97 protein-coding genes, 1 tRNA gene and 1 pseudogene (2 of these 99 cut by a window edge) are annotated in these 115,343 nt (G+C 36.9%); 59 read left to right on the top strand and 40 right to left on the bottom strand.

Translation table 11 applies throughout. The features are described 5' to 3' along the window. Positions 1 to 653: the 5' portion of an NADPH-dependent 7-cyano-7-deazaguanine reductase QueF gene (gene queF, locus CXF85_RS02900; protein ID WP_101227025.1), read on the bottom strand. The gene continues 208 nt to the left of window position 1, outside the view; 653 of the gene's 861 nt are visible here — the first part of the coding sequence; the start codon lies at positions 651 to 653; the stop codon falls past the left edge of the window. 54 nt (positions 654 to 707) lie between these two features. Here queF and syd point away from each other — a divergent pair, with 54 nt between their 5' ends. Beyond that, positions 708 to 1,307 carry a SecY-interacting protein gene (syd, locus tag CXF85_RS02895; RefSeq protein WP_101227024.1) on the top strand — a complete coding sequence of 200 codons (600 nt, stop codon included), beginning with the start codon at positions 708 to 710 and terminating at the stop codon, positions 1,305 to 1,307. A gap of 16 nt (positions 1,308 to 1,323) precedes the next feature. Here syd and CXF85_RS02890 read toward each other — a convergent pair whose 3' ends face one another. Continuing rightward, positions 1,324 to 1,695, bottom strand: a complete 372-nt coding sequence (locus CXF85_RS02890) for a DNA-binding protein (protein ID WP_101227023.1) — start codon at positions 1,693 to 1,695, stop codon at positions 1,324 to 1,326. 199 nt (positions 1,696 to 1,894) lie between these two features. On the opposite strand from CXF85_RS02890, the gene CXF85_RS02885 reads away from it, so the two are divergent. Further along, complete coding sequence (locus CXF85_RS02885; protein WP_101227022.1) at positions 1,895 to 2,287, top strand: DUF3192 domain-containing protein; 393 nt, start codon at positions 1,895 to 1,897, stop codon at positions 2,285 to 2,287. Positions 2,288 to 2,457: 170 nt separating this feature from the next. Continuing rightward, positions 2,458 to 3,129, top strand: a complete 672-nt coding sequence (locus CXF85_RS02880; protein ID WP_101227021.1) for a GNAT family N-acetyltransferase — start codon at positions 2,458 to 2,460, stop codon at positions 3,127 to 3,129. A 1,299-nt stretch (positions 3,130 to 4,428) separates the two neighbouring features. Here CXF85_RS02880 and CXF85_RS02875 read toward each other — a convergent pair. From CXF85_RS02875 to CXF85_RS02860, 4 genes are read right to left on the bottom strand one after another with little or no spacing between them, the layout of a single operon-like run. After that, positions 4,429 to 5,565, bottom strand: coding sequence for a TniQ family protein (locus CXF85_RS02875; protein ID WP_101227020.1), 1,137 nt, complete (start codon positions 5,563 to 5,565; stop codon positions 4,429 to 4,431). After that, positions 5,566 to 6,447, bottom strand: coding sequence for a TniB family NTP-binding protein (locus CXF85_RS02870; RefSeq protein WP_101227019.1), 882 nt, complete (start codon positions 6,445 to 6,447; stop codon positions 5,566 to 5,568). A 6-nt stretch (positions 6,448 to 6,453) separates the two neighbouring features. After that, positions 6,454 to 8,454 carry a DDE-type integrase/transposase/recombinase gene (locus CXF85_RS02865; protein ID WP_101227018.1) on the bottom strand — a complete coding sequence of 667 codons (2,001 nt, stop codon included), beginning with the start codon at positions 8,452 to 8,454 and terminating at the stop codon, positions 6,454 to 6,456. Then, positions 8,454 to 9,053, bottom strand: a complete 600-nt coding sequence (locus CXF85_RS02860) for a hypothetical protein (protein ID WP_157829015.1) — start codon at positions 9,051 to 9,053, stop codon at positions 8,454 to 8,456. Before CXF85_RS02860 ends, CXF85_RS02865 begins: the two co-directional genes overlap by 1 nt. Positions 9,054 to 9,487: 434 nt before the next feature. Between CXF85_RS02860 and CXF85_RS02855 the strand changes: the two genes are divergently transcribed. After that, the gene (locus CXF85_RS02855; RefSeq protein ID WP_101227016.1) at positions 9,488 to 10,045 is read left to right on the top strand and encodes a hypothetical protein; all 558 of its coding nucleotides are present in this window, start codon (positions 9,488 to 9,490) and stop codon (positions 10,043 to 10,045) included. A gap of 16 nt (positions 10,046 to 10,061) precedes the next feature. On the opposite strand, the gene CXF85_RS02850 is transcribed toward CXF85_RS02855, so the two are convergent. After that, positions 10,062 to 10,310, bottom strand: coding sequence for a hypothetical protein (locus CXF85_RS02850; protein ID WP_101227015.1), 249 nt, complete (start codon positions 10,308 to 10,310; stop codon positions 10,062 to 10,064). A gap of 197 nt (positions 10,311 to 10,507) precedes the next feature. Here CXF85_RS02850 and CXF85_RS02845 point away from each other — a divergent pair, with 197 nt between their 5' ends. The 5 genes from CXF85_RS02845 (at position 10,508) to CXF85_RS02825 (ending at position 17,572) form a co-directional block, all read left to right on the top strand. Further along, positions 10,508 to 11,050, top strand: coding sequence for a cold shock domain-containing protein (locus CXF85_RS02845; RefSeq protein ID WP_101227014.1), 543 nt, complete (start codon positions 10,508 to 10,510; stop codon positions 11,048 to 11,050). 606 nt (positions 11,051 to 11,656) lie between these two features. Next, on the top strand, positions 11,657 to 13,438 hold the full coding sequence (locus tag CXF85_RS02840) for a hypothetical protein (RefSeq protein ID WP_101227013.1): 1,782 nt from the start codon (positions 11,657 to 11,659) through the stop codon (positions 13,436 to 13,438). 382 nt (positions 13,439 to 13,820) lie between these two features. Beyond that, positions 13,821 to 14,981, top strand: a complete 1,161-nt coding sequence (locus CXF85_RS02835) for a PIN domain-containing protein (protein WP_101227012.1) — start codon at positions 13,821 to 13,823, stop codon at positions 14,979 to 14,981. 546 nt (positions 14,982 to 15,527) lie between these two features. Next, entirely contained in the window at positions 15,528 to 16,316 is a 789-nt protein-coding gene (locus tag CXF85_RS02830; RefSeq protein ID WP_101227011.1) for a hypothetical protein, read from the top strand. A gap of 293 nt (positions 16,317 to 16,609) precedes the next feature. After that, positions 16,610 to 17,572 (top strand): hypothetical protein, encoded by a 963-nt coding sequence (locus CXF85_RS02825; RefSeq protein WP_101227010.1) that lies wholly within the window; start codon positions 16,610 to 16,612, stop codon positions 17,570 to 17,572. A 234-nt stretch (positions 17,573 to 17,806) separates the two neighbouring features. Here the strand turns inward: CXF85_RS02825 and CXF85_RS02820 are convergent, their stop codons facing one another. Further along, on the bottom strand, positions 17,807 to 18,046 hold the full coding sequence (locus CXF85_RS02820) for a hypothetical protein (RefSeq protein WP_101227009.1): 240 nt from the start codon (positions 18,044 to 18,046) through the stop codon (positions 17,807 to 17,809). Positions 18,047 to 18,341: 295 nt separating this feature from the next. Between CXF85_RS02820 and CXF85_RS02815 the strand changes: the two genes are divergently transcribed. Further along, positions 18,342 to 18,587, top strand: coding sequence for a hypothetical protein (locus CXF85_RS02815; RefSeq protein ID WP_101227008.1), 246 nt, complete (start codon positions 18,342 to 18,344; stop codon positions 18,585 to 18,587). 78 nt (positions 18,588 to 18,665) lie between these two features. Here CXF85_RS02815 and CXF85_RS02810 read toward each other — a convergent pair whose 3' ends face one another. Further along, on the bottom strand, positions 18,666 to 19,406 hold the full coding sequence (locus tag CXF85_RS02810) for an ABC transporter substrate-binding protein (RefSeq protein WP_101227007.1): 741 nt from the start codon (positions 19,404 to 19,406) through the stop codon (positions 18,666 to 18,668). Between the two features lie 691 nt (positions 19,407 to 20,097). Between CXF85_RS02810 and CXF85_RS02805 the strand changes: the two genes are divergently transcribed. The 4 genes from CXF85_RS02805 (at position 20,098) to CXF85_RS02790 (ending at position 26,611) form a co-directional block, all read left to right on the top strand. Next, positions 20,098 to 21,471 (top strand): serine hydrolase domain-containing protein, encoded by a 1,374-nt coding sequence (locus CXF85_RS02805; protein ID WP_101227006.1) that lies wholly within the window; start codon positions 20,098 to 20,100, stop codon positions 21,469 to 21,471. 518 nt (positions 21,472 to 21,989) lie between these two features. Beyond that, entirely contained in the window at positions 21,990 to 24,344 is a 2,355-nt protein-coding gene (locus CXF85_RS02800; RefSeq protein WP_101227005.1) for a TonB-dependent receptor plug domain-containing protein, read from the top strand. Between the two features lie 525 nt (positions 24,345 to 24,869). Next, positions 24,870 to 25,535: a hypothetical protein gene (locus CXF85_RS02795; RefSeq protein ID WP_101227004.1), complete on the top strand. Its 666-nt coding sequence runs from the start codon at positions 24,870 to 24,872 to the stop codon at positions 25,533 to 25,535. 329 nt (positions 25,536 to 25,864) lie between these two features. Next, entirely contained in the window at positions 25,865 to 26,611 is a 747-nt protein-coding gene (locus CXF85_RS02790) for an HNH endonuclease (RefSeq protein WP_101227003.1), read from the top strand. A 48-nt stretch (positions 26,612 to 26,659) separates the two neighbouring features. On the opposite strand, the pseudogene CXF85_RS02785 reads toward CXF85_RS02790, so the two are convergent. Beyond that, positions 26,660 to 26,902, bottom strand: a pseudogene (locus CXF85_RS02785) (integrase core domain-containing protein); the annotation flags it as partial. A gap of 504 nt (positions 26,903 to 27,406) precedes the next feature. Next, positions 27,407 to 28,651 carry an IS4 family transposase gene (locus CXF85_RS02780; RefSeq protein WP_232771069.1) on the bottom strand — a complete coding sequence of 415 codons (1,245 nt, stop codon included), beginning with the start codon at positions 28,649 to 28,651 and terminating at the stop codon, positions 27,407 to 27,409. 426 nt (positions 28,652 to 29,077) lie between these two features. Between CXF85_RS02780 and CXF85_RS02775 the strand changes: the two genes are divergently transcribed. Next, positions 29,078 to 30,433: a hypothetical protein gene (locus CXF85_RS02775; RefSeq protein ID WP_101227002.1), complete on the top strand. Its 1,356-nt coding sequence runs from the start codon at positions 29,078 to 29,080 to the stop codon at positions 30,431 to 30,433. A gap of 167 nt (positions 30,434 to 30,600) precedes the next feature. Here CXF85_RS02775 and CXF85_RS22935 read toward each other — a convergent pair whose 3' ends face one another. After that, entirely contained in the window at positions 30,601 to 30,753 is a 153-nt protein-coding gene (locus CXF85_RS22935; protein WP_198555467.1) for a hypothetical protein, read from the bottom strand. 404 nt (positions 30,754 to 31,157) lie between these two features. After that, the gene (locus tag CXF85_RS02770) at positions 31,158 to 31,397 is read right to left on the bottom strand and encodes a hypothetical protein (protein ID WP_101227001.1); all 240 of its coding nucleotides are present in this window, start codon (positions 31,395 to 31,397) and stop codon (positions 31,158 to 31,160) included. Between the two features lie 362 nt (positions 31,398 to 31,759). On the opposite strand from CXF85_RS02770, the gene CXF85_RS02765 reads away from it, so the two are divergent. Next, positions 31,760 to 32,839: a hypothetical protein gene (locus CXF85_RS02765; RefSeq protein ID WP_101227000.1), complete on the top strand. Its 1,080-nt coding sequence runs from the start codon at positions 31,760 to 31,762 to the stop codon at positions 32,837 to 32,839. Between the two features lie 453 nt (positions 32,840 to 33,292). On the opposite strand, the gene CXF85_RS02760 is transcribed toward CXF85_RS02765, so the two are convergent. Further along, positions 33,293 to 34,012 (bottom strand): hypothetical protein, encoded by a 720-nt coding sequence (locus tag CXF85_RS02760; RefSeq protein ID WP_232771052.1) that lies wholly within the window; start codon positions 34,010 to 34,012, stop codon positions 33,293 to 33,295. Positions 34,013 to 34,475: 463 nt separating this feature from the next. Here CXF85_RS02760 and CXF85_RS02755 point away from each other — a divergent pair, with 463 nt between their 5' ends. From CXF85_RS02755 to CXF85_RS02745, 3 genes are all read left to right on the top strand, one after another. Continuing rightward, entirely contained in the window at positions 34,476 to 35,006 is a 531-nt protein-coding gene (locus CXF85_RS02755) for a hypothetical protein (protein ID WP_101226999.1), read from the top strand. Positions 35,007 to 35,323: 317 nt separating this feature from the next. Then, positions 35,324 to 35,956 carry a hypothetical protein gene (locus CXF85_RS02750; RefSeq protein ID WP_101226998.1) on the top strand — a complete coding sequence of 211 codons (633 nt, stop codon included), beginning with the start codon at positions 35,324 to 35,326 and terminating at the stop codon, positions 35,954 to 35,956. 1,372 nt (positions 35,957 to 37,328) lie between these two features. Further along, entirely contained in the window at positions 37,329 to 37,685 is a 357-nt protein-coding gene (locus CXF85_RS02745; RefSeq protein WP_101226997.1) for a hypothetical protein, read from the top strand. A 78-nt stretch (positions 37,686 to 37,763) separates the two neighbouring features. Here the strand turns inward: CXF85_RS02745 and trpA are convergent, their stop codons facing one another. Genes trpA through CXF85_RS02715 form a run of 6 tightly spaced genes read right to left on the bottom strand, consistent with a single transcriptional unit; the run spans position 37,764 to position 44,807 of the window. Next, positions 37,764 to 38,630, bottom strand: a complete 867-nt coding sequence (trpA, locus tag CXF85_RS02740) for a tryptophan synthase subunit alpha (protein ID WP_232771051.1) — start codon at positions 38,628 to 38,630, stop codon at positions 37,764 to 37,766. After that, positions 38,630 to 39,904, bottom strand: coding sequence for a tryptophan synthase subunit beta (gene trpB, locus CXF85_RS02735; protein ID WP_101226996.1), 1,275 nt, complete (start codon positions 39,902 to 39,904; stop codon positions 38,630 to 38,632). Before trpB ends, trpA begins: the two co-directional genes overlap by 1 nt. Before the next feature lies 1 nt (position 39,905). Continuing rightward, on the bottom strand, positions 39,906 to 41,348 hold the full coding sequence (gene trpCF, locus CXF85_RS02730) for a bifunctional indole-3-glycerol-phosphate synthase TrpC/phosphoribosylanthranilate isomerase TrpF (protein WP_101226995.1): 1,443 nt from the start codon (positions 41,346 to 41,348) through the stop codon (positions 39,906 to 39,908). Between the two features lies 1 nt (position 41,349). Next, complete coding sequence (trpD, locus tag CXF85_RS02725) at positions 41,350 to 42,486, bottom strand: anthranilate phosphoribosyltransferase (RefSeq protein WP_101226994.1); 1,137 nt, start codon at positions 42,484 to 42,486, stop codon at positions 41,350 to 41,352. Between the two features lies 1 nt (position 42,487). Then, positions 42,488 to 43,129, bottom strand: a complete 642-nt coding sequence (locus tag CXF85_RS02720; protein ID WP_101226993.1) for an aminodeoxychorismate/anthranilate synthase component II — start codon at positions 43,127 to 43,129, stop codon at positions 42,488 to 42,490. Continuing rightward, complete coding sequence (locus tag CXF85_RS02715) at positions 43,122 to 44,807, bottom strand: anthranilate synthase component 1 (protein WP_232771050.1); 1,686 nt, start codon at positions 44,805 to 44,807, stop codon at positions 43,122 to 43,124. The genes CXF85_RS02720 and CXF85_RS02715 overlap by 8 nt, the downstream gene beginning before the upstream one ends. 472 nt (positions 44,808 to 45,279) lie before the next feature. Here CXF85_RS02715 and rnm point away from each other — a divergent pair, with 472 nt between their 5' ends. The 8 genes from rnm (at position 45,280) to CXF85_RS02675 (ending at position 52,540) form a co-directional block, all read left to right on the top strand. Further along, positions 45,280 to 46,185, top strand: coding sequence for an RNase RNM (gene rnm, locus CXF85_RS02710; protein ID WP_101226992.1), 906 nt, complete (start codon positions 45,280 to 45,282; stop codon positions 46,183 to 46,185). A gap of 100 nt (positions 46,186 to 46,285) precedes the next feature. Beyond that, on the top strand, positions 46,286 to 46,906 hold the full coding sequence (locus CXF85_RS02705; RefSeq protein ID WP_101226991.1) for an L-threonylcarbamoyladenylate synthase: 621 nt from the start codon (positions 46,286 to 46,288) through the stop codon (positions 46,904 to 46,906). 114 nt (positions 46,907 to 47,020) lie between these two features. Next, positions 47,021 to 48,088, top strand: a complete 1,068-nt coding sequence (rluB, locus tag CXF85_RS02700; RefSeq protein ID WP_101226990.1) for a 23S rRNA pseudouridine(2605) synthase RluB — start codon at positions 47,021 to 47,023, stop codon at positions 48,086 to 48,088. A 20-nt stretch (positions 48,089 to 48,108) separates the two neighbouring features. Continuing rightward, positions 48,109 to 49,248, top strand: a complete 1,140-nt coding sequence (gene rnd, locus CXF85_RS02695; protein WP_101226989.1) for a ribonuclease D — start codon at positions 48,109 to 48,111, stop codon at positions 49,246 to 49,248. Between the two features lie 414 nt (positions 49,249 to 49,662). Beyond that, positions 49,663 to 49,956, top strand: a complete 294-nt coding sequence (locus tag CXF85_RS02690) for a YcgL domain-containing protein (RefSeq protein ID WP_101226988.1) — start codon at positions 49,663 to 49,665, stop codon at positions 49,954 to 49,956. Then, positions 49,956 to 50,999 carry a lytic murein transglycosylase gene (locus CXF85_RS02685; protein ID WP_101226987.1) on the top strand — a complete coding sequence of 348 codons (1,044 nt, stop codon included), beginning with the start codon at positions 49,956 to 49,958 and terminating at the stop codon, positions 50,997 to 50,999. Before CXF85_RS02690 ends, CXF85_RS02685 begins: the two co-directional genes overlap by 1 nt. 85 nt (positions 51,000 to 51,084) lie before the next feature. After that, positions 51,085 to 51,606 (top strand): YcgN family cysteine cluster protein, encoded by a 522-nt coding sequence (locus CXF85_RS02680; RefSeq protein WP_101226986.1) that lies wholly within the window; start codon positions 51,085 to 51,087, stop codon positions 51,604 to 51,606. 70 nt (positions 51,607 to 51,676) lie between these two features. Then, positions 51,677 to 52,540 carry a DMT family transporter gene (locus tag CXF85_RS02675; RefSeq protein WP_101227318.1) on the top strand — a complete coding sequence of 288 codons (864 nt, stop codon included), beginning with the start codon at positions 51,677 to 51,679 and terminating at the stop codon, positions 52,538 to 52,540. Here CXF85_RS02675 and CXF85_RS02670 read toward each other — a convergent pair. The 5 genes from CXF85_RS02670 to CXF85_RS02650 form a co-directional block, all read right to left on the bottom strand. Further along, entirely contained in the window at positions 52,537 to 53,670 is a 1,134-nt protein-coding gene (locus CXF85_RS02670) for an ABC transporter substrate-binding protein (protein ID WP_101226985.1), read from the bottom strand. The two genes, CXF85_RS02675 and CXF85_RS02670, sit on opposite strands and share 4 nt — an antisense overlap. Before the next feature lie 74 nt (positions 53,671 to 53,744). Beyond that, complete coding sequence (dsbB, locus tag CXF85_RS02665) at positions 53,745 to 54,263, bottom strand: disulfide bond formation protein DsbB (protein ID WP_101226984.1); 519 nt, start codon at positions 54,261 to 54,263, stop codon at positions 53,745 to 53,747. 137 nt (positions 54,264 to 54,400) lie between these two features. Beyond that, complete coding sequence (nhaD, locus tag CXF85_RS02660) at positions 54,401 to 55,801, bottom strand: sodium:proton antiporter NhaD (protein ID WP_101226983.1); 1,401 nt, start codon at positions 55,799 to 55,801, stop codon at positions 54,401 to 54,403. Positions 55,802 to 56,188: 387 nt separating this feature from the next. After that, positions 56,189 to 57,013, bottom strand: a complete 825-nt coding sequence (locus CXF85_RS02655) for a substrate-binding periplasmic protein (protein WP_101226982.1) — start codon at positions 57,011 to 57,013, stop codon at positions 56,189 to 56,191. After that, entirely contained in the window at positions 57,014 to 58,144 is a 1,131-nt protein-coding gene (locus CXF85_RS02650; RefSeq protein ID WP_101226981.1) for a porin, read from the bottom strand. 80 nt (positions 58,145 to 58,224) lie between these two features. On the opposite strand from CXF85_RS02650, the gene CXF85_RS02645 reads away from it, so the two are divergent. Together CXF85_RS02645 and fadR are read left to right on the top strand one after the other, a co-directional pair. Further along, the gene (locus tag CXF85_RS02645) at positions 58,225 to 60,105 is read left to right on the top strand and encodes a methyl-accepting chemotaxis protein (protein WP_101226980.1); all 1,881 of its coding nucleotides are present in this window, start codon (positions 58,225 to 58,227) and stop codon (positions 60,103 to 60,105) included. A 426-nt stretch (positions 60,106 to 60,531) separates the two neighbouring features. Next, positions 60,532 to 61,245 (top strand): fatty acid metabolism transcriptional regulator FadR, encoded by a 714-nt coding sequence (fadR, locus tag CXF85_RS02640; protein WP_101226979.1) that lies wholly within the window; start codon positions 60,532 to 60,534, stop codon positions 61,243 to 61,245. Between the two features lie 38 nt (positions 61,246 to 61,283). Here fadR and CXF85_RS02635 read toward each other — a convergent pair whose 3' ends face one another. From CXF85_RS02635 to CXF85_RS02625, 3 genes are all read right to left on the bottom strand, one after another. Continuing rightward, complete coding sequence (locus tag CXF85_RS02635; RefSeq protein ID WP_232771049.1) at positions 61,284 to 62,828, bottom strand: SpoVR family protein; 1,545 nt, start codon at positions 62,826 to 62,828, stop codon at positions 61,284 to 61,286. 33 nt (positions 62,829 to 62,861) lie between these two features. Then, a complete protein-coding gene (locus CXF85_RS02630; RefSeq protein ID WP_101226978.1) occupies positions 62,862 to 64,139 on the bottom strand; it encodes a YeaH/YhbH family protein in 1,278 nt (425 codons plus the stop codon). A 137-nt stretch (positions 64,140 to 64,276) separates the two neighbouring features. After that, positions 64,277 to 66,211, bottom strand: a complete 1,935-nt coding sequence (locus CXF85_RS02625) for a PrkA family serine protein kinase (protein ID WP_101226977.1) — start codon at positions 66,209 to 66,211, stop codon at positions 64,277 to 64,279. A gap of 509 nt (positions 66,212 to 66,720) precedes the next feature. Between CXF85_RS02625 and hppD the strand changes: the two genes are divergently transcribed. Continuing rightward, a complete protein-coding gene (gene hppD / locus CXF85_RS02620) occupies positions 66,721 to 67,776 on the top strand; it encodes a 4-hydroxyphenylpyruvate dioxygenase (protein ID WP_101226976.1) in 1,056 nt (351 codons plus the stop codon). 115 nt (positions 67,777 to 67,891) lie between these two features. On the opposite strand, the gene can is transcribed toward hppD, so the two are convergent. Continuing rightward, positions 67,892 to 68,491: a carbonate dehydratase gene (gene can, locus CXF85_RS02615; RefSeq protein ID WP_101226975.1), complete on the bottom strand. Its 600-nt coding sequence runs from the start codon at positions 68,489 to 68,491 to the stop codon at positions 67,892 to 67,894. Between the two features lie 262 nt (positions 68,492 to 68,753). Here can and ppiC point away from each other — a divergent pair, with 262 nt between their 5' ends. Then, positions 68,754 to 69,032 (top strand): peptidylprolyl isomerase PpiC, encoded by a 279-nt coding sequence (ppiC, locus tag CXF85_RS02610; RefSeq protein WP_101226974.1) that lies wholly within the window; start codon positions 68,754 to 68,756, stop codon positions 69,030 to 69,032. 53 nt (positions 69,033 to 69,085) lie between these two features. Here ppiC and CXF85_RS02605 read toward each other — a convergent pair whose 3' ends face one another. After that, positions 69,086 to 69,253 carry a DUF2897 family protein gene (locus CXF85_RS02605; RefSeq protein ID WP_101226973.1) on the bottom strand — a complete coding sequence of 56 codons (168 nt, stop codon included), beginning with the start codon at positions 69,251 to 69,253 and terminating at the stop codon, positions 69,086 to 69,088. A 128-nt stretch (positions 69,254 to 69,381) separates the two neighbouring features. Between CXF85_RS02605 and CXF85_RS02600 the strand changes: the two genes are divergently transcribed. Then, entirely contained in the window at positions 69,382 to 70,548 is a 1,167-nt protein-coding gene (locus CXF85_RS02600; RefSeq protein ID WP_101226972.1) for a methyl-accepting chemotaxis protein, read from the top strand. Positions 70,549 to 70,613: 65 nt separating this feature from the next. Here CXF85_RS02600 and CXF85_RS02595 read toward each other — a convergent pair whose 3' ends face one another. Beyond that, the gene (locus tag CXF85_RS02595; protein WP_101226971.1) at positions 70,614 to 71,216 is read right to left on the bottom strand and encodes a PilZ domain-containing protein; all 603 of its coding nucleotides are present in this window, start codon (positions 71,214 to 71,216) and stop codon (positions 70,614 to 70,616) included. A 199-nt stretch (positions 71,217 to 71,415) separates the two neighbouring features. Between CXF85_RS02595 and CXF85_RS02590 the strand changes: the two genes are divergently transcribed. The 3 genes from CXF85_RS02590 to lolE are packed head-to-tail and all read left to right on the top strand — an operon-like array spanning position 71,416 to position 74,737. Continuing rightward, a complete protein-coding gene (locus CXF85_RS02590) occupies positions 71,416 to 72,705 on the top strand; it encodes a lipoprotein-releasing ABC transporter permease subunit (protein ID WP_101226970.1) in 1,290 nt (429 codons plus the stop codon). A gap of 12 nt (positions 72,706 to 72,717) precedes the next feature. Continuing rightward, positions 72,718 to 73,476 carry a lipoprotein-releasing ABC transporter ATP-binding protein LolD gene (gene lolD / locus CXF85_RS02585; protein WP_101226969.1) on the top strand — a complete coding sequence of 253 codons (759 nt, stop codon included), beginning with the start codon at positions 72,718 to 72,720 and terminating at the stop codon, positions 73,474 to 73,476. Further along, a complete protein-coding gene (gene lolE, locus CXF85_RS02580; RefSeq protein ID WP_101226968.1) occupies positions 73,469 to 74,737 on the top strand; it encodes a lipoprotein-releasing ABC transporter permease subunit LolE in 1,269 nt (422 codons plus the stop codon). Before lolD ends, lolE begins: the two co-directional genes overlap by 8 nt. 680 nt (positions 74,738 to 75,417) lie before the next feature. Here the strand turns inward: lolE and sodB are convergent. Next, the gene (gene sodB, locus CXF85_RS02575) at positions 75,418 to 75,999 is read right to left on the bottom strand and encodes a superoxide dismutase [Fe] (RefSeq protein WP_101226967.1); all 582 of its coding nucleotides are present in this window, start codon (positions 75,997 to 75,999) and stop codon (positions 75,418 to 75,420) included. Positions 76,000 to 76,266: 267 nt separating this feature from the next. Here sodB and CXF85_RS02570 point away from each other — a divergent pair, with 267 nt between their 5' ends. Further along, positions 76,267 to 76,617 carry a Grx4 family monothiol glutaredoxin gene (locus tag CXF85_RS02570; RefSeq protein ID WP_101226966.1) on the top strand — a complete coding sequence of 117 codons (351 nt, stop codon included), beginning with the start codon at positions 76,267 to 76,269 and terminating at the stop codon, positions 76,615 to 76,617. 76 nt (positions 76,618 to 76,693) lie between these two features. Further along, positions 76,694 to 77,299 (top strand): peroxiredoxin, encoded by a 606-nt coding sequence (locus tag CXF85_RS02565; RefSeq protein ID WP_101226965.1) that lies wholly within the window; start codon positions 76,694 to 76,696, stop codon positions 77,297 to 77,299. Positions 77,300 to 77,427: 128 nt separating this feature from the next. On the opposite strand, the gene rnt is transcribed toward CXF85_RS02565, so the two are convergent. Continuing rightward, positions 77,428 to 78,111, bottom strand: a complete 684-nt coding sequence (gene rnt, locus CXF85_RS02560; protein WP_101226964.1) for a ribonuclease T — start codon at positions 78,109 to 78,111, stop codon at positions 77,428 to 77,430. 251 nt (positions 78,112 to 78,362) lie between these two features. Between rnt and CXF85_RS02555 the strand changes: the two genes are divergently transcribed. Both CXF85_RS02555 and CXF85_RS02550 read left to right on the top strand, forming a co-directional pair. Beyond that, the gene (locus CXF85_RS02555; protein ID WP_442871858.1) at positions 78,363 to 79,238 is read left to right on the top strand and encodes a flagellar protein MotY; all 876 of its coding nucleotides are present in this window, start codon (positions 78,363 to 78,365) and stop codon (positions 79,236 to 79,238) included. A 174-nt stretch (positions 79,239 to 79,412) separates the two neighbouring features. Next, the gene (locus CXF85_RS02550; RefSeq protein WP_101226962.1) at positions 79,413 to 81,317 is read left to right on the top strand and encodes a M1 family metallopeptidase; all 1,905 of its coding nucleotides are present in this window, start codon (positions 79,413 to 79,415) and stop codon (positions 81,315 to 81,317) included. A gap of 107 nt (positions 81,318 to 81,424) precedes the next feature. Here CXF85_RS02550 and CXF85_RS02545 read toward each other — a convergent pair whose 3' ends face one another. Both CXF85_RS02545 and cysZ read right to left on the bottom strand, forming a co-directional pair. Then, positions 81,425 to 81,877, bottom strand: coding sequence for a hypothetical protein (locus tag CXF85_RS02545; RefSeq protein ID WP_232771048.1), 453 nt, complete (start codon positions 81,875 to 81,877; stop codon positions 81,425 to 81,427). A 138-nt stretch (positions 81,878 to 82,015) separates the two neighbouring features. Then, the gene (cysZ, locus tag CXF85_RS02540) at positions 82,016 to 82,771 is read right to left on the bottom strand and encodes a sulfate transporter CysZ (protein WP_101226961.1); all 756 of its coding nucleotides are present in this window, start codon (positions 82,769 to 82,771) and stop codon (positions 82,016 to 82,018) included. A gap of 434 nt (positions 82,772 to 83,205) precedes the next feature. Between cysZ and zipA the strand changes: the two genes are divergently transcribed. Both zipA and ligA read left to right on the top strand, forming a co-directional pair. Then, positions 83,206 to 84,381 carry a cell division protein ZipA gene (gene zipA, locus CXF85_RS02535; protein ID WP_101226960.1) on the top strand — a complete coding sequence of 392 codons (1,176 nt, stop codon included), beginning with the start codon at positions 83,206 to 83,208 and terminating at the stop codon, positions 84,379 to 84,381. A 151-nt stretch (positions 84,382 to 84,532) separates the two neighbouring features. Beyond that, positions 84,533 to 86,602 (top strand): NAD-dependent DNA ligase LigA, encoded by a 2,070-nt coding sequence (ligA, locus tag CXF85_RS02530; protein ID WP_101226959.1) that lies wholly within the window; start codon positions 84,533 to 84,535, stop codon positions 86,600 to 86,602. 98 nt (positions 86,603 to 86,700) lie between these two features. Here the strand turns inward: ligA and CXF85_RS02525 are convergent, their stop codons facing one another. Together CXF85_RS02525 and CXF85_RS02520 are read right to left on the bottom strand one after the other, a co-directional pair. Further along, entirely contained in the window at positions 86,701 to 88,032 is a 1,332-nt protein-coding gene (locus CXF85_RS02525; protein WP_101226958.1) for a Na+/H+ antiporter NhaC family protein, read from the bottom strand. A 195-nt stretch (positions 88,033 to 88,227) separates the two neighbouring features. Continuing rightward, a complete protein-coding gene (locus CXF85_RS02520) occupies positions 88,228 to 89,448 on the bottom strand; it encodes an EAL and HDOD domain-containing protein (RefSeq protein ID WP_101226957.1) in 1,221 nt (406 codons plus the stop codon). A gap of 277 nt (positions 89,449 to 89,725) precedes the next feature. Here CXF85_RS02520 and putP point away from each other — a divergent pair, with 277 nt between their 5' ends. The 9 genes from putP (at position 89,726) to CXF85_RS02475 (ending at position 100,251) form a co-directional block, all read left to right on the top strand. Then, positions 89,726 to 91,213, top strand: coding sequence for a sodium/proline symporter PutP (gene putP, locus CXF85_RS02515; protein WP_101226956.1), 1,488 nt, complete (start codon positions 89,726 to 89,728; stop codon positions 91,211 to 91,213). 253 nt (positions 91,214 to 91,466) lie between these two features. Continuing rightward, positions 91,467 to 92,084 (top strand): FKBP-type peptidyl-prolyl cis-trans isomerase, encoded by a 618-nt coding sequence (locus CXF85_RS02510; protein ID WP_101226955.1) that lies wholly within the window; start codon positions 91,467 to 91,469, stop codon positions 92,082 to 92,084. A gap of 70 nt (positions 92,085 to 92,154) precedes the next feature. After that, positions 92,155 to 92,571, top strand: coding sequence for a hypothetical protein (locus CXF85_RS02505; RefSeq protein ID WP_101226954.1), 417 nt, complete (start codon positions 92,155 to 92,157; stop codon positions 92,569 to 92,571). A gap of 110 nt (positions 92,572 to 92,681) precedes the next feature. After that, positions 92,682 to 93,488 carry a 4-hydroxy-tetrahydrodipicolinate reductase gene (gene dapB, locus CXF85_RS02500; protein ID WP_101226953.1) on the top strand — a complete coding sequence of 269 codons (807 nt, stop codon included), beginning with the start codon at positions 92,682 to 92,684 and terminating at the stop codon, positions 93,486 to 93,488. A 272-nt stretch (positions 93,489 to 93,760) separates the two neighbouring features. Next, positions 93,761 to 94,936: a glutamine-hydrolyzing carbamoyl-phosphate synthase small subunit gene (gene carA / locus CXF85_RS02495; protein ID WP_101226952.1), complete on the top strand. Its 1,176-nt coding sequence runs from the start codon at positions 93,761 to 93,763 to the stop codon at positions 94,934 to 94,936. Between the two features lie 28 nt (positions 94,937 to 94,964). Then, the gene (gene carB, locus CXF85_RS02490; RefSeq protein ID WP_101226951.1) at positions 94,965 to 98,180 is read left to right on the top strand and encodes a carbamoyl-phosphate synthase large subunit; all 3,216 of its coding nucleotides are present in this window, start codon (positions 94,965 to 94,967) and stop codon (positions 98,178 to 98,180) included. A gap of 120 nt (positions 98,181 to 98,300) precedes the next feature. After that, complete coding sequence (gene greA, locus CXF85_RS02485) at positions 98,301 to 98,777, top strand: transcription elongation factor GreA (protein WP_101226950.1); 477 nt, start codon at positions 98,301 to 98,303, stop codon at positions 98,775 to 98,777. 226 nt (positions 98,778 to 99,003) lie between these two features. Next, positions 99,004 to 99,849 (top strand): SPFH domain-containing protein, encoded by an 846-nt coding sequence (locus CXF85_RS02480; RefSeq protein WP_101226949.1) that lies wholly within the window; start codon positions 99,004 to 99,006, stop codon positions 99,847 to 99,849. A gap of 201 nt (positions 99,850 to 100,050) precedes the next feature. Then, a complete protein-coding gene (locus CXF85_RS02475; RefSeq protein WP_101226948.1) occupies positions 100,051 to 100,251 on the top strand; it encodes a hypothetical protein in 201 nt (66 codons plus the stop codon). Between the two features lie 92 nt (positions 100,252 to 100,343). Here the strand turns inward: CXF85_RS02475 and yhbY are convergent, their stop codons facing one another. After that, positions 100,344 to 100,640, bottom strand: coding sequence for a ribosome assembly RNA-binding protein YhbY (gene yhbY / locus CXF85_RS02470; RefSeq protein ID WP_101226947.1), 297 nt, complete (start codon positions 100,638 to 100,640; stop codon positions 100,344 to 100,346). A gap of 383 nt (positions 100,641 to 101,023) precedes the next feature. Between yhbY and rlmE the strand changes: the two genes are divergently transcribed. The 7 genes from rlmE to CXF85_RS02435 all read left to right on the top strand — a co-directional run bounded on the left by rlmE (position 101,024) and on the right by CXF85_RS02435 (position 107,703). Next, positions 101,024 to 101,653: a 23S rRNA (uridine(2552)-2'-O)-methyltransferase RlmE gene (gene rlmE / locus CXF85_RS02465; protein ID WP_101226946.1), complete on the top strand. Its 630-nt coding sequence runs from the start codon at positions 101,024 to 101,026 to the stop codon at positions 101,651 to 101,653. Between the two features lie 148 nt (positions 101,654 to 101,801). Next, entirely contained in the window at positions 101,802 to 103,793 is a 1,992-nt protein-coding gene (gene ftsH, locus CXF85_RS02460) for an ATP-dependent zinc metalloprotease FtsH (protein WP_101226945.1), read from the top strand. 120 nt (positions 103,794 to 103,913) lie between these two features. Continuing rightward, entirely contained in the window at positions 103,914 to 104,750 is an 837-nt protein-coding gene (gene folP, locus CXF85_RS02455) for a dihydropteroate synthase (RefSeq protein WP_101226944.1), read from the top strand. A gap of 97 nt (positions 104,751 to 104,847) precedes the next feature. Continuing rightward, positions 104,848 to 106,185 carry a phosphoglucosamine mutase gene (gene glmM, locus CXF85_RS02450; RefSeq protein WP_101226943.1) on the top strand — a complete coding sequence of 446 codons (1,338 nt, stop codon included), beginning with the start codon at positions 104,848 to 104,850 and terminating at the stop codon, positions 106,183 to 106,185. 195 nt (positions 106,186 to 106,380) lie between these two features. Continuing rightward, entirely contained in the window at positions 106,381 to 107,151 is a 771-nt protein-coding gene (gene tpiA, locus CXF85_RS02445; RefSeq protein WP_101226942.1) for a triose-phosphate isomerase, read from the top strand. A gap of 1 nt (position 107,152) precedes the next feature. Continuing rightward, positions 107,153 to 107,557, top strand: a complete 405-nt coding sequence (gene secG / locus CXF85_RS02440; RefSeq protein WP_101226941.1) for a preprotein translocase subunit SecG — start codon at positions 107,153 to 107,155, stop codon at positions 107,555 to 107,557. A 61-nt stretch (positions 107,558 to 107,618) separates the two neighbouring features. After that, a tRNA-Leu gene (locus tag CXF85_RS02435) sits at positions 107,619 to 107,703 on the top strand. 114 nt (positions 107,704 to 107,817) lie between these two features. Here CXF85_RS02435 and CXF85_RS02430 read toward each other — a convergent pair. Further along, complete coding sequence (locus CXF85_RS02430; protein ID WP_101226940.1) at positions 107,818 to 110,028, bottom strand: CHASE2 domain-containing protein; 2,211 nt, start codon at positions 110,026 to 110,028, stop codon at positions 107,818 to 107,820. Positions 110,029 to 110,055: 27 nt separating this feature from the next. Then, on the bottom strand, positions 110,056 to 110,805 hold the full coding sequence (locus CXF85_RS02425) for a hypothetical protein (protein ID WP_101226939.1): 750 nt from the start codon (positions 110,803 to 110,805) through the stop codon (positions 110,056 to 110,058). 442 nt (positions 110,806 to 111,247) lie between these two features. On the opposite strand from CXF85_RS02425, the gene CXF85_RS02420 reads away from it, so the two are divergent. Together CXF85_RS02420 and CXF85_RS02415 are read left to right on the top strand one after the other, a co-directional pair. After that, positions 111,248 to 115,042: a thrombospondin type 3 repeat-containing protein gene (locus CXF85_RS02420; protein ID WP_101226938.1), complete on the top strand. Its 3,795-nt coding sequence runs from the start codon at positions 111,248 to 111,250 to the stop codon at positions 115,040 to 115,042. Continuing rightward, positions 114,988 to 115,343, top strand: the 5' portion of a protein-coding gene (locus tag CXF85_RS02415; protein ID WP_157829014.1) for a hypothetical protein. The gene runs 619 nt beyond the window's last position; 356 of the gene's 975 nt are visible here — the first part of the coding sequence; it begins with the start codon at positions 114,988 to 114,990; the stop codon falls past the right edge of the window. The genes CXF85_RS02420 and CXF85_RS02415 overlap by 55 nt, the downstream gene beginning before the upstream one ends.

The raw sequence follows: 115,343 nt of genomic DNA, 5'->3' as shown, positions 1-115,343 counted from the left end.
GCAGCATGGTCTATAGCATTGCCACGATAGTGAATATAAATACTTGCCCAATCGGGTTGATTGGTTATTAGACAGTTAGACTTTAATAAGTGACTAACTAAATACTCTTCAACTTGAGAGTCATGCTCTTTATTTTGTGCCTCAGCGAGCAATTTTGCATCATATTGATAGTTATCAATACTGATATCTTCACCATCAATACAGAAATAATTATCTGAGTTTTTGGCAATATCTAAAGCAGGACAGTGATCAACACCAAATAAACTGACTTTTGCTTTTGAGCCCGCAATTTTAGATAAGTCTTTAGTTAATATTTGTTCAACATCTTTAATACTAGCAAAACGTGTTTGATTAAAGCTATTTAAATAGAGCTTGAACGACTTTGACTCAACAATATTTTCACTGGTACAAGCAAAGCGAAACTCAGCCACAGCAACGACTGGCTTACCTTTTTCATTAAGCCATGATAATTCATAACCATACCAAACATCTTCACCAATAAACGGTAAATTGCTTTGATTTAGCGCTAAGTCATCCCTATTTAAACTTCTAGGTACTCCTTGTAGCAAATCTGCGGTATATTCGCTGCAATATTGTGTACTTTTACCCAGTGTTAACTTGCTTAGTTCAGTCGCATTTTGATAATTGGCCATAAATTTTTCAGTAGTGAGCTAGTATCTCGCTATTTTAAAGGATCTTTTCTTTATATGACATCTACAAATATAACTTTAGCGCAAACGCTTTTAAACTTTAGTAAAGACTATAGTCAACAACACATCGAACAATTCGGGCACTTGCCTACAGTGGAACATGATGAACAGTGGTTATCGCCTTGTGAGTTAGGCCCACATGATGAAAGTCAGCATTACTGGCAGCCTGTTGCAATGGACAGTGGTGAATCGATTGATAACAAGGAAGAGTCGCTCTCTTTTAGCAATGTTGAGTCAGCATTAAATCTTGAATTACATCAGGATATTAAAACCTATTTTACTACTATTTTTAGTGGTGATATTGAAGCACTGTGTGAAGAAGGTGAACTATCGCTTCTTTTTGCTTGGAATAAAGAAGATTTTGACCGATTACAAGAAAACCTTATTGGTCATATCTTAATGAAGCAAAAGTTAAAGCAAGCTGAAACTATTTTTTTTGCTGTCACCGATGAAGAAGATATGATTATCTCTCTAGATAATAACAGTGGTGAAGTCTGGGTTGAACGCGTTGGTTGTAAGCCACATAAAAAACTTAGTGACTCATTAGTTGATTTCATAAGTCAGCTAACGCAAAAGAGTTTACTGACTGAAAAATAATAGAATAAAGCAGATGTTACTGCTTACTGAGTTGCTCAGTTAACTTATTAATGAGCAATTTCATTTCAGCTAGCTCAGTTCTCATATCTGCTAACTCTTGAGCGACTGATTGTTGGATAATTTTTTTAATTGCGCCATCTTCTTTAAGTAATGATTCAAGTAGCTCAGCGGTGTTTTGTGTAGATGAATCTTGATTTACTTCTTGATCTGCCGGGTTGTTAATGGGCGCAATGAAGTCAGGTTGATGTTGCCAACTTTTTAAGGCAGTTATTAACGTAGCCAAAGGCGCACGTTGACTTAGTTTTGCTTTTACTAAGGCTACTGTTGGTTTTGTACCTGCGTTGGCCAATTGATTCGCACAGATTAAAATTTCATCGATAATTGTCATTTTACTTACTGATTTAAATATAATTAATTAATTTAACTATATTTTAGCCAATATAACTAAAAATGTCTCGGACTTTATCATGCTTGTTTTGAAAAGATTAATTAATTCAAAGGTTTGCGTTGTTGGCTTGTTTGTTGCTGTTTAGTAAGTAAAGAAAATTAATATAATTATAACATTGTACCCCTAGGGAATATTAGACATGAAAAAATCAATAATTGCTTTACTGATTGCAGCACCACTCGCTATGACATTATCGGGCTGTGTGATTAAAATAAATGATGATGGCGTTGATAGTGGGTTTATGGGAGATAGTGAAGACCGAACTTATAAAAACCGTAAGAATGTTGCCAAAGTACAGTTAGGTGCTTCTTTTATGGATATGCAAGAAAAACTAGGGGTTTCTGACTTTTCTGAAACTTATACTGATGGCGAGAACACAGTACGCGTTTTATATTATCGAACCCAGCGCAAACATAAAGATGGCTTAACGACAAAAGATGAGTGTACTTTCCTAGAGTTTATCAACGGTAAGTTAGTTGAAACAGGTAATGGTGGTGATTATTCAAAAACTGAAGAAGTTATAGCTAATTAATCATACATTAAATTTATTATAAAATACCTCGCATAGCGGGGTATTTTTTTGTTTCGATTTTAGACTGCATATTTGTTATAAAATTTATTCTATTTGACCTCTTTGAAATTATACTGTTATGGTGGGACGGTAGATTAAAAAATAACCCACCGTCAGAGTAGGAGATAATAATGAGTGATACAGTATCGGTAGAAAGTAGTGTTGATAGTAAAATAAATCAAGACGTTAATATTCGAGCGACTTATTTAAGTGCCCATGAATTGAAGTTAGCTGCGTCACTTTTATATCAAGCGTATCATGATGATCCCGTTTTTTTAGATATTTTCAATAGCGACAAAGAAGATTATGAGCAACGTCTTCGTGGTGCTATTAGGGAAGAACTGAATGCTTTTTGGCAAGCCAAACAACCCATGATTGGTTTGTACTTGGGTGAAGCTATGGTTGGTGTTGCTTGTATCAATAGCCCAGATGAAACATTAGCAAGTGATCGTTTTTGGCATTGGCGTTTAAAAATGCTGTTAAATGCAGGTTACTTTAGTACCAAACAAATGATGCAAAAAGAACAAACGGTATTGGCAGCAGTTCCGTTGAACGTTTTTCATTTCCTGTCATTCATTGCGGTGCACCCACTGCATCAGCAGCATGGTTTTGGTCACTACTTAATGGCAGCTGTTAATACCGTGCTTGATGAACATCCCGATAGCGAGGGGGTTGCAGTGTATGCAACCTCTGGCAAATTCAAAGAATTCTTCAAACATGTTGATTATCACACGGTAAAAGAGGTCACCGTCGGAAATGTCTGTGGCGCGGTGATGGTCCACTATCGAGATAAAGAAGAATAACGGTTTATTTATCACTCGCTTCTAGCTTGTATTTGATCACTCCTATCCTAATTTTATTCCCTAATAAAAAATAGCACCGACAAAGTGCTATTTTTTTTGTAAGACATGTCTTACATCACTGTGAGATATATTGGCAATCATTGCGATAATATTGAAACTGTAAATCATATCTAATTGATTAATAACAAATAATAAATAAAATTATTTTTTATATCTCTATTACACTTAGTTCATTTTTGTTAACAAACTCCGTTAAACGCTATTTAGGTGTATTATTTATCATGTCAGGAAGACAAGGAGCAGGGGGCTTTAGCATTACTTGTAATGCAATTAAGGAAGATGAAGTTACTAAATGGAATTTAGTAACTAAAGGACTTACCTAGGAAGGTAACATAACTTAGGGATTGAGTTGAGTAAATAGGATGCATGGATGTACTTCAAGGAAGATGTAAGTAAGGATACTTGTGTAAAATAAAAGGGAAAACCTAAAGCAGGATGCTTTAATTCTAAATGATACTTGGTGTTATTTAGAATAGGGTTTAACAAGGAGGCTTTACGGATGAAGTCTAGTGGTAGGATGCCACTATGGATAGAATGAACAAGGATGTGGCTTGGTAAGGATTACCAAGGTCAGGAAGAGAGTAGTTAAGGAAGACTATTACAAAGGAATATTAACTACGGAAAGTTAATTTAGGGATAACAACACGGACTGGTTGAATTGTACACTTTAAGGGAAATAGGGTCAGGAAGACACTAATTACGGATGATTAAATGGGCAAACTAATGGTTACCCACAATGGATATGAGTGGACTCATAAGGAATATACTAGGGATAGATGTTCAAGGAAGAAATGAGATCATTAAATATGTGTGCAGGACGCACCGTATAAGCTAGATATAGAGATGCGACTCAATGAGTCGCATTTTTTATTTGTCAGTTGTAAATTGTATTGTTTTATAAAAATTTCGATGCCGCTCTCTTTAAATTTCATATTACCTACTCACCTGGGGATATACCTTCGTGACTGGATTTCCAGCTTTTTGTCTTTCTTTAAAATCAAATAGTTAACTAGAGTCTATTTTCCAGAGTTAAACCTTTAACTCTGGAAAACACCACGAAATAGCACCTACATCTTGTATTTATTATTTCTTATAAATCAAGTAGATATGTCGTTTTGATATTATGTGTTTAATATACTAAAAAAAACAATAACTGCAAGTTATTTATAAATAGGTCTGGTTTTAGGGAATTCTGCGGTTGTATCGGATGTTGATGGTAGATATAAGCTTAGATTAAGGCTAGCTGATAGTTATTGAGGTTTTATAGTTTTGTTTAGGTGAGTAGTTAAAGGAAATTGTATTAGACATAATTGCAATATAGAGCTCTGTCAATTTATCACTATTATCAGATGTGACTTCTGATATTGTTCTCCCTTTTTTTATGCTCGTGCTGTTGTTTATTAGTTTTGAAGAGAGAGCTACCATATCGATTTGTCGTTTAGGTGAAACCCTTTTATTAGAAAGGTAACTCTGGTCAATTAGTGATAATACATCCCTTAATTGAAAGGTTGATATTCCTAAGCTTCTCATCAATTGTTCGGCGGGTATTTTTAGTGGTATGGGGTAGGTGGGAGCCTTTGAGCTTGTAGATTCGAACTTTCCATCAGTGGTTCTATTTAAATTAGGCCAGTTGCATTGGATGCTCTTTGTCAGCAATTGCCAAGGATAAAGCCTGATATCTTCTGGAAACTCCCTGTGTTGGAGTGATTTCAGGTTAAGTAAAGCCAACCATTTTTCAAATGTTTTTTTATCATTTAGTAGTCGGTATCCCATCATTAGTTGATTATTGAAATGGTTCATTTCAAAATTTTTTAATTTAGGCAATATGGTGACATCAACTTTATTATAGAAAAATTGTGCGACCAAGCAATCAGATATTTGTTGGATAGTTAGGTCAGAGGGTAATGTTTCAAAGCTGGATAGATTAATTGATTTATTACAATCAGGATTTGAACACTGGTTAGTTAGTAAACTAATACTCCATTGCAATTGTTGATGACAGTGTCTGCAATAATCAACTAATAAACAGTCATGCTTAAAGCACACCAGATTATTTATACTCAGCCATTCACTTTTTATATAGCCATACTCTTTAATACATTCAGGGCATATACGCGGCTGTAGTAACGTAGGCGATATAAATAGTGGAGACATGTTCCCAGAGAACACGCATTGGTTGGAAGTTATGACATCCCCAACTTTAGAAAATAACTCATCAGTTTGACGAGCTGATAAATGACCTGTCATTGCGGCATGGAAAGTATGCAAGTTTAGCCAATCATTGGTTGAGCTAAATCCATTACGTTGTGTTAATCGCAATAAATAACTAGGTAAGCACTCATCGTCGATCATAGGAGGGGTGACAGTTAAAAGCATCTAACCTTCCTTCCACAAGTCCAGTAAGTCAACGATTTCATCGTCAGAGAGGGCTTTGATATCAAATGGATTGAGAGTTGAAGAGTTCATTGCAAAGTCATGTGCTTCCAGGCAATCTTTTATAGTGATGGGCTGTTGAACAGCTTTAATGGGTAAAAAGTCAAATAACTTTTGCAACAACCCTAATCTGCCATGTGTAGAAATGTAGATCCGGTTAAGAAATTGTTTATCGTTAAAAGTAAATGAAGAAACGTCAAAATTCTTGCAGAAGTAATTAACACAGTCTAACCATAATTTACTACGCTGGGGTACAGACGCTATTTTATACTCGCTAATGAAACGGCGAGATAATTGCTCTTCACCGCTTAGATTGGATGTTGGTGTACCATATTTTAAGTTTAGTAAACGAGTTGCGCTCGGTGTACCTAAGAGGATAAAGGGTAGCTTAGCTGAATCAAGGATACTGGCAAACTGCTTTGCCATGCGTTGTGCATTTATGCCATCTACTGTAGTTAAACATTCTTGTACCTCGTCGACTATAGCTAATTGAACCTTATGCTCAATAAATAAAGAGATTAAGCGCTCTTCTAATTCCTCGGCATTAGAAGAGTGTTTGTATAAGGGTGCCCCTAGAGATTTAATTAACTGCTCTAACAAACCAATATTTGTTCTAGGGGCCTTTAAACGACAGTATATTACGGGCTGTGACGTTTTTTCTCGGTTGAAATGGATTGGATATTGAGATTGATAATGTTTTGCTAAGTATGTTTTACCTCGACCTGACAGGCCTGTGAATAATCCAGAGTATGCATACTTCGTTTTGTGGTGATGCAAACGCTCAATTATATCAAGTGCTTCTGTCAGGCAAGGGTAATAAAACATGAGAATTTAGAACTCCCCATCCCAAAGTTCACCTTGACCATTAAGCTTAGCTAAATCAGCTTTAGAGGCTTTTTTCATTTTAGTGGTAAACTCTTTTGTTAGCTTATCCTTAGGGTATAGGCTTTGATTGTTAGCATTTATGCGGTCATCGGCACTTGGATATTTCCCTATGTTTTTCTTCGCGTCAGGGATCTTTTTACCGGACTTTTGTGGTTTAGTTATCTGCTTTATGGGGTCAAGGCTAACTTTGAATAGTGCACGTCTAGGAACAATGACTCTGTCTGCCTTCAGTTCAGCAAAGCTAATCGGCTGTGGAAAGTCACCATATTCCCGATGAGGCACTTCAATCACTATAGGGGTTAACATTCCTTTTGGACGACCAATGACAGTGATGCTTCTTGCATCTTCTTTGTCATATTTTACTGTTACTTTAGCATCAGAATCAGGGGCGCAAAGCTTTATTTCATTATATAAACGTTTGAGTTCCTTAGTGTCCTTAGGGCTAGTGAACTTTTGACAATCAAGATCTATTACTCCACGTTCTTCAATAATTCTCTTCGTTTCATGGATGTGAAATACATGAGTATTTTTTTCATAGTTGTATTGGACAGGGGGTTCATCTTCACAAGCTTTATCCCAAGCTTGCTGAGGAGTCTTACCATTTAAGCTTTTGTGAGGTTGATTGACATAATGTATTAGCCAGTCTGTTAGTAATTCACGAAAATTTTCGATGGTAAGTGCTGCTGCTTTTTTTATTGTTTTATCGGTGGTTTGACGAGATTTTTGTGATGTCCTTTTACCTAAGTATCCAGGTAGCCCGATAAAGTCATTATTCTTCTTATCTGTATAAACTAACCCCTCAAAAAATTCTTGCCTGATGGTGTTGTTAAATGACTCTATAAAAGGCTTTTTCCATGGCATATTTGATGGAGTGTTGATGTAGTCGATGCGTAGGCGCTCAGCAAGTTTTTTCATTATAAAGGACTTAAACCCAGGGCCATTATCAACAACTAACAGCATTGGGAGTCCGCTAGCATTGAGTTCATCACACATGTTTATAAACATATTCTTAGTGAGGTGTACTACCGAATCGGTACTTTCTTTTTCACCTAACTCAAAAGTAACTGATACCGGATAGCGTGTATGACAATCAATAGCAATGTACAGGGTGATATTCCCTGATACTGTCCCTGTTTTCTCATCTATAAGCGCAAGATTGAGAGATAAACCATCCATTTCAACTCTTTCAAGAGCGCCTGTAGTTACAATCTTTTTGCAAAGCGTTCTGAAGGTTTGTGCTATTTTTGCTCTGCTTCCTGAAGATAAAATCAACTCTAGTTCAGTAAGTTTTCCAAGTCTTTTCTTGAATGCTTTGATACTGGCCTTTTTAATCGCGGGGTTTGTTTTTCTTAATTCAATAGCTTTGTCTTCGTAAAGAGAAAAGGCGGCAGAAACATTACTTGATTTTGATTTAAGCCATACTTTTTGAAGAAACCTTGATATCAATGCTTCAGTTGGTTCATTGAACCTTGTCGATGCCTCTTTATCTTGTGGAATTGTATCTTCTAGGGTGCAATCTCTATCAATATAAAGTTTCCACCATTCAGCTATATAGGACTTTGAAGGGTGGTCATAAATACCAAATTCCTCTTCAACCATTGAAGTGAGTCGCTTGTAAGTTTTTAGGGTTGTTGCTTTTATCCCCTCATCTTCAACTAACTTCTCTAATATTTGGATGTAGGGTTTTCGCTTGGCTAATTTTTCCTTTTGTTTAGGGGTTAGTTCTTCAATATACGCATTATGCAAGTAAACAGGATAGATGGTTTCGTTAGTAATCATTTCAAAGAAATAGGCAGTTTTCTTGACCATAGATTTTTCTAAACTTTCTTCGCAACAGAGAACGACCTTTTTATTGTCATTAAATATCAGCTCAAATTCATTTTGCTCATCATCAAAGAATTTTTCGCCAAGTTTGAATTGTTCACTCATCATTAACATGTTACTCATTAGCGCGCTCTCCAAACCAAGGTATCTGGTGTAAGTTCTGCTTTAAAATCAAACGTAAAAATAGAATGGGAAAACAGTGTCCAGACATCGCCAATATCGGCATTGAACTTTGAAAAAATAATATCTTGAAGCTGAGAAAACAGGATCGGTTTAGTTGGTAGTTTTTTTATATCAATATCTTTGTTTATGTCTTGTCTTTGATATTTGTTTAGTCGATTTAAAGTGCGCAGTGGCGCTTTTTTAATTTTTGACTCCGTGACAAGGCGAAGTGGTAATCGGGATAGTGCCTTTACGCACTTCTGTTGAAGTTCAAAACGTTCTTCAAAGCCATCTTTCTTTAAATAATAGTCACCTTTAACCTCTTCGTAATAGTCGCCATCTCGTTTGGTGTGGACAAGGATGTCAGGTGAATACTCAATACCATAAACATCAAAAGTTTCCGGTTGTGTGGAGTAGCTAATAACATTTTCATCAAACTCAAGCATTAAGAAGCGACTTCGCTCATTATTGCTTCCGCACCATACGTGACTATTTATTTTGTGCCCATAAAATTTGTTCGAGCCATTTCCTCTGTGTTTCTCGTATCTTCTTTTTGACATATGAAAGCCTTAGTAATTATATTTTTAATCATTTTCCTGATTAAAAAAAACAGTCCTTAATAATTAGTTAAGGTTGTTTCTTTAAAATAATCAAGAGAGAGTGATAGTGAAAAAACTAATTAAAACAACTAGTTTGAGGCTATTTAAACGACTTAGCATACAGAAGTAAATGTGGTTGTGTTTTATGCGGATATAGGTCGATTAATGCACAGGTAGTTGAGGTAAGCTGTTGATTTTAAACATGGCTCAAATTGAGTTATGTTATCTTAAATCTGATTTTTCTTTTAAAATTTTGCCTTGAGGCTATTACTTTTGATTTCTTTGGGCAAATTCATTGCTAAAGAGTCTTATTTGTATAAAAATATCGAGTATTACTCTTAAATTTTTTAATCTATCAATGGGTTGCGTCAAATGACGCAAGTGAGTTTTTAATTATGCCTAATTCTTCAAGAAATATAAAAATAGATAGTGATTGTGTTACTAATTTTAAAAAAATGGCTGAGGATTTACATTTACGTGCGGCACAATGGGCGGGGCTTTTTGTTCAATATGAGTTAGATTTTTTGAAAAGAGATTTTCTATATTTTTCCAAAAATACAGACTTAGCTTATAAATATTTAACTCAAAAATATAAAAAAGAGAGCAACCTTGAAAGCTACTCTATTCGAATGAACCAAGAGTTGATTGATGATTTAATGATTTGGTGTAAAGGATATAAAATTGATAAAGCAATGTTTATTGAGTATGCGCTTAAAAGTGCTTACGAGAGGGTTGGTGTTACGACTGATAGTGCGGAAGAACGTAACATAAAGCGCCATGATCTTATGCCCTTATATTTACTTGAACACTCATTTACAGAACGATTGTCATTAAAAAAGCGAAGAAATGTTTTTAGAGAAAGGCTTTTAATTAAAGATGACTTGATACCTGATGATTTTAAGAGAGAGATGAATGTGAAAGTGGATGGACGAAGAAAAAGCACTACAAAATAGTGCTTAGTAAATGTTCCTAATAATTTAAAGAATCAAACTTCTTTTTAAGCAGCCAGTGTTCCCAGCCAATTCCAATTAGCATCATTGACGCTCCTAACAGTATTATTAAGGCAGTGCGGTAGATTGATATACCATCAAGGCTGATTAACCTCATTATAATGGCTGCCGTTGCTGCAAATATGAATACTCTACCTAATTCCCGTAACCAATTTCCAATTACATGAGATAGGTATATTTTATTAAAAGCTTGTTGTGTGTCTTTCATTTGTTTCTCCTAGTAGATGACCACAATATTAACTAGGAGCTGTGAAAGGGAATTAATTAAGGTTTTTTATAATAGTAAAGGTTAATAACTAATGTCATTTTGGATATCTGATATCGATAAATTATATGTTCAACTATCTAACCTATTAATTTTATGAGACATTAATTACTAATTAAAGGCTTATTAGGTGAGCACGGATGCATAAAGGACAATTAAAAAAGTGGAACGATGCTAAGGGCTTTGGTTTTATTCAATCTACCGATGTTGGCTCTGATATTTTTGTACATATTTCAGCATTAAAAAATATGAGTAGAAAGCCAAAGGTTGGCGATTTCATTTATTTTGAGGTTGAAAAGCAGGCTGATGAAAAGACAAGAGCAACAAACTGTCGTATAGAAGGGGTGCTTGCTAGAACGAAAAAAGTTAAAAAGCATAGGGTGGAAAGAACGACTCAAACTAAAAGCAAACTAATAAGCCTACTAATCGTAATTGCTATAAGTGCCTTTGCTTATCAGCGAGTGAATACTCAAATCAGTAATGCCCCAACCGGCACAAATGTTGCAAAGCCGACACCTAAAACATCCTCTTCATCCAAAGTACAATTTCAATGTGATGGACGCCAATATTGCAGTCAAATGACATCTCGTGCTGAAGCAGTTTTTTTCATCAGACACTGTCCTAATACCAAAATGGATGGAGATAACGATGGAATACCTTGTGAAAATGATTCTAGATTCTAGATCTATTTTGTTAATATCAATTTAAGGTCGATGTGTTAAGAAGTAAGTTAGTACGGATTAACTTAATAAATGAAAGTATATGCAGGCACGATAGTATGATCCAGTTCACGTACATTTATTTTTTCTAAGAAACCTCAAAAACCAGATGTAAATCGCACCATCTAACGTCTTCTTGGTGCGCTAAGAAGACATTAATACGTAATTATTAGCCATATATTTTCTAATGAATTAGCTGTTAGCGTAACCCGTGACATACCGTGACATGTTCTTTTGCATGGAAGTGCGTATAATTTTTTTCGATTGTGATTTGTATGACTTCTTGGTGCGCATTACTGTCATTAGGTTGTATATTTTTCCATATATTTTCTAATGAATAGATAAAGTTATTTTTTCTCTATTATTGTATTTTAATTGTTTCCACCAGATAAAGAGAGTTTAATCCTGTTTTCTACATATTCATTTATACAAAGATTTTTTTAAGATGTTGATTCTTAGACAGTTACAAAGTAGTCTGACAAGATAAAAGTTAACTTTCAACGGATGTTTTCTTCTGGAAATAAGGAAATCGTGATCGTCCGCTAAATAAAGCTGTTAGGTAAAAATAAAATGAGATTTCGAAGTTTAGAGAAATGGGAAGTATCACCAGAAATTGAAGGCTTAATATTTTTTGCACAAAGGGCAGAAGAGTTACTTTTTGACTATACGGTAGATAGCTATAAGCCTATGTCCCTTAATGCACCATTCTTGTGTGAAGAAGCTCTTAGCGTCATTGGCGATATTAAAAAAGAACTTTTGGATAAAGCAAATTTACGTCCTATATTGGAAGAGCTTTCTTGGAGTCTTAAGCATGATATGGTCGCGAAGTCTCTTCTTGATCTGCCTTACGAAAGCTATATTTTAAGCGAAGAAAACTCATCAATAGAAGAGATTGAAATAAAGCTATCGGTTCTACGTCGAACATTAGATTCTTATCGTTATATCGATGAGTGCTTAGATCTTTTATACATTGCAATAGAAAATAAAAAAAAGAAGGATATTGATTCTATAGCAAGACTACTTTTTACAAATCTGATTAATCAGGGCATGAGTAAATCATACCTATCTAAAAAAACCTTAGATTTTTTCTTCGTCGGTAACGCCCCCCAAAAAATTACCAATTGTGAAGCGTTCAAAGATTATGTAGATGCGATCTATCCTAAAAGTCATAAATTTGAGATGTATTTTTGGGTTTCTGGTCTTATTGACGTCGTTTCAGAGTCAACTGAAGCATTTGGTATCGAGGTACTTGATGAATTGCCTGAAGAGGTGGCAGGTAAACTTCCTAAGAGTAAAACGGACATTCCCTCTATAACATATAAAAAAATTGCAAAGGTATCAGGCTTTCGAGCGCTCGACTGGTATTCAGCTAAAGAGATCGCGGAGAAAAAGCTTTCTCGATTAAGGGATCTTTACAATTTATATCATCATAAATCCAAAATAGAATGGGATGATAAAGTCGTAGTAGTTCAATGTTGCGAGGATGAACCAAGAACATTAGGGGTATTGAATAGTCCAATTGAAAAAATTGAAGACGAGCGACCCGAGCAAGCTTCGCGGAAGCTAAACAGACTATTAAAGAATATAAACTTATCTCGTGGGAGTTTTGAAAAGTTCAACAGGGCTGTGGATTTTCATAGTTTGAGTGCAAATACGCGGGATGTTGAAAATCAGCTTCTTAATCTTTGGATTGGACTTGAAACCATAACACCTACTCACTCTGGGCACGCAAAAATCACACAAATATGTAATGGTATTATGCCCTTCCTGTCTATTATGTATACGAAAAGACTCATAGGCGTATTTACAAAAGATTTACTTCGATGGGATCGGCGGACAGTTAACCGAATTTTAAAAAAAATTCCTGTCCCAAAAGGCGCAAAAACGATAGATAAAGTTTCCGTGTTGTTGTGTTGCCCTAAGTGTGATGACCTTAGAGCTGAGTTGTACTCAGATCTAAAAGACTTTCATTTGTTAAGATTTAGAGCTTTTACTTTGCATGAGAAACTTAGTAGCCCAGAAAAGGTAGTTGCATTACTGGCTGAGCACGAAAAGAAAGTCTTGTGGCAGATAAGACGCATTTATCGAAGTAGAAACTTGCTTGTCCATTCAGGAAGAACTTTACAATATCTTCCGAGTTTGGTTGAAAACGCACATGATTATTTTGATCAAGTAATATTCATCTTTATACGTATGTGCATCGGAACATATAGCGTAAAGACTATTGGTCAGTCTTTTGAACTCGCGAAGTTAACTCGTACTGGGCTAAATAAGAAATTGAAGGATATAAAGGTATTTGATTCGAATTCTGCTTTAATCCTAGTAAATGATTACAGTTTCATGCAGCTTTGACCTAATAAAGCTAATCCGAACCGCCATTTCGATGTTAACTCCTAATGACCGTAATGTGGTAAAAGTGACGGTTAACCCAAATACTCCAAGCGGCGTAGTTTTTTAGCACTAATATTTGTTAGTGCTAATGTTCCCTTGGTGCGCAGCGGAGACATTTGAGCAAGGGTATTTCCCATACTTTTTTTTATGTTTGAGTACAAATAGTAGAAAGAAGAGGAAGCCTACATTTTACGCCTTCATTAAATTAGTTAATACACTAACAAGCTGATTTTTATAGTTCTTATCTATATTCTAATATTATGAAATAGAGTCAAAATCAATATTTAAACAAGGGCTTTTGCCAGACAATAGCTGTTATATTCATATGGAGTTTCATCAAATAATGAGTTCAATTTTCAGTAAAAAGGATATCTATCCCGATGCTAAAACAGCATTTAATTTTTCACTACGTTCATTAGACGAGTTGAAGGATAATTGCCTTTTTGTTTTAGATGCCAATGTACTTTTATTGCCGTTTACAACAGACGGTAAAAGTTTGTATGAAATCAAACGAATTTATCAAATACTTGTGACAAGTGAGCGCCTGTTTATTCCTGCTCAAGCAGTAAGAGAATACTTAGATAATCGAGCAACGAAATTAACCGAAACATATAAGTCTATTTCTGACAAGTCGAGTCAAAACTTTAAATTTGTTTGTCCTCATCCTTTATTAAGTGGGATGGACGAATATGCTGAGTTGGAACAGGTTGAAAGAGAATTAAAAGAGTCGATTAAAAAGTACCAGAAAGAGCTTAAAAAAGTGCTCGCCTCAATAAAAAGCTGGGGTTGGGATGACCCTGTTAGCAAAATGTACCATGAAGTTCTTCAGGATACTGTGCTTGATGATGCAGAGTTAAATTTGTCAGAAATAAAAGTGGATTTAGAAAGAAGAAATAAATTAAAAATACCACCGGGGTACAAAGATGGAGGTAAAGATGACAACCAAGCTGGTGACTTATTGATATGGAATGAGATTATTAACTTAGCTAAAAGTAAAGAGAAGGATGTTGTTTTCGTATCAGGTGACAATAAGGCTGATTGGTGGCATAAAAGTGACAAAAAGGGAATTTATCCTAGGTTTGAACTCGTTGATGAATTTAGAGAGTCTACTGGAGGGAAGTCTTTCCATATAGTGTCACTTTCACAGTTACTCAGTACGTTCGATGCATCTGATGAGTCGGTTACAGCAATTAAGTCATCAGAGAGCGAAAGCGTCGCTACAGAAACAGAACAAATTGTAAATGAAGTAGACAGATCTCCTTTGAAGAAGAAGTTTGGTATTCCTGATAAACATGAATTAAAGAAAGTGACATACAACGTTAAAAGTGGAATGTCTCAAGAGGAGGATTGGACATTTCACGAACTTAATGAGTCAGGTGAATTGGTTTCAATAATTGAATATTGGAACACCACATCTATAGTACCACCTTTTGATTTTAACGCTGGTTACAAGAAATATGATCTGACTGGTAAAATAATATCGTCAGCGGCATATAAAATATGAATATAACAAGTTGCTTAAACGGAAAATAACAATTGGCCTTCGCTTTTCAATTATAGCCAACCATTATTTTCCGCTTAGCAAGACGTTATCGATACAAAATCTAATCCGAAGTGCTGTTTGACGCTAGTTACCTAATGTCTCGAATGTGGTAAAAGTGATCCTTAACTAGTTGACCCCAACAGCTTCAGTCCTTAGCACTAAAATCGATTAGTGCTAAGGACTTCTTGGTGCGCGTTGGAGACATTAGCATTTAATTTTTTTCCATATATTTTCTAATGCATAATTTTTGTCATGTTACGGAGAAGTATCTGTAATAAATCCAAAGAAACCTTTCTATTAATCCTAACTAATTGATATTATTCAATATAAACTATAACTACATGTTAGATATTACAGTGAGGTATCAGTAATATCCAAGTCCTAACAAAAATAAAATATTTTTAGTTTATAAGGTATTGAAAATATGGGATATTACTACTAATTAAATTAAAGTTATGGGACGGACATTACCGAGAAGTCACCATGACAAACGTTAGGAGTATTGCAATGTCCGATTCCAACTTGATGCCAGATAAAATTAAAAGCCCTATTCAACTTATGGCTGCATGGTTTGTCATGTTGGTTTCTGTGATTACGGCCTTATTAACTACCGCTGTTCAAATTGAAAAACCGTGCTGGGCCGCAGGGTATTTAGTAATATCCTCTTCTGTCGTTATTATCATAGTTATTGGTTGCGTATTCTTAATGCTCACTAAGTACAGACCACATTTACAAGATGCGAAAGAGTATGCTGAGTGGATTAAAGATCAAGGAACATATTCGAATGGTCTCATTGTACAAAACGAAAGAACTGTACCTAATAATGCTGATGGTATAAACGAAAGTGGCGATCATGAAACTAGTGATATAAATAATGTCTCAGTATCTGTCATCGATATATTTGGTTGTACAGAGATAGTAGAGTCATTAAAAAATAAACGGTTTAATGTAGATGTTCACCCTCACAGACACGAAGAATTTGATAAACGCGAGCCATTAGACTCGATAAAAGGTAAACAAGAAGGAATTTGGATTGGCTCTAGGGTTGACGCAGACGTAGCAATCAAGGCAATTGAGGTTGCGATTAAGGTTTGGCCAGATCTAAAGTACATTCAAATACCTTCTGATGCAGGCAACCCACCAGATCATATTAATGATCAAATCTTTATTGGTGGGGCTAGCTCTACTCCAATAAAACGAGGCTCACGTCCATGGTCTTTAGAAGAGTTAAAGACTTTAAAAGTAGACATGGATATTAGTGATTTTCATCAAAAGATTAGAGCGAAATACTCCTAATAAGTCTATTAAAGCAGGACTAAAAAAAATTTGGCTTAATCAATGCCTACGGCTTTAATTAAAGACATATGGACTCTCCTCATTTGAAGCTTCTTATCAACTTCACTATTGCACACTCGTTAGAGAAAGATTCCGAGTGGGGTGTCCATGTCATTCGTTAAAGCCAAAAAACGTACGATTCTGAACTTATATCAAAAGGAGGGTATGAAACTAAATTGATAAAATTAAAAAGCTCAATTCTTTATATTACATTAAAACTATATTGATCTACTAAATTTACCTAAGGAACATTGATGATCAAAGACGCTTTCTTTCGGAAGAATGGCCAACCAATCCCCACAAAAAATATCGAGCTAGAAGAGGATGGACTTTTTGTACCAATGTATGAAGAATTTCAAGAAATACTAGCGCAACTTAACAGTTCAGAAAATTTTAGCATAGATGGTATTGATTTTAAGTTATTACTCAAATGGGAATTTAATGCTCATGCGAAAAAATTCGGTAATAATCAATACTTGATTGCAATAAGGAGCGGCGTTGTAGGACAGGTATTAACGCTCATGAAAGAAAGTAGTAGTTACTTTACAAAACGTTACAAGCATTTCTTAGAAGTTGAACCTCCTGTTGTATTTGGTTGTACCTTGATATGGATGCAACTTTTTGGCCATGAACTTGGTCATATTATGCGCGGTCATCTTGAGTTACAAAAGAGTGGCGAAATGAATTTGTTGGACGAAGCACCGACGGAAAGTTTATTCTTAGATATCCCCGATGATTTATATGACAATTCTAACGAATTACAGTTTTTGATTGAAATGGATGCGGATAATTTTTCGGCCACTTTTGTTGGTCAACAGCTATTAAAGCTTATCGATAAATCTTTAGAACAAGACTGTTTCGATATTGAGGAGTTAGTAGACTTGTGTGTGAGTTCTATCTTAATTTTTTTCATCTTCGTCAGTGAACAATCAGCGCTAACAGATAGATATCCAAATCCCCTAACGCGTGCTGAGACTGTGATCAGTTCTGTGTTTTTATTTATCGATGGAAAGACACCTTTAAGTAAATATCAATTAGACAATATTAAGTCTATTGCTTTAAAAGAAACTTTATCGGCCTTCATGGTAAACCTTGGGTCAGTTAAATTTTTAAAGGATGACTCCATCGACCATTGGATGGACTCAAGCGTAAAAGCTGAACAAAAATATCCTGAATTTTGTCGATACTTGTCAGAAAAATCAATTGTTTTACGTTAGTGTTGTCTGTACCAGTTCATTTTTTAGTTGTAAATTTTGTTCTATGTGCAACATTTATAGCGAAAAACGTGGCGATTTTTAAATACAAAATCTAATCCAAATCATTACTTGGCTCTTATTACTTAACGTCTTCTTTGTGGCATAAGCCGACTCCCTCATCAACCTACCCACCGCATTTCCCCGAAGTCGTAACGGGGTAATGGTTACAGCGCAGAATACGACTTTTATAGGTCTTTATTTTTGAGGTGTAAGGATCGCTAGCTGCGCTATAGTGCAATCGATATCCTTGCCTTGAATGTAGTTATCCTTTTGCTCCTTAGTGCAGATAGTCGCTACTTCCTGCAAGACAGACTTAAACGTCTCCCTGTACTTTTGCTCTTGCTTTTCAACATTCCAAGAAAATAGTATAGTTACAGGAATAGTTAGTAGGATTAATGGTACTGCTATACCTCTTCTAATTTTGATTGTACCCATAAACTACCTCCTTGTTATCAGTCCAATCATTAGACTAGATTAGCTAACCTAAAAAAGACAGATACCTACCGATTAATGAACACTGGTAGTTTTCCCCTCACCAAAAGATAACGTCAAAAAAGTGCGCTTTTCTGACGTTAGTTGCTGGTTATTCTTTAGGTCAACTGATAGCCATAAGCCGACATTAGCCTTTGAATTACTAGCAGCAGTTCAACGAGCATGAAACTGACATTAAGATTTTGCGAAACGATGAACTATTAAGAACAAATTTAATCAAAATGTACTGGATGTATGTATGACTGACTTATGCTTCTTTGCTGACGGTGGAGTTCAATTACAAATTCACTACACCCCTTGGTCAGCCAAAAGAAAAAAACTGTACATGCAACGTATTCTTCGCTCTGCCTTGGTGGGCCACCATGCTTGTAACCAAGTGTTTTATATTCATTTTTCACGCTTACCAAGCCCTCGCGCTCAAGAAGGTTCGCTACCTGTTGGCCAATCCGATAAACGAATCCTTCTAAATGGTAGTTGTGGATAATAGCACATATGGGCAAGATAATTTTTAGGGTGCTGCTTAATTTATGGGCAATATATACGTTAAGACAGGTAATAAAAACTATATTTTTGTAATATTATATTTACTGAGTAACGATTTTATTAAACGGTCGTTGCATTTCATAAAGGCATTGAACTGGTCAATAATGTCTTTGCCGTGAATAGTTGACAGATAATAATGATTTTGAATAAAAGGTAGTTTTTTTGCGAATCTAATGGGTGCCTTGCCTTTAAATAGTAGAGATGTTTGATGTTTGGCTACGTCTATATTTATAAAGGCACCATCAATTATTCCCTTATTGACTGCTAATAATAACTCAGAGGTATTGCTGAACTCTATCAATTGAATTTCATTTTTAGCTATTTTTTCAACAAAGGGAACTGGCGTAAAACCTCTAATAGTCCCCAAAATTTCAAGCTTAAATGTTTCAGAGTCAATATTTTCTACTTCAACCATTACACCACCAATATCTTGGATAATGGGATCACTATAAATCAACGGCAATTGCGACTTTGAGTGATAAATGGAACGCCACTTGGGGTTATCAGGAAACTTCAAATCGATGCTTTTGTCAACCAACAAAGATTTAAAAAGCCGGTTAACCGGTAAAGGCACATAGTTGATGTCTACGTTGCTTCGCGCGCTGAACTCATCAAAGAGCTCCCGAGCAAATCCCGAAAACTCATCTGATTGATTGTCTGATCGGCCAAAAAGAGGGAAGTAAAAAATATCTTCTGTGCCTAAATTGGCCTCGACAGCAAATGCAGGAACACACAGGAAAAGTAACGCAAGTCCTGTCATTAACTTCTTTTTGGTCACTCTAATCGGCCCACATCCTATCGACAATATACGCCCGCCTACTTGTTGAAATTAAAAATTTCGTCCAAACAAATACCCGTTTTCTTTGTGATAATTATGAACCAACTGTAGCTGTTTGACAAATTATAAAGTACACAACTGTATTTAATTAATTTATGCGCTGTTAAACGTCATAAATGGTGATGTAGCTATCTTTATAGCTTACTTGGTAAAGTTTAGCGCTTGGCAAGATATTCCAACATAGTCAATCAATAGTGCTATTCCGGGGCTGCTTGTCGGAGCATTTGTCGCTAGATAAGCCAAGGCTAACGTCTGGTTTCGTATCTTTGTTAACATTGATCTAGTGATTATTAGAGACTTCTTCAGCTAGCCAATAGCTGACCTTAAGCCTTTTCAAATTCAGAAGCGTACTTAGGGCAAGATTAGCCAATATTTTCTGCTCACTTGTGGCGCTGGTTTAAGCTCATTCCTGCCGTTCACAGTTTCTCTATAAAGTTGAAGTTCATACATTTACGGGTATTAATCATAGAATATTCAAAGTTGATTCAGATTATATTTCGTATGTGTAATACTCTAAAAAAGACCAATTAAAATATTAATATTTAACAGTCTTAAACCTTTTAGTTACTTGCTTCATCTAATTAACGACTTTAATCATTTACCAAGGGAAACGATGAAATATTTATTCTCCGCCTTCTTTACAACTTCATTACTTATCTTAACCAACTGTAATTCAGCCAACGCATTGGAAGAAATCCCCCTTTCTATGCATACCTCACTTAACCAACAATTGGCGATAAATAATGAAAGATATGGAGTCGTTGGCCAGTCGGTTTTAATTCTAAAGAATCATCAACAATTTTATCGAGGTCAGCATGGGGTCGCTAACATCGAACTGAATGTTGATATTACCGAAAAACACATTTTCCCTAGTTATTCTATTACCAAGCTATTAACGAGTGTGCTGATGATGCAGCAAGTTGAGAAAGGGAGTGTTGATCTTAAAAACTCAATACGCACATATTTACCATATCTCCCAAAACGATGGCAGTCAGTTACGATAGAACACTTATTAAGCCACACATCTGGTATTCCTCGTTATTTTGATATAGCAATGAAAAAAGGCATTTTTTTACCAACGAAAAAAGCAGTTTTCTTCTCTCTTATTGATGAACCTGAACATTTTGAGATAGGCACAAAAAATAGCTATAACAATACAAATTTTCTCCTACTCTCTGCTATTTTAGAAGCCAAGGCAGGTAAGTCTTATCAAACATTAGTGGCGGAGGAAATCATTAATCCTTTAGGATTAAAAAATACAGGGCATACAAGCGCAAAAGATACCATCAACAACCATGTTACTAGTTATCGTGGTGCTAACGGCAAGGTTAGAAAGAATATGAATATTGATTGGCCAGAATATACATTTTCACATTCCGCACTTTATTCAACCCCTGAAGACCTTGCAACATTTATGACCGCACTCGTCACTGGCAAATTTGTCAGTCAAAAAACTTTAAAGCAATTGTGGAAACCGATGAAGCTGGCTGACGGAAATAAAGGGCGTTATGCATTTGGATTTGAGTACGCTTTTGAGGATGGATATTATCATTCTGGCCATGATGGTGGTAATCATGTAAAGCTACGCCATTATTTTAATCCCAAAGATAGCGCAGATAATTATACACTTGTCTATGCGACTAATGGGAATGCCTATGATGTTTGGACTGATGTATTAGCAGATAGTTTAATGGCGATTGTTGATCCTGACAAATTTGAAATGGCAGCCATAAAAGAACAATTTTTAAGTAACATTTTGGAAAAAAATGATAAGGGTCTAATAGAAGTTTACAAAGCAGTGTCGAATGTTTTTGATAGTGATGAAGCATTGATAGAGCGTTTTTTACTGTATCGGGCCTATGCTATTAGGTATGGTAGTGGGGCGGAATCTTCAATCCCCGCTTTTAAATTCTTAATATCAAAATTTCCAAATTCAGATCGTGCTCAGCAAGCCTTAACTGATGCGAATGCTGCAATAAACAAATAACTGGTTAAGCTATATTAAACGAATTAAACTTTATTTTTGACAGCAATTAGATAACCAATTTATTAGAGCAAATAATTATTAAGCACTTGTTCTAATCAACATCATATTTGTTTGAAGTTAACAATAATTATTTGAATGACTGCTTTGGTGGCTTAGTTGTCTGTCACGATAAAGGTAGATCCACTTATTCTAAACACTGCAAACAGCTCAGGCAGCTATTGATGTTAACGTCCGCTATCGTATCTTTGTTAACATTGAGCTAGTGATCATTAGATACTTCTTCAACTAGCCATAAGCTGACCTTAGGTTTTTGTGAAAACATGATCATATTCAGGACAAAATAGCCACAAAGAAGACCAAATTTATTTGTACTAAATGCTTCTTAGCCAAGTAAATATCTTAAGCTAGTCTATTCTTAATGTATTACCTTTTTCAAAGGAAATCTGATGAGTTTTAATGACTTCTCAGTATCTTGTGGTTAACACTCTAGTAGCACTTTGTGTTGAAAGTATGAAAGTATGAAAAGTAATTTTAATAAATTTAAAGATACTTCCCAGGCAGTAAGTTTATCATGCTTAATATTCTCTCTATTTCCATATATTGCTAAAGCGGATTCATCACTGGATCTATTTTCACTTTCTCTACAAGAACTTTCTGAAATTGAAATTCAAACATCTTCATTAAAAGCTACACCATTAAAGTTTATCCCTTCGGCAATTACCGTTATTACTCGTGAGCAAATCCAGCGAACTCCAGCAAAAAACATTATTGATTTGTTAGAAGTTTATGTACCTGGCTTACTCGTTATAGCAAACTTTTCAACAGGCCCAAGAATAAGAATGAGAGGGTTAGGAGAGCGAAATGTTCACACATTATTGTTAGTTAATGGTAAACCCGTTAATCAAAAATCCCAACATGGTTCTATGGTCGAGCTTAGAAACTGGGATATGGCCGATATTGAAAGGGTCGAGGTGGTTAGAGGGCCAGGTTCGGTTGCACATGGTCCTGGTGCTATTTCTGGTGTTATCAATATTATCACCAAAAAAGCGGGTGAATATTATGGCTTAAATGGTGAGCTAACCTATAACGAACAATATCGCAGTAAGGGGGGGAAATTAAGTTACGGTAGTGATATTGGCGATAGCAATATATTTTTTCACGCTAGTTATATTAAAACTGAAGGGGTTAAAGATATCGATACCTTTCAAATGTTATCAAATGGAGAGATGGGCTATAAAGGGAGTGATGTTTTTTCAGGTAGTGATGCGTTCCCTTTGCAGGATTATTTTGGCGATTTTGACGATGAGCCGCAAGTTAAGCTTTATGTTGATCTAAATATCAATGAGCAATGGCGATTCTGGACTCGTTATAACAATTCTGGTCAATCGAGTGCTCATACTCAAAGAGTCATTCAAGATAAAATGCAAGATTGGCGAATATTCCAAAATCGTTATTACATTGCTAGTTTGGAGCATAGTGCAGTCTTATCAAAAGAGTGGTCGGTAAACAGTACATTAAGCTATGACTCGGAAGATTTTATTGATACCAAAGCAAAACAAGCTGATTATTCTAATACCCATGAACTTAATCGTAGTGTTGCATTTTCAGAAGATGAATTATATTTTAAATCTGCAATAGAGTATAAACCGTCAGACCAGTTTTCTTTGGTCACCGCTTTTGAATATTCTCACGATACTATTGGTGCCCCTTGGGGAGATCCCGATGGTAGCTTTATCGTTAAAACGGGTGGTAAAGTCTTTATTAGTGAAGATTCAATTTATCTTGGCAATGGTAAAAATGGCACATATGCCGAGAAAAAAGTAGCAGAATTTACTTCAGGTTGGTCAACCAATACCTATTCACTAGCGGCAGAGCTTAACTATCAATTAACCACCTCATTAAATACTATAATATCTGGTCGTATTGATAAAAATGATCAAACTGACCGTATGTTCTCTCCACGTTTGGCTACGGTGTACCAACTTGATGAAAAAAATACCTTTAAGGCTTCATGGCAACGCTCTTTGAGAATGAATACTTTAGTTGAGCTTCATTGGATTGAACTAAATGACAAAGATGATAAGCCTGAATATAGCAATACCTTTGAGTTTTCCTATCATTATATGCCAAGCGAGCAGCTGCAATTTTCTCTTACCGCTTTTCATAATGAATCTGAAATATCATCTTGGGATGGTGATAATTCCAACTTAGTTGGGGTTGTTAAAGGTTATGGCATAGAGCCAGAGTTAGCTTATAGAACCGATACTTTATCTTTTGGTATTAACCACTCTTTTTATCAGTTAGAAGATTGGGACTTTAAACTCAAGCAAGAAGATGGCTCTACATCGCAAACCGTAAGCTATTCTGATTTTAATTATTTTTATAAATATTTGCGGTTAACCGATAGTGGTAAAAATCTAACAGACTGGGTGAATAATCAAACAAAATTGTGGGTAGATTATCAAGTTAATGAGCAGTGGACAGTGCATTTTGATGGCCGAGTCATCTGGGGATTTGACTACGGTGATGATATGTTTGCTATGTATGAAAATGCTTATCAAAAGGTGGATACAGATACATTAACGAATAAACAACTAACAGATTATAATAATGATCTGGACTTTCTAAATGACTTTATAAAAACGACTAAGAAAAAAGGAGTCTATAACGAGGATATTCGAGTTAACTTATCTGTGATCTGGTCTTTACCTTTTATCGATGATGCTGAATTAACCTTTTATAGCCAAAACTTAATTAGTTCTAGTAGTAATATTCGCCAAAAAGTAAACTTTACTACCAAAGAGTTACCAGCAATAGGTTGGATAGAAGAACCTAGAACTTTTGGTATAAAGTTCACTAAAGCATTTAACTAAGTTTGTATTTGTTCATGCTAAAAACTGGACTGATATTTAATGGTTAATTCAAATCAATTACAGCCTCAGTATTAGTTCAACACTACATTTTGACTTCTCGCTCACAGCAAGCATGATTACTAAAAAGTAGGAAGAGTAAGCACTTTCTTTTAAAGCCTCTACGACCCTATTGGTGGCTTAGTTGTATGTCAGGGTAAAGGTAAACCTACGTCTTCTGAACACTGCAAATATCTGAAAAATCCATTGATGTTAAGGTCCGCTATCGTATCTTTGTTGACATAAATCTGTCTAATCTTGAGGACTAATTTAGGTCAGAAAAGTGGTAACAGTGAGCCTTATCTCGTAATCAAATGACCAACTCAAAACAGGTCACCCTAAGGACTTCTTGGTGCGCAATATAGTCTTTTCAGTCTGAATAAACCTATAATCAGGGGGGGAGGCAGATCATGTAGAAGCTTTAAGTGCTAGTGTAAGTAGCTAACCGCATTAAAAGGGATTTTATATTATGCCGCAGACACTAAGCATATGAATATTAGAACCAGAGCTGCTCAAATTAGATCTAGATGGCTAAGAACGGGCTTGCAATGTGAGTTGTCACTCGATGAATTAGAGCCTCTATTTTCAGTATATGCTGAGAGGCCAAGAGGTAAGCTTGTGATTATTGATAAGAAGCAGGCAATCACCTTAAAAAACCTCCTAAGCTTATCTGCTGATGACTATAATACTTATAAGCTAAACATTAAAGCTCGTAATCAAGCCATAGCGCTTCATACAAAATTAAGCCGTTTTACCCAACCAGTCCTCGTGAGCATTGATGATATTTATCAAATTATTCGAGATAAGCTTGATATCAAGAAAAAGTATTTCACACTCAAAAACGAAAACTCACCAATAACCATCGAAAACCTTATTTTATCCCCCGTGACAAGATCTGAATATTATTTAAAGTTAAAAAAGAACGCAGACAAAAAAATGGTGTTTTGGCGAAAAAAAGCGCTTAAACCTAAATTTACTCTCTCTCAATTGACCGAACAAATGGAGTCCGTGGGATATAAAATCATTAATTCTAAAAAAGGGGTTCCTATACGTGAGCGGATTCGGATTATCGACAATAATATGGCTTTGACGTTAAATAATATAGAAATATTAGTTAATGTTGATGATGAATCTAGAGTTAGGTTAAGTGTTTAGGTTTTGGTACTAATACTAACCTAGTGCCAATGTCCCTTGGTGCTTAACGGAAGTCTCTGAGTCGCAGTAGCTAGGGTCTGCTTCAAGACATTGCTGCCGTTGTAATTTGATACCCAAACACTACTTTTACCACATCGAGACATAGCAAAGTTCAAATTCTGCACTTTGCTAACGATCACTTAGTTACGCAGTCATTTGATTCAACGGTTCCGGGTTCCTTTGTTTATCGAACAAATTACCTACGGAATATATAATAACTAAAATCTATAAATGTCCATTAATACCTATATATGGCATAGTTATTTTAACCAATTCATTAGGACAGCAGCATGGAACGTTTATTAATTTGTAGACCTACTAACAAACTTACTGGAAAAATATTATTTGCACATACAGTTGCTTCTTTAATCATTCTACAGTCAGTTAGTAAGCCAGCTGAGTTGTCAATTAATGCACCATTAAAATCGGATGCTTTGAAGTTTTTGATTAGGGAAAGGGCTGTGGGGCATTGGTCATCTAAAAAGAATGGGTGGATTAAAAAAGTTGATGGATGTTCAGATTACTTCTTAACCCAAGATGGTTTGAATAAAGTATTGGATAGAGTAAATGGTAAATCTGCTGCTCAAAGTGTAACGGTTGTACAAATTGATGAAGCTCTAGCAAGAATAAGAGGGGAGCTTAAAGATTATGAACTTGACGAATATTCTTTTTATTCCGTGACTAAATCTGACTTAGATAAAGATGATTCTTTAACGCCTATTGGTAACTCAACCCCTGATGTTTCAACTTTAACCAAGGTAATTGTTAACCGATTAGTTAATGTGAAAGAGTGGGTATTAAAAAATGCGAACGGAATTTGTGAAGCATGCAATTCACCTGCTCCATTTTGTAAAGATGACAAATCTCCCTACCTAGAAGTTCATCACGTCCAGTTTTTGTCGGAAGGTGGTTCAGATACAGTTAAAAATGCTGTAGCTCTATGTCCAAATTGCCATAGAAAGTGTCATCACTCTTTTGATAAAAAAGACTTCAAAGAAAGGTTGTATAAATCTATATCTCGACTTGTTCTAGAGTAGATGAATTGGCTAAAACTTTTCGTTATTCACTCGGTAATCCCCCCATTTTTAATGGAAGTCAGCAGTAGACGTTTTTCTCTGTGTTAGTTTTAGTTTTTGAATTGGGGTTATACCACCAATTCCGATGTTAGGTCGCTCATGGTTATAAGTCCATAACCATTGTGTTGCTCTGTTTTGTAATTCTTCAATATCACGATAAATATAATGGCTTAGCCAGTTGTATCTTACCGTCCGATTAAAACGTTCAATGTAAGCGTTTTGCTTTGGATTACCTGGCTGAATGAAACATAAGTATGGCTTGAAACACTGAAATTTATGTATAGCAGACATTATGCGTATGTAAGTGAATAATGCTTCTATTAGCCATAAGCGGAACTTGAGATCAGATTTGTGATTTTTAATTTAAACTGGTCGAATTCGACCAGTTTAGGTCAGGACTTTAATTGTACCGAATTCGATTGTCCAACAGGCTGTTGGACAATCGGGTATTCCTAGTTGTTATATATTGTGCAACAAGCTGTTGCACTTTTAAATTAGTCAACAGCTTGTTGACCTATTGTTTTCTAGGTAATGTTTGAATACCTTGTATAAGCGATTCTAATTATGGCGAATCTGCCATGATTAGAATGAATGCCTGACAATCGCTCTTAACTGTCCCTTAGGTGAGGTTATTCGAGTGATAATTTAGGTCGGGTTTGTGGCATTAGTGAGCCTTTGATAATTACTTTAATCAGCATAATGATGTTCTGCTGCTAAAGCCTTCTTGGTGCACATCAATGTCATTAACTTAAGGATTTAGCACATACGTTTATAATTCATAGGGTATTTATTTGTTTTGTTTCTACGGTCTTGTCGAACAAACTTACGATTGGGTCGAATCACACTTAAACTCTTTGATATTTTACTTATCAATAATTCATATAGCTCAATATCAGCTAGCTTCATTGTGAAGCGAACTATATTATCTTTGAGCTGATTTATCGCAAAGGTGAAATTGATTTTATATTGATATAGCCTATTGTTTATAGGCTTCTTTATTTTTCGTTTTGCATCATGGATAGCAGAAGCTGTAAGGTTTTTAGTTAATAGCTTAGCGTGCAAGTCTTGTAAAACACCTTCAACAGAAACGCTAGAATAATTCTCAATATTGAGGCGACTTTTCAATACTTTGTAATCTTCTTCAACACCCCAACGTTGGAAATATAAATCAGCAAAAAGAGCAGTAGGATAAGCTTGTAGATCTGTTAATGATGAAACCAAAACTTCTGGCTCACCTGGTAGGTCAACTCGCACTAATCTTAAACGTAGTGATTCGGTCGATATTTTATCTTTTCTACATCGACGAAGAGACTTCTCGATACAAGGAAAATCAACGATATCACTATATTTCCCACTTGCTAAGAAAGCTTTAACCACATTTGAGCTTTTAACAATACGCATGCAGAAATCAACATTCTTTAGCCTATGGTATTTATAAAACCAAACGGCAGGATAACCTCTGTCGTAAACAACTAAATCGCCTGTTTGCGTTTTATTTAAATGCTTTAGCGCCATTTCACGCTCTCCTGTTGAGTGGCTCTCTACCTGTAAATCCAGGGTAATATTATTCTTAACATCATAAAGTTGTGAAAGACGAACATGAGGCATAGCAGCATGTGGGCGAGCTTTACCAAAATGCTCAAGTAGTTCGTTAGAGATAGGTAATTGTGTGACTGAGCCATCAACCGCTAACAATCTATGGCCTTGCCATTTATCAATGGTTGCAGTGTCATAGAACGTTTGAACTAGATCATCGTTTAACTCAATAAATGCCTGATGAGAGAGTTTCATTCTGGCTTTACAAAAAGCCGCGGTGCTAACTGACTTTGTTGACAAGTAGCTATCATCGATAACATTGAAAAACCGAACGAGTTCAGCTTGAATTGAACCATTAAGAGCATTCAACATAAAACTCATTAAACGAGGAAAAGTAAGCGTGCGATTTCGAGTGAAATCTGTAGGTTTTTTGCGGTGATTTTCTAAAAATTCAGTTGAATGAATTTTATTGGTTAACTTTTGTACTATTTGAATTAAATACTGAACAGCTCATTGGTGATTTCTCTCTATTTTTAATTCATAGCTAGGTTAGCAACTAGCTAACTTATTGTAAATGCATAAATTAAGCTTAAGTTAATGACATTGTGGTGCACATAGCGGAAGTTACAAAACCGTTATGTCTAACGTCCGCTTTAAGCTGTCATTACAAAAGCTCTTTAATACTCTAAATTTATTGATGTGTTGACATAATTGATGACTTCAATTCGAATCGCTTTAGAAGATTATCCCTTACGGTCGTATCCTGAAATGACGTATAGTAGCGAAAGTAATCACATAAAGGCACCTTCGAAATATTTTTGCCTATGGTAATCTTCATAAGCGGTCAAACAATGAATCAAAAGTATATGAATATGGAAATTAATCAAACATATGGATATTGAAGATAATATACAGGGGGACATTTTAGAGCAAAATAATACGATACTGAATCAGTTCTACGATGGCTTAAAAGAAAATATTGATGAATACAACAAAGTTAATATAAACAACCCTCAATTTCCGTCTTTTTACTTGCCACCGATCTGTAAAATATATGCACTTGTAGACTTTATTACTAATCAAAAACAATTGATTGATTTACTTGAACAAACCTATGAAAGACCACTTGAAATATCTCGTACCAGTAAATATGGCTTTTTTAGCAAAGGGGTTGGTCTAAGCACAGTAAACAAAATAACTAACTGGCTTAAAATAATACCTTTTCCTTTTGAGCAATTAGCTAATAAAAGAATTTTTGCTAAAGTCATAAAAACCCTCAACGCTGGATCTAATGCGGGTGGTTGGCTTTGTGCAATTAGCAGTTCTGATATTGGTTTTAAGCATACAAGTCATAACGACGAAGATGTATTCTCCTCATTATTCCGGTTTATTGAGCAACGCTGTAATACAGATGTTGATTTTTTATTAAATATTAGGGCTGATATAAAGGCTGGTGGGGTAAATCGCGATAACATAGCTGAGGTATGGATCGCTCAACAATCACTATGGAAAAATACTCGATGTATTCCCAAATCAGCAATAGACAGATCTGCTGAATTTATACTATTACATCAACAAAATGTAAGTTTAAGTAGGCAACAAGTTCTATGCTTTATTGAAAGTTTACTTTACTTCGAACTTGATTTCTTCATGGAAGCTATAACTTCTTATGAAGTAGGGTATCGCATCTATTTTGCAACAGAAAAAGAAGAGATTGAAAGTTTAAATGAACGAGGCATGATAACTAATGCGATACACGCCTTTGCAACACAAAAAAATATAAAAACGTGCTTTGCGGGCTTATTGAAGGAGTTTAAAGATATTTCATCAGACTTAGTAGGTGATGAGACAAGTTATAGAAAGTTAGCTACTTTTATTGAAATTCACGAAGATGAACTTAGTGAATCTGGTGAATCACTAGAAGATAAGCAGTATAACCAGCTTAAAGATTGGCGCAACGGTAAGAACCTACCAAGTAACAAAAAGTTAGCCACTTTTTTGAAAAATTTAGATGAATACGCCAATATTGATAGTGGCGTTTTTAGCTTTTATATGTGCAGAATAACAATGGGTGTAGATAAATTGGTTAATGAGATTTTAGCTGATACCAAAAATGAAAGCTGCAACCAAGCAGACATAAAGGTCGCCATAAAAAAAGTATTAGCCAATATACCTTATTACTATTTATCTAACTTAGTAAAAGAGCTTGATAATAAGCATCCAAAAAAAAGAGCCAGTAACATTTGATATTACGTAGCTGGCTCATTGCCTTAACGAAGTGAAGTCACATTAGTCGCTATATTATTGCTCTTGCCAATTATCTGGTCTTTCATCTTCACCTCGGCTTTGCCAGTAGGCGTCATTTTCAGGATCGAGTTGACGAGAGTAATTATCTAAATCATGTTGTTCCATATTTAGATTACTTCATTATTTTTATTTTTTGCCGCTGCACTTAATGCTTTAGCCGCGAAGCTGCCTTTTGCTATTTTTCCATCATTCAATTTAGCTGTTTTACTTTGAATTCTTCGGGCTGCGTCAGTTGTCATAGGGGTTTTCTTTGCGCTCATAGGGCACTCCATATAAATAGTTAATTTCTAGCAGAAGCCTCTGCTAGCGAAGAGTAGTATGCCTAAGTGAATTTTTACTGGGAGGGGGGGAAGTTGTTCAAAACCATATTTTTATGAAAAATGACTATTAATTATCATAAGTGTTAGTCATCTAGATGAATCTTAAAAACATTGTCTTTGTACCAATTAATCAGTAGTTTATCAGCGTTTAAATAGAGAGGAGATCAAGCAAGGTAGAGCTTCTTGCTATTAAGCAACTAGGCGCGAATTATATTCGCAGATCTGAGCTAACATTAAAGGGAAGTGTGAATGTCCGCTTTGTCGGAACAACTTAGTTTTTTTTTAGTATTTATGCTACTTTGGTGGCAGAACGCGACTTTTAAAATAAACGATTTATTCGATATTTATTTTTTAGGTGGGGGGGTCACTAGCTGTTCTATAGTGCAATCCATATCCTTGCCTAGAATGTACTTCTCTTCTTGCTTATTAGTGCAAATAGTAGCCACCTCCTGCAATACAATCTTTAACTTCTCTCTATACTTTTGCTCTTGCTTCTCGCCGTCCCAAGAAAATAATATAGTTATAGGAATAGTTAGTAGGATTAACGGCACTGCTACACCTATTCTAATTTTGATTGTACCCATAAATTACCTCCTTGTTATTAGTCCAATTATTAGACTAGATTAACTAACCTGAAAAAGACAGATACCTACCAATTAAGGGCGCGCCCTTTTTAACAGACGATTTACTCGATATCTATTTGTTGAGGTATAAGGATCACTTTGTGCGCATTGGAGACATAAATCCATATCGAATATTAAGGGCAACTTTTCGATCACTAAAGGGATTTGTGTAAGCCTTTAATTTAAAACAATAAATACACATTAATCCTAGTGTTAAATAGGTTGTTTAATGGTAAGTTATCAACAGGAGATAAAGCATGTAATTCTGATAATTAGATAGGTGTTTTAATCATAAGGAAATTAATAGAAGAAGGAGTTAAGCATTGACAAATAACAGCATTAGCAAGAGTTCTTTATTGTGGTGGATAATAGGAGTTACAATATTTTTAACCATCTGTTCTGCTTGGTACATAAGTCATGAGTTAAATTTAGTATGGGAACCTACAAAGGTTTCTTCATATAAAAATTTACGAGTTTATTTTTTTCCCAGCATAACGATAGCTTCAATTGGAATGACAATACTTGGACTTTATGTTGTTTATTTCAAAATAAGTCAAACCGCCATACAAATAGAAAACACTAATACGCAAATAAAAGACTCTCAAAAACAAATATTATTATCTGAACAGAGGCGTATATCAGATGCAGCATTAGCTGAAGATAGGCATAGGTCAGAAGTTATTATGTCTGAGATAAACAATACCTGTGTACAAATAGATAATCTTTTTAATGAAGTAGAAGAAACACCTAAAGAATTTATAATTCTGATTGCGAATGGATTAATGGACTCGATAAAGAAAGAAGGAAACCAAGTCTTAAACTATAGACAAGACATTTCAAATAAACAGGTTATTTTCAATCTATCAAAAGGTGAACCTATGCATAGTAAATGGGAATCCCCTATGTTTAATTTGAACGTTTTTGTAAAGAATCATCATCCTGAAAAAATAAAGAAATTGTATAAAGAAACTTATCCTGAAAACAATAAGATTCCTCATTTCAATATAGCTGCGCAATTAAAAATATTAGTAGAATATTCCTGGGAGTTAGCGGATATTGATTCAGCAAGACACAACATAATAAGTAAAAAATTATCACGATATACGTTATTTGCGAGTCTTTTAAATAAAGTTGAACTGTTTGATGAACAATTTATGGAACTCTTTACCTTATTAAACTCTTTAGCATATAACTCAAGATCTTTAGGTATTGATCTTCTCGCTAAATTCTCTATAGAAATAAATCAATCCAATTTGATTGAAGGTGATATCAATAAAGGAATGCTATCAAATCACTCTATGGAGAAAATAGAATCTGACGGTGTTTTTCATACAAAACATTTTGTTGATATCGCCAATCAAAAACTTGAAAGAGAATTTGGTTCTTGGAAAATTTGCAGTTAATAGTTTCTTACTGGGAAGTTGGTAAAATCACCTTACCCAGACATCACTGTTTGGTATAAACCCAAGCATGCTATTTTACGATTATTCTCTATTAGAAAATGCACCACAAAATTCACTATTGAGTAAAAACAACTTTGCATATAGAGCTTACATTCCCGTATTAGCAAAATAAAAATATACTTCTAATGTCAGCTAGTCTTTAAAATAGTGAACATAAAAGTGGGGGTATTGCTTTAATATTTATGTCTGCGATGTGGTAGTAAAGGGAGGTCTACTGTCTGGTTATTTATCCTAGCTGGTTACCGACTGTAGCTCATTTTAGGGCAGAAGTAAGTCATTCATTGTCTTTGCTTAATAAATAAAATTGATAGAGACAGAACCATAAAGTCTGCCTCTTTAACTTACCTTATATCCCATAAAAGACTAGACTTAAAAAAATTATATTAACTCATTTCAATAGCCATCTATTGCTGGGCAATATTCAATGGTATCAGCCATTGCTTCAGCTTCTCGAGTTTCCTCATCACCAATATGATTGTCTATTGGCTTACCATCAAGCCAGAATTTACTATAATATTTATTGCCAATTTGTGAGCTAATTTTATTTTTTATCAATTGATCTGCATCCCTTTTAGACCAAGGGTTATTTTTATCTCTTAGGAACTCAATACAGGTTAAATCGTATTCATGTAAGAAGTATTCGCCAGGTTTCCCATGTGGAGCAGGCAGAGCGCGACGCTCGAGTTCTTCACGACTAATAACGCTTGCACCCACCTCTTTAGCAAACCCTTTATCAAGGTATTCTGTTTGAAAATTTTCCCAGATACTTATAAATTCACCATCTTCCTTATGGCTTTTAAGAATGGTTAAATCATCATGGAAAGCCACTAATAGTGAACTATGCTGATTTGGATTAAGTTGTTTCCCTTTGTTGCCCTGAGCTTTGGCATATTGAAAATTTACCCCGTCCGTACCCAAATTGGCATTTACGATATTGGATTCATTATTAATGCTTTTTCTATAAGCTTGCAGTGCGTGGTACGAATCAAATTTATACTTTTTCGCGGCTCTATCTTGAGCTTTTGAATAGCAGATACCGTCGTTTTTTTGAATGGTTCTAGCTAACTTTTTAAAGTTAGATCTGAATGTGGAAGTGGTAATGTCGGTCATCATCTTATCGCCTCATTCGAGAATTTGATAAAATTCACCCCTAATTTTTCTATTCTCGTAATAGTAATAAGATCAATTACATTGAGTGTTAAATGGTTCTCGAAAGAATTTGCCAGTTGAGGTGGGCAGGCTCCCATAGAGCCAGTAAGAAATGTAACTGATTAAAAGAAAAAAGACAATATCTTTATCTGTTTCTTACTATCTACACGAGGATGAAGTGGTGTAGCTAATCTGGTCGTTTTATTGAAGGTGGAATTATATTTTTTAAGTGAAATGCAACAGGCGTTATCTCAATAGACACCTACTTCAAAAGACTTCTTTGTGGCAATAGCGAACACTACATTGTGCAACAAGCTGTTGCACAAACTCAATTGGTCAACACCTGTTGACCAATTGAGTTGTTAGTGTAGTGGGTTAGATAATTTGGCCCTTTAGCTAAAGACATTATTGATTAAAAAATACAAAGATGTGGCCAATATCAGTTAGCCACAACAAACATTATTCAGTAGAGTCACTTTATTATCACCCCCAAACAATCAAAAGTGTTATCCAACGTATCTCTAAACTGAGAGATATAGATACTAATGAAATGTATAGTTCATTATGCTCCGCTTTAATGCCTATTTTTGAAGCAAATAAAACAAGGTTCGTTGCTAGATTGATAGAAAGAAAGGTAAAAGAAAAAGTCAGTACAGGTCTCCCCAATTGGCAACAAATCGAACAAGGTGGCTTTGAATATACAGTAAGAACAGATGAACTATTTTCGATTGAAATGAGCAAGATTAATGAGTTTATTCAAAGCGAAAACCTTACTATGCTTATTTCACGTTACCCTATTAGGGAGACTCAGATAGTTTCTAATATCGTTAAATCCTTAGGGTTGAAGTCAAAAGATGATTACGAACAAACCGTTCGAAAAATGTTAAATGAAGATGCGAATGAGTCGAATAAGATAAAGGCTTTGATTCAACCGATAACTGTTCTGTTAGATGCTTAGGTATACAAAATATAATCCAACCTGTCTAATTAGCTTTAATAGCTATTGTCAGCAAAGTGGCAATAGTGACGCTTAAAGAAACCCCCTCAAACATCGTAGTTTTTTAGCACCAATAAATATTGGTGCTAATGTTCCCTTGGTGCGCAAAGGGGAAGTTTCAGAGTCGATATAACTAAGGTCAGCTTCAAGGCTCATAGTTGACCTAACCATATGAAAAGATTAATGTCAGTATAGCGAACAAGGGACGATAAATATAACCTCTATGTTATCTTTATTTCCAATGCTTAAATCCTTTAATAAACGAAATGGTAATTAAAATGAATCTAACCTCAAGATTATTTGTTTTTATAAGTTTAGTGTTTTGCATCAATGCTTGTAATAGCGATAAAGATTATCCATCTGAAGTCATTCCTGAGCTAACAGAATTCAATTTCACCGATTTTTCTCTCATTGAGGGAGTGACTTACTTTGAACAAAGAGATGTTCCTATTGACAGAGAAAATAGTGAAGGTGAATATATTTTAAATGATGGTAGTTTTTTTTGGGTTTCCTATGAATTTGATTCAAGCATAAAAAGTACTTTATCAGAAACTCTACTGTTTAACCTGAATTCAACATACTCTTCTGTAGGCTTTTTTGGTGGTTGCCTACCTTGGATGTGTGGGTCATATTTTGCATATTTAAAAGGTGAAACAACCTATATCATCGATAATAAAATAGACTTTATATCATTCATTGGAGAAGTAGACACTCTTGCAGATTTACAGTTACTTCTAAGAACAAACAGTTATAGTGGCCTATTTTACAAAAAAGTTAACGATGGCTATGAAGTGGTAGCAAGTCAATCTAGCTGTACACATACTATAAAACACTTACTTCAAGTATCAAAGCATGGGGATATTACAGAATTAGAAACTATTGAAAATAAAAGTAGAGGAACTGAGTGCTAACATTGATTGTTGGTATTTTAAAGTCATGCCAAAGCAACTATTTGAACGACTGCTGTGGTGGCGAAGCGGACTATTTATGGTGATAAATACCTGTCTAAATTAGGTCAGCAATGTGGTAGCTAGTGACCTTAGAGCAATGAGCACTGTTAGCTTTTACCTTACCAAAAGCTAACGTCAAAAAAGTTCGCAATATAGTAAAAGAAGACGTTATCCCCACATCTGATCCTATTTATATTTTATTAACGGCTCTTTTGCAGAATTTCACCATGCGGGACAAAATTTAGAAGTAAATCGGAACCCACACAATCAGCTTAACTTGCTTCAATTGGTTGGGAACCGTTACTGTCTGTGCTGGCTCTACAGCCTAAAAAATCCAGAAGGGTATCGAAATTCCAGAAACAAAGGTTAATTCCCACACCTAATAAAAACCTGCACTGACGAAGGACTCCATTTCTTGTAAGACATCTCTTACATTATTGTGAGATATATTGGCAATGTCGGCGGGAAAATAGAAACAATAAACCGTATCACTATGATTAATAAAGATTATCATAGCTCATTTGATATTTCATTTGTTTTACACTTTGATCTTTATTGTTAACAGACGTCAATAATAGATATGTAGGTGTATTATTAATCATGTCAGGAAGACAAGAAGCAGGGGGCTTTAGCATTACTTGTAATGCGATTAAGGAAGATATCATCACTTAGGGATTAAGTTGATAAAAGAGGATGAAATGGATGCAATTCAAGGAAGATGTAAGTAAGGATGCTTGTGTCAGGTAAACAAGGAAAACCTAAAGCAGGATGCTTTAATTTTAACTAATACTTAGTGTTATTTAAAATAGGGTTTAACAGGGAGGCTTTACGGATGAAGTCTAGTGGTAGGATGCCACTATGGATGATATGAACAAGGATGTGGCTTGGTAAGGATAACCAAGGTCAGGAAGACAGTAGTTATGGAAGACTATTATAAGGAAGATTAACTAAGGAAGGTTAATTTATGGATAACAACAGGGATTGGTTGAAAGGTACACTTTAAGGAAAATAGGGTCAGGAAGACACTAATTATGGATGATTAAATGGGCAGCTTAATCGTTACCCACACTGGATATGAGTGGACTCATAAAGGATATGCTAAGGATAGTTTTTCAAGGAAGAAATGAGATCATTAAATATGTGTGCAGGACGCACCGTATAAGCTAGTTATAAAGATGCGACTCATTGAGTCGCATTTTTTATTTATACGTTATAATCTATTCTTGTTTATTGCATAAGCTATTAGAGGGGTAATTGTTATCAATTGGCATCGTCCGCTTAATAGTAATTTCTTCTTTATTAATTATAAAGTGACTTGAGAGTAGAATAGTACATGTTGGAAATATTAGTAAAGCTTTCGGCAAAGCTACAACCCTTGCGTAAATTGACTTATCTAGTGATGGCACTGCTTATTGGAATTATTGTTACTCAGCTATTGGAAACACCTTCACCATTTCCGTCGAAAAACTCTTACGCTATGTTAAGTTTTATGGGCATCATATGGTTACTATTATTTAATATATTATTGTCCCTTTTTCATAATATCCCAACTCTTGATGTTGGCTCAAAAGGCATCTTTAAACGCGTTAAAATTAGGGTGCAACGAAGTTGTTATCATTTATTAGCACTGATCTTTATTGGCTTAACGCTTGTTATAGTCTTTTTAACTGTCCGCATGCTCAGAGTTTAAATAAGAACAATAAAAAAGGAGCAATGATATTGCTCCTTTTTTATGTATTTTCTTATTTTCTAGTTAAAATATATAACTTTACGATCTCGTCGCTGCTTTCATTTCACTAACAAAACAGCTTAAATCAGAGAGCATTTTACTATTGTCAGCTAAGTTTTTTTCAATGATTTTAACGACAGCCGATCCACTAATAGCACCGAGTGCTCCAGCACTAAGGGCATCTTTAACTTGTTGTGGTGTTGATATACCAAAGCCTAAAACCGGCGGCGCAGCATGATATTTTGTTAAATCATCAATTAATTTTTTTGCTGTGGTGGTAACCGTATTCTTTGGACTTTCTGCACTGTCTACGCCAGTAACCCCAGCACGACTTAATACATAGGTGTATCCACGAGAATATGAAGATACAGCGCGTAAGGTTTCATCGTTTGCGTTAGGAGGCGCAATAAAAATAGGTGCAACTCCATATTTTAAAGCCGCTTCACTAAAAGGTTCACTTTCTCTAATAGGTACGTCCGCTATTAAGACTGAATCCACACCCGCTTCACTCATATCTTTATAAAATGATTCAATACCGCGCGCAAAAACGAGGTTACCATAAAGTAATAAACCAATAGGTATTTGCGGGGCGTACTCTCGAACTTGTTTTAATATATCAATACAGGTATCGGTGTTAATGCCAGCACCCAAAGCGCGAAGTGCTGCATTTTGAATAGTTAAACCATCAGCACTTGGATCAGAAAACGGAATACCTAACTCTAGTGCATCAGCCCCTGCATCAATTAAACTTTTAATTACAGCAAATGACTGCTCAGCATTAGGGTCGCCAATCATGACAAAAGGGATAAAAGCTTGTTCATTTTTTTCTTTCAATGCCGCAAAGGCAGTTTGATAACGAGCGCCTGCTTGTTGAATCTTTACTTGTTGAGTAGGTGCCTGTGACATTATGCTTCTCCTCTATGTTTAACTGTTTTTGCAGATGAAGCTTCATCTGGTGAAAGAATAGCGTGTACATGAGCTAAATCTTTATCACCACGACCAGAAAGGTTTACTAAATAAATAGTTTCTGTCGTGGCTGACTCCGCCATTTTTAACGCTTGTGCAAGGGCATGGGATGACTCAAGTGCAGGAATGATACCTTCATTCAATGCTAAGGCTTGAAATGCCGCTAATGCTTCGTCATCATTAATTGCCACATATTGTGCGCGGCCAGTATCTTTCAAAAAGGCATGCTGAGGACCAACTGCAGGGTAGTCGAGTCCAGCAGAAACAGAGTAAGATTCTTGTATTTGACCAAAATTATCTTGCATTATATAAGTATAATTTCCATGCAACATACCTTTTGAGCCTGCAACAAGTGTCGCACCATGTTTATCAGTCTCAATGCCTTTACCGCCGGCTTCAACACCAATAAGTTTAACGCCTACTTCATGAATAAAATCGTGGAACATACCAATCGCATTTGAGCCACCGCCAACACAGGCGATAACATAGTCAGGTAAACGACCTTCTTCATCATAAAACTGTGCTTTGGCTTCTTCACCAATCATTTTTTGAAATTCACGAACGATAGTCGGGAATGGGTGAGGACCTGCAGCTGTGCCTAATAAATAGTGCGCATTTTCATAATTTGCAGACCAATCTCTTAGCGCCTCATTTACTGCATCTTTTAATGTGCCAGAGCCAGCAGTTACCGGAATAACTTCAGCGCCCATTAATTTCATACGAAAAACATTAGGTTGTTGACGTTCACAATCGACTGCACCCATGTAAACTTTGCATTTCAAACCCAGTAATGAACAGGCAATCGCCGTTGCAACACCGTGCTGTCCAGCACCCGTTTCAGCAATTATCTCAGTTTTACCCATACGCTTGGCTAGAAGAGCTTGCCCTAAAACTTGGTTAGTTTTATGTGCTCCACCGTGTAATAAATCCTCACGTTTTAAGTAAATTTTAGCGAGTGGATTTTTTACAATGTTACGACAACACGTTAATGGTGTAGGTCGGCCGGCATATTTTGTTAATAAATTATTGAATTCGGTTAAAAAGGCTTCATCAGTTTGAGACTCGATAAAAGCTTGCTCTAATTGCTCTAGCGCAGGAACTAATAATTCACCAACGTACATACCACCAAACTCACCAAAATAGGCAGGTAAACGGGTTTTAGTTGATTTTGTTTCTTGGGTGTTATTTGGGGTATTGTTATTTGTATCTGACATCTTAATAATTCCTAATTTGTGAAAATACTTGCGCTAGTTTTTCACTTGATTTAATACCTGGGCTATCTTCTACACCGGAGTTGAGGTCTAGGCCAAATAAATCTACTTGGGTTAACTGCTCTAAGGCTTGACCAACATTTTCATTGTTTAGTCCGCCCGCTAAAAAGCTTTTTGATAAGTTTTGCTCACTTAAGGCTAACACTTGCCAGTTGAACGTTTTACCACTGCCTGGGCTTTGACCGTCAAGTACATGATGACTGACACTTTGATTAAGCAAAGGCACGCTTTGTGCTACAGGACTAGCTTGCCATACTTGACAATAACTACAGTTACTTTGGGCAAGTTCAGCAGTTAACGCCTCAATGTATTGAGCATCTTCACTACCGTGTAGTTGTACAGCACTTAAATTAAGCGTTTTCACTAAGTCTGTGATTTTATCTCGTTCTTCATTAACAAATACACCCACATACTCTAACTTTGGCTCTGCTTTGATAACCGCTTGAGCTTGCAGTTTAGTAATATAGCGAGGTGACTTTTCTGCAAAGATAAGACCACCAAAACGTGCCCCGGCATCAGCGGCTGCAGCAGCATATTTGATATCAGTTAATCCACAGACTTTATTGTTGCCGTAAATTAGTTTTCGACACGCTAAGTCAATATCTTGATAAGCATTGTTTTTTGGATCCATTAATGAGCTACCGACCAAAAATCCATCAACGGCAGGCGCTAGTTCTCTCACTTGAGCATTGTTATAAATGCCCGACTCAGAAATAATAATTCTATCGTTAGGTAAGGTTGGTGCATAGTCGAATGTACGTGATATATCGGTACTTAGATCACGTAAATTTCTATTATTTATACCGATCATTCTTGCGTTAAGTTTTATTGCTCTATCACGTTCATCTTCGGTAGAAATTTCGGTTAATACTGCTAAGTTATATTGCTCAGCGACCGCTGATAATTCAATATACTCTTCATCTGACAAGACACTGAGCATTAGTAAAACTGCATCGGCACCGTAATATCTTGCTAAGTACACTTGATAGCTGTCGATAAAAAAATCTTTATTTAGCACAGGACACTTTACTGATTGTGTAACCGTTTTTAAATAATCAAAATTGCCTTGAAAATATTTTTCATCGGTTAACACTGAGATCGCAGCAGCGTATTTATCATAAATTTGGCAAATGGCTTTTACATCGAAATCAGGACGAATCAGGCCTTTAGATGGTGATGCTTTTTTACATTCAAGAATAAAACCCGCATAAGGTTTATCTTTAGTTCTTGTTAACGCGGCATACATATCTTTAGTGGTTGGAACAAGCTCATCAATGAAACTTGCTAACGGTTTACTTATTTTTAAAGCTGCAATTTCAATGCGCTTATCATCAACTATTTTTTCTAAAATATTTTTTTCTGCTGAAGTTTTAGTGCTCGGATTCATGTTACTTTTCAGCCTTTATTTCTGTGTTAGTATTTAATTTAGTGTCGATTTTGGTATCGTTGCTTTTCGTAATCAATGATACTTCTTCATTTGAAAGCTTCACTAATGCCGATAAAGTGCTCAAAGCTTTACCTGAGGCAAGAACTTCGGCTGCAAGTTGCGCAGCTTGAGAAAAGGTACTGGCTTTATTGTGTAAATACAGTAGTGCAGCACAGTTAATTATTACAGCGGCATTATGTGCATCCTTTCCTTTACCAGATAATATATCTTTAATGATATTTGCATTTTCTGCAGGCGTGCCACCTTTAATTTCTTCAAGAGAGTGATTTTTTAAGCCAAAATCTTGTGGTTTGATAGTACGTTCAATTAATTCACCGTTATTAATTTCAACTACTTGAGTCGCACCATGTAAAGCAATTTCATCTAAGCCACTACCATGAACCACAAAAGCGCGTTTAACACCGGTAAGTTGTAGCGCTTGGGCCATAGGCATTAACAACTCAGGCGTATATACCCCAAGCAGCATTATATTTGGTTTAGCTGGGTTAACTAACGGCCCTAGGATATTGAATAAGGTACGAATACCCATCGCTTTTCGCACGGGCGCCGCATGTTTAAAACCAGAATGATAAGCCGGCGCATATAAAAAGCATAAATTTGTTTGTGCCAAGCAATGATTCGCGGTTTCAGGTGACATGGATAAATTAACGCCAAATGCTTCGAGTAAATCTGCAGAGCCTGACATACTGGAAACACTTCGGTTACCGTGTTTTGCCATTTTTAAACCACAAGCTGCAGCTAGAATAGCGGCTGTAGTAGATATGTTAATAGTGTTAGCACCGTCACCGCCAGTACCAACGCAATCGGCTATGTTCTCGTCGTCACTGTTTCGTTGAGGAAACGAAGTTGCAGCTGCGCGAATAGCTATCGCGGCACCGGCAATTTCTTCAGGTGTTTCACCTTTAACTTTCAGTGCCGTTAAGACACTAGCCATTAAAGCCGGTTCGATGTTGCCTTGCAGTACTTGCTGAAAAAAGTCATGGCTTTGCGCTTGGCTTAAATTAAGGCCATCGACTAATGTTGGCAAAATAGTATTGATAGTTGAAACGTCTGAATTAATATTTTGTGTACTAGTCATTTTATTCTCCAGTAACCGTAGTCTTGAATTTAGTATTGAGCGATGGCGCCAAAGTAAGTAAGTGCTTAATACTTTGTGCTAACAAGGTGGTACCAAAAGTCGTTAATATTGATTCTGGATGAAATTGAAATGCTAAAACTACATCTTTGTCATTGCTAATAGCCATGCACATGTCGTTATATTCGGCGATAACGTCTAATGCAGGCGGTATATCTTTACCAATCAGCGAATGATAACGCGCAACGGGTAAAGGATTTTGAATACCCTCAAAAGCACCACTGCCATTGTGGGTAATATTCGAGGCTTTACCGTGTACAATTTCTTCAGCTCTGTCTACTCGACCACCGTAGTGTTCTATTAATGCTTGATGCCCCAAACAAATACCCAGCATTGGGATACGTCCGGCACACTTTTTAATGAGTGCCATTAAGCAACCTGCCATTTTGGGCTCACCAGGACCTGGGGATAAAACAAGTAATACCGGCTCTGACGTTTGTTGAGTATGTTCAAGCATTTTTTCAAAAATAAAGTCAGCACTGAGTGTGTTTCGATAAACACTTGGCTCAAAACCTAAACATTGAAATTCATCAACCAAGTTATACGTAAAAGAGTCGAGGTTATCGAGCATAAATAATTTAGTCATTGGCTTGCTCCTTTGCTGACGTGTTGGCAGTGAAAATGGCATTAGCTTTACTAATAGCGTTAAGAACCGCTTGCGCTTTTTGCCTCGTTTCATTGGCTTCACTGATTGGGTCTGAGTCATAAACAACACCAGCTCCCGCTTGTACTTGAGCAATATTGTCTTTAACAAAGGCAGAACGTATTACAATACAAGTATCCATTTCACCTGTGCCAGTTAAGTAACCAACAGCGCCACCGTAACTACCGCGCCTTTTACCTTCTACTTCTCTAATAAGTGACGTCGCTTTGACTTTAGGTGCGCCAGAAAGTGTGCCCATATTCATACAAGCCTGATAGGCGTGTAAAGCATCTAAATCTGTTTGTAACGTACCGCATACTCGAGAAACTAAGTGCATCACATGAGAGTAGCGGTCTACTTTAAGTAACTCGGCAACATAACGAGTACCGGGTTGGGAAACTCTAGCAATGTCATTTCGTGCTAAATCTACCAGCATAATATGCTCAGCTGATTCTTTTTTGTCCTGTCTTAGTTCTAGTTCAATACGACTGTCTAGGTCTAATGAAATATTACCCTGCTTATCGAAACCGCGAGGACGTGTTCCGGCAATAGGATAAATCTCTACATGACGATTACTGGCTTGGTATTTTAATGCGGATTCGGGAGAAGCACCAAAAATACAAAAGTCGCTATCTTTTAGATAAAACATATAGGGACTAGGATTACTAAGCTTGAGTGCCTTATAAGCGGCAATGGAATCAAAACAAGGTAAGGTAAATGTACGAGAAGGTACTACTTGAAAAATATCCCCGGCTCGAATATTTTCTTTTAATTGGTCAACAATCTCACAATAACGTTCGTCACTAATATCAACTTTCAATTGTTCATTAAATTCTTGCTTGTTAGCAACATCATCAAATGAAGGGCTTAATTGCGATACCTGTTCGGCATCAATAGAACTAGCTAGGGTCTCTTTAATATGGGCAACACGGCTGGAGATAGCTAATTGGCTTTGTTTAGATTTTTCAGCGTTGTTGTAATTGAAAATATTACCAATGATTTCTGTGCTTTGTAATTCATGATCAATAATCACTAACGTTTCAGCTAAGTAATAAACAAAATCTGGACAAGTATTATCACCATCAGCAACTGCGGGCAATTGCTCTGCAATAGCCATAAGGTCAAAGGCAAAAACACCACCTAAAAACACGGAGAAAGGGTGGTTTTTATCATCGGTGAGTTGATTGAATAATCGCAGGCTGTGCAATGGATTTGTTGCACTTAGACGAGCCTTTTCATCAAGATCTTTAGCAACCTCGCTAAATGTTGCTTGAAATGATTTTCCATCATCAGCAATACTTATTTTTGCGTGTGCTTCTAATTGAGCTGCTGCAAAATCAACCGCGCTTTCACCATTTAATGTGAGAGCAGAAAAAGTGACAGAATGGCCATTACAAACAATTTTTACTGCGGCATCAGTTAATAATAGGCTTTTTAACAAATGCTTCTTATCAATCTCGGCAGATTCTAACAATATATTATGCTGTTGTTGGTGACATAATAATTGGTAGACACTTAACGGGTCATTTTGATAGTGAGTACTATCTTGTATGGTGTTCACTCCGATAAGAGATGCACCATTGTTACTAGGTAAATTAGTACGGGGTATATTTTTTGTCATATTGATTACTTCTATAGAGTTTATTTAAAGAAAAATTGTCAACCTGCGTAAATAGGCAATAGCCACCAAATAAACCATGTTTTTGTTCTATTCATTTTAAATCCTTTGTTAACTTTATCTTGAACCTGAAATCTCGAACGCTTTAACGAGAAAAACCCGCTGAGAGGAGCGGGTTTTTTTGAAATTTGTTTAATCTTTTTTAAGATATACGCAATTATCACAACCCAATTATGTCGAGTTATGCCACCACCAAATTAATGTTATGTTTGTTATTGCTGTATTCATTTTTAACGAGCCTTTATTTACGATGATTTGCTAGGTCTTAGTTACTCAGTATTAGCTATTTGCAGCTTATTTTATTTTCCAGTTAATTTTCCAATAATAAGGAATATAAAGGAAAAAGTATCATTATTTACTCGTTATCAGTAAACTTATCACAACACTGAGTTTTACCCCTATAGAAGACATTATTATGGCGTTGCTGTCAACCACTGATTTCCCACATCAGATAGTAAAAATGGAAGGTTTTGCCCATAAGCGTATTGACCTGCACAGCCATACTAATTGCTCTGATGGTGGCTTGTCGCCGCAAAGCTTGATAGATAGGGCAGCTAACTTTCAAATTGATGTTTTAGCGATTACAGACCATGACACTGTCGCTGGTCTTGATATAGCGCAAAAGCATATAGACGAGAAAAAAATTCCACTAAAATTGATTGATGGTATTGAAATCTCTACTGCATGGCAGGGATTTGAAATTCATATTGTGGGTTTAAATATTGATAAAAATAATCCTGAATTAAAAGCATTGATAGCACTGCAACAACAAGCAAGAGAAGAACGTGCTATTTCAATGGGCGAGAAACTAGCGAAGTGCGGTTTTCCATCTGTTTATGCCGATGCTAAAGAGATGGCGGGTGAAGGTTCAATTACACGTGCTCATTTTGCTAAAGTGCTGCATCAACAAGGGCATGTAAATACTATGCAACAAGCCTTTGATAAATATATTGGTAAAAAAGGCTCAAAAGGGCAACGAGCTTATGTAAAACCTAATTGGTGTAGTATTGAAGAGGCTATTGTGGCTATACATCATGCTGGCGGAAGTGCGGTGATGGCTCACCCTATCAGATATGATCTTTCGGCAAAGTGGTTACGACGTTTGATTGTTCATTTTAATGAAGTCGCTGGCGATGGTTTAGAAGTGGTTTTACCGCAAATGAATCCTGAGCAAAGACAGAAAATGTTGGCTTATTGTCAAGAATATGATTTGCATGCTTCCATGGGATCTGATTTTCACTATCCTAATAGGTGGAGTGATATAGGGCGAAACCTAACGATGCCTGTTGGCGCCAAACCTATTTGGGCACAATGGCAATAAAGTAGTTCCGTAGTTAATACAACGAATCACGTATATTACAGCTAAGAAGCAATACTAAGCCGTTAACAATAAATACCTCTTTAAAGTAAAGGAAAGTCTCATGAGTCAGTTTTTTTATGTACACCCAGATAATCCTCAGGGTCGCTTAATGAAACAAGCGGCAGACATTATTAAGCAAGGTGGTGTGATTGTTTATCCGACAGATTCAGGCTATGCATTAGGTTGTCATTTAGGTGATAAAAAAGCATTAGAGCGTATCTGTCAAATAAGAAACATAGATAAAAACCATAACTTCACCTTGGTGTGCCAAGATCTATCGCAAATATCAGAATACACTAGAGTCGATAACACCGCTTATCGATTACTAAAAAATAATACTCCAGGGCCTTACACCTTTATTTTCAAAGGAAGTAAGGAAGTACCTAAACGGTTATTAAATCCTAAAAAGAAAACAATAGGCATAAGAGTACCGGATAATACTATCGCACAAGCCTTGTTGACTGAACTTGCAGAGCCTATAATGTCCACCAGTTTGATTATGCCTGGCCAAGATACGGCTGAATATGATCCTGAACAGATTCGAGATTTGTTAGAACATCAAGTTGACCTTATCGTCAATGGTGGTTATTTAGGGGAACACCCTACCACTGTAATTGATTTTTCTAATGACAGTATTGATATAATACGCGTAGGAGAGGGAGACCCTTCTCCATTTCAGTAACCTAAATTAAATTGCAAATAAACATTTGCAATTTTCATTAGATTATTGAACCTGAACAATGAGCCAGAAGTTAGCTACAAGGGAGCTGCTACTGACGTAACAGAGTAAAAGATAATGACGGTAGACAAGAAAAAACAAACAAGAAAAGACGAAGCCATCGATAAAAAATATGGCACGCGTGGTACTGAGAAAAAAGGCAGTGCCAAGAAAGGTTTGACTAAAAAAGATGTTGCGAAAAAGGTTGTTGGTAAAAAAGGGCAGCATAAAAAAGAGCCTGAAAAAGTAGAGAAAGTCGAGTTTAAAACCGCAACTCATAAAGATTCAGAGAAAGTACAAAAAGTATTAGCTCGAGCTGGTAAAGGTTCTCGCCGTGAAATGGAAACGATGATCAGTGAAGGTCGTGTTAGCATTGATGGTAAAGTCGCTTTTTTAGGTGACAGAATTAGCGGTACTGAACAAATTCGTCTTGATGGTCATCACGTTAAACTAACTGCGCAAGACGAAGATATTTGTCGCGTACTTATCTATAACAAGCCTGAAGGTGAAATGTGTACACGTAAAGACCCTGAAGGACGAGCTACCGTTTTTGATCGTCTTCCGCCTCTTGATGCAGGCCGTTGGGTTGCTGTTGGTCGTTTAGATATAAATACCTCGGGTATGTTGTTATTTACTACGGATGGCGAATTAGCCAACCGATTAATGCATCCTTCACAAAAGGTCGAACGTGAATACGCGGTACGTGTCTTTGGTGAAATCAACGAAGCTATGTTACAAACGTTACGTACCGGTGTTAAATTAGAAGATGGTATGGCCCGTTTTCAAAAGATAACTTACCGTGGTGGCGAAGGACGAAATCATTGGTTCCATGTTGTATTATCTGAAGGACGTAACCGAGAAGTTCGTCGTTTATGGGAAAGCCAAGATGTACAAGTAAGTCGTCTTATCCGAGTACGTTACGGTGATATGGAAATGCAACGTCAATTACCTATGGGTGGTTGGAGAGAGCTAGACTTAAAAGAAGTGAACTATTATCGTAAGTTAGTAGATTTGACACCTGAAGCTGAGAGTAAGGTGAAAGTTGATGAAAAGGCTATGGATAATGCCAAGAGTCGTCGAATTCGTCGCTCAGTTAAAAAACATCAGCAACGTAATCAACAAAGTAATCGTCGTCGCCATAAGTAGCCGTAGTAGAACTAAAAATTATGCACTATCAATTAATTGAAGATCAGAACAGCTTAAATCAGTTATGTGAACAACTGGCTAACGCTAAAGTATTAGCCATTGATACAGAGTTTGTTCGTACACGGACTCTGTATGCTAAGTTAGGATTACTTCAGGTATGCGATGGAGAGCAATTAGCACTTATTGATCCTATTGCTATTGAGGATTTAACACCATTTTGGGCGTTACTCACTAATGAAAAAATCACTAAAGTGTTGCATGCTTGTTCTGAAGATTTAGAAGTTTTCTTAACGGCAGGAAATTGCAAACCGGTCAATTTAATTGATAGTCAGATAATTATGTCATTTTTAGGTCATGGTTTATCACTCGGTTATGCAGCCATGGTTAACCATTATACTGGCATTGAATTAGATAAGTCAGAATCACGTACCGATTGGACTAGAAGACCATTAACTGAAAAACAGTTGGTTTATGCAAGTGCTGATGTTGACCATTTATTTGCTCTTTATCCTAGATTATTGACTGAAATAACTGAAGCTGGATTTTTAGCTTATGCAAAGCTGGAAACACAGAGCATGATTGATAAAAAGTTTACGCCAATAGATGAAAACGAGATGTATCTTAATATTAAGATGAGTTGGCGTTTAAACCCTAAGCAGTTAAATGCGTTAAAATACCTGGCAAGTTGGCGTTTTCAGCAAGCAAAAACACGTGATTTACCTATTGGATTTGTTGCAAAAGATCATACCTTAATGGCACTAGCACAAAGTAATCCAGATAGTGTTATCGCCATGGCTACACTTGAAGGTGCCGAAGCCATTGATATTCGCCATAAAGGCAAAGCTATGCTGGCAGTATTAGCTCAGGCAGATCAAGCTGACGTAAATAGCTATCCAGATAAAATTGATCGCTTAGATGAATATCCAGGTTACAAGCAAATATTTAAACAAGTAAAAGCTTTTTTAGTGGCTGCTGGTGAAAATAATGGCTTGGCTATAGAGAATATAGCTTCAAAAAAACAGATTAATCAATTTTTAACCTGGTATTTTGACCTAAATAAGGCTCGCAATAATGCTAATAAAGTTGAGTTATTATCAAGTTGGCGTGAGCCGTTGTTTGGTCAACCTTTATTAGATTTCGCTAAAAAAGGTTATAAATAGCGGTTGATACCCGTTACCATTCAAAGTGCAGGTTTTCAGTGGGAATTAAAATGACTTTAGGCAAGGCAAATGATTTAAGCATAGTCACTCTATGGTTTGATTATTTAACGCAGTACAAAGTCATTTTAAACCCATCGAAGAAGCGCTTGAACAATATCACTTCATCGTAGCTATGATTTATAAGGGAGTAACCATTATTTCATCACAGCGCCTTGAATTGAAATTGCTCAAGCACTCTGAAACATGCATCTTGATTGGTAATGGGTATATATCAACTTCGTTTTCTATGTGAATCATCTGCTAAATTTACACTTTCGTTAACAATATTTCATTGAGTCACTATGGGGTTCACCCTTAGCTCATGATATATTGAACATTCAATGCTATTATCTCAATTTCCTATAGGTCTCCATTATGCTATGTGCTATTTATAAAAGCTCCAAAAAAGCCCAAACTTATCTTTTTGTTAATAAACGTGATGAATTCTCAGATGTTCCTGTTGAATTGATGAAGATGTTTGGTACACCAAATTTAGTTACTTTAATTAATTTAGCCACTAAAGATAAGTTAGCAATGGCTGACTTAGAAAAAGTAAAAGCAAGCTTAGTTGAACAAGGTTTTTATTTACAGTTACCACCACCACCTGAAGATTTATTAAAAGAACATAAAAAAGCTATGATAGCTGAAAAAGGGCAAGGGGATTTTTAATGAAGTTTCTAATCAAAACTGTCGCTTTATCAGCCCTTATTACGGTAGGTGTGATCAATCAATCAATTGCTGCAGAAGTTGAGCTTACTGAAGAAGGCTTTGCTAAGTATGTAGTGACACTAAAAGCTGAGGCAATAGAAAAAGGTTTTAGCGAAGATTTAGTTAATGATAGTTTTTCTCAAGTAACCTTTCACAAACGTGCAGTTAAAGCTGATAGAAGTCAGCCTGAAAATGTTGAAACGCTAGATACTTACCTACCTAAGCGAGTACCCAAATGGAAAGTAGATAAAGCGAGAGCCTTGTATAAAGAACACCAAGTACTGTTAAATCAGATAGGTGAAAAATATCAAGTTCAACCACGTTTTATTGTCGCTTTGTGGGGACTTGAAACTAATTTTGGTAAGTTTACCGGTGGCTATAATGTAATCTCCGCTTTATCAACATTGGCCTATGAAGGGCGTCGTGAAACCTTCTTTAAAAAACAATTAATGGCAGCACTAACTATATTAGATGAAGGTCATATTAGTAGTAAAGATATGAAGGGATCATGGGCTGGGGCTATGGGTCAAAATCAATTTATGCCGACATCTTTTCTAGGTTATGCTGTTGATGGCGATGGTGATGGTAAAAAGGATATTTGGCAAAACCAAGCCGATGTTTTTTCATCTATGGCGAATTATTTACAAAAAGAGGGTTGGAGTGATGAGCTTACTTGGGGTCGCCAAGTTAAGTTACCAAAAAACTTTGACTATAGCTTAGCCATTCCAAAAAATACCGGCAGTCGAAAAAATTGGCTTAAAGCATGGTCTAAAACAGAAAGAACCCTCTCTCAATGGCAAGCACTAGGTGTGAGGCGTACAGATGGTACTAATTTACCTAATGTTGATATTAAAGCCGCGCTAGTTTTTCCAGATGATAAAAATGGCCGTGTCTATCTTGCTTATGATAACTATAAGAGTTTAATGCACTGGAACTTATCTTATTATTTTGTCAGCTCTGTGGGCCATTTATCTGATCGTATTAAGTTTCCACCTATCCAGTGATTTATTAAGGCATTTATTGGTAAATTCAGTATAAATTAACAAGTAAATCCATTCGTCAATTCATTCGTAAAGTAAGTAGTAGTAAATGATCGATAAAAACACAGAAAAGCAGCCTTTTTGGCAAACTAAAACCTTAGCAGATATGACTCGCCCTGAATGGGAGTCATTGTGCGATGGTTGTGCTAAATGTTGCCTAAACAAGTTTATTGATGATGAAGATACCGATGAAGCGTCAGAGCTTTTGCCGACCGATCATATCAATGAAGGTGAGCATATTTTCTATTCTAATATTGCTTGTCACTTACTTAATGAAAAATCTTGCCAGTGTTCTAAATATGAGCAACGCACCACGTTAGTACCTGATTGTGTTCGTTTAACACAGGAAAATATTGACGCAGTATTTTTTATGCCACCAAGTTGCACCTATCGTCGCCTACAAGAAGGCCGAGGCATGCCGTCCTGGCATCCTTTACTTCATAATGGCAAGAAGTCAGCTATGCATAAAGCGGGTATGTCAGTGAGAGGAAAAATAGTCAAAGATAATGCTGTGAGTATTGAGAATTTTGAAGATCACATTGTCATCTGGCCGCTGAATGATATTGATTAAGTAATATTTCAACTAAAATGTAAACAGCGTATCGTTACCGATGAAAAGTACCTCTCAAACATCCTCAATAATAAAAGCTGAACAGCAAAGCTTGCTCTATTTACATATTGCAGTTTTCCTCTTCGGCGGTACTGCACTATTTTCTAAACTTATTGGTTTACCTGCTCTGGATATAACCGTTTATCGAACAGGCATTGCAGCTATAACATTGTTTGTGTTATTAACGTTGCAAAAAAAACAGATAACCTTAACAAGCTTTAAAGATTATGGTATCGCGATCTTGTTAGGATGTGTGGTAGGCATACATTGGGTAACTTATTTTACTGGCATGCAATTGGCAGGAGTTACTGTCGGCATCATAGCTTTTTTTACTTATCCCGTTATAACAGTTTTTATTGAGCCTTTATTTAATAAAACAGTGCCTAAATTAAAAGACATGATCACGGCATTGATTGTTGTTATCGGTATTGTACTGTTAATACCCGAAGTTAGTTTTGGAAATCAAGTCACATTAGGCATTATCACTGGAATAATTTCAGCGGTATTTTTTGCATTAAGGAATATCCTGCAGAAGAAATATTTTTCTCATTACTCTGGTCCTCACACTATGTTGTATCAAACCTTAGTAGCCTGTTTGATGTTGTGCCTCTTTGTTGAGGTACCGCTAGGAAAAGTAGCTGAGAGTGATTGGTTATTGCTTTTATTAGTGGGAGTGGTATTTACCGCTATACCTCACGCTCTATTTGCATCGAGTTTACGATATTTATCGGCTACTACCGCAGGTCTTATATCTTGTTTACAGCCATTATACGGTAGCATCTTAGCATTTTTCCTATTACATGAACGTCCTGACCCATTGACGATGATCGGGGGGCTATTAGTGATAAGTACCGCTATTTTTGAAACATGGTCAGTGAGTAAGGGCAGGCGTTAGTACTGACTCTTTAGTGCTTTACTAAAAGAGAAATAGACTTGCTGCATACCCTGATGATTTTCACGGTTAAAACTAATGTTTAGGGTATTATCTTGATAATTAAACAGCTCAAATTGTTTTAATAGACATTGTCGACTTAAACGATTTTTGCATTGTTCAGCTACTTGGCTAAAAACAAAGGCGTTTAGATAACCTTCCAGCTGAATTCTATTTAATTCTGTATAACCAGCCTTTTCCATATCCGTTATAAACTGCTGGCATAGTTGCCAATGACACTCTTTAGGTGCAGGCATCACCTCGCTTAAGGCAACTCTACTAGATCGCGGTATTTGATTCAGTAAATTATGACTGCCAATAAATGAAAGGCTGGTAAATAATACATCTAAACCTTCTTGCTGGGCTAAGTTTATCAAGTTTATGAAGGGTTGATAGGTACCAACAAAGATAACAGCGTCAAGAGGATATGCAGCTAATTGGGTTAATGCTGTTTTAATATCATTACTATTTCTCCGGTAACGGGTAGTTATCACCGTTGTTATTTTTTTATCGCCAAGTATTTTATTTACAGCTCTTTGTGCTGCTAATCCAAACTCATCAGCTTGGATCACTAAGGCAATTTCTTTATATTTTTGTACCGTTATTAAGTAATCTATCTGCGCTTCTATCTCTTGGTAATAACTCGCTCGTAAATTAAAAATATTAGCATTTGTAGGTGTTCGTAAAAAATCGGCGCCGGTAAATGGCATAAGGTAGGGGATTTTACTTTTCGCTATTATAGGCATTATCGCGTAAGAGGTTGGGGTGCCAACGTAACTAAATAAGGCTAATACTTCTTCGTTAATAAGATTTTTAGTATTGATTACCGTATTTTTGGGTTCATAACCATCATCGAGACTAATAATTTCAACGGATCTGCCATTGATACCTCCGTGTTTATTCAGGTTACTGAAGTAAGCTTGTGCGCCTTTTTTTAATTCTGTACCTAAGTCAGATGTTGGGCCACTCAGGGCATTAGACATGCCGAGCTTTATTGCGTCTGTTTGGGGTGCAATATCAATTTTTAGAGGTAATGCTAAAACGCTAAAAATTGTGAATGATGAAGAAATAAGAACAAGGTAAAAGATTGGCAAATACCATACCCCAAATAAGAAAAAGAGAAGATATCTCTGATTGTAGCATATCCTCTTTTTGCATTATCTTAGACTTATGGCTTATGGGCTGATACCAGACGATTAATCAACACTATAGCGAATGCGATCGTATATAAAGCATAAACAAAAATCATCCATTGTGGCATGCTGTAGTCAAATAACTGCCAGCTAATTTCGCCACAATCACCTGTAGCTTCAAACAAGAATGGGATCCACTCATGTAATGGGGCCCAGATAGGAAAGTTTGGTATAAATTCACAACTAAAAAAGAGTGAACCGCTATTTTCTTGCATTTCAACATGTTCTAACGCAATAATTAGGCCCCAAATCGCGCCAGTGCCCCATAAAGCATAAGCTAGGGTTCTAGCAACGATATTTTTATGTCCTATCGTGCCGATAGCGCCAGCGGAAAAAATAGCCAAAATAGCAAGTCGTTGATACACACACATGATACAAGGTGCTAGATCTAGTACGTACTGGAAGAATAATGCGGATAGCTCTAAACCCAATGCAGAGGTTGCCAGTAGTAACCATGGTTTTTGGCTGGTGGTGATATTGCTTAAGTAGTTCACAAAAAATCCTCAAAAAATTTCAATAAAAAAGCCTCTAGCAAGCTAGAAGCTTTTTAATAGTACCATGAAGAAATTACCGATTGAGTATTTCTTCACTTTAAGCTTACATTAATTATGTAAGCTTATGATACGGATTATTAGTTTATCAGTAAATGTACATAAATGCTGGCAGCGTAACCTAGGGCTATCACAGGAGTCCATTTTAGATGACTGAAGAAAGTATAATAACCTCTTGCTTGACCCATCAAGGCAACACCAGCTGCAGAGCCTACCGATAATAAACTACCCCCAACACCTGCGGTTAATGTTACTAACAACCATTGAGTATGGTTCATTTCAGGATTCATTGTTAAGACGGCAAACATGACCGGGATGTTATCAACAATCGCAGATAAAATACCGACTAAAATGTTGGCATTGGTAGCACCTAGCTCACCGTACATGAATTCAGAAACCATGCCTAGGTAACCCATAAAGCCTAACCCGCCCACTGCTAAAATAACACCATAGAAGAAGAATAAGGTATCCCACTCAGCTTTAGCTATTTTGTCGAAAATGTCAAAGTCATCTTCAATTTCATGACTCGTTGGTAAATCTGATTTATCAATTTCACCATGACCTGATTTACGAATGTAGTAACCAAAGAATTTTAAGTAAGCTAAACCTAACATCATGCCAAATACAGGTGGTAAGTGTAAGAAGTTATGGAAACATACTGCAGTAATGATGGTTAGAATAAATAAACCGACGATGGTTAAACCACCTTTTTTGATAAGAGTTGTTGGTTTATCACTTGAATTTGGCTTACCAGAAGGTAAGAAGAATTGCATAATAAATGCAGGGATAACAAAGTTAACAACGGCAGGTAAGAATAAGTGGAAGAACTCAGAGAATTGAACAATGCCTTTCTGCCATACCATCAATGTCGTGATATCGCCAAATGGACTGAATGCACCGCCAGCATTTGCGCCAACAACAATATTCACACAGCTCATCGCGACAAACTTAGGCTCATCTTTACCGACCGCTAATACTACCGCACACATAATAAGTGCTGTAGTTAAGTTATCTGCGATAGGAGAGATGAAGAAGGCTAAAATACCAGTGATCCAGAAAAGCGCTTTATAGCTAAAGCCTTTCTGAACTAACCAATCACGTAGCGCATTGAATACATCACGCTCAAGCATGGCGTTGATATAGGTCATTGCTACTAATAAAAAGAAGAATAACTCAGCGTACTCAAGGAAGTTATGACGAATTGCTACTTCTGCAGCATGTGGCATACCATTCGCGCTATAGTAAGCAGCGATTAATATCCAAATCAGACCAGCAGCAAGTAGTACTGGTTTTGATTTTCGTAAATGTAATTGTTCTTCTAAAATGACCAGTGTGTAAGCTAGTACAAAAATAGCAATGGCGGTGTAGCCAATCCAGTGACTAGTTAAATCAATACTCTGGTGTGCTGTCTCTGAAGCAAAAGCCATGCTTGGGAAAAGCACCGCTGATAACGCCAGTAAAACATATAAAAGTGGTTTCATGTTATTCTCTAAATAGACGATCAAAATGGACGGAATAATTGTGTGGTTAATAAGCTATTAATATTCGGCGAAGATTCTAACAAATTCTGTACGAAATGACACAATAATGGTGTTGAAAATTCTAGATTTAATTGATATTCGTAATCAATTTGATTTATAACAAGCTAATGCTAGCTTGTTCATTTTATTTGAACATTTAATTTCAATTGATGTTTTCAATCCCATGTACCTTTTTCGCATCTATATTTCAGATAATTGGCAACGTATGTGTGTATTATTAAATAGTAAACTTTTAATTTAGATTTCCTAACTTCGGCATTATAAATAGAGTATGGATATAAACGCTTAACATTTTGAGTGTGTCGTTATTTGAAATGACGGTAAAAATTATTTTATAGTGACATAACGATTAATAATATTATGATACTCGCTAGATGAGATAACCCTTGATAATGCTTGGTCCATTCGAAGGATGAAATCATCTTTAAATATAAAGGTATGTGTTGAGTTGTTGGTATAACCAATATGTGCTGTTTGACTCATCACTAAAAGAGCTTCTTTAATATTATCGAAGTGAATTTTTTTATCTTTTGTCATATTAGCAAGCTCCCAAAGAGTAGAATGTTTGTCATTTAAGTAACAATCCAGTCTTTTGTAAAAAAGCTTCATAATATTTGAGGATGTACTTTTATTTTCACTAAGAACAATGTTTTTTCTATTTTTTGCTTGTTCAAGCGAATTATTTAGAATCAAATATCCTGCATTGATACCTATAATCAAAGGTTCACTTTTCTTCATTGCTTGAGGGGTGATATATTCAAATAAATCAATGTTTTTTTGGCAAAAGGCTACAACATTCTCTCTCATTATCGGTACCGAATAGGGCCAAATATAACTACGCTCTTCAATATGTTTATAAGGAGGCAGTAACGCAAATGAGATACCTTTTTGTAACTCTTGTAAGCCTCTTTTCCACGGAACGGCGGCAATCTTTATTTTATAGTGTGGTTCGATGAGTTTAGCGGCTTCTTTGACTATATCTATATAAATGCCCTTGAGTTGACCATTCTCTACAAATGAATAAGGCGGGTAACTATCGTCAGCCAAAATGGTGACTCTTTGTGCTTGTGCGGCGTAAATGTTAGGCACAAATATAGTAGAAAACACAATCGATATGAAAAGGATTGTAGAAATGGCTATTAAATTTTTCACTTAATACTTAGTCTCTAATGAGAAGTCATAACGAAACCCGATAGAAATGGATGAGAAATCATCATAGTAATCAAACTCTCGGTGCAGGTATTCAATATGGAATCGTAGTGAAGAACTCGGTAACCATTCTAAGGTGGTATTATAGCCATTGAAGTCGCGACTCTGAGTGCTGTTATCACCGTCAGAAAAATCGAACACTCCCAACTTTAGTTTGAATATCTTAGTAAGTTTATAGGATGCAGAAAGATCAATTGTATGGCCATCTCGGCTATCGGGTTCTGTCTTTCTCTGATAATTTTTGTTTTGGTATCCTATGGCTAAATATAAACTATTTGAAAACTCATAGGCCAAGGACCCTGCAAAAATTTCATCTTCACCTTCCTTTACTCCTTCTACGTTATGGTCTTGATTTAGGTAGGTAAAAGCTGTATGAAAAGCTTCTTTATCATAACTGATACCAATGTTCGTTAAATCACTGTTGTTATCACCTTCACTACCATCAAATTGTGATGCTAGCATCCAAGTAATATTACCTGTATTTAATTTGTAAGTTATTAAATTATCGACAAAGAATATACTTTCAGGATCGTAAGAGAAAGGGCTATTGCTGTGGTTGAAAATATCCACGTATTCGGCAATAAAAAGATATTGAGTAGGTCTTTGCTTACCTATGCCTATACTACCCATAGGGCTATTTAGCGCGACATAAACTTGTCTAGCTTTACCAAAATCACCATTATTTGATAAGTCTATTCCCCATTCACCATGAACTACTGCACTCCAGTCTTCCTTAAAATAAGAAGTTGCTTTAAATCCTGTATGAGAAAGTGCATCTCTTACATCCCAAGTTTTTTCATTATTTTCATCAATGTAACCAAAAGTAGGTCTTACCGTTGCATAGACACGTACTTCATTTTTTTGGGGTGTTAGCTTTAAATTTTTTTTAGACGCTTCGGTAGTAATGGAGGTAACATTGGCATTTTGTTCTTTCTCTACCAATTCCAATTTTTTTTGCAGTAAGTTAACTTGTTTTGTTAACTCCTCTAACGAAGTAGATGATTGTGATAGAGCACTCTGACAGTAAATTAATGATACCATCAGAGGATAAATAGCATATTTTAATATTATCATAATTAAGCACTTACAAAGGTTTCACATTTTAAAAGTGTAGACTATATTATTTAATATAATAGTTTTAGATGGTGATCAAAATGAAGATTAGAACTAAGTTTTCTATTGCCTCAGGTATTGTGGTATTTATTGTGATTTCTCTTTTATCTTTTTCTAGTTACATTTTAATTAGCAAAACACTTGAAGAAAAAACTCAAGCATATGTAGAAGATAATTCGTTATTATTAGCCCAAGGCATTAGTCACTGGCTCTCAGGTAAAACTGTTCAAATAAGATTATTAAAAAATATTATTGAAGAAAGGTATTCAGTCAAAGTATTTCAAAATAGCCTAGAACTTAATAGTTTAACAGAAGATTTCTCACTTGTTTTTGGTACTTTATCTAATGAAACAGAGCTTCGTTCAAATGACCCTAATAGGAAAAATCCCGATAATATAGATTTTAAAGACAGACCTTGGTACAAACTTGGAGCATCGAGTCAAAATGTTATTTTCACTGAACCTTATACTGATGCAGCAACACAAGAATTATTACTCTCTGTGGTGGCACCGATAAGAAGTGATGGCGAATTAAAAGGTGTATTGGGAGGTGATTTAAGCTTAGATAGTATAGCTAAAAGTGTTAATACAATAAATTTCAATAATACTGGCCTTGCCTTCATTACGGATTCAGCAGGGGGGATTATTACTCATCCTTTAGCTAAATTTAATGGCAAGACAACACAAGATACTTACGGTAAATCACCGGGAAATGCCAAACAAATTTTAAAAATTAAACATGAAGGTTTAAATAAGCTGATTTATTTTTATCCCTTAAAGAAAGAGTCAGGAATGAACTGGTACTTAGGTGTTTTACTTGAAGAAGACAAAGTTTATCAATCTTTGTCAAACTTAACACTGAGATCCGTTATATTTGCTATTTTTAGTATTATTTTTTGTGTTTTCATCTTGAGGAAACTAGCCAAAAGATTACTCATGCCGTTAAATGATTTGGAAACAGCAATTGCTGAAATTGCATCAGGAGGAGGGGATTTAACCCAACGTTTAACTATTAAAAGTGAGGATGAATGTGGTGCCGTTGCGACGAACTTTAATCAATTCTTGGGGTCACTACAACAGCTGGTGAATGATATAAAACATAAAGCGGGATTAGTCGTTAATAACAGTGATAAAGCTAAGCAGTTGGCAACTGAATCTAGCTCAGAGCTGACTCAACAAGGGCTGTTAGTTGAAAACTTAGCGACGGCTATGAATGAAATGAGTGCGACATCAACGGATATTGCCTCAAGTGCTCAAGATGCTGCTAGCTCTATATCATCAGTGAATGAACAAGCAGAAGAAGGGAAATCGCTCTTTACTAAAACAAGTAAAGACATTTCTGAATTATCAGAAACAATTTCTACATCACAACAGTTAGGTGATCAACTCGCCGAGTATAGTAATAACATTGAACAAATTTTATCTGTTATTAACGGTGTTGCAGAGCAAACTAATTTACTTGCACTCAATGCGGCAATAGAAGCCGCCAGAGCAGGTGAACAAGGACGAGGTTTTGCTGTTGTTGCTGATGAAGTAAGAACCTTAGCTTCACGTACACAAGAATCAACAACAGAAATTAAAGCGATGATAGAACAGATTCAAGAATCATCTAATTTGGTACAAAAAGCAATGAATGAGAGCCAAGAGAAGGCTATTTCATGTGTTAAAAATACTGAAGTTGCAAATCAAGCGCTTGGTAATATTTCAAATGCAGTTAAAGATATTATGGATAGAAACATTCAAATAGCGGCAGCTATTGAAGAGCAAAGTGTGGTTATAGAGGAAATCAATAAAAACACCACACATATTAATGATATTAGTGTTCAAGTGGGTGAGTTTTCAGCACAACAGTTTAGTACTAATGAGATACTTGTTGATGAAGTTAATCAACAACAAGTATTACTGGAAAAATTTATCGTCTGATAAAAGCTATTTAATAAAGAGGATTATGTCTTAGTTTGATTCTTGGATTAGTTTTTGTAGAAACAATATAACTCATCGTTATAATGGAAGGAGTGATTGGAGTAACGGTAGTTAAACGTTATTTTTACATTGTTTTTAAGAAAAAATTTTTACTCTATAACGTTCCTCCTTAATAAATGCTAAACCAAAAGAATAAAGATTACCTCATGCGGGGAGCTCATAGTCCATCAACTTTTATTGAGCCCATTGAGGAACCCTTGATAACATTCATAGAGAAGTCCCCTGATACTATAGGTTGCCATGATAACTCTACTCTAAGTGGCGCAAGTAATTCCTAGTACCTTTTCGCGCTTGTACATAAGTCTACTTCTGGTACAATCTGTTGTGAAATTTGTCCTTATTCATATTATCAGGTAACTATCGTCAATGGTCATAAAAGCTAAAAGCCCAGCAGGATTTGCGGAACAATATATCGTTGAATCTATTTGGAATGGTGGTTTTCCTCCTGGTTCTATCTTACCCGCCGAGCGCGAACTCTCTGAACTTATCGGGGTAACTCGAACTACGCTCAGAGAAGTATTACAACGATTAGCCCGAGATGGTTGGTTAACTATTCAGCATGGTAAGCCCACTAAAGTAAATAACTTCTGGGAAACCTCGAGTTTAAATATTCTGGAAACGTTGGCGCAATTAGATCAAGATGGAATTCCTGATTTAGTTGATAACCTATTATCAGCACGCACCAATATCAGTGCTATATATATTCGTGGTGCAATAAAAAATAACCCTGAAAAAACAATCGAAAATCTAAAAGGTTATTTGGATATTGAAGACACCGGTGAAGCCTTTTCCAAGTTTGATTACCAGCTTAATAAAGATTTAGTTGTTGCTTCAGGAAACTCAATTTACTTACTAATACTTAATGGTTTGAGTGGCTTGCATTCAAGAATTGGTAACTTATATTTTGCTCACCCTATGGGACGTGAAATATCTAAAAATTATTACCAAGCGTTGATAGAACTGGCTCAAGCCAATGATTTTGATGGGGCTATATTAGCCGTTCGAAAGTATGGTATCGATTCAGGCGCATTGTGGAGTGAATTAAAGGATGACGTATTAAAAGAGTTATCTGAAGACTAATAATTGATACATCCCTTATGAATTAAGTAAAGACGATTTTAATCGTCTTTACTTTTTTGTGGACAGCTGGCAATAATCTTATCCTCTCCTGATTTAGTTTCTTGAATAATCTTAACGTCAAAGTGCCATAAATAATGCAGGTGTTTTAACACCTCATCTTTTGAATCGCCTAGTTCTACATCGTTGTGTGGCGTGTATCTGAGGGTTAGTGCTCTGTCACCATCAATATTTGCATCAACTATTTGAATGTTTACCTCTATATTACTCAGGTTATACTGATTGGCTAGATTGTGACGAACTTTCTTATACCCTTGTTCATTATGAATAGCACCAATCTCAACATAATTGTTATCGCTATCATCATGGATGTGAAATAGCTTAAAATCACGTATTAGTTTGGGTGATAAATATTGGCTGATAAAGCTTTCATCTTTAAAATTCTCCATGGCAAAATGCACCGTATCTACCCAGTTACTCCCCGCTATTTCAGGAAAATACTCTTTATCTTCTTCAGTTGGGTGTTCGCAGATACGTCTAATATCAATGAACATGTTAAAACCTAAAGCATAAGGATTTATGCCTGAATAATACTTACTATTGTATTCTGGCTGTGCAACAACGTTGGTATGACTGTGTAAAAACTCCAGCATAAATTTATCTGTTACTAAGCCTTCATCGTATAAGTGGTTTAAAATAGTGTAGTGCCAAAAACATGCCCAGCCCTCATTCATTACTTGGGTTTGTTTTTGAGGGTAGAAGTATTGGGAAATTTTCCTTACTATTCTGACAATCTCTCTTTGCCATGGCTGAAGCAGGGGAGCATTTTTTTCAATGAAATATAAAATATTTTCTTGTGGCTCTTTTGGAAAAATATATTTTTTCTCATTCTCCTGTTGCTCTTTTTTGGGAACAGTACGCCAAAGCGCATTCACTTGTGATTGTAAATACTCAGCTCGTTCAGACTGCCTTTTAAGCTCTTCATCTAATGATATTTTTTGTGGTCTTTTATAACGGTCAACGCCATGGCTCATTAAAGCATGACAAGCATCTAACGTGGATTCTACCTCACTAATTCCATACTTTTGTTCACACTGTGCAATATAGTTTTTAGCGAATAATAAATAATCGATAATCGAGCTAGCATCAGTCCATGACTTAAATAAATAATTCCCCTTAAAAAAGGAGTTATGACCGTAACAGGCATGTGCCATAACTAGCGCTTGCATGGTTAGGGTGTTTTCTTCCATTAAATAGGATATGCATGGACTAGAGTTGATTACTATTTCATACGCTAAGCCCATTTGGCCACGTTTGTAGTTTTGTTCTGTTTGAATGAATTTTTTACCAAAGGTCCAATGACTATAACCAATGGGCATACCCACGCTAGCATAAGCATCCATCATTTGTTCTGCAGTGATCACTTCTATTTGATTGGTATAGGTATCTAAACGATAAAAGTCGGCAACTCGAGCTATTTCGTGTTGATATTGCCCAAGCAAATCAAAAGTCCAATCAGGTGTGTCATCTAATGGAGTCACTTTTGTTTTTTTAATAGTTTCAGCAGTATTATTTTTATTAGTCATTAATCACCCACTTATTTAAGGTAAAAGTTTCTGTTAAGCGGCACTCTGTGTGTTTTTTTTGAAAAGCTCTCTAAACACAGGATAAATATCAGCAACAGATTTAATATGTTGCATAGCAAAGTTAGCATGAGACTCTTCCACTTCTTGATAGTGCTTCCATAGCGTCTGGTGGGCACGTTGGGTTATTTCGATATAACTAAAATAGCGACTTTTTGGTAATATTTGTTGTTCTAATATCGCCTTGCACTGGGGAGAATCATCAGCCCAATTATCGCCATCTGATGCCTGGGCACCATAAATATTCCACTGGTTGTCATTATAGCGTTCAGTGATGATGTTATTCATAAGCTCTAAAGCACTTGATGCAATGGTTCCTCCAGTTTCTTGTGAATAAAAGAACTCATGCTCATTAACCTCTTTAGCCTGGGTATGATGCCTAATATAAACAACATCAATATTCTTATAGGTACGGCTAAGAAATAGATAGAGTAAAATATAAAAGCGTTTGGCCATTTCTTTTGTTGCTTGGTCCATTGAACCAGATACATCCATTAAGCAAAACATAACCGCTTTGGAAGTTGGAACTGCTTGCTTGGCATAATTACGAAATTGTAAATCGAAAGTATCAATAAAGGGAACTTTAGCAATTTTTCCTTTTATATTGTCAATTTCAGCAATCAAATCACGTTGTTGTTGAATATTATCGTGTTTATCATTATTTAAAGCTAAAAGTGCTTCTTCAAGCACTTTTAGCTTCTTACGCTTTGAGGCTGTCATCGCGATACGTCTAGCAATTGAGCCTTGAAGTGATTTGACAATATCAATATTGGAAGCGACACCCTCAGCACAAAAACCACTACGTACCGTTTTATACTCGATTAATTTATCTAATTGATTCCTTTCAAGATTAGGTAACTCTAAATCTTCAAAAAGAAGGTTTAAATACTCTTCTTTAGAAATTGAAAAAGTAAATTCATCTTCACCTTCACCACTATCACTTGCATCACCTTCGCCAGCACCTTGACCTTGTTTTTTTGGCGGACGAGGAATTCTATCACCCGTGGTAAACTGATCATTACCAGGATGAACTCTATCTTTTATGCCACCTTGCCCTTGGTGGAATGTAGGCTCTGATAAGTCTTTCTTTGGAATAATAATGTTTTCACCAGAATCAATGTCTGTCACGCCACGTTGGTTTATGGCCTCAGAAACAGACTTTTTAATTTGGTTTTTATAACGTCTCAAGAAGCGCTGACGGTTGACAGTACTTTTATTTTTACTATTCAGACGTCTATCAATAAAGTTGGCCATACGTACTCCTTATCTCTTTCCTTTATTTATATCCGCTATCAATCAGTATTTAAGTTTCATTGTTTGTGAGCTATTTAAATTCCCACTGAAACTCTGAATGATAACGGGTATATATCCTTTTACGTAAGAGATACGTCTTAAGAAGACTTTCTAACTCGTAAATACCATTCAGATAATAAGCGAACTTGTTTTTGGGTATAGCCTTTTGTCATCATACGTTTCACAAAGTCATCATGTTTTTGCTGGTCGTCTGTTGATGTTTTAGCGTTGAAAGAAATGACAGGCAGTAAGTCTTCAGTATTAGAAAACATTTTTTTCTCAATAACAGTCCTAAGTTTTTCATAACTAGTCCAAACAGGATTTTTACCGTTGTTATTGGCTTTCGCCCTCAAAACAAAATTGACAATTTCATTACGGAAGTCTTTAGGGTTGCTAATGCCAGCAGGTTTTTCTATTTTCTCTAATTCATCATTAAGTGATTGTCGATCGAATAATTGACCCGTTTCAGCATCTCTATATTCTTGGTCTTGAATCCAAAAATCTGCATAAGTAACATAACGGTCGAAAATGTTTTGTCCATATTCAGAGTAAGACTCTAGATAAGCTGTTTGAATTTCTTTGCCAATAAACTCTATATATTGAGGCGTTAAATAGCCTTTGATGAATTCTAAATAGCGCTCGGTGAGTTCTTTAGGTAATTGTTCTCGTTCAACTTGTTGCTCTAAAACATAGAACAAGTGAACCGGGTTTGCTGCAACTTCAACGCTATCAAAGTTAAATACCCGTGATAAAATTTTAAAAGCAAAACGAGTCGATAACCCTGACATGCCTTCATCAATACCCGCATAATCACGATATTCTTGATAGGATTTTGCTTTTGGATCGGTATCTTTTAGCGTTTCACCATCATAAACACGCATTTTCGAATAAATACTTGAGTTAACCGGGTCTTTCAAACGAGATAATACCGAGAATTGAGCAAGAATATCTAATGTGTCTGGGGCACACTGTGCCGTTTTTAATTCACTGTGCTCTAATAGTTTTTTATAGATGTTAACTTCTTCAGAAACACGCATACAATAAGGCACTTTAACAATATAGACACGGTCTAAGAATGCTTCGTTGTTTTTGTTATTTCTAAAAGTTTGCCATTCAGATTCATTTGAATGGGCAAGTAAAATTCCGTTAAAAGGCAAAGCTGATAGGCCTTCGGTAGGATTGTAGTTACCTTCTTGGGTGGCGGTTAGTAAAGGATGTAGCACTTTTATCGGCGCTTTAAACATCTCAACAAATTCCATCAAGCCTTGATTGGCTCGACACAAAGCACCTGAGTAGCTATAAGCATCAGCATCGTTTTGAGCAAAATGTTCAAGTTGTCTTATATCAACTTTACCCACCAGTGCTGAGATATCTTGGTTGTTATCATCACCAGGCTCTGTTTTCGCTATGGCAATCTGATCTAAAATAGAAGGGTAAACTTTAACTACAGTAAATTGAGCAATGTCGCCTTTAAATTCATGCAAGCGTTTCGCAGCCCACGGTGAGATGATGTTGTTTAAGTACCTAGCAGGAATATTATATTCATCTTTAAGGATTTTTCCGTCGTTATGGGCATCAAATAAGCAAAAAGGGTGATCATTAACGGGGCTACGGACGCCATTTGCGCATAATACATAAATGGGCTCTTGTTGCATCAGAGACTTTAATTTCTCTGCCAGTGAAGATTTACCCCCACCAACAGGACCTAATAAATATAGAATTTGTTTATGTTCTTCTAAGCCTTGTGAAGCATGCTTTAAATAAGACACTATTTGCTCAATGGCTTCTTCCATACCATAAAAATCAACAAAAGCAGGATAGCGTTTAATAACCCTGTTTGAAAAAATTCTACTAAGGCTCGGGTCAGTCGCTGTATCGACCATTTCCGCCTCACCAATGGCAGTTAGTAAACGTTCTGATGCACTAGCGTAAGCTAGACTATCGTCTTTACAAATAGTTAAGAATTCTTGTAAGCCAAACTCTTCTTGTTGGGCCTGTTCATAGCGCGTTTGATAATGTTGAAAAATACTCATAACTACCTCCAAAAGAACACAATGCAATCCATTAAGATAAAATTAGTAAAAGCCAGCACCTAACAGCTTGTAAAGGTAAAGTAAAAAGCACTTGCTATATTTTAAGGTTAGTTGTTCTTGCTGGTTTTGCTAAGGAATTTATGTAATTAAATTGTAATTGATGAGAAAACTTTGCTTTAGATCTACTCGGTAATTTTTAATTACCCCTTGATACGCTAATTAATAGCAAGGCTATCAATATAGGCAGTAATATATTGATAGCCTTGTAAGGTTAAACAGAGGTAAATATTTCCTATTTTTGCAGTCCACCAACAAGGTGTTAATATTTGTTTACACTCCTCTTCTAGCCATAGTATAGCCTTGTTAGCAGCAAGCTATTTTTTTGGACTCATACTCGTACAACTTATGTTACAACCTTCTTTCAAGCCTTGTCCTATGAGGTCTTTCGCTTCGTTCAATTGCCATTGATAATAGCTACAAGATAAAAATTGAATGAAAGAGAGATAACAATGACCGATAGTAAAAACCCGCTAAAATTATGTGGTATTGAGTTTACTGAATACGCTACACCAGATTCAGACTTTATGGAAAAAGCTTTCTATGGTTTTGGTTTTTCTAAAACTAAAAAAATGAAAGGGCGTGATGTTGAGTACTTTAATCAAAATGATATCCACTTTTTAATAAATAAAGAAAAATCTGGTTTTTCTAAAGAGTTTGCTAAAAGCCATGGTCCTGCTATTTGTTCTATGGGCTGGCGTGTAGAAGATGCTGACTTTGCTTTTACCGAAGCAGTTAAGCGCGGAGCAAAATCTGCTGTAAATGAAGCAAATAAACTTCCGTATCCTGCTATCTATGGTATTGGCGACAGCCTTATCTATTTCATCGAGAATTTTGCAAAAACAGGCGCTAACAAAGGTTTGATATATGATACTGACTTTGAAGATATTGCTGAGCCAGTATTAGTTGAAGATAAAGGCTTTTTAGCGGTAGATCATTTAACCAATAATGTTTATCAAGGCACTATGCATAAATGGGCTGATTTCTACAAAGACGTTTTTGGCTTTACGGAAGTTAGATACTTTGATATTAAAGGTGTTAAAACAGCCTTGATTTCTTATGCTCTTGCGTCACCTTGTGGGAAATTCTGTATTCCAATCAATGAAGGTAAAGGTAGTACTAATAATCAAATTGATGAATACCTTAATGAATATAATGGCCCTGGCGTACAACATTTAGCGTTTATAACAGACGATCTTGTTGGCTCTCTGGATAAGTTAGATAGCTCAATTATTGATACACTTAATATTGTACCTGAGTATTACGATGAAATATTTGATCGCGTACCGTGGGTAAAAGAAGATAAAAAACGTATCCAAGATCATCAAATATTGATTGATAGCCAAAGTGAAGATTCTTATTTATTACAGATATTTACTAAGAATTTATTTGGTCCTATCTTTATTGAAATGATTCAGCGTGTAGACGATCAAGGTTTTGGTGAAGGTAACTTCTCAACCTTATTTAAATCTATTGAATTAAATCAAATGGAACGTGGCGTTCTATAACAATAGTTAATAGCAGCCATTAACCAATAAAAAAGCCAACAAGCTGAGTAAGTTTGTTGGCTTTTTTTTATAATTAAATTTTGTTATCTGAAGGTATTACTTAGGTAACTAGCCTTTATTTACTGTTAGCGGAGACGTTTAAGTCTTTTAAAATACCATCGTGTAAGTTATACACTACGCCATGAACGGTGATGTCTTGATTACTTTGCCATGCGTTAACTAGAGTAGTAGTCTTACAGATATTGGCTACTTGTTCTATAACATTGAGTTCACATAATAGGTTGATACGCTCTTTTTCATCGGTTACCTGGTCCATTTCTTCTTGATGGAAGCGGTAAACATCTTCTATGTGACGTAACCAGTTGTCTATTAGACCATGACTTTTATTGTCAAGCGCAGCGCTAACACCACCACAACCATAATGGCCACAGACAATAATATGTTGCACTTTTAATACATCGACAGCATATTGAATAACGGATAAGCAATTTAAATCAGTATGAATGACCTGATTAGCAATATTACGGTGTACAAAAACCTCTCCCGGATCCATGCCTAGAAGCGCGTTAGCAGGTACGCGTGAATCTGAGCAACCTATCCATAAGTATTTTGGCGATTGCTGTTCAGATAATCTTTTAAAGAATTCAGGGTTTTCTTTCGTTCTTTTTTCTGCCCATTGTTTATTATTATCAAACAGGTGTTGTATTGCTGTCATAGGTCTAAGTCACATTGAGTAGTTAAATTCATGACATTTTATGTCATGAAAAAGGTAAGTGAAAGTAATTAATTGTAATCATATGCCTATGGTCATACAAAGACTATGATTTCAGCGGGAATTTAAGTCATTATTTACCTTGCTATAAAGTCATTTTAAAACCATTGAAATAGCTCAATAACTTTGAAAATACATCTTGATTGGTAACTCACATAGTATATCTAGTATAATCACCATAATAATTCTCTATGGGTAAAAAACTATGGCAAACGCATGTGCACTGCATATTCTAGTAAAAACTGAAAAACAAGCGGCAGATTTAAAAACACAACTTGATAATGGTGCTAATTTTGGCGCGCTTGCAAAAAAACACTCGCTTTGTCCATCGAAGAAAAGAGGTGGTGATTTGGGTGAGTTTGGTCGTGGACAAATGGTAAAAGCTTTTGATGATGTTGTATTCAAGAGGCCTTTATTGAAAGTACATGGACCAATAAAAACAAAATTTGGTTATCACTTAATTAAGACCTTATACCGCAGTTAATAACTATCGTATAAATAAACTGTTTAGTCAGATTATTATTTACCTTCTTGTTCCTATTCTTGTTCCTTTTCTTTTTTTTCTAGCGCTTCATTACGTTTCTTGATACTAGCTAATTGCTCAGCTGTTAAATTGAACTTGTTCGCTGATTTTTTTAATAAAAAAATGCCTCCCACTATAATACCGATTGCAAGGACTGTAATAATTATTGCTGTTACTGACATATATAACTCTTATTGATAATCTTGATTAAAAATACTAGCAAAAATAAAGCTATACAGGTAATAAATTCTATTATATAAAATGCTTGGTAGAAATTTTAGTACGCATCATAATAATAAAGAGAAAAAGTATGCTCAATAAATTATCGATAAAGCTCCTCATACCAAATTTAGCAATTGGTATCGTTTTTATTCTCAGTCTATTTTTTATTAGCGGCCCAGTAAGTAATTTTACTCTGACTTTGCTCTTTTGTGTTTTAGTTTTCGTACAAAGCATTGCGAGTTATGTATTTTTCAGCAAAATGTTAACCAAGCGATTAATTCAGCTTAAAGCTTACCTTGATATGGTAGTCAGCACTGAAGAGGCTCCCTCTGAGCCATTAAAAGATCCCGCCAATGATGAGCTTGCCCAAGTGACCAATGAACTGAGTCACTTTATTGTCGGCTTAGCTGATGTTGTTAGTGTTATTCGTCAAGAAGCTGAACTATTGCGCCAAGGCTCTACTTCATTGTCTTTACAGATGATCGATTCAGTTAATCTTGTTGAGAGCTCAGCAGGACAAATGACTCAAATGGCAGAATCTATTGAGGATGTTGCTAATACTTCAACTAATTTATCTCACACTGCAGAGCAAGTAAGTGAGACAACAAGCTTGGTAATGGAAACGTTAGCAAATGGCGTTAACTCTTCGAATACCAGTCAGAAAACTATTGAAGCAGTGGCTAGTGAAGTAGGTGATATGGCCAAAGAGCTAGAATTGTTGCAAGAGGAGAGTGCACGTATAGGCTCTGTATTAGACGTGATTAGGGGCATTGCCGATCAAACAAATTTATTGGCTTTAAATGCGGCGATAGAAGCGGCTCGTGCTGGTGAACAGGGGCGAGGTTTTGCTGTTGTTGCAGACGAAGTTCGCGCATTAGCTCACAGAACTCAACAGTCAACGGTAGAAATACAGTCTATGGTGGAAGGGTTACAATCCAAATCAACCAATGCGGTAAATAGTATTAGCCGAGGTCATAAATTAACCCAAGACTCTTTGAATTACTCTGCTGAAGTCGTTAATGCTTTAGATCAAATAGGTCAATCTTTTCAAGAGGTTGATAACTTAACATCACAAATTGCCAGTAGTACCTTAGCGCAACAGAATGCAACATCATCTATTAATGATAATATGTTAGCTGTTATCTCATTAAGTGATGACATTAACCGTGGTTTAAGCTCTGTCGCAGCTCATGCTGAACAGCAACAACAAACGTCACAAGAAGTGGAACAAACCATTAATAGAATTTGTGTTTAGCTAGCATTTGAATGTTAAAGGTAAGTTGAGTAGCACTTTTTTACAATAACGGCTGTAAATGGTGCTTACTTTTTATTCTCTTGATTACGTAATTTAGCCAATTTTTGTAATTGTTTAGATTGTTCAAGCAAGCTGGTACGCACTAATATTTCTCTGTCTTCCTCTCGAATAAAGTGGAAGGTGATTTTGTGGGTAAACTGATCGTTAGTTGGCTCAACTTCTATTACCTCACCGTAGCAATATATGGCACAATTATTTTCTAGTAAAAATATTTTTACCTCAATTAATTGACCGGTACTAAATGCTTTGTCGTTGTTAAATTTAATACCGCCACCACCAAACTCTAATCCTTGATACCTATGTTGTACTTCATCTTGTTGACTCAGGATATAACCAATAAGTAAATCAATTTTCTGTGACTGCTGGTTAAGGAAACTAACTAATTGAGAGGCGCTATTACCTAAATTCTGTAATGATCTTAATGCCGATTGATCTATTGTGCTCATATCGGTAGATAGTTTAAATGGCATAGGAATACTGGCGGTAAACTGATCAAAGCTGTTATTTTCAGTTATATCAATAGGCATAATATTTACTGAAAATTGATGTTCAATGGCAAAAAACTCATGATATTGGGCTAACTTTTGTTCAAGAGAAAGAGAGTTCATGTCGTTTATTTCCAGATTGAAGGTAGTGCTTTTATAAATAAGATAAAAGCTTATTAATTAATTAATGTAATAGCAGACGTTGATAACAGAGAACTGTAACGAAAAATGTTTCACCGACTATTTACCTCAGACAATTTTAATGACTGTGTTATGCTACATAGTATTCTAAATCAGTACCAGATAAAATAATAATACCTCAATGTTTCAACCTATTAGTATATTCATCGGGCTACGTTATAGTCGTAGTAAAAGCCATACGGGCTTTGTTTCTTTTATTACTTTCTTCTCTACTGTTGGTATTTTATTAGGAGTGGCGGCACTTATTACCGTTGTTTCTGTAATGAATGGTTTTGAAGGAGAATTAAAAAAGCGCATTTTAGGCATAGTCCCCCATGTTATTGTTAGTGATTTCACTGAAAATAAGACGGATAAAGAAAACAGTAGTCAGCAAAATTTGGGCTGGCCAGCCTTACGAGAAGAGTTATTAACCGAGCCCCATGTGCTTCAAGTAACACCTTTTCTTGAAAGTGAAGCGTTAATCCAATCTGTTAAAGGCCTTCAAGGTGTTCTCGTTCAAGGCATAATGCCAAAATATGAACAAACAAATATCATTAATACCCATATGGTTTCTGGCAGCATGGAAATGCTCTCCAAACAACGTTACTCCTTGATCCTCGGACAGTCTTTAGCAAATAAGCTACAGGTTAATCTTGGTGATGAAGTGCGGTTGGTGTTACCTAATAAAAGTGTTTTTACACCGATGGGACGTATTCCTGTACAACGTGTTTTTACAATAGCAGGTATTTTTCATCTTGGTTCACAAGTTGATGATGCCATGGTTTATGTTGATAGCCGTTATGGCGCTAAACTGCTAAGAAGAACAGGTGATGGTATTGATAAATTACGACTGTATTTAGATGATGCTTTTAATGCCAAAGAGGTTGTGAAAAGCCTTGAGGAAAAGCAACTGAAGCAACAAGCATCACCACAAAATAAAATACTTAATCCCGCTAGTTTTAGTACTTGGGATGAAAGCCAAGGGGCGCTATTTTCTGCCGTGAAAATGGAAAAAAATATGATGTGGCTAATGTTAAGTTTAATCATTGCGGTTGCTGCATTTAATATTGTCTCGGCCTTAGTGATGGTTGTTGTGGAAAAACAGGCTGAAATTGGCATATTACAAACCTTAGGTTTAGCACGTATAGATGTTATTAAAATTTTCATAACTCAGGGCATGGTTAATGGCTTGTGGGGTGTTAGCTTAGGTGGCATTCTCGGTGTGATATTGGCACTAAATTTGAACGATATAATGTTGGTAATAGGAGTCAATTTATTTGGTTTTGGCATGCAAGAATTACCAGTAAAGCTGGAGTTTGTTGATGTACTTACTATTATTGTTTCAGCACTCATAATGAGTTTTATTGCGACGCTTTATCCCGCATATCAAGCCTCGACTACTGAGCCAGCACAGGTATTACGAAATGAATAAGGCCACAAATTAATGAGTAAAGTATTACAGTGTCGTCAACTTTCAAAATCATACAAACAAGGTGATATTGAAACTAAAGTATTAAATGACTTAGAGCTTAGCGTCGATAAAGGTGAGCTACTGGCTGTAGTAGGCAGCTCTGGCTGTGGAAAGAGCACCTTTTTACACCTTGCCGGAGCATTAGACACGCCAAGCTCAGGACACGTGCTTATTAATGATATTGATATTCACCAGTTATCGGACAAAGAAAGATCTAAATTTAGAAATCAGCATATCGGCTTTATTTATCAATTTCATCATTTGATGATGGAATTTAGTGCCCAAGAAAACGTAGCTATGCCTTTAATGATCCAAGGTAAAAAACCCAAGCAAGCCTTATTAGCTGCCAAAGAGATGCTTGACCAAGTTGGCTTGTCGCATCGAATTGATTACCGACCTTCACAATTATCAGGGGGCGAACGTCAACGCGTAGCTATTGCTCGCGCATTAGTGACTAAGCCATCTTTGGTTTTAGCCGATGAGCCTACTGGTAATTTAGATAGCGATACCGCAGAACAAATTTATCAATTGATTCGCAGCTTAAATAAAACCGCTAATACTAGCTTTGTTATTGTCACTCACGATTTGGTCTTAGCTAATCGTATGGATAGACAAGTAAAGTTAGTACAAGGGAAATTATTACCACTTATTGATATAAATGAACAAGAGTCTGTTATTAAAAATAGTGGTAGTGAGGATAGCGAACACCAGGTTAGTGAAAGCCATGTTTAAACCATTAAGTGTTTTCTTAGGATGGCGTTATGTTCGCAGCCGACATGGTAATGGTTTTTCAGCTTTTATTTCTGCCTCTTCTACTATTGGTATTGCGTTAGGCGTAACTGTACTTATTGTTGTACTAAGCGCTATGAATGGCTTTGAACGTGAGTTATCTCAAAAGCTTCTGTCGATAGTACCGCACGTTGAACTAGTCAGTGTTAATGAACCGATAAAAGATTGGCGAGAAAGTATTAAAAAAGTACAAACTGACTCGGCTGTCATGGCGGCCGCGCCAGTAATTAAAATGACCGGCATGCTGCAACACGGTTTGAAATTAAAGGCGGTAGAAGTTCGTGGCGTTGATGCTAATCTTGAAATGAAAGTATCGAGTATTGATGATTATATCATTGCCGGTAAGTGGCAGGGATTAATGGTCACAGCATCAAATGAAAATACCATTGTTATTGGTAGTGGTGTGGCGAAAAAACTCTCTGTAAAACTCGGTGATAAAATTCAACTGTTATTACCACCACCACAAGGCGCTGAAGATATTAAAAAAATCTTTTCAGCACCTATCACCCGACATGTAGAGGTAGTCGGTATTTTTAAATTTGGTGGTACAATAGATGAAACCTTAGTCTATATCCCACTTTCTCTAGCAAGTGATGTTATGGGCTATAAGGCTAACGAAACACAAAGCATACGTCTGAAAGTTACTGATGTTTTTGCTGCCCCTAAAATTGCTAGGCAAGTCGCTCATAATTTTGACCACTACGTTTATATCAATAATTGGACGGGTACTCAGGGACATGTATTTAATGATATTCAATTGGTGCGTATGGTGATGTTTATTGTTTTGGTCTTGGTTATTGCGGTAGCGAGTTTTAATATTGTTTCAACGTTAATTATGGCGGTTAATGAAAAGCAGGGGGATATCGCTATTTTAAAAACCATGGGAGCAAGCTCAAAAACTATTATGTTAACTTTTATTGTTCAAGGTTTGGTTAACGGTGTCGTTGGCAGTTTATTAGGCGCGATGTGCGGTGTTTATTTAGCGTTAAACCTTACCGGAATTATTAGTGCGATAGAGCAGTTTATGGGGATTACGTTTTTATCTGGTGATGTGTACTTTATTAATTATCTACCGAGTGTTTTACATGCGAGTGATGTTTATGCCACCGTTATCACCGCCCTAATCATGAGTTTGTTGGCAACAATATACCCAGCATGGCGAGCAACAAAAATAGAACCCGCACAAGTATTAGGGCAGTTATAAATACTCCTATCACCTCTGCTTAGCTCAATACCTAAATCATCATTATCTACTTTACTAAAAAAAAGCCAAAAAAAAGCCCGCAAACTAAGTGCGGGCCAACTTAAATATCAAGTTGATAGAAGGAAGTTAAATTCCAAGAAACATGTCAGAGAGAAAAGATAGTCAATATCAATTCAGAGTAATCTAGTTAATGATAGCTCTTTGGGAGAAAGAGTAAAAAATCATTGCGCTAACTCAGAAAACAAAGCTATCTTAATCGTCTTTATTTATTCCGACAACCTACAAAAAATGTAGTTTTTACATTAGAAAAACTAATGCGAATTAGTTGGGTTTTGGCTATGCTAATTTAATGCGTAATTATTCATGAATCAGGTGTTTAACATCGAATTAAAGGCCTGTAGGTTGAATTTTTATTCAAGTATAGAATATGTCTGTGAAGCTAACTTAGAATAACATGCTTGTTTATTCATTAAATAAACTTGAGATTATTTTGTAGATTAAAAAATCTAATGTAAATAGCTTGGGGGTTTATGTCTGAAAAATCAGGTGAAGTTATTTTGAATTGAAGTGTTGAAGTTATATGTTTTATTTATGAGGTATAACTGAGCAGGAATTTTGAGGTATATACCCGTTACCAATTAAGGAATAAATGGAACGGGTATAAATAGATTTTGTTTATATTAGCTAAAGTTAGCTTGAGCAAAATCCCAGTTAGCTAATGCCCAGAAACCGTTAAGGTAATCAGGTCTTACGTTACGGTAATCAATGTAGTAAGCATGTTCCCATAAATCTACGGTAAGAAGTGGCGTAACACCTTCGTCAGTTAATGGAGTTGCGGCATTTGAAGTATTAACAATAGCTAGGCTGCCATCAGCATTTTTTACTAACCAAGTCCAGCTAGAGCCAAAGTTATTGATAGCGCTATCAGTGAACTTAGCTTTAAATTCAGCAAAAGAACCGAAGTTACTAATGATTGCTGCTAATAAATCACCAGTTGGTTCACCACCAGCATTTGGCGCTAAGCTATTCCAATAAAAAGTATGATTCCATATTTGTGCTGCATTATTAAAAATACCAGCTGAAGAAGTTTTAACAATTTCTTCTAAGCTTTTATTCTCAAATTCAGTACCGCCAATTAAACCATTAAGTTTTACAACATAAGTGTTGTGATGCTTGCCGTAATGGAATGATAATGTTTCTGCAGAAATGTGTGGCTCTAATGCATCTTGCTCGTAAGGTAATGCAGGTAATTCAATGGACATTATGCTCTCCTAATTGTAAATTTTAATCAAAAATTGGTGTGTTTTTATATAAACTTGAGTAAAATACTCAAGTATTATTTATATATTGGTATTGTTCAGGCAATTATCAAGGCTATACATCTTAAAATCAATAGCTAAGCAGTTTTAGATAATAGTACTTATTCCATTATGTTGTATTGAAAAGAGTTGATAATTTATTTTTTATCTCCATATGTAAGATATATCGATACAAAAGAATAGAATAAGTATTAATTAATAGAGGGTACTATGGATACAATTGAGCGCATTAAAGAACAAATTAGCGAAAATACAATCTTGCTATATATGAAAGGGTCTCCTAAATTACCAAATTGTGGTTTTTCATCACAAGCGTCACAAGCATTAATTTCTTGTGAAGAGAAATTTGCTTATGTTGATATTTTACAAAACCCTGATATCCGTGCGGAATTACCTAAATATGCTGATTGGCCTACTTTCCCACAATTATGGGTTGAAGGCGAGTTAGTTGGCGGCTGCGATATTATTATGGAAATGTTTCAACAAGGTGAATTACAAACCTTAGTTAAAGCAGCAGCGGCTAAGCATGCCTCAGCAGAAGATAGTTCAGCAGAAGCATAATACAGATTACTTAACATAGACCTGCGATAATATTTGTCGGTAGGTAAATTAAACATAAATAAAATTGGAGCATAAAATGAGTGTATTAGTTGGTCGTCAAGCACCAGATTTCACTGCAGCAGCAGTACTTGGTAGCGGTGAAATTGTTGATAGCTTTACATTAAGCGAAGCAATTAGCGGTAAAAAAGCAGTAGTATTTTTCTATCCATTAGATTTTACTTTTGTTTGTCCATCTGAGCTTTTAGCTTTTGATCACCGCATGGAAGAATTTAAAAGCCGTGGCGTAGTAGTAATTGGTGTTTCTATCGATTCACAATTCTCACATAACGCATGGCGTAACACTCCAGTAAATGAAGGTGGTATTGGTCCAGTACAATACACTTTAGTTGCTGATACTAAGCATGAAATTTGTAAAGCATACGACGTTGAACATCCTGAAGCTGGTGTTGCATTCCGTGGTTCTTTCTTAATTGATGAAGAAGGCAATGTACGTCATCAAGTAATTAACGATTTACCACTAGGTCGTGATGTAGATGAAATGTTACGTATGGTTGATGCACTACAATTCCACCAAGACCACGGCGAAGTTTGTCCAGCTGGTTGGAACAAAGGTGATAAAGGCATGACGGCTTCTCCAGAAGGCGTTGCAGCTTACCTTACTGACAATGCTGATCAGTTATAATTTTGCTAATGAGATAGTTAATTACTAAATTTACTATCTCAAATGCAAAAATAAAAAAAACCGCGAAAGCGGTTTTTTTATGTCTAAATATTAGTGTTAAGCCTTTCGTTTAGTTGTTAAGACTCAACTTATTCTTCAACTAACGGCCAACCACCTAGTGCTCGCCACTTATTAACGATATGACAAAATAGCTCAGCTGTTTTTTCAGTGTCATATAATGCGCTGTGTGCTTCACTATTATTAAAGTCTATCTTGGCAGCGATACAAGCCTTTGCTAGCACAGTTTGACCTAAAGCAAGACCTGCAAGGGTAGTGGTATCAAAACTGACAAAGCTATGGAAAGGACTGCGTTTAATATTACAGCGCTCGGTAGCCGCATTTAAAAAACCTAAATCAAAGGCTGCATTATGAGCAACAATAATTGCGCGTTGACAACCCGCCGCTTTCATCTTTTTTCGAACCATTTTAAACAGCACTTTAAGTGCTTCGTCTTCATCAACTGCACCGCGTAATGGGTTTGTTGGGTCTATACCGGTAAATTCCAGCGCTTTTGGTTCAAGATTAGCACCTTCAAATGGCTCGATGTTAAACTGTATTGTTTCATCGATAGAGAAATCACCGGTGTCTTCATCTAAATGTAATACTGAAGCAGCAAGCTCAAGTAGTGCATCTGTTTGGGAATTAAAACCGGCTGTTTCTACATCAATAACAACGGGGAAGTAACCGCGAAATCGTTGAGCAAACTTGCTTTTAACTTTGTCAGTATTAAGTTGTTTTTTTTGCTGGGTATCTATAGAACTTGATTCAGGCATTGGTCACTATGTAATAGAGATTTCAAATAATGCTGATTATTATCGCAGAAAGTTTATTTAAAAACGACTGTGAAGATCGCTTATAAGTCATTAAGTCTATTTATTTATCCGCTAAAGCGATTTTTTACCGATAAAATGCTAAAGTTATAGAACTTTAGGGCGATACCCTATCTATCCCATACAGGATAAAGTGAATTGTCCTGTTACTGCTATTGATATTGTGCAAAATTATGAAACATATAATCACATCAATGAGTACATATTTTCTTGTAATAACTAGCTTAATGGCTAGTTTACTTGTTAGTGATGTAAAAGCAGGCATACGTCAATATAGCGCAGATATCCATACGTCTAAATGGCAGTTATCGGATGATTCTCGTCTACAATGCACCTTATCACACCAAATCCCTCGCTATGGTGAAGCACGATTTTCAGCAAAAGCGAGTCGTCAGCTTAATATGGAATTTGAGCTAGATATGATGCTATTACCCGATAATTACTCTTTAGCTGAAGTTCGTAGTGTTGCACCTAACTGGCAACCTGGCGTAGGTTCACGCACTTTAGCGAATATGAAATTACATAAACAATTTAATCCGAGCCTACCGAAAAAAGTTGCTTGGACTATGTTAAGTGAATTAGAGCAGGGCATGAGTCCTACCTTTTATTATGATGACTGGTATAGCGACCAAGATAAAATTTCTGTTGGCCTATCAACGGCACGCTTTAAAAAAGCTTATAGAGATTTTGTTGGCTGTGTCGGAAATTTATTGAATTACAGCTTTGATGATATTTCTTATACGGTACTAAACTATCAATCAAGTAGTGATAAATTCACTAAAGCATCACAAAGACGTATCGAAATGATTCGTGAATATTTGAGTCTAGATCCAGAATTAGAATTAGTATTGATCGACGCTTATTCTGATAGTTATGGTGGTCGTTGGTCAAATTTGAAGTTATCAGAACGCCGTGCTGCCAAGATCAGAGACTACTTCGTACAAAATGGTATTGAAGTTAGCCGAATTGAAGCAAAAGGCTATGGTGAAAAGCGTCATATCTCTTCTAATGATACTACCCTCGGTCGCGGAAAAAACCGTAGAGTAGTCATTCAAATGCAAAAACCTTAAGTTTATTGCGTTTTTATTCAGCGCTGTAAATAAAACTTGCTAATTAACGCCATAGAAAGAGTAAAAAACTAAAGTTAAGTATTGAACAGGCCTGTCGATTCGCAGTAATCTACAGGCCTGTTTTGTCTGTGCTCTATTTGAGTGCGACTATTTAATTTTAAGGTATAAAATGTAATGAAACATTTTTCAAAACTTTGCTTGTTACTCAGCACTTTTACTGTGTCTGTAGCACCCGTTACATGGGCACATGATGGCGCTGTTCATCAACACGACGCTCATAAACAAGTTAATGTCTCTACATTAACAGATGCATATACTTATGCTAACTATGATCAAGTAAAAGCGACCCACGTGTATCTTGACCTTAATGTCGATTTTGATAACAAATCGTTGTCTGGTTTTGCTGAATTATCACTTGATTGGTTAACTGATAACAAAGCGCCATTAATTTTGGATACACGCGACCTTGTTATTCACCGCATCATGGCAAAAAATAGCCAAGGCGAATGGGTAAAAGTGAACTATGACTTAGCTAAGCGCGATGATGTTTTAGGTAGTAAGTTAACGATAAATACGCAATTTAATGCTAAAAAAGTCCGTGTTTATTATAACTCAACAGAAAAAGCTTCAGGCTTACAGTGGTTATCCGCTGAGCAAACAGCCGGAAAAGAAAAACCTTTTCTATTTAGTCAAAACCAAGCAATCCATGCGCGTTCTTGGATCCCTATTCAAGATACACCGAGTGTTCGCGTAACTTATACAGCGCGTATTACTACCGATAAAGACTTATTAGCGGTAATGAGTGCTAATAATGAACCAGGTACAGAGCGTGATGGCGATTACTTCTTCTCAATGCCACAAGCTATTCCTCCTTATTTAATTGCTATTGGTGTTGGTGACCTTCAGTTTAAAGCCATGAGCCATCAAACAGGCATTTATGCTGAAGCTTATATTTTAGATGCAGCCGTTGCTGAATTTGATGATACGCAGGCGATGATTGATAAGGCTGAAGAGATGTATGGTAAATATCGTTGGGGTCGTTACGACTTATTGATGCTACCACCAAGCTTTCCTTTTGGCGGCATGGAGAATCCACGTCTTTCATTCATAACACCAACAGTTGTTGCTGGTGATAAAAGTTTAGTTAATTTAATTGCTCATGAACTTGCTCACTCTTGGTCAGGTAACTTAGTTACTAACGAAAGCTGGCGCGATCTATGGTTAAACGAAGGTTTTACCAGCTATGTTGAAAACCGTATTATGGAAGCCGTTTTTGGTACTGAACGTGCCGTAATGGAACAAGCGCTTGGCGCACAAGATTTAAATGCGGAATTACTCGAACTTGATACGGGTGATACTAAACTTTATATCGATTTAAAGGGCCGTGATCCTGATGATGCATTTTCAGGTGTACCTTATGTTAAAGGTCAATTATTTTTAATGTTCCTAGAAGAGAAGTTTGGTCGCGAACGTTTTGATGCCTTTGTTTTAGAGTATTTTGATAGCCATGCTTTCGAAAGTCTAGGTACTGATAACTTTGTTAAATACTTAAAAGCTAATTTAACTGATAAGTATCCAAATATTGTTAGCAATAGCGAAATAAACGAGTGGATCTTCAACGCCGGTTTACCAAGTTATGCGCCACAGCCTACTTCGAATGCCTTCAAGGTCATTGATAAGCAAATAAAACAGTTAGTTGCTAATGAGTTAACGTTGACACAATTACCAACAGCACAGTGGACATTACACGAATGGTTGCATTTTATTAATAACTTACCGTTAGATACTAGCCTAGAACGTATGACTAGTTTAGATAAGGAATTTAATTTAACAAATAGTACTAATGCAGAGATTACTCATGCGTGGTACTTATTATCAGTTCGTGTCGGTTACAAAGATGTTTATCCTGCAATGGCAACTTACCTAAAAAGCATTGGTCGACGTAAGTTAATCGTGCCTTTATATAAAGAGCTTGCCAAAACAGCAGAGAACAAGACATGGGCTCTTGATGTATATAAACAAGCCCGCCCTGGTTACCATGGTTTAGCCCAAGGTACAGTGGATGGTGTTTTGAAGTAACGAAGTAACGAAGTAACTTTAGTTATAAAAAAGGGCTCAATGTGAAAACATTGAGCCCTTTTTCTTGTTAGTAACTTAACTATATTATTAAGGTTTAATCGCGAGTATTAATCATTACTTTCAATAATAACATCTACTTGGCGTTTTTTATTCTGTTGTGAAATAACAACGCGCATTTTTTCTTTACCTTCTTGGTATTTTAACGTCAATCGGTCACGTTTACGCTCTTGTGAATTGGCTTCACCAAAGGCTTGTTGATAAAAACTGATAACTTGAACTTCAGTTGATTGGGTGAAGTAGTTAATCACCGCTGGTAGTGCGTCGCTAAATTCGGCAAAAACTTGGGCATCTTCCAATACAGGAATATCAATAACACCATTATTTATTACTGCGCTGACTACTTCAGGCTCCTCAACGATTGGCTCTTCAATCATTGGCTCTAAAACAACAGGTGCTGGAGTAGGTTGTTCTTCTATATCTTGTGTTGAAGAACAAGCACTAACGCCAACGGCTACCATGCTAAGTAATGTAAAATGCTTAATAACTTGTTTTACTTTCATTTAAGTCACTTCCGTTCAAGTTTATGTTTCTATATATAATTTAAATATATACGATTTTTAGTACTAACGCGATAAATGGGCAGTAAATAGCATAAAAAAGGAGATAAAGATCTGAACCTTAAACGATTTATTTGATTTTTATACTTTATCTTGATAATAATCTACCCATAAAGCAGTAGCGCCGCAAATGGCGACAGGCATAACGACAAGATTCACAATGGGGATCATAGAAAATCCTGCCACAGTAAGACCAAAGCTATAGCTAAGACCTTTATTTTGCTTTAGTACTTCTTTCATTTGTGCAAAGGGGATTTTATGATTATCAAAAGGATAATCTTTGTATTGTATTGCCATCATCCAAGCAATGAATAAAAACCAAATTATTTGACCTAAGATAGGTAAAACACACAACACAATGAAAAAGCCTATAGCACGGGGTAAGTAATAACTAAGCTTCTGCCATTCTCTACTTAGTGTTCTAGGAATATCCTTTATTATGTCGAGCATTTCGCCCTGTGGTGCTTTTTGTCCGGACAAAATAGCTTCCATTTTCTCAGACAATAATCCATTAAAGGGGGCAGCAAGCCAATTAGCCACTGTGCTAAAAACAAAAGAAAAAATGACGAGAACAGTAAGCACCGCTAAAGGCCATAGTACAACGCTTAACCAATCAAGCCAGCTAGGTAACCACGCCATAATAATTTCCATATAGCTATTAAGCTCTAGATAGACAAAATAAAAGGCAAAACTAAACAATAAAACATTGATTGCTAAAGGAATAAAGACAAAGCGGCGTATACCTTTTTGTCGTATCAAACTAAAACCTTTAAAAAAGTAACTGGCGCCACTGTGATCAATAGGTAAAAGTTTAGCTTTTTTCGGTGAATGTGACATCGAGTTAAAGTGTTCCTAAGTGACTGATATTCTTCGCTAGAGTATATACCCGTTACCATTCAAAGTGCAGGGTTTTAGTGGGGATTTAAATGATTTTAGGCAAGATTAATTATTTAAGCATAGTCATTCTATGGTTTGATTATTTAACGCCGTATAAAGTGATTTTAAACCCATCGAAGAAGCGCTTGAGCAACATCACTTCATCGTTGCTGTGTCTTATAATGGAATAACCATTATTTCATCACAGCGCCTTGAATTGAAATAGCTCAAGCACTCTGAAGCAGGCATCATGATTGGTTACGGGTAAAAAGCTTCTTTCATACTTTTAAACATTAACTTGTTACAAATCTATCTGATTTCTGATAAAGTTTCCTGTTAATATACAGCGATAAACATCGCATAAAAAACAGTTTAAGAGAGTAAATAGGCTCGAAATGGAAGATAACTTCAGAAACGTCTTAATTATACTTAGTGCCATTGTCATAACCGCAATATTCATACATGGCTTGTGGATAATAAGAAAACAAAAAAATCCCTATAAATTAAAAGCATCGAAAGATAAGATCGATCCGATAACACGAGACTTTGATCGCAAAGGCTTTGATCAAGATGGCGTTGGGCAAGTAAAAGTTAAACCAAGTGGACAAAGTGACAAGCTAAACCTTGAAGATGAGGCGATTGCTAAGCATGTTGTAACCGCAGGTGTTCAGTTACCCGATGATCTATCTAAAAGCCAAATATTAATAAAAAAGGATGTTTTAGGCGGTCTTACTGGTCAGTCTACAGAAGATCAAGCTAAAAAAATTGATAATAGCCCTGTTCAGGTATTAGATAACAGTATTGAAGATGACTGGTTCAAAGAGGATTCTCAAGAAAGTCCTGTAGAAGATAATAGCACCAAATTTACTAAAGAAGAATTAGGTGATGAGCTATCACCAGCAAATGCACCTTCTTATGAATCTAGTAATCAAGCGCCTATCGAGCGAAAAAAACGCGTTTACGTTGAACCTTTGTATGAACAGCCGGTTACACAAGCTAAACCAAGCCGTGAACCAACTATTAACGTTAAAAAAACGCCATCAAAAGCCACATTAAAGCGTGACCAAATAGAAATTGATTTTGAAAGTCAAAAAAGTACACCAGTCACAGCGCCCGAAAAACGTAAAACTAAATTAGAACCGCAGGTCATTATTTTATCTGTGGTAATGCCAGCTAATCAGCAAATGTTTGGTGCGGCATTATTACCGAGTTTACTGACCCTTGGTTTAAAGTATGGTGAAATGAATATCTTTCACCGCCATGAAGATAGTGCTGGCAACGGTAGAGTGACTTTTAGTTTGGCGAACATCATGAATCCAGGCTCATTCGATTTAGATAGTATGGAAACCTTCGCTACACGAGGTGTTAGTTTATTTATGACACTACCTAATGCAGGTGATTCTTTGGCTGTTTTCGAACAAATGCTCAATGGTGCTAAGCAGTTAGCGCAAGAGTTTAATGCACAAGTTATCGATGATAAACGTAATGTTATGACTAAACAAACTGAGCAACACTACTTAGGTAAAATACGAGAGTTTGATCGTAAAAGTCGTATTGCTTTGGTGGAATAACCGTTTGTAATCATACTACCTTATTCTTCTTTATTATGTAAAACGGGCTACTGCCCGTTTTTATTACTCTAAAAAATATGTAAAATCCATCTAAAAAGCACCTGAACATCACCTAAATATTACGTATTACTAACCCTTAGTGAATTATTTTATGTCGAATCCTCAAGAACAAATTAGCCAGTTACAGCAGCAAATTAATCAATATAATCATGAATATTATGTACTAGACCAACCTACCGTACCTGATGCAGAATATGACCGATTAATGAAAGCATTGATCGATTTAGAAACGGTTAACCCTGAGCTTAAGACTATTGATTCCCCTAGCCAGAAAGTAGGAGGACAGGCATTAAAATCATTTACGCAAGTTACTCATCAACTGCCAATGCTTTCTCTTGATAATGTCTTTTCATTAGCAGACTTTCACGCGTTTGTTAAGCGGGTAAAAGACAGACTTAATAGTAATAAAACATTAGCTTTTTGTGCTGAGCCTAAACTTGATGGCTTAGCTGTGAGTTTACGCTATGAGCAAGGACAACTAGTGCAGGCTGCTACTCGTGGCGATGGTAGTGTAGGTGAAAATATCACAACCAATATTCGTACTATTAAATCTATACCTCTTAAGTTAATGGGAATACCGGGTAAATACTTTCCAGACATTGTAGAAGTCCGCGGCGAAGTATTTATGCCTAAGGCAAGTTTCAATGCCTTGAATGTATTGGCTAAAAAGCGAGGCGAAAAAGGCTTTGCTAACCCACGTAATGCCGCGGCGGGAAGTCTCCGACAACTTGACTCTAAAATTACCGCTAAGCGTAATTTGGCATTTTATGCTTATAGCTTAGGTTTTGTTGGTGAATTTTCTGTAGAGAATAATGAAAGTACTGATCTAACGAGTGAGTTCTTTGCCAGCTCACATCATCAAAGACTTTGTCAGCTTAAAACACTGGGTTTACCTATGTGTCCAGAAGTGCGTTTACTGGAAAGTGAACAAGCATGTGACGAATTTTATCAAGATATCCTAGAAAAACGTAGCGGTCTAAGTTATGAAATTGATGGTACGGTATTAAAAGTTGATGAAATATCCTTACAAAAACGTCTGGGTTTTGTTGCACGCGCACCTCGTTGGGCAATTGCTTATAAATTCCCTGCAGAAGAAGAGTTAACTACCGTTGAAGACGTAGAATTTCAAGTGGGACGTACAGGCGCGATTACGCCCGTTGCTCGCTTAAAGCCTATATTTGTTGGTGGTGTGACTGTCTCTAATGCCACCTTACATAACCAAGACGAAATCACTCGTTTAGGGCTGAAGGTGAATGACACTGTCATTATTCGCCGTGCTGGTGATGTTATTCCGCAAATTGTTAGTGTAGTTCTTGATAAACGACCAGATAATGCCGTCGATGTTATTTTCCCTACCAGTTGTCCTGTGTGTGATTCTGCAGTAGCTAAACCTGAGGGAGAAGCCGTTTTAAGATGTACCGCTGGTTTATTTTGTGCGGCGCAACGAAAAGAAGCGATTAAACATTTTGCTTCGAGAAAAGCTCATGATGTTGATGGCTTAGGTGATAAACTTGTTGAACAATTGGTTGATGAAAAGCTGATTAATACGCCCGCCGATTTGTTTACACTTACTGAGATCCAAGTGAGTACTATAGACCGTATGGGGAAAAAATCAGCGACTAACTTAATCAACGGACTTGAGAGGGCTAAAAGTACCACATTAGCTAAATTTATTTATGGTTTGGGCATACGTGAGGTAGGTGAAGCAACCGCTGCTAATCTAGCAAATCATTTTTATACGCTAGCGGCTATTGAAAGTGCCTCTCTCGAAGCCTTGCAAGATGTCTCTGATGTCGGCGAAGTTGTTGCCAAAAACCTTATTAATTTCTTCAAAGAAGAGCATAACTTAGCTGTTGTTGCTGGTTTATGTGAAGTAATGAACTGGCCAACTATTGCAATAAAGTCAGCAGACGAGTTGCCACTGGCAGAGCAGATTTTTGTTTTGACAGGTACGCTAACCCAAATGGGAAGAACTGAGGCTAAAACAGCCTTACAATCTTTGGGAGCTAAAGTATCAGGCAGTGTCTCGAAGAATACTCACTTTGTTGTCGCAGGAGACAAAGCTGGCTCTAAACTGGTTAAAGCCCAGGATTTAGGCATATCAGTGCTTACTGAAGATGGTTTGGTAGCATTGCTTGCGGAACATGGCATTACTATTTAGTTAATAGTTAACTTTTCATAGTAAATAAGAAAAAGGACGCTTAATCGCGTCCTTTTTTATGTGTTCTAAGAAGTAGCCGTAAACTAAATATAAAAGAGTTATGTAGTTTTACGGGTTAATCGCCAAAATGCGAATCCAGCGACAAAAAACAATATCATCGGATAATATGCGTGGCTTGCTACTGATAATGGCGATATATGTAAAGTTGCACCTAACAGCAACGCCTGAGCACCATAAGGTAATATACCTTGGTTAATGCAGGCAAAAACATCGAGTAAACTGGCTGACTCAGCAGGAGATAACTCGCCATCAGTGGCAAGATTTTTCGCCGTGTCACCGGTGACAATAATCGATACTGTATTGTTTGCAGTGAAGAAGTTACAAACAAAAGCAAGTCCTGCTATCCCTAATCCCGCCGCACGTTTATTATTATTAGGCGTTATTTTTCTAGCAAGTGTTTCTATCACTCGCGTTAAAGCTGATAAACCACCTTGCTGGCGTACTAACTCACTTAAACCGCCAATAAATAGAGACAATATAAAGATGTCCTGCATGCTGGAAAATCCGGCAGTGATATCTGTTAACCATGCTGATAACTGATAACCATTGCTTATCATGCCAATGGCTGCAGCTAAAACAATACCCAATGTTAAAACAACAAAAACATTCACGCCCATTAAGGCGAGTACAAGAATTACCACGTAAGGTATTAATCCGACCACAGCGGACTCGCTGCTAAGTTCATGATTTACTTCACCGCCTAATACGGTGAATATCACTAAGCAAATAAGTGCTGCAGGAACGGCAAATTTAAAGTTTACTTTAAACTTATCTTTCATGTGCGCGCCTTGACTACGTGTGGAAGCTATAGTGGTATCAGAAATGATAGATAAGTTATCACCAAATATTGCGCCAGAAACCAAACAACCAGCGACCAGTGCAGCATCCAAATCGGCAGTTTCAATAAATCCTAATGCAACAGGTGCAATGGCAGCAATGGTGCCCATTGAGGTTCCCATCGCGGTAGATAAGAAAGCAGCAACTAGAAATAAACCTGGTAGTAACAGATAGTCAGGGAATATGGCTAAACCCAGTTGTACACTCGCATCAACACTGCCGGTCGCTTTTGCAACTACAGCAAAAGCACCAGCAAGCAAATAAATAATACACATGGTGGTTATATTGTTATGTCCAGCGCCACTGACAAATTGTGCTACTTGCTGTTCTATCGTACTTTTAGATAAGAACTTACCTAAAGCCATAGAAGCAATAATCGCTGGAATAATAGCAATACTTGCAGGGAGTTGATAAAAGGCAAAATCAACACCTTGTAGCGTTAAAATAATACCTGTGCCGAGGAAAAGTCCTAGAAAAATGGCAAAAGGGAATAGGGCAAATAAGTTTTCTTGTGGGGCTTTTTTATCAGTCATAAAAGAACTACATAAAATAATATTGTTGTAGCATTATAAAAGTAAAATTCGAACTGTCAACTTAGATGTTTAGATGGCTAAACGTTTTTGTTAAATAAAAGGGTTATAAAAAAGGTCAACTACCTAAGTAATCGACCTTTAATAAAGTTTAGGTGGTAACTAAATTATCACTCATTTTAGTTTTAGCGAGTTAAGCTAATCAACGACCAGTGTTTGCTCATCAGCCCAAGCAACAGCTTGATTATAATGTTCGACCACTTTATCTTTATCAAGTTTTAACTTTTCCATGACCAACGTGGTTTTATCCCACTCAGCTTGTTCAATAAACTCAACAAGTTTTATCAAGGCTGCCATGACCCCTTTTTTAGTGAGTAGCGGATCCTTTATTTCGCTTGAAAGCGGTAACTTTTCTAATACTGTCGCCATATCTTCATCTAATATAGCGTCAATCATCGATAATAGACCGGTTAAAAAGGCGATAGAAGCATCCAGTTGTGAACGAATATCCTGTGCAACTAACTCACAAAATTTTGCTCTAGTCATGGCTAAGTTAATTAATTCAGAGGGTTTATCTGGGTTCGCTGTTACCGCAAACATTAAGCCGATAAAGCGTTTTAATTCACCCGACCCTAAAATAACTAAGGCTTGCTTGATGGTTGATATTTCGTTGCGGCGTTTGAATATTGCCGAGTTTGCATAACGAAGCAGTTTATAAGATAAAGAAACGTCACGTTCAAATACACTGGTGATACTGTTTAAATCAAGCTCAGTTTTAGACGTTTCATAAAGTAATTCGGCCATAGCCATTTGTGAAGGCGATAAGTTTTTAGTCTTGATCATTTCAGGTTTAGCGAAGAAATAGCCTTGGAAGTAATCAAAGCCTAGTTGCAGCATTTGATTATATTCTTCATACGTTTCAACTTTTTCAGCTAACATTTTTATATGAGGATGATCTTTAACTGCGGTAAGCACTTCTTTAATTTCGTCAAGTCCACTTTGGCGGATATCAATTTTAATTATTTTAATATAAGGGTAAAAATGAATCCAAACATTTTGATGTTCATAATCATCTAAGGCAAGGGTATAACCTTTTTTATGTAAATCTTTACAAAGTGCTAATAATTTTTTACCCGGTTTTATCGTTTCAAGAATTTCTACCACAACTTCGTCAGGCGTAAGCATTTCAGGATACCCTTGGCTCAATGTTTCAAGGGTGAAGTTGATAAAAGCGGGCTTATTACCGGTAAAATCACTGATGCCCATATTAAATTGGCTAGCTTCAATCATTTTACTGGTGGCTTCATCGCCATCTATATCTGGGAATACATTATCTATGCCGTCACGAAAAAGTAATTCATAAGCAAAAAGGTTTTTACTCTTATCTAAAATAGGTTGTCTTGCAGCGTAAAAATTCATAAATGTTATTAACTAGCTCAGGATCTATGGGGTAATTAGTATTGAATATATGGTATAGCCATATTTTTTGCATTATTTATTTGTATTATTTTTTCGAATCTGTTGGTACTTTTATCCTAAATTCATCCTCAATTAAGCTTCTTATTTTCTATCCATTAACGTTAGTAATAAATATAAGCAGACAATGACTTACTCGACTAAGGTTTCATTGTTTGGCTAATTTTGATAGTTTAGCGACCCTAACCATTCTCTAGCTCACAATAAGCAGGTAATTACTTTGGCTATCGGTACCTTAATTTCTTTAACTCTCTACTTCATCGTCATGCTATTAATTGGCTTATACGCCTATAAAAAATCTACCAGCGATGTTGCTGGCTATATGTTAGGTGGTCGTAGTTTATCTCCTAGTGTTGCTGCTTTATCTGCCGGGGCTTCAGACATGAGTGGTTGGATGTTGATGGGGTTACCTGGCGCTATGTATATAAGTGGCGTGAGTAGTCTTTGGATTGCAATAGGTTTAGTCATTGGCGCGTTTCTTAATTACTTAGTGGTTGCACCACGCCTTAGAACGTATACCGAAATAGCTAATGATTCGATTACCTTGCCAGACTTTTTTGAGAATCGATTTAACGATAAATCTCGCTTGTTAAGAATCGTATCATCGGTAGTTATTGTGGTGTTTTTTACCCTTTACACATCAAGTGGTGTTGTTGCAGGCGGTAAATTATTTGAAAGCTCTTTTGGCTTAAACTATGAAGTTGGCTTATATGTAACTGCTAGTGTTGTTGTTGCTTATACCTTGTTTGGCGGTTTTTTAGCGGTAAGCTTAACTGACTTTGTACAAGGCTGTATAATGTTTATTGCCTTAGTGTTAGTGCCTGTTGTTGCGATAAGTGAAGTAGGCGGCATAGCTGAGATGCAAAGCACTATCGAAACGATAAATCCAGATTTACTTGATATTTTTAGTGGCGTCAGCGCAATTGGTATTATTTCTGCCATGGCTTGGGGTTTAGGTTACTTTGGTCAACCACATATAATTGTTCGCTTCATGGCGATTAGAAGTGTTAAAGAGATGCCAACAGCACGCCGTATAGGTATGAGCTGGATGATTGTTGCTATTATTGGTGCGATGGCAACCGGTTTAGCAGGTATTGCTTATGTCGCTAAAACAGGCATGAAGCTAGATGATGCGGAGACCATTTTTATCGTATTATCCCAATTACTATTTAGCCCTTTAATTGCTGGTTTTTTACTTGCAGCTATTCTCGCTGCAATAATGAGTACTATATCCTCTCAATTGCTCGTTACTTCTAGCTCGCTTACGGGTGACTTTTACCAAGCGTTTTTACATCGCGATGCGAGTGAAAAGCAATTGGTGTTAGTTGGCAGGATTTCAGTCTTCGTCGTAGCATTGGTCGCTATTTATTTAGCTTATGATCGTGATAGCAGTATCTTAAGTTTAGTTAGTAATGCTTGGGCTGGTTTTGGTGCTGCTTTTGGTCCTGTTATTATTGGTTGTTTGTATTGGAAAGATATGACACGTAATGGTGCATTAGCCGGTATGTTAAGTGGCGCGATCACAGTACTTATCTGGATTTATGCACCTATTACTATTGGTGGACAGGCGCTTAGTGCTGTTATGTATGAAATAGTACCAGGCTTTATTGTTTGTTCACTGGCTATTTATCTCGTCAGTAAACTCTCTCCTAAAGTAGAAGAGAGCATCAGCATTAAGTTTGATGAAATGTTAGAGATTCATAAATAAGCAATTCATGATGTAATAAATAGTCAGTCCAAAAACTCATTACCTTAAAAGGTAATGAGTTTTTTGTTTTTAGGACTTTATTTTCATGTGAGATTTGTCGTTATTCACTGCTAATTATTAAGCGACTTGGCTAATTTCAAGTTGTTCGCATTAGAGCTTATATGCTAGAATCGCGATAATTTTAAACCTTCAATTAATTAGGTTTACTTTAAAAATATTAATCATTAAAAAGACAATTTAGTCTGGAGTTTATATACCGATGAGTTTTGATACTATTGAACAACGTGTTAGCTATGGCGTAGGTCGTCAATTAGGTGACCAACTTCGCAACAACCCTTTTAAAGAATTTGATATCACTGCAGTACAAGCTGGTATTGCTGACGCGTTAGCTGATGCTACAAGCCAAGTTTCAGATGAAGATTTAAATGAAGCTTTTGGTGTTGTTTCTAAAAAAATGCAAGAATTAGAGCAAGCTGCAGCTAAAGAAGCATCAGCTGAAGGCGAAAAATTCTTAGCTGATAATGCTAAGCGTGATGAAGTTACAGTTACTGAGTCTGGTTTACAGTACGAAGTAATTACTACTGGTGAAGGCGAAAAGCCAGCAGCTGAAAGCACTGTAAGTGTTCATTACCACGGTACATTTGCTAACGGTGATGTGTTTGATAGTTCTGTTGAGCGTGGCCAACCGGCTGAATTCCCAGTAAACGGCGTTATCGCTGGTTGGACTGAAGCACTACAGTTAATGACTGAAGGCAGTAAGTGGAAATTAACTATCCCTTATGACCTAGCTTACGGCGAACGTGGTTCACAAGGTGCTATCCCTCCTTATGCTACGTTAGTATTTGATGTTGAATTACTAAGCATCAAGTAATTAGCAAAAAATAAATGATTAAGCCCTCAATGAGGGCTTTTTTTTAAGCTAAAAGTAATAAATAAAGTCTATGTCAAAAATAAAAATACAACAGCTATTTAAAGCATACCAACATTCATTTATCAATTACGATATGGATGGAGTAAGCAGCTGCTATCACTTACCATGCACACTAAATACACCTGACAAAATAGTCTTGCTTACAAGTAGGGCTGATTGCCAGAGAGAGTTTGGCGAAATATTCACTCAACTGAAAGAAGCGAATACCAGTGATGTTATCGCGAAGAAAGCTTCTTTTGTACAAATGAGTGAACAGTTATATTTAGTGTGCATAGATTGGGATTTTATTGATGGGTCGGGACAAGTGTTTGCTGACTTTTCTGCCATATACCACGTATTAGATACAGGTGAGGCATTGAAAATAGTTAATGTGGTTTCTCATGAACTTGAGAGTTCCTTAACTTTATCCGAATCCATTAGCTGGTAAACAATATTTATTGTTAGTACTTAATCTCTAAGTCTTTTCGATAAAAGCTTATCAGATATAAGTGTTTTAGGCGGTTTTCCGCGATTTCATTCAGAATAATAGAGAACATTATGAAAGTAAAAGTAGCTATTCTAGGTTGCAGCGGTCGTATGGGACGTAATTTAATTCAGGCAGCTCATGAGCATGCCAGTATTGAATTGGTTGGTGGTAGCGTACGTAGCAGTTCATCTTTTGTCGATTTTGATTTAGGGGAATTGTCGGGTATTGGCGCAATAGGCATTAAAACGTCAACAGAATTAACTCAATTAACTGCAGCGGATGTTTTTATTGATTTTACTTCAATAGAAACCACCTTAGAAAACCTTGTGTGGTGCAATGAGAACAAAAAGTCTCTCGTTATAGGTACTACAGGGTTTTCTGATGAACAAGTCCAAGTTATTGAACAAGCAGGTAAAACAATGCCTGTCATTTTAGCGCCTAACACCAGTGTTGGCGTTAATTTAATGTTTAAGTTATTGCAAATTACCGCAAAAGCAATTGGCGACTATACTGATATAGAAATTTTTGAAGCGCATCACAGATTTAAAAAAGATGCGCCCTCAGGAACGGCTGTAAAAATAGGCCAAGTTATTGCTGATACTTTGGGCCGTGATCTAAATGAGGTTGCTGTTTATGGTCGTGAGGGCATAACTGAAGAGCGTAAGAGAGAAACCATTGGTTTTGCAACGGTTAGAGCTGGCGATATTGTTGGTGAACATACGGCTATTTTTGCTGATCTTGGTGAGCGACTTGAAATTACCCATAAAGCGAGCTCTCGAATGACATTTGCTCTAGGGGCTATGCGTGCGGCATTTTGGTTAAAAGATGCTGATGCAGGCTTTTATGATATGCAAGATGTACTCGGATTAAAAGATTAATATTAATACCTAGATATCAACTAAATTTATTATAGATAAGTAGTCTTTTTGGCCATTTGGTCAGGAAATGATAAGAAAGCCCAGAAAAGACTATGTTTTTAACTTTATTACTAGACGAATTCATCGCACAAGCGTAAAATAAGTGGATTTTGTCAAAAATTTAACTGAAAAGTGTTTTTTGACACCGTTTTGTACAAGGAGTACGAGGCAACTGCACGGAGCATTTTGCTGTTACATGCGCGTTTACGTTTATTTCTTCTTTGGAGGTTACATTGGCTACATCTGCTATTTTAGTGCTTGAAGACGGCACTGTTTTTAAAGGCACCGCAATTGGTGCACAAGGCTCGGCTGTTGGGGAGGTGGTATTTAACACTTCTATGACAGGTTATCAGGAAATCCTTACCGATCCATCATATGCAGAGCAGATTATTACCCTGACTTACCCGCATATAGGTAATACTGGTACTAATAGCGAAGATAAAGAGTCGAATAGCATTGTTGCTAAAGGCTTGGTTATTCGTGATTTGCCTTTACTTGCTAGTAACTTTCGAAATGAACAGAATTTAAGTGACTACTTAATCGACCATAATATCTTAGGTATTGCGGATATCGATACACGTAAGTTAACACGAATTTTGCGTGAAAAAGGTGCTCAAAACGGTTGTATCTTAACGCTTGATGATAGCAGCGATGAGAGTTTACAAGCTGAAGCGCTAACAAAAGCGAAAGCATTTCCAGGTCTTAAAGGCATGGATTTAGCGAAAGTTGTTTCTACTAAAGAACAATATGAATGGACGAGTGGTAGCTGGACTCTTGATTTAAGCAATGGTGATAACACCGGTACAGGCTTTACTCAACCAGAAAAATTTGAATTCCATGTTGTAGCCTACGATTTTGGTGCTAAACACAACATTTTGCGTATGCTAGTTGACCGTGGTTGTAAATTAACCGTAGTACCTGCGCAAACATCAGCAAGCGATGTATTAGCAATGAACCCAGATGGTATTTTCTTATCAAATGGACCTGGTGATCCAGAACCATGTGATTACGCTATAGCGGCGATTAAAACATTCCTAGAAACAGAAATACCTGTTTTTGGTATTTGTTTAGGTCATCAATTACTTGGCCTAGCAAGTGGCGCAAGCACAGTGAAAATGAAGTTTGGTCATCACGGTGCTAACCACCCGGTGAAAGACTTCGCACGTGATGTAGTAATGATTACTGCACAAAACCACGGCTTTGCAGTTAACGAAGAAAACTTACCAAGTAACTTAACTGTTACTCATAAGTCATTATTTGATGATTCATTGCAAGGTATTCATCGTACAGATAAACCAGCATTTAGCTTCCAAGGTCACCCTGAAGCAAGTCCTGGTCCACATGATGCAGCGCCATTATTTGATCACTTCATCGATTTGATCAAAACCTACAAATCAAACAACGCTTAAGCCGACAGACAAGAGAAGAGAGAAAATAATGGGAAAACGTACTGATTTAAAAAGTATCTTGATCTTAGGTGCAGGTCCAATCGTGATTGGCCAAGCCTGTGAGTTTGATTATTCTGGCGCTCAAGCGTGTAAAGCACTTCGTGAAGAAGGTTATCGAGTTATTTTAGTTAACTCTAACCCGGCAACGATAATGACAGACCCAGATATGGCCGATGCGACTTATATCGAACCAATTCACTGGGAAGTTGTTCGTAATATTATTGAAAAAGAACGTCCTTGTGCTGTTCTACCTACTATGGGTGGTCAAACCGCATTAAACTGTGCTTTAGAACTTGAAGCCAAAGGCGTACTAAAAGAATTTAATGTTGAAATGATTGGCGCTACTGCTGACGCAATTGATAAAGCAGAAGATCGTAGTCGTTTTGATAAAGCAATGAAAGCGATTGGCCTTGATACGCCAAATGCTGAAATTGTACATACTATTGAAGAAGCACACGCGGCAAGTAAAATATTAGGTTTCCCTTGTATTATACGTCCTTCATTTACAATGGGTGGCACCGGTGGCGGTATCGCATACAACATCGAAGAATTTGATGAAATTTGTACGCGTGGCTTAGACCTTTCTCCAACATCAGAACTACTAATCGATGAATCATTAATCGGTTGGAAAGAATATGAAATGGAAGTGGTTCGCGACAAAAATGATAACTGTATCATTATTTGTGCCATTGAAAACATCGACCCTATGGGTATTCACACTGGTGATTCAATTACTGTTGCACCTGCGCAAACATTAACTGATAAAGAATACCAAATCATGCGTAACGCTTCTTTAGCGGTATTACGTGAAATTGGTGTTGAAACAGGTGGTTCAAACGTACAGTTTGGTATTTGTCCTGAAACTGGCCGTATGGTTATTATCGAGATGAACCCACGTGTGTCTCGTTCATCAGCATTAGCGTCAAAGGCAACAGGTTTCCCAATTGCTAAAATCGCGGCTAAGTTAGCGGTAGGTTATACGCTAGATGAGTTAAGTAATGATATTACTGGTGGCAAAACACCAGCATCATTTGAGCCAACCATTGATTACGTTGTAACTAAGATTCCACGTTTTAACTTTGAAAAATTCGCTGGTTGTGAAGACAGATTAACGACGCAAATGAAATCTGTTGGTGAAGTAATGGCTATTGGCCGTAACCAACAAGAGTCTTTGCAAAAAGCATTACGCGGCTTAGAAGTTGGCGTAAATGGCTTTGATTCAATTGTTGATGTAACTCAACCTGGCGCTAAAACCAAAATAATGCACGAGCTTCAAGAAGCTGGTTCAGACCGTATTTGGTATGTAGCTGATGCGTTCCGTTTAGGCTTAACAGTTGAAGACGTTTATAGAACAACAATGATTGACCGTTGGTTCTTAGTACAAATTGAAGACATTGTTTTAGAAGAAGCAAAAGTGAGCGAAGGCGGTTTAAAAATATTAAACCCTGAATATTTACGTAAACTTAAGCGTAAAGGTTTTGCCGATTCACGTTTAGCTGATCTTATTGGTGTATCTGAAGCTGAAGTACGTAAAAAACGTCATAACGCAGATATTTACCCAGTGTACAAACGTGTTGATACCTGTGCTGCAGAGTTTAGTTCTGATACGGCTTATATGTATTCAACATATGATGAAGAATGTGAATCAAACCCGACCGACAAAGAATCAATTATGATTCTAGGTGGTGGCCCTAACCGTATTGGTCAAGGTATTGAATTTGATTACTGTTGTGTACACGCGGCATTAGCACTACGTGAAGATGGTTATGAAACTATCATGGTTAACTGTAACCCTGAAACTGTTTCTACCGATTACGATACATCAGACCGTTTATATTTTGAATCAATTACGTTTGAAGATGTACTTGAAATTGTTCGTATCGAAAAACCTAAAGGCGTTATCGTGCAATACGGTGGTCAAACACCACTTAAATTAGCACGTGCTTTAGAAGCTGCAGGTGTACCAATTATTGGTACCTCTCCAGACGCTATTGATAGAGCTGAAGACAGAGAACGTTTCCAACAAGCGGTTGACCGTTTAGGTTTATTACAGCCAGAAAATGCCACGGTAACTTCATTAGAAGAAGCTATGGCAAAAGCTGAAGGTATTGGCTTCCCGTTAGTTGTGCGTCCATCTTATGTACTAGGTGGCAGAGCGATGGAAATCGTTTATGACTTAGACGATTTACGTCGTTACATGACAGAAGCAGTAAGTGTTTCTAATGATTCACCAGTATTGCTTGATCACTTCCTTGATAATGCGATTGAAGTTGATATTGATCTTGTCTGTGATGGTACTGATGTCGTTATTGGTGGCATTATGCAGCACATTGAACAAGCCGGTGTTCACTCAGGTGATAGTGCATGTTCATTACCAGCATATAGCTTAAGCCAAGAAATCCAAGATGTTATGCGTAAGCAAGTAACAGATTTAGCGTTTGAGCTAGGTGTTATTGGTTTAATGAATACGCAAATGGCTGTTAAAGATAATGAAGTTTATATCATTGAAGTTAACCCACGTGCAGCACGTACTATTCCATTTGTTTCAAAAGCAACGTCAGTACCACTTGCTAAAGTAGGCGCACGCGTAATGGCGGGTAAATCATTGAAAGAGCAGGGCATTACTAAGGAAGTTATTCCAAAGTACTTCTCTGTTAAAGAAGTGGTTATTCCGTTTAACAAATTCCATGGTAGTGATCCTTTAGTTGGCCCAGAAATGCGTTCAACGGGTGAAGTCATGGGCGTAGGTGATACCTTTGAAGAAGCTTATGCTAAAGCGTGTTTAGGTGCGGGTGTTTCGGTACCTAAATCAGGTCGAGCGCTAATTTCTGTTCGTAATAGTGATAAAAAACGTGTGGTTGACTTAGCTAAGCAGTTAGTTGCTTTAGGGTATGAACTAGATGCTACTCATGGCACCGCAGTCATGTTAGGTGAAGCTAATATTCCATGTCGTTTAGTCAATAAAGTTCATGAAGGTCGTCCACATATTCTTGATAGAATCAAAAATAGTGAGTACAACTACATTATTAATACGACAGAAGGTCGCAAAGCGATTGAAGATTCTAAAGCATTACGTGGTGGTGCATTACGTTATAAAGTTGCTTATACTACGACATTAAATGCTGCATTTGCTACTTGTATGGCGCATGCTGCAGATGAAATGACTACAGTACGTACCGTGCAAGAGCTGCACAATACGTTATAAACTAGGCGAATAAGGCTTTTATTCCGGAGTGAATTGAGCCTTATCTAAAATATTTTAAAAGGTGGTTATCCCTATCATAGATAGGCTAACCGCCTTTATTGTTAGAATAAGAAGACAATTATGACTAAATATCCAATGACCCTTCGTGGCTCTGATCTATTACATGAAGAGCTTAAAGTTTTAAAAACAGAAAAGCGCCCACGTATTGTAAAAGACATTGCTACTGCACGTGAGCATGGCGATTTAAAAGAAAATGCTGAATACCATGCTGCAAAAGAAGAGCAAGGCTTTTGTGAAGGTCGTATTCAAGACATTGAAGGTCGTTTATGTAACGCGCAAGTGATTGACGTAACGTCCATACCTAACCACGGTAAAGTTATTTTTGGTACAACGGTTACTTTATTGAACCTTGATACTGAAGTTGAAGTGACTTATCAAATTGTTGGCGATGATGAAGCTGATTTTAAAACAGGTCGTATTTCAGTTAACTCTCCTATTGCTCGTGGTTTAATTGGCAAAGAAGTTGATAGCGAAATTGAAATAACTATTCCTGGTGGCGTAGTTGAGTATGAAATTGTTGCCGTTGAGCATATTTAATACACTATATTAAACCGTGATTAGGGCATTTGATGCCGCTATAACTGTTTAGATAAAAGGTCGAAAACGTAATGTTTTTGGCCTTTTTTATGCGCGTTTACTTAGCAAAATAATAATTTAGCTAGTCTTTTTCTATATCAAAAAATCGTCTTGCAAAAAGCTCAGATCAATAGTAGTCTTTATGATATCAAAGTGATATCACTTTTATTCATCCCAAGGAGTTAGTATGAACGAGAATATAGGTTTTTCAATTAGTGGTTATGGTGTTTTTGTCGCCTTGTTAGCTGCAGTAGGGTTTATAGTTAGCCAAGCAGCTACGGGGAATATTGAAATAGCCACCGTCGTTGTTTTTATTCTTACCGTTACAGCTATTCCTGGTTTCTTTATGGTGCAACCAAACCAAGCGAAGGTAATGACTTTTTTTGGTAGTTATGTTGGATCGGTAAAGGCCTGTGGTTTACGTTGGACTATTCCCTTATTTATGCGTAAAAATATTTCATTGCGTATTAGAAACTTTGAATCCAACCAAATGAAAGTGAATGATAATCATGGTAACCCTATTGAGATTGCTACGGTTGTTGTATGGTCGGTAGACGATACCGCAGAAGCCTCGTTTGAAGTAGATGATTATATCAGTTTTGTAAATATTCAAAGTGAATCGGCTTTGCGTAATATGGCGATCAGCTATCCTTATGATCAACACGAAGGTGATGAAGTTGCACTACGTAGTCATCCACAAGAAGTCTCAGAAGCATTAAAAATAGAAATACAGCAACGACTAGGTAAAGCGGGCGTTCGAGTACATGAAGCACGTATTAGTCATCTTGCTTATGCACCTGAAATAGCTAATGCTATGTTACAAAGGCAGCAAGCTTCTGCCATTATTGCCGCACGTAGACTAATTGTTGATGGCGCTGTTGGTATGGTAGAAATGGCGTTAGCGCAACTATCAGAAAAAGGTATTGTTGAGCTTGATGAAGAACGTAAAGCAGCCATGGTCAGTAATTTATTGGTGGTACTGTGTAGTGATAAAAGCACCCAGCCAGTAGTGAATACAGGTAGTTTGTATTAATTATTTAGGTAGTAATTGTTTAATTATACCAATTCCGATAAGTTCCTGGTCTTGTTGTACGAAGTGAAAATATTTCAGGGCAAGGCGCTTGATTGACCAATAGCTGGCTATTGGGATTGAAAGCAACGCCGTCATGAAGAATTTTAGCCAGTACAAGTGGTCAATAATTTAACGGAATTGGTATTAGCAATAGGAAATAGTATGGCAGCTAAGAAAAGCTTCCCACTTAGAATTAACCCTGAGGTTTTAGCGGCAATGCAACGTTGGTCTGATGACGAATTGCGTAGCGTTAATGCTCAAATTGAATATGTATTAAGAAAAGCATTGGTTGATTCCGGCCGAGTAAAACTGATTCAACAAGTGGTAACTATAGTAGAAGAGGGTGACGCTGTTAAAAAGTAAACCCTATTAGTGAGACATAAAAAATGACAGCCATGGCTGTCATTTTTTTTAACTATTTATCAGGCAAAGCAAAAGCAAAAGCCAAAGTAAATTTATACTTTAGGAATTCTAATCTTCTTTTCTGCACTTTCACGATAAATAACTAAAGTCTTACCAATCACTTGTACTTGAGTAGATTTGGTTTCACGACAAATAGCTTCAACGATTAACGCTTTAGTTTCTTTATCATCAGTAGGGATTTTTACTTTGATTAACTCATGGTGGTTAAGCGCATAATCAATCTCAGCTACAACCGCTTCTGTTAAGCCATTATTACCCAATAAAACTACTGGTTTTAGAGAGTGTGCAGCGCCTTTAAGGTGCTGGATTTGTTTTTTGTTTAAGCTCATTACTAAATTTCGTTATCTGTTGCCTTGAATTGCGGCCATTTTACCCTTATCTAGTGACTAATACCAAGTCTATTAAGTTTTTTCCTACTCAGCGAGAATTAAAAGGCTTAGAGGCAAGGTATTGATTGATGATAATGGTTGTTCAGGAGAATATGCTCCTGCATTCTCGGATAAGCAACATCCGTGTTGCGTCCTTGTAAAAATCAATAAAGTAGCATATAAGCCTTTTAAACTGGCCCTCCGGAAACTTGTCAGGTAAGTGATAAGTTCATAAATTTTTTTAGGACTAGAATAACTAGACCAATACAAAATTTATTAGAATTGATATGATACTAATAGTTAAATAATTAAAAACGTTTAAGTTATTGTGAGTAAGAAAAAACATGACAAATAAAAAACACAAAGCGAGCAGTCAAAAGTGGTTAGACGAACACTTTGATGATGAATATGTAAAAAAGGCACAACGTTTAGGTTTACGCTCGCGCGCAGTTTTTAAACTTGAAGAAATCAATATTAAAGATAAATTGATTAAACCAGGTATGAAAGTTGTTGATTTAGGTGCAGCCCCAGGTGGTTGGTCTGAATATGCTGTTAAAGTTGTTGGGGATAAAGGTCAAGTTATCGCCTGTGATATTTTACCTATGGATGCCATTGTTGGTGTTGATTTTCTTGAAGGTGACTTTCGAGAAGAGGAAGTACTCGATGCGTTATTAAAACGTATTTCAGGAAAAAACATTGACGTTGTTATGTCTGACATGGCTGCGAACATGACAGGTAATGAAAGTGCTGATTCAGCGCGTAGTATGTATTTAGTCGAGTTAGCGTTAGATATGTGTAGCCAGGTATTGAAGCCTAATGGCTCATTTGTGGCAAAAGTATTCCAAGGTGCTGGTTTTGAAGAATATATGAAAGCTACCCGAGAAGTATTTAAAACAGTCAAAACCCGTAAGCCTGATTCATCAAGAGCACGCTCTCGAGAAGTTTATTTAGTAGGTACTGGTTATAAAGGTTAGGTGCAATTTTTAAGCGGAAGTTGTAACCAGTTGTTACTGGCGACTAAAGTTAAATAGCGACTGGCCTTGAATTGTAGTAAATTAGGCACAATAGACTAGAATAGATTTATTCTTATAAATATATTAAATATCAAAAGAGGTCACTAAGTTGAGCGATATGGCAAAAAATCTTATTTTATGGTTAGTAATTGCAGTTGTTTTGATGAGTGTATTTCAGAGTTTTACTCCTGATACATCAAAAGACCAAGCAATGGACTATACCCGCTTTATTCAGGATGTGCGTCAAGGACAAATTCGCGATGCGAATGTCGATAGAAATGGCGTGATCACAGGTGAAAAACGTAGTGGTGAAGAATACAAAACAGTTATACCTGGTGGCTATGATCGTGATTTAATTAACGATCTTGTTAAGCAAGGTGTACGTGCCCAAGGAAAATTACCTGAAGAAACTAGTTTCTTAACGACTATTTTCGTTTCATGGTTCCCGATGATTTTGCTTATTGGTGTATGGATTTTCTTCATGCGTCAAATGCAAGGTGGTGGTGGTAAAGGTGCTATGTCTTTTGGTAAATCTAAAGCACGTCAACTTAGCGAAGAACAAATCAAAACAACTTTCGCCGATGTGGCTGGTTGTGATGAAGCTAAAGAAGACGTTGCCGAATTAGTTGATTACTTACGTGAACCAAGCCGCTTCCAAAAACTGGGTGGACGTATTCCATCGGGTATTTTACTTGTTGGCCAACCTGGTACAGGTAAAACGTTATTAGCTAAAGCTATTGCCGGTGAAGCGAAAGTTCCTTTCTTTACTATTTCTGGTTCAGATTTTGTTGAAATGTTTGTTGGTGTTGGTGCATCTCGTGTACGTGACATGTTCGAACAAGCTAAAAAAGCAGCGCCTTGTATTATCTTTATCGATGAAATCGATGCCGTAGGTCGCCAACGTGGCGCAGGTATGGGTGGTGGACATGATGAACGTGAACAAACACTAAACCAAATGTTAGTAGAAATGGATGGTTTTGAAGGTAATGAAGGCGTTATCGTTATTGCCGCAACTAACCGTCCAGACGTATTAGACCCTGCGTTACTTCGTCCAGGCCGTTTTGACCGTCAAGTAACCGTTGGTTTACCTGATATTAAAGGTCGCGAACAAATCCTTAAAGTACATATGCGTAAAGTACCGTTAGGTGATGATGTTAAAGCTGAAGTTATTGCACGTGGTACTCCTGGATTCTCAGGTGCTGATTTAGCTAACTTAGTAAACGAAGCGGCTTTATGTGCAGCGCGTACAGAACGTCGTTTAGTTAGCATGAAAGAATTTGACGCAGCTAAAGATAAAATCATGATGGGCTCAGAACGCAAATCAATGGTTATGAGTGATTCAGAAAGAGAAATGACTGCTTATCATGAGGCGGGTCACGCGATTATTGGTCGTTTAGTGCCAGATCATGATCCTGTTTATAAAGTAAGTATCATTCCACGTGGCCGTGCCCTTGGTGTGACTATGTACTTACCAGAGCAAGATCGATTCAGCCACTCTAAGCAACATTTAGAAAGTAATATCTCTTCTCTATATGGTGGTCGTGTTGCTGAAGACGTTATTTACGGTAGTGATAAAGTATCTACCGGTGCTTCAAACGACATTGAACGTGCAACTAACATTGCTCGTAAAATGGTAACGCAATGGGGCTTATCTGAAAAAATGGGTCCTATGTTGTTCGCTGAAGAAGAAGGTGAAGTATTCTTAGGTCGCACCTCTTCTAAGTCATTACACATGTCTGATGAAACAGCAAAACTGATTGATGAAGAAATAAAAGCAGTAGTTAACCGTAATTATCAACGCGCAGAAGACTTAATCAAAGAAAATATGGACGTTTTACACGCCATGAAAGATTGTTTGATGAAGTATGAAACGATTGATGCGTTGCAGATTGATGACTTAATGGCTAGAACGACTGTTCGCCCACCAGCAGGTTGGGAAGACAATGATAGTTCAAACTCTAACTCTGATAACAGCAAAGGTGATAAAGCTGCAGATGTTGAAGTTGCAAGTAAAGATGCTGAAAAAGCTACTGAGACTGAAAAGCCTACTGAAGTAACACCTGATACGACTAAGCCAAGCGGCGATACTCCTTCAAGTTAATTTGCTTCCAATAAGCTTTTAATAAATAAAAAAGCCTCGATATTTACTTTAAATATCGAGGCTTTTTCTTATGTATAACTCTTGTATTTAAGTATCGATAAGAGCAATAAAGATTAAGTAATGACTGAAAATAAATTAACATCAAGCAACTTAAGCAATACAAATTCGCCACAAGTTATGGGTATTCTCAATGTAACCCCAGACTCATTCTCTGATGGCGGAAAGTTTGCCACGTTCGATAAAGCGTTAGCGCAAGTTGAACAAATGATACTCGACGGTGCTGATATTATCGATATCGGTGGAGAATCGACTCGCCCGGGCGCTGTTGATGTTAGCGAAGAAGATGAGTTAGCACGCGTTATTCCATTACTTAAAGCGATAAAATCAAATTTTGATATCAAGGTATCAATTGATACCAGTAAAGCTGAAGTAATGTCGCAAGCAATCGCTCACGGTGCTGACATTATTAATGATGTTAGAGCATTACAGAACGAAGGCTGTTTAGCGGTATTAGCACAAAGTGATGTCCCCGTGTGCTTAATGCATATGCAAGGTTTACCGCGTTCAATGCAGCATAATCCGCAATATAATGAAGTTATTGGCGATATAAAGCAGTTTTTCATCGACCGTATTAGTCTTTGTGAACAAGCCGGTATTAAGCGAGATCGTCTAATTTTAGATCCCGGCTTTGGCTTTGGTAAAACGTTAGAGCAAAATTATCAGCTACTGGCTCAATTGAATCAGTTTAATGATTTAGGCTTGCCTTTGTTATCGGGTACATCGAGGAAATCAATGATAGGCAATTTATTAGCACGTAATGTTGATGAACGTCTTGCAGGTAGCATAACTACCGCTATAATAGCCGCACAGCAAAACGCTAGTATAATTCGAGTGCATGATATTAAAGAAACTGTCGATGCCTTAAAAGTATTATCCATGACAGCTAAATATCAGTAATCAGTACTGCAAAAATAACAATAAATAATGTTAGTTAAGCTAACAAATCTAGCAGCGAATAAATGCTGCTATAGAATAAAATATATAAGGAAGATATATGTCTGATCGTAAATATTTTGGTACCGATGGTATCCGTGGTTTAGTTGGTCAATATCCAATAACACCAGAATTCGTAATGAAGCTAGGTTATGCCGCAGGTAAAGTACTTGCCGGTCAAGGCACTAAAAAGGTACTTATCGGTAAAGATACACGTATCTCAGGTTACATGCTTGAATCAGCACTTGAAGCGGGATTTTCAGCGGCAGGTATCGATGTAGGGCTTCTTGGGCCTATGCCAACGCCAGGTATTGCTTATTTAACTAAAACATTCAGAGCCGAAGCCGGCATTGTTATTAGTGCATCGCATAACCCTTTCTACGACAACGGCATCAAGTTCTTCTCAAGCACAGGTCAGAAACTACCTGATGATGTTGAATTAGCCATTGAAGCTGAATTAGACAAACCTATGGGTTGTGTTGAATCAGCAAAACTAGGTAAAGCAAATCGTATTAATGATGCGGCAGGGCGTTACATAGAATTTTGTAAAAGTAATTTCCCTAGCAGAAAGTCATTAAAAGATTTAACCATCGTGGTTGATTGTGCCCACGGGGCAACCTATCACATAGCGCCTAATGTATTTCGTGAATTAGGTGCAACGGTTATCGAAATAGGCACTGCGCCAAATGGTACCAATATCAATGACGGTTGTGGCGCAACATCAATGGACGCTATCAGTAAAGCGGTTGTTGAACATAACGCCGACTTAGGTATTGCCCTTGATGGTGATGGCGACCGTATTATGATGGTTGACCATACCGGTTATGTTATTGATGGTGATGAAATCATCTATATCATCGCTTGTAATGACCTAAGAACTGGTCGCAAGGATGGCGGTGTTGTTGGTACCTTAATGAGTAATATGGGCTTAGAGTTAGCCTTAAAAGAATTAGATATCGAGTTTGTCCGCAGTAATGTTGGTGACCGTCATGTAATGGAATTATTAAGAGAAAAAGGTTGGCAGCTTGGTGCAGAAAATTCAGGTCATGTTATAAACCTAAATCACACTTCTACTGGTGACGGTATCATTGCCGCACTTAATGTACTTACTGCAGTAATTAAGCAGAAAAAATCATTACATGAATTACGTCAAGGTATTACTATGCTACCGCAACTTCTTGTTAATGTACGTTTTGCGGGTGAAAACAACCCACTGAATGATGCTGATGTACTAACCGCTGTTGATGAAGTTAATGAAACGCTAACAGGTCGAGGTCGAGTATTATTACGCAAATCAGGTACCGAACCACTTATACGTGTAATGGTTGAAGGTCCAGATATGGATGAGGTCACTTTATTAGCGAATAAAATTGCTGATCTTGTGAAACTTGTTAAGTAATTAGCAAGACTAATCACCACTATTAATAGCTAAATGCCGCGATAAGTATAAAAAAACTGCAACCAGTAAAAGATATGGGTTAAATACTTGTATCTTTTGCGTAGGTTAGTTACTATCTCGCGGCTTCATTTTAGCAATGACCTCTTTTAAAATTAACTGAAGTCATAAGATAATAACCTAGGCTAAGAGGTATAAATGACTAGACAAGCAATTGTAGCCGCAAATTGGAAGATGAACGGTGACTCAGCCCTAGTTGATACTATGGTTTCAGGATTGGCAGATATTAAACTTTCATCACACGTTGATGTAGTTATTTGTCCTAGCTTTCCTTATTTATCTGAGCTTAATCAGAAAATAAAAGCAGCTAAGTTAAATGAAGCAATTCATGTCGGCTCACAGAATGTGAGTGAACATGAAAGTGGTGCCTTTACCGGCGAAATATCCACGGCTATGTTGAAAGACCTAGCGATTAACTATGTAATAGTTGGTCACTCTGAACGTAGAAGTATCTACAAAGAAACTTCTACGCAAGTTGCTAAAAAAGTTCATGCAGCATTAAATGCTGGCTTAACACCAATCTTATGTATTGGCGAAAGCGAAGCAGAACGAGCAACAGGAGAAACAGAAACTGTGTTGTCGGCACAGATTCAGCCAGTTATCGATGATATTGGCATAGACAAATTTATTGATGTTGTTATCGCTTATGAACCCGTTTGGGCCATAGGAACAGGTAAAACAGCATCAAGTGCGATGGCACAAGAAACACATCAGTTTATTCGTCAATTTTTAGCTCAGCAAAACGAGTTAGTTTCGGATAAAGTACCATTACTCTACGGTGGCAGCGTTAACGCAGCTAACTGTGAAGAATTATTCGCACAAACTGATATAGACGGTGGTCTTATTGGCGGTGCTAGTTTAAAAGCTGAACAATTTAAAATTATTTGTTCCGCAGCGAAAGGAAAATAAAATGTTGTATCAAGTATTAATTATCGTTTACGTACTTATTGCTTTAGCTCTAATTGGCTTAGTATTAATCCAGCAAGGTAAAGGCGCAGACATGGGTGCCTCTTTTGGTGCCGGCTCTTCTGCAACTGTTTTTGGCTCAGGTGGTTCAGGTAACTTCCTTACGTCAGCAACAACGTATTTAGCGGTAGGCTTCTTTGTTATTAGCTTAATCCTAGGTAACTTAACTGCCAACAAGACTAAGTCTGTTGATGAGTGGAATAACCTAGCGGTTCCTGCTGAACAGGCAGTTGATGCTATTCCAAGTGAAAGTCTTGAAGCAACTACATTACCAGCTGTTCAAAACAGTGATGTACCTGCATCAGACGAACCTGTTAAGAAAGAAGATAGCAGCAACGTTCCAGATTAAATTTTAACTAAACCTCAATTTAGTTAAAAAGTACAAAGGCAAAAAACATATTAAGTATTGCGCGGATGTGGCGGAATTGGTAGACGCGTCAGCTTGAGGGGCTGGTGACTTAGGTCGTGGGGGTTCAAGTCCCCCCATCCGCACCACTTAATTTGTATAGAATATTAAAAGGCCGATACGTAATGTATCGGCTTTTTTGCGTTTGATTGTCTGGTCTTCAAATTATTCATCTCACTTACCCAAAGGTGCTTTAGTGTTGATTATTTATTTTTATGGGTAAATACGCCATCCCAATCTTCAGTGGGGCGTTCTAGTTGATAACGGGTAATTCGCTGCAAGTAAACCTGGTAAAGAATTGCTATTGGCAGATGTTTGTTTTTCTCAGCAAGCAGTTCAATATCCGTCTTTGCATCATCCCATTTTTGCGCATAGTAGAGTTCAAGTGCATGATGGAATTGCTCAACTTCTTTCTTTATATTTTCACTGACATTCTCTGCCGCACCCAATACCTCATAGATGGTAACCGCCTGTTCTTTACCTTTGACCTTCACCTGGTCGAGTTGGCGAAATACATAATGAGGGGCTGCGGCTTTGGTAAATTCGCTTACTATAAGAGAAACACCATATTGTTTGGTCAAACCTTCCAAGCGAGCACCTAGGTTTACCGCATCACCAACAATGGTATAAACCATTCGATATTCCGAACCCATATTGCCTACATTCATCATGCCAGTGTTGAGGCCAATACCGATCTTGATTGCTGGCCAGCCACGCGCTTGGAACTCTGGTTGGAGTTGCTCAAGTTTTTCCAACATACTCAGTGCCGAACGAATCGCCTGATCGGCATGTTTATCATCAGGTACAGGTGAACCCCAAAAAGACATAATGCAGTCACCCATATATTTATCAATGGTTCCTCGGCAATCATGGATTACTTTTGTCATAGGGGTAAAAAATTTGTTAAGTAATTCACAGAGTTCTTGTGGTGTAAGCTCTTCAGATATCGTAGTAAATCCCCTGATATCTGCAAATAATACGGTTAACTCTCTAGACTGGCCTTCCTGTGTTGCAAGCTCAGGTTGCTCAACCATTTCATCGACTATTTCAGGTGGAACATATTGTCCGAAGAGTTTAGTCACCGATCTCTTGATCTTATTCTCTGCGAAAAATCCCCACGACATATGGATGGTAAATGTGAATGCAATTAAAACCAGTGGCGTGGCCAGAAAAAGAATAATTCCTTGCTGCCAGAGCATAAAATTTATTATTAAGTATGAAGTGGCAACAACCGTTGTAAATAGCATCATCATTAGTGGAGACAAATAACTCGAAACAGCCATCATCAACAAGCCAATCGTTACAATGATCAGTAATTCAACCGCTAAAATATAAGAGGGTTTATAGGGAATTCGATTATCAAGAATACCAGTAATGATATTGGCATGTACTTCAACCCCTGGTAGTTGGGTATCAACAGGGCTTGCCCTTAAATCATGCAATCCAGGAGCAGAGGTACCGAGTAGGATAATACGATCTTTCAATGCGGCAGGGTCAGCCGTTTTATTAATGATATCTTTCACCGATATATAGGGGAAACTTCCTTCGGGACCACGATATGGAATGGTGACAGAGCCACTTTCATCGACAGGAATAACTAGGCTACCCAATTGGACTTGATCAATGGCAGCATAAGAGCCTACTTGCTCTACTTTCACATAATAATCCAGATCACCAATCGCTTTACGCGTTACCGCCAGCGCTAATGAAGGGTAAAATCCATTTTCATACAGCTGAATGAGTGGAACACGACGATATAATCCATCGACTTCAATATTTGGATTATCGAAAAAACCCATGCTATCAGTCGCCTGCTGAATAACATCAATGTTAGTTGTATAACCTAGCGGCTTGGCAATAGTAAGAACCTTTGCAAGTTCACTATTAATGGTTTTAATCGGCGTATTTAATTTATTTAGTGCGGTGTCATTTCCTTGATCAAACACCATGCCTAGCACTATATTTCGACCTTTTATCGACTCGGAAAATATGTCATCAAAGGCCATTTGTTTCTTGAGCATGGCACTTGCTCGATGATAATTCACATCATTAATTTCACTGGCATCAAGTTGTTCAAGTACCCTCAACCCACTAACTTCATCAGCCTCGGAAAATACCATGTCAAAGCCCAGAACCTTTATTTGATAATGGTTAAATAAAGTATCTACCAGCTCGGCTAACCGATCACGACTCCAGGGCCAATGGCCTAATTCAGTTATACTATCTTCATCAATATCAGCAATGACAACCCGATCATCGATACCTTTTGGCATGGTGATTTTTAATCGAATATCAGAAAAAATGCGTTCCAGATTATCGATCACCGGCAACTGAATATAGGGAGTGGTATTGATAAAAAGAACGATGATCACCGCGAAGTTGATCATCCAATCTTTGTATTTATTGGAGTTCATCAATATTGAGCTATCAATAGATAAATATTAATAACCCCTTCGCGGTCTGGGATAAGCTTCCTTCACCGATGAGAATGGTGTGTTACGCCCAACAATGGTTTCAATCAACTGTAATTCGACATCGGTATGGTTAATAAAAGGTGCCGGCTGAATAATATCGCCATTAGAATCATCAGCATAAACATATTTAGGGTTGTCGTGATGATTCGTTTTAACATCTTCATTGATACTAGGATCGGCTATCGAACTGATATTAACATCACCATAACAGGTACAAATATAACTGCGATTATTCTTTATCTGAGACTCGGCGTACAGGCCGGTACCTCTGATGCCCACAGTCGCTGTTGAGGTGTGTAACTTATATTGCTCCTTTTCATCACGGCTGCCAAATACCGATAAAATAGCGCCAGTAAAAAGTCGCATGCCTGTTTCAAGCATGCCTGAGCCTTGTAATACCAGTGTGGAATTTTCTCGAAGGTTATGGGCATCCTTTCCTACAGCAAAAATTATCCAGCTTGATGAAGCAGTAACGATAGTTGAATCGGCTCGAACGATTGTTTTTTCCATATTTTTACTGGTGATTGCATGCTTATCTACGGTTACTTCACCTGAAAAATCATAGATAGATTGCCCTGGAGGTAACTTTGCTGGAACATTTGCCATAACTTTGACCAGAGGGCCGATTAATCCGCTGGTGACAACGGCGGTCCATAGGCCCGTTTTAAACGTTTTTTCGAGGAATTCTCTGCGATTTTTTATTGAGCCTTCTGTCATGCTGCGCTCCCTAGCTGCGCCCATTAACTGAACACTATTAAAAGTGTGATATACAACAGTAAAGTATTTTTTTAGCCAAGATGCAAAGTTTTAAGGAAGAGAAAATCAAAACCATAATCATTCCCATGCCTAGCGTTTTACCAATCTACTACCTATTATATATATTGATTCATTGATTCTTAAAGGCATGTTTAATTAGAAGACAAAGGATAGAAGTAAAAGGATATTTTAAGCGTCAATTAGTAAACTTTTATCAATTCCATTAAGTTTGTGATCTTGTTGTGCATAGGAAAAATACATCAGGGCAAGGCGCTCGATTGAGCAATAGCTGGCTATTGGGATTGAGAGAAACGCTGACATGAAGTATTTTAACCAGCACAAGTGGGCAATAAATTAATAGAATTGCTATTAATCTGTTCAGTCGTAAAAGAGATTACAAATTATGGATAGGAACTTATCGTTTGATAGAGCTTACCTGGAAAGAATTTTAATTATATTTTGCTTTATAGCTGTCAGTGGTCAAAGTTCGCCTATTCTTGCTGCAGTCAATCCCGCCGATGCAAAAGTTACCTACAGTGGCACCAATGGGCTGTATAACGAAGTAATGAATTATAACTGCAATAAATGCCATCAAGCCGTCGAAGACCCTTCTACAGCATATTATAAGATAGCCCCTGATCTGAGCACTTTGATACTTGCACAAGGGCAGAGTAGTCGTATTGCTGCCAGAGGTGGCTACACTGACATAGCTCAGACAATACCAGGTTCAATGCCTACCATTGCTACAGGAGTATCAACACTTAGTACGGCTAAAAGACTAATAGCGGATACTTGGGATGATGACGGAGCACTCAATTACACTAATCCTGCTGTTGATGAGAATCCATCTGAATCAAGTCAAACATCAACCGGTGTAACCGTCACTGGATTTGCCAATGATAATGGCGATGATTCTAGCTATAAATATCAATTTTCCACTAATAATAGCTTTTCAGCTTCTTTGACTGAATGGACCGCGACGCAAAGTAACTCAGGCACTGGTGGTGATGGTTCAATAACCAGTAAAACAGCTACGGCCACAATCACAGACCTAACCTGTAACACACTTTATTATTATAGATTGGTAGGCAGAGATGCAATTGTCACTTCGACAAGAATAACCAATGGTGTCACCAATACTTATACACCAACGGGTTGTACTCCGGTTGCCAATAACGACAATGATACCGTCGCTGAAGGTAGTAGTGCTGTCATCAATGTTCGTGCTAATGATACTGATGCTGATACTGCAACCAACAGTTTAATTGTCTCCAATATTAGCGCAGCGACAAATGGCACTTTAACGAATAACAATGATGGCACAATTACCTATCTCCATAATGACAGTCAAACTAACAGTGGTAGTTTTACCTACACAGTTAATGATGGCACCAGAACATCGAATACGGCCACTGTAAGCATCACAGTAACACCCGTGAACGACGCACCAAGCATCACTGGTAGTCCTGCATCCTCAGTCGCAGAAGATACCCCCTATAGCTTTACTCCGCTAGGGAGTGATGTCGATATTGGTGAAACAGCAACATTGCTTTACGCTATCACCAATAAACCTAACTGGGCCAGCTTTAGCACCTCTACAGGGGCATTGACTGGTATACCTGTAGATGGAGATGTGGGGATTACAACAATAGGCATCGTTATTACCGTGACAGACGTCAACAATGCGTCGGCCTCATTGGCAAGCTTTAACCTCACGGTGACCAATATCAATGATGCACCCACTATTACCGGTACTCCCAGTAATAGTGTCGCAGAAGATAATGCATACAGCTTTACACCAATAGGGAATGATTTAGATGATGATGTATTAACTTACAGCATAACCAATCAGCCGCCTTGGAGCAGTTTTAGTACCACTACAGGCACTTTAACGGGAACACCTGTCAATGCAGATGTAGGCAGCACATCTGCAATTGTCATTTCAGTCAGAGATACCAGTAATGTATCGGCGTCATTAGTAAACTTTAATCTCATGGTGACCAATACCAATGATGCGCCAACTATTACCGGCAGCCCGCTAACCTCAGTCGAAGAAGAGAGCCTTTATAGTTTTACCCCACTCGGGGCTGATGTCGATATTGGTGAGACTGCAACCTTGGTTTATACAATTACCAATAAGCCTAGCTGGAGCAGCTTTAATACCTCTACCGGTGCATTGACCGGAACACCGGTTAAGACTGATGTAGGTATTATTTCAACAGCCATCGTTATTACCGTTACCGACGTCAACCGTGCGTCAACCTCATTGGCAAGCTTTAGCCTCACGGTGACTTTACTCGATACTGATGCCGACACCGTAGCGGATTACGATGATAACTGTCCTGATATTGCCAACACCGAACAAGAAGATTTAGACGCTGATGATATAGGTGATATCTGTGATCTGGATATTGATGGCGATGGAATAGCTAACGTTACTGAAGTAGCCAATGGCCTTGATCCCAGGGATGCAAGCGATGCAGATGAAGATCTCGATGGGGATGGATTAACCAACCTCGAAGAATATCAGCTTTGCGCCGCTAACAATGACGCACTTTGTAGCAATATGCTCGTTGATAATAATCCACCTACTATCAGTATTGCTAATTTAACTGTTCCCGCAACTGGTTACGTAACTGAAGTTGAGCTGGGCGCATCGGCAACTGATATAACTGATGGTGATATAACGCCTATCGCCGATATCAATGGTCCATTCAGGCCTGGTCGATACACCATTAACTGGACTGCTACAGATACCAATAATAACGTTATAACCGCACAACAAATCGTTGATGTTCTGCCACTTGCATCTCTTTCGGGCTCAGTGGCCACCGATGAAGGACAAACCATTAATATCACCTTTACACTCAATGGTGATGCACCCGATTACCCTGTCACTCTCAATTATACTGTGACAGGAATTGCTGATGCCACAGACCATGATTTAGTTGCTGGTTCAGTACAAATCACAGCAGGTCAGGAAGTCAGTATGCCGGTCAATATTCTTAGTGACCAAACAGCAGAATCTGATGAAGACTTTGTCATCACATTGGCCACCGTTAGTAGTCAAGCTATTCTTTCAACTGAGTTGAATTACACGGTGAGGATTTCAGAGCAGAATATGTCACCTATGGTTGCTTTATCAGTGACACAAAATAATCTAGTAACCAGTACTGTCTTCCAAGACCTAGGTACAGTCAATATTGTCGCCAATGCCACCGATGGCAACGGCGATACTCTCACCTATGACTGGTCAAGTTCAGCTATAGAAATGATGGCAACCATTAATGGCAACAGTTTCAGTTTTGATCCCGCAGTGAATAACCTTTTGCCCGGTATTTATCCGATTAAAGTGAGTGTATCCGACGGTGTCTCACAAACAGACCTCAGCCTGATGATTAATGTCGTAGCGACATCACCTGTGCTTTCTGACCTTGCAGATAGTGATAATGATGGTTTTGATGATGCAACCGAAGGTTTGGGCGACAGCGACAATGATGGATTACTCGATTATCTAGACGCCGTGAATGATGAAACTCTATTGCATACCTCTGTGTCGGCAACGGCTGATAATTACCAGAACCTACTACAAACGCAACGTGGTTTCGCCCTGCGTATCGGAGACCTAGCTTTACAGGCTAAAAGGACTGGAGCCATTATTAGTGCGCAAGAAGTAGTAGACAATAATGGTCAAACGGTAATTGATACCAATATCACCAATTTTGGCGGGATTTCTGACTTTGAAATTCACGGACTTACCATTGTGAAACCTACGGCAGTGGTCGTTTTACCACTGAATCAGTTTGTTCCTGATGAAGGAGCAAGTTATCGAAAATTCATTAACGATAGCTGGACAGAATTTGTTGTAACAGGCGATGACAATGTACGCTCAGCCAAGAAAATTGATGGTATCTGCCCGCCGCCGCTCGATGATTTATATCAGACAGGCATTGCTAAATTTTCTGAATGTATCGAGTTAACACTCACCGATGGTGGTCCTAATGATACCGACGGCATGGTTAATGGTGTGATCAAAGACCCGGGTAGTGTCGGTGTTTCTATCGAAAGCAATCAACCACCACCAGCACCCGATAAACCAACAACATCTTCTGGTGGCTCCGGACAAATTTCATCGCAGCTTTTATGGTTACTTGTGATGTTGCTATTTATCAGAATAAAAAACCGAAGAGCACCTTAATTATGCAAAAAACTAAAAATAATTTGCTCAAACTCATTCTGTTTTGCAGCCTTTATATTTGTAGTAGTACGTTTGTTGCGGTAGGCCAAACGATCGAAATTGAATGGCTCCATGATGTAGATATGTCATTTGGCTTTAATAATAATCAGGGGCAGGCACAAAAAGATAGGGATATCATTGAAGATAAATTCATCGAATTGAACTACAGCTTGATATTCAATATCGATATTAATGACGACAGTGCAATCTCTTTAAAAGGTTTCCTTGAAGCCAGAAAACAGAATGTATTGGATGATTTAAG

Source organism: Colwellia sp. 75C3 (assembly GCF_002836255.1).
In the GTDB taxonomy this organism is placed as follows: domain Bacteria; phylum Pseudomonadota; class Gammaproteobacteria; order Enterobacterales; family Alteromonadaceae; genus Colwellia.
This window is presented reverse-complemented; position numbering and strand designations above follow the sequence as displayed.

Coding starts and splice junctions, on each gene's coding strand:
- syd (WP_101227024.1), top strand. CDS start 708: ATGACATCTACAAATATAACTTTAGCGCAAACGCTTTTAAACTTTAGT.
- CXF85_RS02890 (WP_101227023.1), bottom strand. CDS start 1,695: ATGACAATTATCGATGAAATTTTAATCTGTGCGAATCAATTGGCCAAC.
- CXF85_RS02885 (WP_101227022.1), top strand. CDS start 1,895: ATGAAAAAATCAATAATTGCTTTACTGATTGCAGCACCACTCGCTATG.
- CXF85_RS02880 (WP_101227021.1), top strand. CDS start 2,458: ATGAGTGATACAGTATCGGTAGAAAGTAGTGTTGATAGTAAAATAAAT.
- CXF85_RS02875 (WP_101227020.1), bottom strand. CDS start 5,565: ATGCTTTTAACTGTCACCCCTCCTATGATCGACGATGAGTGCTTACCT.
- CXF85_RS02870 (WP_101227019.1), bottom strand. CDS start 6,447: ATGTTTTATTACCCTTGCCTGACAGAAGCACTTGATATAATTGAGCGT.
- CXF85_RS02865 (WP_101227018.1), bottom strand. CDS start 8,454: ATGAGTAACATGTTAATGATGAGTGAACAATTCAAACTTGGCGAAAAA.
- CXF85_RS02860 (WP_157829015.1), bottom strand. CDS start 9,053: ATGTCAAAAAGAAGATACGAGAAACACAGAGGAAATGGCTCGAACAAA.
- CXF85_RS02855 (WP_101227016.1), top strand. CDS start 9,488: ATGCCTAATTCTTCAAGAAATATAAAAATAGATAGTGATTGTGTTACT.
- CXF85_RS02850 (WP_101227015.1), bottom strand. CDS start 10,310: ATGAAAGACACACAACAAGCTTTTAATAAAATATACCTATCTCATGTA.
- CXF85_RS02845 (WP_101227014.1), top strand. CDS start 10,508: ATGCATAAAGGACAATTAAAAAAGTGGAACGATGCTAAGGGCTTTGGT.
- CXF85_RS02840 (WP_101227013.1), top strand. CDS start 11,657: ATGAGATTTCGAAGTTTAGAGAAATGGGAAGTATCACCAGAAATTGAA.
- CXF85_RS02835 (WP_101227012.1), top strand. CDS start 13,821: ATGAGTTCAATTTTCAGTAAAAAGGATATCTATCCCGATGCTAAAACA.
- CXF85_RS02830 (WP_101227011.1), top strand. CDS start 15,528: ATGTCCGATTCCAACTTGATGCCAGATAAAATTAAAAGCCCTATTCAA.
- CXF85_RS02825 (WP_101227010.1), top strand. CDS start 16,610: ATGATCAAAGACGCTTTCTTTCGGAAGAATGGCCAACCAATCCCCACA.
- CXF85_RS02820 (WP_101227009.1), bottom strand. CDS start 18,046: ATGGGTACAATCAAAATTAGAAGAGGTATAGCAGTACCATTAATCCTA.
- CXF85_RS02815 (WP_101227008.1), top strand. CDS start 18,342: ATGACTGACTTATGCTTCTTTGCTGACGGTGGAGTTCAATTACAAATT.
- CXF85_RS02810 (WP_101227007.1), bottom strand. CDS start 19,406: ATGACAGGACTTGCGTTACTTTTCCTGTGTGTTCCTGCATTTGCTGTC.
- CXF85_RS02805 (WP_101227006.1), top strand. CDS start 20,098: ATGAAATATTTATTCTCCGCCTTCTTTACAACTTCATTACTTATCTTA.
- CXF85_RS02800 (WP_101227005.1), top strand. CDS start 21,990: ATGAAAAGTAATTTTAATAAATTTAAAGATACTTCCCAGGCAGTAAGT.
- CXF85_RS02795 (WP_101227004.1), top strand. CDS start 24,870: ATGAATATTAGAACCAGAGCTGCTCAAATTAGATCTAGATGGCTAAGA.
- CXF85_RS02790 (WP_101227003.1), top strand. CDS start 25,865: ATGGAACGTTTATTAATTTGTAGACCTACTAACAAACTTACTGGAAAA.
- CXF85_RS02775 (WP_101227002.1), top strand. CDS start 29,078: ATGGATATTGAAGATAATATACAGGGGGACATTTTAGAGCAAAATAAT.
- CXF85_RS22935 (WP_198555467.1), bottom strand. CDS start 30,753: ATGAGCGCAAAGAAAACCCCTATGACAACTGACGCAGCCCGAAGAATT.
- CXF85_RS02770 (WP_101227001.1), bottom strand. CDS start 31,397: ATGGGTACAATCAAAATTAGAATAGGTGTAGCAGTGCCGTTAATCCTA.
- CXF85_RS02760 (WP_232771052.1), bottom strand. CDS start 34,012: ATGATGACCGACATTACCACTTCCACATTCAGATCTAACTTTAAAAAG.
- CXF85_RS02755 (WP_101226999.1), top strand. CDS start 34,476: ATGTGGCCAATATCAGTTAGCCACAACAAACATTATTCAGTAGAGTCA.
- CXF85_RS02750 (WP_101226998.1), top strand. CDS start 35,324: ATGAATCTAACCTCAAGATTATTTGTTTTTATAAGTTTAGTGTTTTGC.
- CXF85_RS02745 (WP_101226997.1), top strand. CDS start 37,329: ATGTTGGAAATATTAGTAAAGCTTTCGGCAAAGCTACAACCCTTGCGT.
- trpA (WP_232771051.1), bottom strand. CDS start 38,630: ATGTCACAGGCACCTACTCAACAAGTAAAGATTCAACAAGCAGGCGCT.
- trpB (WP_101226996.1), bottom strand. CDS start 39,904: ATGTCAGATACAAATAACAATACCCCAAATAACACCCAAGAAACAAAA.
- trpCF (WP_101226995.1), bottom strand. CDS start 41,348: ATGAATCCGAGCACTAAAACTTCAGCAGAAAAAAATATTTTAGAAAAA.
- trpD (WP_101226994.1), bottom strand. CDS start 42,486: ATGACTAGTACACAAAATATTAATTCAGACGTTTCAACTATCAATACT.
- CXF85_RS02720 (WP_101226993.1), bottom strand. CDS start 43,129: ATGACTAAATTATTTATGCTCGATAACCTCGACTCTTTTACGTATAAC.
- CXF85_RS02715 (WP_232771050.1), bottom strand. CDS start 44,807: ATGACAAAAAATATACCCCGTACTAATTTACCTAGTAACAATGGTGCA.
- rnm (WP_101226992.1), top strand. CDS start 45,280: ATGGCGTTGCTGTCAACCACTGATTTCCCACATCAGATAGTAAAAATG.
- CXF85_RS02705 (WP_101226991.1), top strand. CDS start 46,286: ATGAGTCAGTTTTTTTATGTACACCCAGATAATCCTCAGGGTCGCTTA.
- rluB (WP_101226990.1), top strand. CDS start 47,021: ATGACGGTAGACAAGAAAAAACAAACAAGAAAAGACGAAGCCATCGAT.
- rnd (WP_101226989.1), top strand. CDS start 48,109: ATGCACTATCAATTAATTGAAGATCAGAACAGCTTAAATCAGTTATGT.
- CXF85_RS02690 (WP_101226988.1), top strand. CDS start 49,663: ATGCTATGTGCTATTTATAAAAGCTCCAAAAAAGCCCAAACTTATCTT.
- CXF85_RS02685 (WP_101226987.1), top strand. CDS start 49,956: ATGAAGTTTCTAATCAAAACTGTCGCTTTATCAGCCCTTATTACGGTA.
- CXF85_RS02680 (WP_101226986.1), top strand. CDS start 51,085: ATGATCGATAAAAACACAGAAAAGCAGCCTTTTTGGCAAACTAAAACC.
- nhaD (WP_101226983.1), bottom strand. CDS start 55,801: ATGAAACCACTTTTATATGTTTTACTGGCGTTATCAGCGGTGCTTTTC.
- CXF85_RS02650 (WP_101226981.1), bottom strand. CDS start 58,144: ATGATAATATTAAAATATGCTATTTATCCTCTGATGGTATCATTAATT.
- CXF85_RS02645 (WP_101226980.1), top strand. CDS start 58,225: ATGAAGATTAGAACTAAGTTTTCTATTGCCTCAGGTATTGTGGTATTT.
- fadR (WP_101226979.1), top strand. CDS start 60,532: ATGGTCATAAAAGCTAAAAGCCCAGCAGGATTTGCGGAACAATATATC.
- CXF85_RS02635 (WP_232771049.1), bottom strand. CDS start 62,828: ATGACTAATAAAAATAATACTGCTGAAACTATTAAAAAAACAAAAGTG.
- CXF85_RS02630 (WP_101226978.1), bottom strand. CDS start 64,139: ATGGCCAACTTTATTGATAGACGTCTGAATAGTAAAAATAAAAGTACT.
- CXF85_RS02625 (WP_101226977.1), bottom strand. CDS start 66,211: ATGAGTATTTTTCAACATTATCAAACGCGCTATGAACAGGCCCAACAA.
- hppD (WP_101226976.1), top strand. CDS start 66,721: ATGACCGATAGTAAAAACCCGCTAAAATTATGTGGTATTGAGTTTACT.
- can (WP_101226975.1), bottom strand. CDS start 68,491: ATGACAGCAATACAACACCTGTTTGATAATAATAAACAATGGGCAGAA.
- ppiC (WP_101226974.1), top strand. CDS start 68,754: ATGGCAAACGCATGTGCACTGCATATTCTAGTAAAAACTGAAAAACAA.
- CXF85_RS02605 (WP_101226973.1), bottom strand. CDS start 69,253: ATGTCAGTAACAGCAATAATTATTACAGTCCTTGCAATCGGTATTATA.
- CXF85_RS02600 (WP_101226972.1), top strand. CDS start 69,382: ATGCTCAATAAATTATCGATAAAGCTCCTCATACCAAATTTAGCAATT.
- CXF85_RS02595 (WP_101226971.1), bottom strand. CDS start 71,216: ATGAACTCTCTTTCTCTTGAACAAAAGTTAGCCCAATATCATGAGTTT.
- CXF85_RS02590 (WP_101226970.1), top strand. CDS start 71,416: ATGTTTCAACCTATTAGTATATTCATCGGGCTACGTTATAGTCGTAGT.
- lolD (WP_101226969.1), top strand. CDS start 72,718: ATGAGTAAAGTATTACAGTGTCGTCAACTTTCAAAATCATACAAACAA.
- lolE (WP_101226968.1), top strand. CDS start 73,469: ATGTTTAAACCATTAAGTGTTTTCTTAGGATGGCGTTATGTTCGCAGC.
- sodB (WP_101226967.1), bottom strand. CDS start 75,999: ATGTCCATTGAATTACCTGCATTACCTTACGAGCAAGATGCATTAGAG.
- CXF85_RS02570 (WP_101226966.1), top strand. CDS start 76,267: ATGGATACAATTGAGCGCATTAAAGAACAAATTAGCGAAAATACAATC.
- CXF85_RS02565 (WP_101226965.1), top strand. CDS start 76,694: ATGAGTGTATTAGTTGGTCGTCAAGCACCAGATTTCACTGCAGCAGCA.
- rnt (WP_101226964.1), bottom strand. CDS start 78,111: ATGCCTGAATCAAGTTCTATAGATACCCAGCAAAAAAAACAACTTAAT.
- CXF85_RS02555 (WP_442871858.1), top strand. CDS start 78,363: ATGAGTACATATTTTCTTGTAATAACTAGCTTAATGGCTAGTTTACTT.
- CXF85_RS02550 (WP_101226962.1), top strand. CDS start 79,413: ATGAAACATTTTTCAAAACTTTGCTTGTTACTCAGCACTTTTACTGTG.
- CXF85_RS02545 (WP_232771048.1), bottom strand. CDS start 81,877: ATGAAAGTAAAACAAGTTATTAAGCATTTTACATTACTTAGCATGGTA.
- cysZ (WP_101226961.1), bottom strand. CDS start 82,771: ATGTCACATTCACCGAAAAAAGCTAAACTTTTACCTATTGATCACAGT.
- zipA (WP_101226960.1), top strand. CDS start 83,206: ATGGAAGATAACTTCAGAAACGTCTTAATTATACTTAGTGCCATTGTC.
- ligA (WP_101226959.1), top strand. CDS start 84,533: ATGTCGAATCCTCAAGAACAAATTAGCCAGTTACAGCAGCAAATTAAT.
- CXF85_RS02525 (WP_101226958.1), bottom strand. CDS start 88,032: ATGACTGATAAAAAAGCCCCACAAGAAAACTTATTTGCCCTATTCCCT.
- CXF85_RS02520 (WP_101226957.1), bottom strand. CDS start 89,448: ATGAATTTTTACGCTGCAAGACAACCTATTTTAGATAAGAGTAAAAAC.
- CXF85_RS02505 (WP_101226954.1), top strand. CDS start 92,155: ATGTCAAAAATAAAAATACAACAGCTATTTAAAGCATACCAACATTCA.
- dapB (WP_101226953.1), top strand. CDS start 92,682: ATGAAAGTAAAAGTAGCTATTCTAGGTTGCAGCGGTCGTATGGGACGT.
- carB (WP_101226951.1), top strand. CDS start 94,965: ATGGGAAAACGTACTGATTTAAAAAGTATCTTGATCTTAGGTGCAGGT.
- greA (WP_101226950.1), top strand. CDS start 98,301: ATGACTAAATATCCAATGACCCTTCGTGGCTCTGATCTATTACATGAA.
- CXF85_RS02480 (WP_101226949.1), top strand. CDS start 99,004: ATGAACGAGAATATAGGTTTTTCAATTAGTGGTTATGGTGTTTTTGTC.
- CXF85_RS02475 (WP_101226948.1), top strand. CDS start 100,051: ATGGCAGCTAAGAAAAGCTTCCCACTTAGAATTAACCCTGAGGTTTTA.
- yhbY (WP_101226947.1), bottom strand. CDS start 100,640: ATGAGCTTAAACAAAAAACAAATCCAGCACCTTAAAGGCGCTGCACAC.
- rlmE (WP_101226946.1), top strand. CDS start 101,024: ATGACAAATAAAAAACACAAAGCGAGCAGTCAAAAGTGGTTAGACGAA.
- folP (WP_101226944.1), top strand. CDS start 103,914: ATGACTGAAAATAAATTAACATCAAGCAACTTAAGCAATACAAATTCG.
- glmM (WP_101226943.1), top strand. CDS start 104,848: ATGTCTGATCGTAAATATTTTGGTACCGATGGTATCCGTGGTTTAGTT.
- tpiA (WP_101226942.1), top strand. CDS start 106,381: ATGACTAGACAAGCAATTGTAGCCGCAAATTGGAAGATGAACGGTGAC.
- secG (WP_101226941.1), top strand. CDS start 107,153: ATGTTGTATCAAGTATTAATTATCGTTTACGTACTTATTGCTTTAGCT.
- CXF85_RS02430 (WP_101226940.1), bottom strand. CDS start 110,028: ATGAACTCCAATAAATACAAAGATTGGATGATCAACTTCGCGGTGATC.
- CXF85_RS02425 (WP_101226939.1), bottom strand. CDS start 110,805: ATGACAGAAGGCTCAATAAAAAATCGCAGAGAATTCCTCGAAAAAACG.
- CXF85_RS02420 (WP_101226938.1), top strand. CDS start 111,248: ATGGATAGGAACTTATCGTTTGATAGAGCTTACCTGGAAAGAATTTTA.